Source organism: Paenalcaligenes sp. DL 309 (genome assembly GCF_057475285.1).
Map to the genome: position 1 here is coordinate 288,357 of NZ_JBYBKW010000001.1, position 114,380 is coordinate 402,736.

Annotated in this window: 119 protein-coding genes and 1 other RNA gene (2 of these 120 cut by a window edge); 53 read left to right on the forward strand and 67 right to left on the reverse strand. The window is 45.0% G+C overall.

The window, feature by feature from the left end; all coding sequences use genetic code 11:
• The 4 genes from AC2UZJ_RS01315 to AC2UZJ_RS01330 form a co-directional block, all read right to left on the reverse strand.
• Positions 1–284, reverse strand: the 5' end (the start) of a protein-coding gene (locus tag AC2UZJ_RS01315; protein WP_486948314.1) for an acyl-CoA dehydrogenase. The gene continues 1,498 nt to the left of window position 1, outside the view; only the first 284 of its 1,782 coding nucleotides appear in the window; its start codon is at positions 282–284; the stop codon falls past the left edge of the window.
• Positions 285–358: 74 nt separating this feature from the next.
• Positions 359–1,288 (reverse strand): electron transfer flavoprotein subunit alpha/FixB family protein, encoded by a 930-nt coding sequence (locus AC2UZJ_RS01320; RefSeq protein WP_486948315.1) that lies wholly within the window; start codon positions 1,286–1,288, stop codon positions 359–361.
• The gene (locus tag AC2UZJ_RS01325; RefSeq protein ID WP_486948316.1) at positions 1,289–2,038 is read right to left on the reverse strand and encodes an electron transfer flavoprotein subunit beta/FixA family protein; all 750 of its coding nucleotides are present in this window, start codon (positions 2,036–2,038) and stop codon (positions 1,289–1,291) included. It abuts the gene before it with no gap.
• Positions 2,039–2,069: 31 nt separating this feature from the next.
• Positions 2,070–2,993 (reverse strand): histone deacetylase family protein, encoded by a 924-nt coding sequence (locus AC2UZJ_RS01330; RefSeq protein ID WP_486948317.1) that lies wholly within the window; start codon positions 2,991–2,993, stop codon positions 2,070–2,072.
• Positions 2,994–3,196: 203 nt separating this feature from the next.
• Between AC2UZJ_RS01330 and mltB the strand changes: the two genes are divergently transcribed.
• Entirely contained in the window at positions 3,197–4,183 is a 987-nt protein-coding gene (gene mltB, locus AC2UZJ_RS01335) for a lytic murein transglycosylase B (protein ID WP_486948318.1), read from the forward strand.
• Here the strand turns inward: mltB and cysM are convergent.
• From cysM to gyrA, 14 genes are all read right to left on the reverse strand, one after another.
• Positions 4,157–5,065 carry a cysteine synthase CysM gene (cysM, locus tag AC2UZJ_RS01340; protein ID WP_486948319.1) on the reverse strand — a complete coding sequence of 303 codons (909 nt, stop codon included), beginning with the start codon at positions 5,063–5,065 and terminating at the stop codon, positions 4,157–4,159. The two genes, mltB and cysM, sit on opposite strands and share 27 nt — an antisense overlap.
• A 26-nt stretch (positions 5,066–5,091) precedes the next feature.
• Positions 5,092–5,409, reverse strand: coding sequence for a ComEA family DNA-binding protein (locus AC2UZJ_RS01345; protein ID WP_486948320.1), 318 nt, complete (start codon positions 5,407–5,409; stop codon positions 5,092–5,094).
• Between the two features lie 104 nt (positions 5,410–5,513).
• Positions 5,514–6,503 (reverse strand): ADP-glyceromanno-heptose 6-epimerase, encoded by a 990-nt coding sequence (gene rfaD, locus AC2UZJ_RS01350; RefSeq protein WP_486948321.1) that lies wholly within the window; start codon positions 6,501–6,503, stop codon positions 5,514–5,516.
• Positions 6,500–7,432 carry a D-glycero-beta-D-manno-heptose-7-phosphate kinase gene (gene rfaE1, locus AC2UZJ_RS01355; RefSeq protein WP_486948322.1) on the reverse strand — a complete coding sequence of 311 codons (933 nt, stop codon included), beginning with the start codon at positions 7,430–7,432 and terminating at the stop codon, positions 6,500–6,502. Before rfaE1 ends, rfaD begins: the two co-directional genes overlap by 4 nt.
• Complete coding sequence (lapB, locus tag AC2UZJ_RS01360; protein WP_486948323.1) at positions 7,429–8,643, reverse strand: lipopolysaccharide assembly protein LapB; 1,215 nt, start codon at positions 8,641–8,643, stop codon at positions 7,429–7,431. The genes rfaE1 and lapB overlap by 4 nt, the downstream gene beginning before the upstream one ends.
• Positions 8,644–8,655: 12 nt before the next feature.
• On the reverse strand, positions 8,656–8,973 hold the full coding sequence (locus AC2UZJ_RS01365) for a lipopolysaccharide assembly protein LapA domain-containing protein (protein ID WP_486948324.1): 318 nt from the start codon (positions 8,971–8,973) through the stop codon (positions 8,656–8,658).
• A gap of 128 nt (positions 8,974–9,101) precedes the next feature.
• Positions 9,102–9,407 (reverse strand): integration host factor subunit beta, encoded by a 306-nt coding sequence (locus AC2UZJ_RS01370; RefSeq protein ID WP_486948580.1) that lies wholly within the window; start codon positions 9,405–9,407, stop codon positions 9,102–9,104.
• A 1-nt stretch (position 9,408) separates the two neighbouring features.
• The gene (gene rpsA, locus AC2UZJ_RS01375; RefSeq protein ID WP_486948325.1) at positions 9,409–11,130 is read right to left on the reverse strand and encodes a 30S ribosomal protein S1; all 1,722 of its coding nucleotides are present in this window, start codon (positions 11,128–11,130) and stop codon (positions 9,409–9,411) included.
• 114 nt (positions 11,131–11,244) lie between these two features.
• The gene (gene cmk / locus AC2UZJ_RS01380; protein ID WP_486948326.1) at positions 11,245–11,913 is read right to left on the reverse strand and encodes a (d)CMP kinase; all 669 of its coding nucleotides are present in this window, start codon (positions 11,911–11,913) and stop codon (positions 11,245–11,247) included.
• Positions 11,910–13,235 (reverse strand): 3-phosphoshikimate 1-carboxyvinyltransferase, encoded by a 1,326-nt coding sequence (gene aroA, locus AC2UZJ_RS01385; protein WP_486948327.1) that lies wholly within the window; start codon positions 13,233–13,235, stop codon positions 11,910–11,912. The genes cmk and aroA overlap by 4 nt, the downstream gene beginning before the upstream one ends.
• On the reverse strand, positions 13,232–14,119 hold the full coding sequence (locus AC2UZJ_RS01390) for a prephenate dehydrogenase (protein WP_486948328.1): 888 nt from the start codon (positions 14,117–14,119) through the stop codon (positions 13,232–13,234). Before AC2UZJ_RS01390 ends, aroA begins: the two co-directional genes overlap by 4 nt.
• A gap of 5 nt (positions 14,120–14,124) precedes the next feature.
• Positions 14,125–15,213, reverse strand: coding sequence for a prephenate dehydratase (gene pheA, locus AC2UZJ_RS01395; RefSeq protein ID WP_486948329.1), 1,089 nt, complete (start codon positions 15,211–15,213; stop codon positions 14,125–14,127).
• On the reverse strand, positions 15,206–16,285 hold the full coding sequence (gene serC, locus AC2UZJ_RS01400; RefSeq protein WP_486948330.1) for a 3-phosphoserine/phosphohydroxythreonine transaminase: 1,080 nt from the start codon (positions 16,283–16,285) through the stop codon (positions 15,206–15,208). Before serC ends, pheA begins: the two co-directional genes overlap by 8 nt.
• Positions 16,286–16,316: 31 nt before the next feature.
• Positions 16,317–18,986: a DNA gyrase subunit A gene (gyrA, locus tag AC2UZJ_RS01405; RefSeq protein ID WP_486948331.1), complete on the reverse strand. Its 2,670-nt coding sequence runs from the start codon at positions 18,984–18,986 to the stop codon at positions 16,317–16,319.
• Positions 18,987–19,431: 445 nt separating this feature from the next.
• On the opposite strand from gyrA, the gene ompA reads away from it, so the two are divergent.
• The 3 genes from ompA (at position 19,432) to AC2UZJ_RS01420 (ending at position 21,551) form a co-directional block, all read left to right on the forward strand.
• Complete coding sequence (gene ompA / locus AC2UZJ_RS01410) at positions 19,432–20,031, forward strand: outer membrane protein OmpA (protein ID WP_486948332.1); 600 nt, start codon at positions 19,432–19,434, stop codon at positions 20,029–20,031.
• A gap of 103 nt (positions 20,032–20,134) precedes the next feature.
• Positions 20,135–20,842 carry a bifunctional 2-polyprenyl-6-hydroxyphenol methylase/3-demethylubiquinol 3-O-methyltransferase UbiG gene (gene ubiG / locus AC2UZJ_RS01415; RefSeq protein WP_486948333.1) on the forward strand — a complete coding sequence of 236 codons (708 nt, stop codon included), beginning with the start codon at positions 20,135–20,137 and terminating at the stop codon, positions 20,840–20,842.
• A 43-nt stretch (positions 20,843–20,885) separates the two neighbouring features.
• Positions 20,886–21,551, forward strand: a complete 666-nt coding sequence (locus AC2UZJ_RS01420; RefSeq protein WP_486948334.1) for an HAD-IA family hydrolase — start codon at positions 20,886–20,888, stop codon at positions 21,549–21,551.
• 8 nt (positions 21,552–21,559) lie between these two features.
• On the opposite strand, the gene sstT is transcribed toward AC2UZJ_RS01420, so the two are convergent.
• Entirely contained in the window at positions 21,560–22,783 is a 1,224-nt protein-coding gene (sstT, locus tag AC2UZJ_RS01425) for a serine/threonine transporter SstT (protein WP_486948335.1), read from the reverse strand.
• Between the two features lie 126 nt (positions 22,784–22,909).
• On the opposite strand from sstT, the gene ssrA reads away from it, so the two are divergent.
• The 6 genes from ssrA to AC2UZJ_RS01455 all read left to right on the forward strand — a co-directional run bounded on the left by ssrA (position 22,910) and on the right by AC2UZJ_RS01455 (position 26,652).
• Positions 22,910–23,282, forward strand: a transfer-messenger RNA (tmRNA) gene (ssrA, locus tag AC2UZJ_RS01430).
• Between the two features lie 93 nt (positions 23,283–23,375).
• On the forward strand, positions 23,376–23,615 hold the full coding sequence (locus AC2UZJ_RS01435; protein ID WP_486948336.1) for a hypothetical protein: 240 nt from the start codon (positions 23,376–23,378) through the stop codon (positions 23,613–23,615).
• 267 nt (positions 23,616–23,882) lie between these two features.
• On the forward strand, positions 23,883–24,146 hold the full coding sequence (locus AC2UZJ_RS01440; RefSeq protein WP_486948337.1) for a hypothetical protein: 264 nt from the start codon (positions 23,883–23,885) through the stop codon (positions 24,144–24,146).
• 108 nt (positions 24,147–24,254) lie between these two features.
• Complete coding sequence (locus tag AC2UZJ_RS01445; protein WP_486948338.1) at positions 24,255–24,752, forward strand: nucleoside 2-deoxyribosyltransferase; 498 nt, start codon at positions 24,255–24,257, stop codon at positions 24,750–24,752.
• Between the two features lie 20 nt (positions 24,753–24,772).
• Positions 24,773–25,483, forward strand: coding sequence for a polysaccharide deacetylase family protein (locus AC2UZJ_RS01450; RefSeq protein ID WP_486948581.1), 711 nt, complete (start codon positions 24,773–24,775; stop codon positions 25,481–25,483).
• A complete protein-coding gene (locus AC2UZJ_RS01455) occupies positions 25,480–26,652 on the forward strand; it encodes a glycosyltransferase family 4 protein (protein ID WP_486948339.1) in 1,173 nt (390 codons plus the stop codon). Before AC2UZJ_RS01450 ends, AC2UZJ_RS01455 begins: the two co-directional genes overlap by 4 nt.
• A gap of 2 nt (positions 26,653–26,654) precedes the next feature.
• Here the strand turns inward: AC2UZJ_RS01455 and AC2UZJ_RS01460 are convergent, their stop codons facing one another.
• Entirely contained in the window at positions 26,655–28,019 is a 1,365-nt protein-coding gene (locus AC2UZJ_RS01460) for an NAD(P)-binding domain-containing protein (RefSeq protein WP_486948340.1), read from the reverse strand.
• Positions 28,020–28,320: 301 nt separating this feature from the next.
• Between AC2UZJ_RS01460 and dsrO the strand changes: the two genes are divergently transcribed.
• From dsrO to AC2UZJ_RS01485, 5 genes are all read left to right on the forward strand, one after another.
• Positions 28,321–29,088, forward strand: a complete 768-nt coding sequence (dsrO, locus tag AC2UZJ_RS01465; protein ID WP_486948341.1) for a sulfate reduction electron transfer complex DsrMKJOP subunit DsrO — start codon at positions 28,321–28,323, stop codon at positions 29,086–29,088.
• 13 nt (positions 29,089–29,101) lie between these two features.
• Positions 29,102–30,133 carry an NrfD/PsrC family molybdoenzyme membrane anchor subunit gene (gene nrfD, locus AC2UZJ_RS01470; RefSeq protein WP_486948342.1) on the forward strand — a complete coding sequence of 344 codons (1,032 nt, stop codon included), beginning with the start codon at positions 29,102–29,104 and terminating at the stop codon, positions 30,131–30,133.
• Positions 30,134–30,160: 27 nt separating this feature from the next.
• Complete coding sequence (locus AC2UZJ_RS01475) at positions 30,161–33,325, forward strand: molybdopterin dinucleotide binding domain-containing protein (protein ID WP_486948343.1); 3,165 nt, start codon at positions 30,161–30,163, stop codon at positions 33,323–33,325.
• 114 nt (positions 33,326–33,439) lie between these two features.
• Positions 33,440–34,054, forward strand: coding sequence for a GTP cyclohydrolase II (gene ribA, locus AC2UZJ_RS01480; RefSeq protein WP_486948344.1), 615 nt, complete (start codon positions 33,440–33,442; stop codon positions 34,052–34,054).
• The gene (locus tag AC2UZJ_RS01485) at positions 34,044–34,460 is read left to right on the forward strand and encodes a COG3650 family protein (RefSeq protein WP_486948345.1); all 417 of its coding nucleotides are present in this window, start codon (positions 34,044–34,046) and stop codon (positions 34,458–34,460) included. Before ribA ends, AC2UZJ_RS01485 begins: the two co-directional genes overlap by 11 nt.
• A 2-nt stretch (positions 34,461–34,462) precedes the next feature.
• Here AC2UZJ_RS01485 and purB read toward each other — a convergent pair whose 3' ends face one another.
• Complete coding sequence (gene purB, locus AC2UZJ_RS01490; protein WP_486948346.1) at positions 34,463–35,839, reverse strand: adenylosuccinate lyase; 1,377 nt, start codon at positions 35,837–35,839, stop codon at positions 34,463–34,465.
• 238 nt (positions 35,840–36,077) lie between these two features.
• Here purB and AC2UZJ_RS01495 point away from each other — a divergent pair, with 238 nt between their 5' ends.
• Positions 36,078–36,704, forward strand: coding sequence for a glutathione S-transferase N-terminal domain-containing protein (locus AC2UZJ_RS01495; protein WP_486948347.1), 627 nt, complete (start codon positions 36,078–36,080; stop codon positions 36,702–36,704).
• Between the two features lie 28 nt (positions 36,705–36,732).
• On the opposite strand, the gene AC2UZJ_RS01500 is transcribed toward AC2UZJ_RS01495, so the two are convergent.
• From AC2UZJ_RS01500 to aroG, 3 genes are all read right to left on the reverse strand, one after another.
• Positions 36,733–37,548 (reverse strand): sulfite exporter TauE/SafE family protein, encoded by an 816-nt coding sequence (locus AC2UZJ_RS01500; RefSeq protein WP_486948348.1) that lies wholly within the window; start codon positions 37,546–37,548, stop codon positions 36,733–36,735.
• A gap of 25 nt (positions 37,549–37,573) precedes the next feature.
• Positions 37,574–38,689, reverse strand: a complete 1,116-nt coding sequence (gene mnmA / locus AC2UZJ_RS01505; protein WP_486948349.1) for a tRNA 2-thiouridine(34) synthase MnmA — start codon at positions 38,687–38,689, stop codon at positions 37,574–37,576.
• Between the two features lie 106 nt (positions 38,690–38,795).
• The gene (gene aroG / locus AC2UZJ_RS01510) at positions 38,796–39,860 is read right to left on the reverse strand and encodes a 3-deoxy-7-phosphoheptulonate synthase AroG (protein ID WP_486948582.1); all 1,065 of its coding nucleotides are present in this window, start codon (positions 39,858–39,860) and stop codon (positions 38,796–38,798) included.
• 307 nt (positions 39,861–40,167) lie between these two features.
• Between aroG and ehuB the strand changes: the two genes are divergently transcribed.
• The 4 genes from ehuB to ehuA are packed head-to-tail and all read left to right on the forward strand — an operon-like array spanning position 40,168 to position 43,173.
• The gene (gene ehuB / locus AC2UZJ_RS01515) at positions 40,168–41,028 is read left to right on the forward strand and encodes an ectoine/hydroxyectoine ABC transporter substrate-binding protein EhuB (protein ID WP_486948350.1); all 861 of its coding nucleotides are present in this window, start codon (positions 40,168–40,170) and stop codon (positions 41,026–41,028) included.
• A gap of 5 nt (positions 41,029–41,033) precedes the next feature.
• Positions 41,034–41,705, forward strand: coding sequence for an ectoine/hydroxyectoine ABC transporter permease subunit EhuC (ehuC, locus tag AC2UZJ_RS01520; RefSeq protein ID WP_486948351.1), 672 nt, complete (start codon positions 41,034–41,036; stop codon positions 41,703–41,705).
• On the forward strand, positions 41,705–42,397 hold the full coding sequence (gene ehuD, locus AC2UZJ_RS01525; protein WP_486948352.1) for an ectoine/hydroxyectoine ABC transporter permease subunit EhuD: 693 nt from the start codon (positions 41,705–41,707) through the stop codon (positions 42,395–42,397). The genes ehuC and ehuD overlap by 1 nt, the downstream gene beginning before the upstream one ends.
• Positions 42,394–43,173: an ectoine/hydroxyectoine ABC transporter ATP-binding protein EhuA gene (gene ehuA, locus AC2UZJ_RS01530; protein ID WP_486948353.1), complete on the forward strand. Its 780-nt coding sequence runs from the start codon at positions 42,394–42,396 to the stop codon at positions 43,171–43,173. Before ehuD ends, ehuA begins: the two co-directional genes overlap by 4 nt.
• An 82-nt stretch (positions 43,174–43,255) precedes the next feature.
• On the opposite strand, the gene AC2UZJ_RS01535 is transcribed toward ehuA, so the two are convergent.
• The 5 genes from AC2UZJ_RS01535 to tldD form a co-directional block, all read right to left on the reverse strand.
• Entirely contained in the window at positions 43,256–43,645 is a 390-nt protein-coding gene (locus tag AC2UZJ_RS01535) for an ectoine synthase (RefSeq protein ID WP_486948354.1), read from the reverse strand.
• A complete protein-coding gene (gene ectB, locus AC2UZJ_RS01540; RefSeq protein WP_486948355.1) occupies positions 43,642–44,952 on the reverse strand; it encodes a diaminobutyrate--2-oxoglutarate transaminase in 1,311 nt (436 codons plus the stop codon). The genes AC2UZJ_RS01535 and ectB overlap by 4 nt, the downstream gene beginning before the upstream one ends.
• Before the next feature lie 8 nt (positions 44,953–44,960).
• The gene (ectA, locus tag AC2UZJ_RS01545) at positions 44,961–45,503 is read right to left on the reverse strand and encodes a diaminobutyrate acetyltransferase (protein WP_486948356.1); all 543 of its coding nucleotides are present in this window, start codon (positions 45,501–45,503) and stop codon (positions 44,961–44,963) included.
• The gene (locus AC2UZJ_RS01550) at positions 45,500–46,021 is read right to left on the reverse strand and encodes a MarR family winged helix-turn-helix transcriptional regulator (protein WP_486948357.1); all 522 of its coding nucleotides are present in this window, start codon (positions 46,019–46,021) and stop codon (positions 45,500–45,502) included. Before AC2UZJ_RS01550 ends, ectA begins: the two co-directional genes overlap by 4 nt.
• 121 nt (positions 46,022–46,142) lie before the next feature.
• On the reverse strand, positions 46,143–47,603 hold the full coding sequence (gene tldD, locus AC2UZJ_RS01555; protein ID WP_486948358.1) for a metalloprotease TldD: 1,461 nt from the start codon (positions 47,601–47,603) through the stop codon (positions 46,143–46,145).
• Positions 47,604–47,839: 236 nt separating this feature from the next.
• Here tldD and AC2UZJ_RS01560 point away from each other — a divergent pair, with 236 nt between their 5' ends.
• The gene (locus AC2UZJ_RS01560) at positions 47,840–48,178 is read left to right on the forward strand and encodes an H-NS histone family protein (RefSeq protein ID WP_486948359.1); all 339 of its coding nucleotides are present in this window, start codon (positions 47,840–47,842) and stop codon (positions 48,176–48,178) included.
• Between the two features lie 107 nt (positions 48,179–48,285).
• Here AC2UZJ_RS01560 and AC2UZJ_RS01565 read toward each other — a convergent pair whose 3' ends face one another.
• Positions 48,286–48,897, reverse strand: coding sequence for a DUF4136 domain-containing protein (locus tag AC2UZJ_RS01565; RefSeq protein WP_486948360.1), 612 nt, complete (start codon positions 48,895–48,897; stop codon positions 48,286–48,288).
• Positions 48,898–48,947: 50 nt separating this feature from the next.
• Here AC2UZJ_RS01565 and pepN point away from each other — a divergent pair, with 50 nt between their 5' ends.
• Both pepN and AC2UZJ_RS01575 read left to right on the forward strand, forming a co-directional pair.
• Positions 48,948–51,617 (forward strand): aminopeptidase N, encoded by a 2,670-nt coding sequence (gene pepN, locus AC2UZJ_RS01570; RefSeq protein ID WP_486948361.1) that lies wholly within the window; start codon positions 48,948–48,950, stop codon positions 51,615–51,617.
• A gap of 1 nt (position 51,618) precedes the next feature.
• The gene (locus AC2UZJ_RS01575) at positions 51,619–52,638 is read left to right on the forward strand and encodes a class 1 fructose-bisphosphatase (protein WP_486948362.1); all 1,020 of its coding nucleotides are present in this window, start codon (positions 51,619–51,621) and stop codon (positions 52,636–52,638) included.
• Here AC2UZJ_RS01575 and AC2UZJ_RS01580 read toward each other — a convergent pair.
• On the reverse strand, positions 52,635–53,618 hold the full coding sequence (locus tag AC2UZJ_RS01580) for a quinone oxidoreductase family protein (protein ID WP_486948363.1): 984 nt from the start codon (positions 53,616–53,618) through the stop codon (positions 52,635–52,637). The genes AC2UZJ_RS01575 and AC2UZJ_RS01580 overlap by 4 nt on opposite strands.
• Positions 53,619–53,639: 21 nt before the next feature.
• Positions 53,640–54,581 (reverse strand): 2-hydroxyacid dehydrogenase, encoded by a 942-nt coding sequence (locus tag AC2UZJ_RS01585; RefSeq protein WP_486948364.1) that lies wholly within the window; start codon positions 54,579–54,581, stop codon positions 53,640–53,642.
• 193 nt (positions 54,582–54,774) lie between these two features.
• Between AC2UZJ_RS01585 and AC2UZJ_RS01590 the strand changes: the two genes are divergently transcribed.
• The 7 genes from AC2UZJ_RS01590 to AC2UZJ_RS01620 are packed head-to-tail and all read left to right on the forward strand — an operon-like array spanning position 54,775 to position 60,745.
• Positions 54,775–55,506, forward strand: coding sequence for a YebC/PmpR family DNA-binding transcriptional regulator (locus AC2UZJ_RS01590; RefSeq protein ID WP_486948365.1), 732 nt, complete (start codon positions 54,775–54,777; stop codon positions 55,504–55,506).
• A gap of 25 nt (positions 55,507–55,531) precedes the next feature.
• Positions 55,532–56,818 (forward strand): phosphoribosylamine--glycine ligase, encoded by a 1,287-nt coding sequence (purD, locus tag AC2UZJ_RS01595; protein ID WP_486948366.1) that lies wholly within the window; start codon positions 55,532–55,534, stop codon positions 56,816–56,818.
• 1 nt (position 56,819) lies between these two features.
• On the forward strand, positions 56,820–57,734 hold the full coding sequence (hemF, locus tag AC2UZJ_RS01600; protein WP_486948367.1) for an oxygen-dependent coproporphyrinogen oxidase: 915 nt from the start codon (positions 56,820–56,822) through the stop codon (positions 57,732–57,734).
• The gene (gene nadD, locus AC2UZJ_RS01605) at positions 57,716–58,312 is read left to right on the forward strand and encodes a nicotinate (nicotinamide) nucleotide adenylyltransferase (RefSeq protein WP_486948368.1); all 597 of its coding nucleotides are present in this window, start codon (positions 57,716–57,718) and stop codon (positions 58,310–58,312) included. The genes hemF and nadD overlap by 19 nt, the downstream gene beginning before the upstream one ends.
• Positions 58,313–58,318: 6 nt before the next feature.
• Positions 58,319–58,690 carry a ribosome silencing factor gene (gene rsfS, locus AC2UZJ_RS01610; protein WP_486948369.1) on the forward strand — a complete coding sequence of 124 codons (372 nt, stop codon included), beginning with the start codon at positions 58,319–58,321 and terminating at the stop codon, positions 58,688–58,690.
• Positions 58,691–58,699: 9 nt separating this feature from the next.
• Positions 58,700–60,139 carry a pyruvate kinase gene (gene pyk / locus AC2UZJ_RS01615; protein WP_486948370.1) on the forward strand — a complete coding sequence of 480 codons (1,440 nt, stop codon included), beginning with the start codon at positions 58,700–58,702 and terminating at the stop codon, positions 60,137–60,139.
• A complete protein-coding gene (locus AC2UZJ_RS01620; RefSeq protein ID WP_486948371.1) occupies positions 60,140–60,745 on the forward strand; it encodes a Maf family protein in 606 nt (201 codons plus the stop codon).
• 11 nt (positions 60,746–60,756) lie between these two features.
• Here the strand turns inward: AC2UZJ_RS01620 and AC2UZJ_RS01625 are convergent, their stop codons facing one another.
• The 3 genes from AC2UZJ_RS01625 to AC2UZJ_RS01635 are packed head-to-tail and all read right to left on the reverse strand — an operon-like array spanning position 60,757 to position 63,613.
• Positions 60,757–62,154: a YdgA family protein gene (locus AC2UZJ_RS01625; RefSeq protein WP_486948372.1), complete on the reverse strand. Its 1,398-nt coding sequence runs from the start codon at positions 62,152–62,154 to the stop codon at positions 60,757–60,759.
• Positions 62,154–63,140 carry a 4-hydroxy-3-methylbut-2-enyl diphosphate reductase gene (ispH, locus tag AC2UZJ_RS01630; protein ID WP_486948373.1) on the reverse strand — a complete coding sequence of 329 codons (987 nt, stop codon included), beginning with the start codon at positions 63,138–63,140 and terminating at the stop codon, positions 62,154–62,156. Before ispH ends, AC2UZJ_RS01625 begins: the two co-directional genes overlap by 1 nt.
• The gene (locus tag AC2UZJ_RS01635) at positions 63,137–63,613 is read right to left on the reverse strand and encodes an FKBP-type peptidyl-prolyl cis-trans isomerase (protein WP_486948374.1); all 477 of its coding nucleotides are present in this window, start codon (positions 63,611–63,613) and stop codon (positions 63,137–63,139) included. Before AC2UZJ_RS01635 ends, ispH begins: the two co-directional genes overlap by 4 nt.
• 111 nt (positions 63,614–63,724) lie before the next feature.
• Here AC2UZJ_RS01635 and radC point away from each other — a divergent pair, with 111 nt between their 5' ends.
• The 3 genes from radC to AC2UZJ_RS01650 all read left to right on the forward strand — a co-directional run bounded on the left by radC (position 63,725) and on the right by AC2UZJ_RS01650 (position 66,615).
• Positions 63,725–64,402: a RadC family protein gene (radC, locus tag AC2UZJ_RS01640; RefSeq protein WP_486948375.1), complete on the forward strand. Its 678-nt coding sequence runs from the start codon at positions 63,725–63,727 to the stop codon at positions 64,400–64,402.
• A 137-nt stretch (positions 64,403–64,539) separates the two neighbouring features.
• Positions 64,540–64,809 (forward strand): type B 50S ribosomal protein L31, encoded by a 270-nt coding sequence (locus AC2UZJ_RS01645; protein ID WP_486948376.1) that lies wholly within the window; start codon positions 64,540–64,542, stop codon positions 64,807–64,809.
• A 54-nt stretch (positions 64,810–64,863) separates the two neighbouring features.
• On the forward strand, positions 64,864–66,615 hold the full coding sequence (locus AC2UZJ_RS01650; RefSeq protein WP_486948377.1) for an ArnT family glycosyltransferase: 1,752 nt from the start codon (positions 64,864–64,866) through the stop codon (positions 66,613–66,615).
• A 5-nt stretch (positions 66,616–66,620) separates the two neighbouring features.
• On the opposite strand, the gene AC2UZJ_RS01655 is transcribed toward AC2UZJ_RS01650, so the two are convergent.
• Positions 66,621–67,874, reverse strand: a complete 1,254-nt coding sequence (locus tag AC2UZJ_RS01655) for a class I SAM-dependent methyltransferase (protein ID WP_486948378.1) — start codon at positions 67,872–67,874, stop codon at positions 66,621–66,623.
• 63 nt (positions 67,875–67,937) lie between these two features.
• On the opposite strand from AC2UZJ_RS01655, the gene AC2UZJ_RS01660 reads away from it, so the two are divergent.
• The 12 genes from AC2UZJ_RS01660 to AC2UZJ_RS01715 all read left to right on the forward strand — a co-directional run bounded on the left by AC2UZJ_RS01660 (position 67,938) and on the right by AC2UZJ_RS01715 (position 79,706).
• Positions 67,938–69,140, forward strand: a complete 1,203-nt coding sequence (locus tag AC2UZJ_RS01660) for a multidrug effflux MFS transporter (RefSeq protein ID WP_486948379.1) — start codon at positions 67,938–67,940, stop codon at positions 69,138–69,140.
• Between the two features lie 150 nt (positions 69,141–69,290).
• Complete coding sequence (gene rpmB, locus AC2UZJ_RS01665) at positions 69,291–69,527, forward strand: 50S ribosomal protein L28 (protein ID WP_486948380.1); 237 nt, start codon at positions 69,291–69,293, stop codon at positions 69,525–69,527.
• Positions 69,528–69,586: 59 nt separating this feature from the next.
• The gene (gene rpmG, locus AC2UZJ_RS01670; protein WP_371016295.1) at positions 69,587–69,754 is read left to right on the forward strand and encodes a 50S ribosomal protein L33; all 168 of its coding nucleotides are present in this window, start codon (positions 69,587–69,589) and stop codon (positions 69,752–69,754) included.
• 123 nt (positions 69,755–69,877) lie between these two features.
• Positions 69,878–72,532, forward strand: coding sequence for a leucine--tRNA ligase (gene leuS, locus AC2UZJ_RS01675; protein WP_486948381.1), 2,655 nt, complete (start codon positions 69,878–69,880; stop codon positions 72,530–72,532).
• Between the two features lie 35 nt (positions 72,533–72,567).
• A complete protein-coding gene (locus AC2UZJ_RS01680) occupies positions 72,568–73,170 on the forward strand; it encodes an LPS-assembly lipoprotein LptE (RefSeq protein ID WP_486948382.1) in 603 nt (200 codons plus the stop codon).
• Positions 73,167–74,174 carry a DNA polymerase III subunit delta gene (gene holA / locus AC2UZJ_RS01685; protein ID WP_486948383.1) on the forward strand — a complete coding sequence of 336 codons (1,008 nt, stop codon included), beginning with the start codon at positions 73,167–73,169 and terminating at the stop codon, positions 74,172–74,174. Before AC2UZJ_RS01680 ends, holA begins: the two co-directional genes overlap by 4 nt.
• 72 nt (positions 74,175–74,246) lie before the next feature.
• Positions 74,247–75,533, forward strand: coding sequence for a glutamate-5-semialdehyde dehydrogenase (locus AC2UZJ_RS01690; RefSeq protein ID WP_486948384.1), 1,287 nt, complete (start codon positions 74,247–74,249; stop codon positions 75,531–75,533).
• A gap of 2 nt (positions 75,534–75,535) precedes the next feature.
• Positions 75,536–75,955: a CopD family protein gene (locus AC2UZJ_RS01695; RefSeq protein ID WP_486948385.1), complete on the forward strand. Its 420-nt coding sequence runs from the start codon at positions 75,536–75,538 to the stop codon at positions 75,953–75,955.
• A gap of 5 nt (positions 75,956–75,960) precedes the next feature.
• A complete protein-coding gene (locus AC2UZJ_RS01700) occupies positions 75,961–77,397 on the forward strand; it encodes a THUMP domain-containing class I SAM-dependent RNA methyltransferase (protein ID WP_486948386.1) in 1,437 nt (478 codons plus the stop codon).
• A 14-nt stretch (positions 77,398–77,411) separates the two neighbouring features.
• A complete protein-coding gene (locus tag AC2UZJ_RS01705; protein WP_486948387.1) occupies positions 77,412–77,933 on the forward strand; it encodes an RDD family protein in 522 nt (173 codons plus the stop codon).
• 13 nt (positions 77,934–77,946) lie between these two features.
• The gene (gene hslO / locus AC2UZJ_RS01710) at positions 77,947–78,873 is read left to right on the forward strand and encodes an Hsp33 family molecular chaperone HslO (RefSeq protein ID WP_486948388.1); all 927 of its coding nucleotides are present in this window, start codon (positions 77,947–77,949) and stop codon (positions 78,871–78,873) included.
• Positions 78,874–78,938: 65 nt separating this feature from the next.
• Entirely contained in the window at positions 78,939–79,706 is a 768-nt protein-coding gene (locus AC2UZJ_RS01715) for a TadE/TadG family type IV pilus assembly protein (protein ID WP_486948389.1), read from the forward strand.
• Here the strand turns inward: AC2UZJ_RS01715 and AC2UZJ_RS01720 are convergent.
• The 7 genes from AC2UZJ_RS01720 to AC2UZJ_RS01750 form a co-directional block, all read right to left on the reverse strand.
• On the reverse strand, positions 79,703–79,975 hold the full coding sequence (locus AC2UZJ_RS01720) for a septum formation initiator family protein (protein ID WP_486948390.1): 273 nt from the start codon (positions 79,973–79,975) through the stop codon (positions 79,703–79,705). The two genes, AC2UZJ_RS01715 and AC2UZJ_RS01720, sit on opposite strands and share 4 nt — an antisense overlap.
• A gap of 31 nt (positions 79,976–80,006) precedes the next feature.
• Positions 80,007–81,293, reverse strand: coding sequence for a phosphopyruvate hydratase (gene eno, locus AC2UZJ_RS01725; RefSeq protein ID WP_486948391.1), 1,287 nt, complete (start codon positions 81,291–81,293; stop codon positions 80,007–80,009).
• A 51-nt stretch (positions 81,294–81,344) separates the two neighbouring features.
• On the reverse strand, positions 81,345–82,181 hold the full coding sequence (kdsA, locus tag AC2UZJ_RS01730; RefSeq protein ID WP_486948583.1) for a 3-deoxy-8-phosphooctulonate synthase: 837 nt from the start codon (positions 82,179–82,181) through the stop codon (positions 81,345–81,347).
• Positions 82,182–82,232: 51 nt separating this feature from the next.
• Positions 82,233–83,876, reverse strand: coding sequence for a CTP synthase (gene pyrG / locus AC2UZJ_RS01735; protein WP_486948392.1), 1,644 nt, complete (start codon positions 83,874–83,876; stop codon positions 82,233–82,235).
• A gap of 67 nt (positions 83,877–83,943) precedes the next feature.
• Positions 83,944–85,755, reverse strand: coding sequence for an aminopeptidase P family protein (locus tag AC2UZJ_RS01740; RefSeq protein WP_486948584.1), 1,812 nt, complete (start codon positions 85,753–85,755; stop codon positions 83,944–83,946).
• 90 nt (positions 85,756–85,845) lie between these two features.
• On the reverse strand, positions 85,846–86,499 hold the full coding sequence (locus AC2UZJ_RS01745; RefSeq protein ID WP_486948393.1) for a 3-oxoacid CoA-transferase subunit B: 654 nt from the start codon (positions 86,497–86,499) through the stop codon (positions 85,846–85,848).
• An 8-nt stretch (positions 86,500–86,507) separates the two neighbouring features.
• Entirely contained in the window at positions 86,508–87,200 is a 693-nt protein-coding gene (locus tag AC2UZJ_RS01750) for a CoA transferase subunit A (protein ID WP_486948394.1), read from the reverse strand.
• Positions 87,201–87,327: 127 nt separating this feature from the next.
• Here AC2UZJ_RS01750 and AC2UZJ_RS01755 point away from each other — a divergent pair, with 127 nt between their 5' ends.
• Positions 87,328–88,974, forward strand: a complete 1,647-nt coding sequence (locus AC2UZJ_RS01755) for an electron transfer flavoprotein-ubiquinone oxidoreductase (RefSeq protein ID WP_486948395.1) — start codon at positions 87,328–87,330, stop codon at positions 88,972–88,974.
• Between the two features lie 116 nt (positions 88,975–89,090).
• Entirely contained in the window at positions 89,091–89,714 is a 624-nt protein-coding gene (locus AC2UZJ_RS01760; RefSeq protein WP_486948396.1) for a C40 family peptidase, read from the forward strand.
• Here AC2UZJ_RS01760 and AC2UZJ_RS01765 read toward each other — a convergent pair.
• The 3 genes from AC2UZJ_RS01765 to lptF form a co-directional block, all read right to left on the reverse strand.
• Positions 89,681–90,025: a DUF2325 domain-containing protein gene (locus AC2UZJ_RS01765; protein WP_486948397.1), complete on the reverse strand. Its 345-nt coding sequence runs from the start codon at positions 90,023–90,025 to the stop codon at positions 89,681–89,683. The two genes, AC2UZJ_RS01760 and AC2UZJ_RS01765, sit on opposite strands and share 34 nt — an antisense overlap.
• A gap of 59 nt (positions 90,026–90,084) precedes the next feature.
• Positions 90,085–91,026, reverse strand: a complete 942-nt coding sequence (locus AC2UZJ_RS01770; RefSeq protein ID WP_486948398.1) for a CysB family HTH-type transcriptional regulator — start codon at positions 91,024–91,026, stop codon at positions 90,085–90,087.
• Positions 91,027–91,154: 128 nt separating this feature from the next.
• The gene (gene lptF, locus AC2UZJ_RS01775) at positions 91,155–92,261 is read right to left on the reverse strand and encodes an LPS export ABC transporter permease LptF (protein WP_486948399.1); all 1,107 of its coding nucleotides are present in this window, start codon (positions 92,259–92,261) and stop codon (positions 91,155–91,157) included.
• A 58-nt stretch (positions 92,262–92,319) separates the two neighbouring features.
• Here lptF and AC2UZJ_RS01780 point away from each other — a divergent pair, with 58 nt between their 5' ends.
• The 3 genes from AC2UZJ_RS01780 to AC2UZJ_RS01790 all read left to right on the forward strand — a co-directional run bounded on the left by AC2UZJ_RS01780 (position 92,320) and on the right by AC2UZJ_RS01790 (position 95,064).
• Complete coding sequence (locus AC2UZJ_RS01780; RefSeq protein ID WP_486948585.1) at positions 92,320–93,831, forward strand: leucyl aminopeptidase; 1,512 nt, start codon at positions 92,320–92,322, stop codon at positions 93,829–93,831.
• The gene (locus tag AC2UZJ_RS01785; RefSeq protein ID WP_486948400.1) at positions 93,831–94,265 is read left to right on the forward strand and encodes a DNA polymerase III subunit chi; all 435 of its coding nucleotides are present in this window, start codon (positions 93,831–93,833) and stop codon (positions 94,263–94,265) included. The genes AC2UZJ_RS01780 and AC2UZJ_RS01785 overlap by 1 nt, the downstream gene beginning before the upstream one ends.
• 94 nt (positions 94,266–94,359) lie before the next feature.
• On the forward strand, positions 94,360–95,064 hold the full coding sequence (locus AC2UZJ_RS01790; RefSeq protein WP_486948401.1) for a Bax inhibitor-1/YccA family protein: 705 nt from the start codon (positions 94,360–94,362) through the stop codon (positions 95,062–95,064).
• Between the two features lie 6 nt (positions 95,065–95,070).
• Here AC2UZJ_RS01790 and rarD read toward each other — a convergent pair whose 3' ends face one another.
• The 20 genes from rarD to AC2UZJ_RS01890 all read right to left on the reverse strand — a co-directional run bounded on the left by rarD (position 95,071) and on the right by AC2UZJ_RS01890 (position 112,161).
• Positions 95,071–95,967: an EamA family transporter RarD gene (rarD, locus tag AC2UZJ_RS01795; RefSeq protein WP_486948402.1), complete on the reverse strand. Its 897-nt coding sequence runs from the start codon at positions 95,965–95,967 to the stop codon at positions 95,071–95,073.
• Between the two features lie 7 nt (positions 95,968–95,974).
• A complete protein-coding gene (locus tag AC2UZJ_RS01800) occupies positions 95,975–96,559 on the reverse strand; it encodes a PIN domain-containing protein (protein ID WP_486948403.1) in 585 nt (194 codons plus the stop codon).
• A complete protein-coding gene (recO, locus tag AC2UZJ_RS01805) occupies positions 96,546–97,142 on the reverse strand; it encodes a DNA repair protein RecO (RefSeq protein WP_486948404.1) in 597 nt (198 codons plus the stop codon). Before recO ends, AC2UZJ_RS01800 begins: the two co-directional genes overlap by 14 nt.
• Positions 97,135–98,034, reverse strand: a complete 900-nt coding sequence (gene era / locus AC2UZJ_RS01810) for a GTPase Era (protein ID WP_486948405.1) — start codon at positions 98,032–98,034, stop codon at positions 97,135–97,137. Before era ends, recO begins: the two co-directional genes overlap by 8 nt.
• Before the next feature lie 18 nt (positions 98,035–98,052).
• Positions 98,053–98,772, reverse strand: coding sequence for a ribonuclease III (gene rnc / locus AC2UZJ_RS01815; RefSeq protein ID WP_486948406.1), 720 nt, complete (start codon positions 98,770–98,772; stop codon positions 98,053–98,055).
• Positions 98,772–99,656 carry a signal peptidase I gene (gene lepB / locus AC2UZJ_RS01820; RefSeq protein WP_486948407.1) on the reverse strand — a complete coding sequence of 295 codons (885 nt, stop codon included), beginning with the start codon at positions 99,654–99,656 and terminating at the stop codon, positions 98,772–98,774. The genes rnc and lepB overlap by 1 nt, the downstream gene beginning before the upstream one ends.
• A 15-nt stretch (positions 99,657–99,671) precedes the next feature.
• Entirely contained in the window at positions 99,672–101,471 is a 1,800-nt protein-coding gene (lepA, locus tag AC2UZJ_RS01825; protein WP_486948408.1) for a translation elongation factor 4, read from the reverse strand.
• A gap of 106 nt (positions 101,472–101,577) precedes the next feature.
• Positions 101,578–103,065 carry a Do family serine endopeptidase gene (locus AC2UZJ_RS01830; protein WP_486948409.1) on the reverse strand — a complete coding sequence of 496 codons (1,488 nt, stop codon included), beginning with the start codon at positions 103,063–103,065 and terminating at the stop codon, positions 101,578–101,580.
• Between the two features lie 24 nt (positions 103,066–103,089).
• A complete protein-coding gene (locus AC2UZJ_RS01835) occupies positions 103,090–104,100 on the reverse strand; it encodes a MucB/RseB C-terminal domain-containing protein (RefSeq protein WP_486948410.1) in 1,011 nt (336 codons plus the stop codon).
• Positions 104,101–104,106: 6 nt separating this feature from the next.
• Positions 104,107–104,598 carry a sigma-E factor negative regulatory protein gene (locus AC2UZJ_RS01840; RefSeq protein ID WP_486948411.1) on the reverse strand — a complete coding sequence of 164 codons (492 nt, stop codon included), beginning with the start codon at positions 104,596–104,598 and terminating at the stop codon, positions 104,107–104,109.
• A 13-nt stretch (positions 104,599–104,611) separates the two neighbouring features.
• Positions 104,612–105,202 carry an RNA polymerase sigma factor RpoE gene (gene rpoE / locus AC2UZJ_RS01845; RefSeq protein ID WP_486948412.1) on the reverse strand — a complete coding sequence of 197 codons (591 nt, stop codon included), beginning with the start codon at positions 105,200–105,202 and terminating at the stop codon, positions 104,612–104,614.
• Positions 105,199–105,663: a hypothetical protein gene (locus AC2UZJ_RS01850; protein WP_486948413.1), complete on the reverse strand. Its 465-nt coding sequence runs from the start codon at positions 105,661–105,663 to the stop codon at positions 105,199–105,201. Before AC2UZJ_RS01850 ends, rpoE begins: the two co-directional genes overlap by 4 nt.
• 3 nt (positions 105,664–105,666) lie before the next feature.
• Positions 105,667–106,899: a beta-ketoacyl-ACP synthase II gene (gene fabF / locus AC2UZJ_RS01855; protein WP_486948414.1), complete on the reverse strand. Its 1,233-nt coding sequence runs from the start codon at positions 106,897–106,899 to the stop codon at positions 105,667–105,669.
• Positions 106,900–107,047: 148 nt separating this feature from the next.
• Positions 107,048–107,287, reverse strand: a complete 240-nt coding sequence (acpP, locus tag AC2UZJ_RS01860; protein ID WP_486948415.1) for an acyl carrier protein — start codon at positions 107,285–107,287, stop codon at positions 107,048–107,050.
• A gap of 205 nt (positions 107,288–107,492) precedes the next feature.
• Positions 107,493–108,230, reverse strand: coding sequence for a 3-oxoacyl-ACP reductase FabG (gene fabG, locus AC2UZJ_RS01865; protein WP_486948416.1), 738 nt, complete (start codon positions 108,228–108,230; stop codon positions 107,493–107,495).
• A gap of 1 nt (position 108,231) precedes the next feature.
• Entirely contained in the window at positions 108,232–109,173 is a 942-nt protein-coding gene (fabD, locus tag AC2UZJ_RS01870; protein WP_486948417.1) for an ACP S-malonyltransferase, read from the reverse strand.
• 23 nt (positions 109,174–109,196) lie between these two features.
• The gene (locus AC2UZJ_RS01875; RefSeq protein WP_486948418.1) at positions 109,197–110,171 is read right to left on the reverse strand and encodes a beta-ketoacyl-ACP synthase III; all 975 of its coding nucleotides are present in this window, start codon (positions 110,169–110,171) and stop codon (positions 109,197–109,199) included.
• Positions 110,172–110,195: 24 nt separating this feature from the next.
• On the reverse strand, positions 110,196–111,275 hold the full coding sequence (plsX, locus tag AC2UZJ_RS01880; protein WP_486948419.1) for a phosphate acyltransferase PlsX: 1,080 nt from the start codon (positions 111,273–111,275) through the stop codon (positions 110,196–110,198).
• A gap of 51 nt (positions 111,276–111,326) precedes the next feature.
• The gene (gene rpmF, locus AC2UZJ_RS01885; protein ID WP_486948420.1) at positions 111,327–111,509 is read right to left on the reverse strand and encodes a 50S ribosomal protein L32; all 183 of its coding nucleotides are present in this window, start codon (positions 111,507–111,509) and stop codon (positions 111,327–111,329) included.
• 73 nt (positions 111,510–111,582) lie between these two features.
• Complete coding sequence (locus AC2UZJ_RS01890) at positions 111,583–112,161, reverse strand: YceD family protein (protein ID WP_486948421.1); 579 nt, start codon at positions 112,159–112,161, stop codon at positions 111,583–111,585.
• Between the two features lie 33 nt (positions 112,162–112,194).
• On the opposite strand from AC2UZJ_RS01890, the gene AC2UZJ_RS01895 reads away from it, so the two are divergent.
• From AC2UZJ_RS01895 to AC2UZJ_RS01905, 3 genes are read left to right on the forward strand one after another with little or no spacing between them, the layout of a single operon-like run.
• Complete coding sequence (locus AC2UZJ_RS01895) at positions 112,195–112,773, forward strand: Maf family nucleotide pyrophosphatase (protein WP_486948422.1); 579 nt, start codon at positions 112,195–112,197, stop codon at positions 112,771–112,773.
• A complete protein-coding gene (locus tag AC2UZJ_RS01900) occupies positions 112,766–113,497 on the forward strand; it encodes an SAM-dependent methyltransferase (protein WP_486948423.1) in 732 nt (243 codons plus the stop codon). The genes AC2UZJ_RS01895 and AC2UZJ_RS01900 overlap by 8 nt, the downstream gene beginning before the upstream one ends.
• Positions 113,490–114,308: an N-acetylmuramoyl-L-alanine amidase gene (locus AC2UZJ_RS01905; RefSeq protein WP_486948424.1), complete on the forward strand. Its 819-nt coding sequence runs from the start codon at positions 113,490–113,492 to the stop codon at positions 114,306–114,308. Before AC2UZJ_RS01900 ends, AC2UZJ_RS01905 begins: the two co-directional genes overlap by 8 nt.
• A gap of 5 nt (positions 114,309–114,313) precedes the next feature.
• On the opposite strand, the gene AC2UZJ_RS01910 is transcribed toward AC2UZJ_RS01905, so the two are convergent.
• Positions 114,314–114,380, reverse strand: partial view of an HAD-IA family hydrolase gene (locus AC2UZJ_RS01910; RefSeq protein WP_486948425.1) — the final stretch only. Its footprint extends 605 nt past the window's final position; only the last 67 of its 672 coding nucleotides appear in the window; the start codon falls outside the window, past its right edge; it ends in the stop codon at positions 114,314–114,316.

Consider the following 114,380-nt stretch of genomic DNA (forward strand, 5'->3'; position numbering starts at 1 on the left):
CTGTGCTGTAAACCTTGCCAACCAGCTTGAGCAAAATTAGTAAAAACCGCTTTAAAGCCAGGAGTAGTTAAAACCTGTCCCTCCTTTATAAAAGCAGGATGCAAATCACTTTTTTTATTAAGAGGGGCTACCTCTTGCTCTATAAATTTAGCGCCTTCATCTAATACGGCATGGATTAACGCTAAGGACAGGTCTTCATTACCCGGCAGATCCAATAAAGCCTGAGTATCAATAATATGCTCTAGTAAAAAGTGAATATCTGCTCGGGGCACGTGGTAACTCATAAAAACTCCAAAATGACTATCTTTAGACGAAAAAAAACCTGCAGACATAAGCAGCTGCAGGTTTTAACGTTGAATTAAAGTGCTTGGGTGAGCTCGGGAAGCACATCAAATAGATCAGCGACTAAACCGTAATCCGCCACGCCAAAGATAGGTGCATCAGGATCTTTATTAATGGCAACAATCACCTTAGCGTCTTTCATACCCGCTAAATGCTGAATAGCCCCAGAGATACCCACTGCAATATAAAGCTGAGGTGCTACGACTTTACCTGTTTGGCCCACCTGCCAATCATTCGGCGCATAGCCTGCATCTACGGCTGCGCGTGAAGCACCCACTGCTGCCCCTAGTTTATCGGCTAAAGCATCAATCATCGCGAAGTTTTCTTTACTGCCTAAACCACGTCCACCCGAAACCACTACGGTAGCATCCGCTAAATCAGGACGATCTGATTGAGCTAATTCACGATTAACAAAGGCGGACACGCCCGAATCAGCTACCACTTCTATGTTTTCAGTCACAGCACTACCACCCGTGGCAGCCACCGCATCAAAAGTGGTAGTACGTATGGTTAATACCAGCTTAGAATCTTCACACTGTACTGTGGCAATAGCATTACCTGCATAAATAGGACGGGTAAAAGTATTTGCGGATTCTATGCTGAGCACATCTGAAATTTGTGCTACGTCTAGTTTAGCAGCCACACGGGGCGCTACGTTTTTACCTGCTGCCGTAGCTGGGAAAACAATATGCGAATACGCATCAGCAATCGCTAATACTTGGGCCGCTACATTTTCAGCTAAGCCATGAGCTAAAGCCTCTCCATCAGCCACTAATACCTTAGTAACATTAGCAATTTGTGTGGCTGCTTCAGCCACAGCACTGACATTTTCACCCGCGACTAAAAGGTGAACCTCACCTCCTAACTGAGTGGCAGCGGCAACGGTGTTTAAGGTAGCACCTTTAAGTTCCGCATTATCGTGCTCTGCAATAACTAAAATCGACATTTAAATTACCTTTGCTTCGTTTTTCAGTTTATTAACCAAGGTGGCCACATCGGCCACCATTTCACCCGCCTTGCGTGCTGCAGGCTCGGTGACTTTAAGTGTTTTAATGCGAGGTGTTACATCTACACCTAGCTCTTCTGGCGTAAGTACATCAATGCTTTTCTTTTTGGCCTTCATAATATTAGGCAAGGTGACATAGCGCGGCTCGTTAAGACGTAAATCTGTAGTGATGACTGCCGGCAACGTTAAAGAAATCGTTTCTAAGCCGCCATCTATTTCACGCGTGACTTTTACCTGCTCACCTTCCACCTCTACGGCACTAGCAAAGGTAGCTTGTGGCCAATCTAATAAAGCCGCTAACATTTGACCGGTTTGATTGGCATCATCATCAATGGCTTGCTTACCTAAGATAACTAATTGAGGCTGCTCTTTATCTACCACACTTTTTAAGAGTTTGGCTACAGCTAAAGGCTGTAGCTCCGCATCGGTCTCTACCTGCACAGCTCGATCAGCACCTATTGCCATGGCGGTACGTAAAGTTTCTTGGCAGGGCTTTTCACCACAAGAAACCGCTACTACTTCACTAACCACACCCTTCTCTTTAAGACGAACCGCTTCTTCTACCGCAATTTCATCAAAAGGGTTCATCGACATTTTCACATTCGCAATATCCACACCAGTTTGGTCGGACTTCACGCGTACTTTGACGTTGTAATCAACCACGCGTTTTACGGGTACTAAAACCTTCATCAGGTGATCTCCATAATTTAGCTAAAAAATATTATAAACCGGCAAGTACTTGTAAGTGAGCTTGCACACTACGAGATAAAGAGGTGGGCTCATAGCCGCCCTCTAGCATACTAAGAACTCGTCCTTGTGTGCTAGCTACCGTGGCTTGCATCACTGCTTCAGTGATCCAAGCGAAATCCTCTTCATTTAACCGCAACTGCCCTAATGGGTCGTTTTGATGCGCATCAAAACCAGCAGAAAATAAAAGCAACTCAGGCTTCAAATGTTTTAACCTAGGTAGCCACTTTTCGGTCACTATCTTACGTATTATCTCAGATCCTGCACCTGCCGGCACGGGCTCATTGTACATATTCGGGGCCGCGGGTGAATGAGCGGCCCCGGGGAACAAAGGGTGTTGGTAAAAACCAAACATTTGTACCTGCGGTTTATGAGCAAAGATATCTTCTGTACCATTACCATGGTGCACATCAAAATCCACAATAAGCACTTGATTTAACTTGTATCGCTCTAAAGCGTAAGCAGCTGCCACAGCAATATTATTAATAAAACAAAATCCCATCGCGCGCTCTGCTGTCGCATGATGTCCCGGTGGACGTACAGCACAAAAAGCGGTTTTTGCCGCTCCAGAAAAAATTTCATCTATGGCGGTAATACCAGCGCCCGCAGCATAATAAGCGGCCTCTAATGTATGACTATTTAGTAAAGTATCACCATCAATGGAATAATAACCAGAACTAGGTGCGTTTTCGTTTAAATTAGCGATATGATGGTGTTTATGCACTCGTAGTAAATCCTCATCACTGGCTTTATTCGCTGAAATAACACGTAATGACTGATCCATTCCTTCTGCTTGAAGCTGTTTTTTTATCGCCTCTAAGCGCGAAGGTGCCTCAGGGTGATGGTCTCCCATTTCATGTAAAAAGAATACAGGGTGGGTAATATAGATTGTTTTCATAAGGTTCTACCATGTTCAAAAAAACACGCCTAGCTCAAATTAGTTTGTGCTGTCTAGCTCTGGCGGGTTGCGCTGCCTCACAAAGCACAGCTTTGCAGCAACCACAACACAACTCGGAAATAATAGTCCAATCTCAATCAAAAGAGGATTCTGCTGACAATCTTGTTAAAGCTATTGATGCACACCCAAAAAGCGGGAGCTCTGTGAGTGGAAGAACTGATTATTTTCAGGCGGATGGCTCACTTAGCCCCTATTTACAAGAATGGGCTGAGGAGTTAGCTAAGCTGCAGTCTATACCTATAGCTTCTATAGAAGAACTACTTAAAAGTGCTAATTACAATGCACAAGCCGCCCAGCTAATGACCCCTACCAACGGCCGTATTAAGCGCAGCTGGTCTACTTATAAAAATCGTTTTATTGAGCCTATACGCCTTAAAGCGGGTTTAACTTTTTGGCAACAGCACGAGGCGGCAATTAATCGTAGCGCTCAACAATACGGCATACCTCCAGAGATTATTGTATCTATTATTGGTGTAGAAACCATTTATGGCAATTATACGGGGGATTTTAAGGTTTTAGATGCGTTACTTACTTTAGGCTTTAGCTATCCCGACAATAACCGTCCAGAACGTGGCCAACTTTTCAGGGATCAGCTAGCGGATTTAATTGTGCTGCACCATATGGGCAAACTAAATGCTAAAGAAGTAAAAGGTTCTTTTGCCGGCGCCATGGGCTTACCACAATTTATGCCAGGTAGTTTAATGCGCTATGCGGTAGATGCCGACGGCGATGGCGAAATCGATCTATATAAATCTATTCCTGACATTACCGCCTCAGTGGCTAACTTTTTAGTTGAACATGGCTGGCAAGCAGACTTGCCTGTTTTTGCGCCTGTATCGCTAAATCCTAAGCAAGCCCGGCCATTAGTAGATGGCGGCCTCACGCCTTTACTGGAGTGGGAGCAAATCAAACAAGCCCAAGCTGTTAACTCCATCCCAAACTCCAAACAAGCTTGGATGGAGCAACCACTGGGAGTAATAGACTTAGCAGAGCAAAGTCAAGGCACTGCCGAGTATAGGCTAGCTACCCCTAACTTTTTTGCTATAACTTCATATAACCGCAGCTACTTTTATGCAGCGACTGTAGCGGATTTTGCCCAACTATTACGCGTCGAATACACCCGTAGATAAGTATCTATCTCCACGATCACAAACAATAAAGGCAATAGTGGCATTTTCAACGCGCTGCGCGATACGTAACGCTGCCACTAACGCCCCACCTGAAGAGATTCCTGCAAAAATACCTTCTGTAGAAGCTAGCTCACGCGCCATGTTTTCTGCTTCCTCTTGAGCTATAGCCTCAAGTGCGTTTACCTTTGAGGCATCATAAATCTTTGGTAAATATTGCTCAGGCCACTTACGAATACCCGGAATTTGAGCGCCTTCGGCAGGTTCAGCACCAATGATTTGAATATCAGCATTTTTAGAACGTAAGTAATTCCCCACTCCCATAATGGTACCTGTAGTACCCATAGCACTCACAAAATGCGTAATACGCCCTTCGGTTTGCTCCCAAAGCTCGGGCCCTGTGCCTTGAATATGAGCTAGTGGGTTATCCTCATTCGCAAACTGATCTAATACAATACCTGAACCTTCCGCTTGCATCTTGAGGGCTAAATCTCGGGCATATTCCATCCCCCCTTCATTAGCCGGCGTAAGAATGAGTTCTGCGCCATACGCAAGCATAGAAGCTCTACGTTCTGCAGATAAGTTATCGGGCATGATAAGAATCATTTTATAACCACGTACTGCTGCAATCATGGCCAAAGCAATACCTGTATTCCCACTAGTGGCTTCAATGAGGGTGTCGCCCGGTTTAATAGCACCCCGCGCTTCTGCCATGCGAATCATTGAGCTCGCCGCACGATCCTTGACTGAACCAGCGGGATTATTGCCTTCGAGCTTAGCAAGAATCGTAGTACCACGTGCCGCATTATAACGTTCAGGTAAACGCTGTAAGCGTACCAGTGGCGTCATACCAATGGTGTCTTCTATAGTTGGGTAATTTTTCATAAAATGCCTTGTGTTGTAGTAAGTATCTATTTATTTTCTTTTGCTATGGCTGAGCCTGAGGCTGACGTAGTCTTTTCAGAAGCAGATACACCAACCTTTAAACCCGAGGCCTCTAAGCCATTAACCCGTTTGGGCCCAATACCTTTCACCCGATCTGATAAATCTTGAAGAGAGTCAAAAGCTCCTCCACGATCACGCTCAGCGATAATATTTTCAGCCGTTTTAGGCCCAATACCTTTGATTTGCTGCAATTCAGCAGCCGACGCAAGATTCAGATCTAGGGCACTGGCAGGAAACACAGCTACGCTCAACACCATTGCGAATAATACACGAACTAAATACATGACAGTCTCCTAACCTCTATGCATAAATAAAATAAAAACAGAGTTATCAACTCTAACTTTACTTAAAATGCAGTAACTGCCTAGCTCGTAGATTTACGTATGGTTTAAAGTAGCATAGCGGCTTGCTTCATGACGTAATCTCGCACACCTTGCTGTACATTTAAAAATCCCTGTGTATAGCCTGCGGCTCGAAGCTGAGTTAAATCCGCTTGTGTATGGCTTTGATAACGGCCTTTTAAGTCATCAGGAAAGTCAATGTATTGTAATAGGCTTTGCTCTGTCATCTGCGCTAAAGTCAGCGCTGGCTGCTTCTCTAGCTCACGCATAGCATTAACTACGGTATGTGCAACATCGTTAAAAGGCTGAGCTTGCCCACTACCACAATTAAAAATGCCTGACACCTGATTTTGTAAAAAGTGCAGATTTACTTTCACCACGTCATCAATATAAACAAAATCTCGCTGCTGTCCACCGTTGGAATAGCCATCCCAAGCACCAAACAATCGAACCAGGCCTTCTTTTTTATACTGATGCATATTATGCAAAGCCACTGATGCCATACGACCTTTATGATTTTCTTGGGGTCCGTACACATTAAAATAACGCAATCCCACTACAGGCGCCGTTAAGCTTTGCATACGTTTACGCACCACCTGATCAAATAAAAACTTAGAGTAACCATACACATTTAAAGGCTTCTCATTATGAATATCTTCAACATAATGGGGGCCAGCACCATAGACGGCAGCAGAGGAAGCATAGATAAATGGGATATTAAATTTTTGACAATATTCCAGTAGCTCTAAGCTCACTTGGTAATTATTATCCATCATAAAACGTCCATCACGCTCCGTAGTGTCTGAGCAAGCTCCTTGATGTAATACGGCCGTTATCTTAGGTAAACGTTGGTTTAATAAACGCTGTCTAAATGCCTCTTTATCTAGGTAATCGGCAATATCAGCTCGAACTAAATTATGAAACTTATCACCCTCAAGCAGATCATCCACCACAATAATCTCGTTAATGCCTAATTGATTAAGACCTAGCAATAAATTACTACCAATAAAACCTGCACCGCCCGTCACTACAATCATCTTAACTCCTCTGCGGTCACCGTAGATGTACCTAACTTACCCACTACAATGCTTCCCGCTTTATTTGCCCAATACATGGCCTCATTCCAGTTCAATCCTGCGGCTTTAGAGACGGCCAAGGTGGCTAGAACGGTATCTCCCGCCCCAGAAACATCAAACACCTCTTGCGCCTCAGCCGCTGCGTGAGCACGCCCCGTATCGGTGTACATAGTCATACCCTGTTCAGAACGCGTAATTAATAAAGCATCTAAAGAGAGGTCTAATCTTAACTGTTGGGCGCGCTGCGTTAAATCATCCTCATCAACCCACTTCCCTACGGCTTCCTGCATTTCTTGCCGATTAGGGGTGATACTACTGGCGTGATGATAACGACTATAATCGTCCCCTTTGGGATCCACTAGCACCGGCACCTGATGCGCCCGCGCTAAGGTAATTAAAGCCTCCACCTCTGATAAAGCCCCCTTAGCATAGTCTGAAAAAACGACCACATCATGCTGAGCGACTAAAGTGGCAAAATGGTGTTTTAATTGATCTAAAACATGCGTACTAGGAGGATTTTCAAAATCCACCCGTAATAACTGCTGTAACCGACCTAATATGCGTAATTTTAATATAGTGGGTTCAGTACCATCTATGCATAAATAAGGGCTAATCCCTTTTTCTTTGCACAGCGCTTGAATGGCTGCACCCGCTTCATCGGCTCCTATTAAGCCAATTAGGCTGGCTTGGGCTCCTAAGGCCACGCAATTACGCGCTACGTTAGCAGCACCACCTAATCGATCCTCTTTATGAGCCACTTTAACTACTGGAACTGGAGCTTCAGGAGAGATTCGATTCACCTCACCAAACCAGTACCTATCTAGCATAACGTCGCCTACCACTAAGATTTTTAAGCCAGCAAGTTGTTCTGTTGTAGGAAAGGCCTTCATTCCATTTCCTCCAACCGTTTAGGAGCATAACTTTCCCAATGCGTACAACCCGGGCATTGCCAATAAAAATGCTGTGCTTCAAAGCCGCATTGCTGACAGGAATAACGGTCTAAGCGCTGAGTATGTTTATGTATCAAACTACGTAACAACGACAAATCACCACCTAACAGGCGTTTTACAGCTGGATTGAGGGCGTATTGCAATTCTACTTTTAAACTACGATCCAAGCCTAGTAAAGAAGGGTGTTGCTCTAGGGCCTGCCTTGTAAAAGCCCAGGCCTCTTCTGCTCCTTTTTGTTGGCGTAATGATTTAAATACTTGAGAAAACACATCCACCGATGGGTATTGCTCATAATGCGCTTGCAGTTCATGCAAGCCTTGCTCAGCTTGCCCTTGGACCTCAAAACATTGCATTAAATCAGCCGCCACTAAACCAGCATATAAAGGCGCTACGCGTAATACTTCTTGTAGATAAAACTGCTGCAAAGGATAATCCTGATGCAATTGAGCGAGTTTGGCACGCAACATAAAAATACGTGCAGTAGAGGCACGGCTGCCTTCTTTATCACCCAATTTTTTTGCCGCTTTTTCCGCTTCATTTAAGGCGGTTTCTGCTGCAGAAAAATCCGGCTCTTTACGCATCAGAGCGGCTTCGGCTTGCTCACATTGATAATGCACTAACTGCGGCACAGGCTCTTCAACTAAATTTCGTAATCGCCTTACTGCCTCAATCGCTTTAGGCCAGTCATGACCAGATTCATAAATATGAATAAGCGCTCGTACCGCCGCAATACTATGTCTGCCTGTAGACACCGCTTCAAAAGCCTCTTCGGCTCTATCTAACATGCCTGCTTTAAGAAAGTCCTGAGCTATTTCATATTGGGCATTCTCGCGATCTAGCTCTGGCAAATCAGTACGCGCTAATAAGCTTTGGTGTACGCGTATGGCGCGCTCTATCTCACCTCTACGTCTAAATAACCCACCTAAAGCAAAATGCAATTCAGTGGTTTCAGGATCAAGCTTAGCGACTTCTATAAAAGCATCTATAGCTTGATCTGGCTCTTCATTTAAAAGAAAATTTAAGCCCTTGAAATAGGAATCAGGTAATTGCTTGCTTTCAGATAGCATTTGTTTAAAGTCAAAACGTGCAGCCATCCAGCCTAAGCCAAATAATACGGGCACAATTAAGAGCCACCAAGGTTCAAAGTCCACACCTTACCTCGATCAAAGCGGAGCCAATGGAGCAATAGCCTCTGCTGCCATGGGATCAGGAGTTTTTTCATCTAAACGTTGCTCTAAGCGCGCTGCATCTCGCTTAAATTTTGCGACTTCTCGCTTTTTACGCATTAAGGCAAGTACCATCATTAATAGCCCTAAGAGTAAACCTAATAAAAAAGCGACCAACATAACAATGATTAAAGGCACATTACTCAAGGTGTAATCAGCAAAGAACCTGACTTGTACCGGATCTGTATTTTTAAGTGCAAACAACAGCACCACTAAAAAAACCAATAATCGTAACACCCACACTAAATAGCGCATAAACTCACTCCCACAAATTAATCAATAACTTGATTGTAAAGGCAAACCGTTTAATTCGCACTGCATACAAACACAAAAACAGGCTCATAAAGAGCCTGTTTTTTTAAAGACCGAAGTAAAAATAAAAACTAAGAGTTGTGTTGCTGAGCTAAAAAAGCTTCATCAACTCGCTCGCGTAGTTCTTTACCGGCCTTAAAGTGCGGTACTTGTTTAGCAGGCACTTGGACTTGCTCACCTGAACGCGGATTACGACCTATGCGTGAAGATCGAGTAGATAAAGAAAAACTACCGAACCCACGTATCTCGATGCGCTGACCACTAACCAAAGCTGCGGTCATGGCATCAAGAATGGTGTTTACCGCTAGCTCGGTGTCCTTTTGTGCCAGTTGCGGTTTGCGGCTGGCCAAGAGTGCAATAAGCTCAGATTTAGTCACTTTATTCTGTATCGTCTTCACGCTGCTGCTCTAACTGAGCACGTAATAAAGCACCTAAGTTTGTGGTACCGGCAGAAGCACTGGTGTCTGCAATACGCTGCATGCTCTGTGAGGTTTCCGCGCTATCCATGGCTTTAATAGAAAGCTGTATAGAACGAGCCTTACGATCAACGTTGATGATCATGGCTTCTACGTCATCGCCTTCTTTGAAAACAGTGGTGGCGTCTTCAACACGACCCGCTGCCATTTCAGAAGCACGCAAGTAACCATCCACATCTACTGACAAGGTAACCACAGCACCTTTAGGCTCAATAGATTTAATGGAACCTTTCACTACAGCACCCTTATCATTGGTAGATACGTAGTTATTGAATGGATCCCCTTCAAGCTGCTTAATACCTAAAGAAATACGCTCTTTTTCGGTATCAATACCGAGCACGATAGCATCAACTTCGTCGCCTTTTTTGTAGTTACGTACAGCTTCTTCACCGGAGTCTGTCCAAGAAAGATCAGACAAATGAACTAGACCGTCTATGCCACCGTCTAAACCTACGAATACACCAAAGTCTGTAATAGATTTGATAGCACCACGTACCTTATCGCCGCGTTTGAAGTTAAGCGCAAACTCTTCCCATGGGTTAGCACGACACTGCTTCATACCTAAAGAGATACGACGACGATCTTCGTCAATGTCTAAAACCATAACTTCGACTTCTTCGCCTAAAGTTACAACTTTGCGTGGATCTACGTTTTTGTTTGTCCAATCCATCTCAGAGACGTGAACTAAACCTTCAATGCCATCTTCCACTTCAACGAATGCACCGTAATCAGTGAGGTTAGTGACCTTACCGAATAAACGCGTGCTTTGTGGGTAGCGGCGAGATAAACCAATCCAAGGATCTTCGCCTAGTTGTTTAACACCTAATGAAACACGGCTACGCTCTTGGTCAAACTTAAGTACTTTGGCTTCGATTTCTTCACCAACTTGTAGTACTTCGGATGGGTGACGCACACGACGCCATGCCATATCAGTAATGTGTAGTAAGCCGTCTATACCGCCTAAATCTACGAAGGCACCGTAATCAGTAATGTTTTTCACAATACCTTTGATAACAATACCTTCGGTTAGGGTTTCGAGTAGCTTCTCGCGCTCTTCACCCATGCTGGCCTCAAGCACAGCACGACGAGACAACACTACGTTATTACGCTTACGGTCAAGTTTAATCACTTTAAACTCAACGGTTTTGCCTTCGTATGGTGTGGTGTCTTTAACTGGGCGTAAATCAACCAAGGATCCGGGTAAGAATGCACGGATACCGTTAGTCATAACCGTCATGCCGCCTTTAACCTTGCCAGTAATGGTACCGGTAACGAGCTCACCTGATTCTAGGGCTTGTTCTAAAGACAACCATGCGGATAGACGCTTGGCGCGATCACGCGACAAGATGGTGTCACCGTAACCGTTTTCAAACGCGTCAATAGCAACGGATACGTAATCGCCGGGTTCGACTTCAAGTTCGCCTTGATCATTAAGGAATTCCTCAATGGGGATCATGGACTCTGACTTCAAACCAGCGTTAACCAATACGTAGTTATGGTCTACGCGCAAAACTTCAGCGGAAATAACTTCACCGGCTTTTAAGTCTTGGGATTGTACGCTTTCTGCAAATAAATCGGCAAAGCTTTCGCCGCCTAAAACATCGGTAGTAGAGATGGAGGACATTAAATAAAATCCATCAGCCATTACTGGCTTAGAAAAATGCACACCAGGCACTATTGCCCAGCGGAGTGAATAAACATCGTTTTTGACTATACAACGGCCATTTAACGACACCAATCAATTTGTTTTAGCCCAATATGCCAACACTTGATTTACCGTCTCGTCTATAGATAAAGCGGAAGAATCAATGGTGTACGCGTCTGGGGCAGCTTTTAAAGGAGCTGCTACGCGACTCGTATCACGTAAGTCACGCGCTTGCAAATCGGCTAGTAGATTTGAAAGATTAGCAGATGCGCCCTTATCTATCAACTGTTGGTAACGCCTTTGCGCTCTGGATTGCACATCTGCAACAAGAAATATTTTCAAAGGCGCATCAGGAAAGATAACGGTTCCCATATCTCGGCCATCGGCCACCAAGCCTGAGCCTTTGCGAAATTGACGCTGACGTGCCAGTAAAGCTTCACGTACCGCCGGATAAGCGGCAACTCTGGAAGCCATCAACCCTATTTCTTCAGCCCTTAGTAAATCTGTTACGTCTTTACCAGCTAAGAGACAGCGGCCTTTCTCAAAATCCACGTCAAGCTGTAGCGCTTGTTGTGCCACTGCATTTTCATCTTCTAGCTCCACATCATTCTGAACGCTTGCTAAAGCCGTCAAACGATAAAGCGCTCCACTATCTAATACGCTCCAGCCTAAATGAGAGGCTACTCGCGCCGCCACGGTACCCTTACCAGAAGCAGTGGGGCCATCAATTGTAATAACAGGCGTGATTTTATTTGCAGTCATCGCACCAAATCTTTAAAAACAGAAAAATAAGTGGGAAAGGTTTTACTAACGCAATCGGGATCTAAAATCGTTAAAGGCATAGGGCCAAAACTAGCTAAAGATAAACACATGGCAATGCGATGGTCGTCATAGGTTTCAATCTGCGCGCCCTCTTGCCACTGACCTTCAGCGATAGGGTGTACGCGTAACCAGTCCGGCCCAGACTCAACTTGCGCCCCCAATTTGCGCAGCTCGTTTTGCATGGCCTCAATGCGGTCCGTTTCTTTAACACGCCAGCTGGCAATATTACGTAGCGTACAAGGGCCATCAGCATAAATAGCAATAGCTGCAGCTGTCATCGCCGCATCGGGGATTAAATTAAAATCCAGATCAAAGGCACGAAGCTTTTCACCTTTTGCCACTTGTACACCTGTTACTCGCATGGCGTGTGGAAAATACTCAACGGTTGCGCCCATTTGCTCCATGACCTCAGCAAATTTTACATCACCTTGTACAGATAGTGACCCCACCCCTTCAATCTCTATAGGCCCACCTGCAATAGCTCCCAAGGCTAAGAAGTAGGAAGCCGAAGAAGCATCTCCTTCTACGTGTAAGGTCCCCGGAGACACATACTGCGCATCATGAGAGATAGTAAAACGTTGCCAGTTTGCATCATGCGCTACCACCACACCAAAACGTGCCATCATATCTACTGTAATGGCAATATAAGGCTGTGAAATTAAGGTGCCTTCCACTTCCACCACAAAATCCATACCTGTTTGTGCGGTAGCAATGGGTGCCGCCATCAGCAAAGCTGTTAAAAACTGACTGGAAACATCTCCCTTAACGCGAATAGGTTGGGATAAATCCAGCGTGGGTTGCCCTATCTTTAAAGGCGGATAACCCGTATTTTCTAAATAATCGATTTGAGCGCCAGCCGTACGTAAGGCATCGACTAAATCACCTATGGGACGCTCATGCATACGCGCTATGCCTGATAAAGTGAAATCGCCCCCCATCAATGCTAGGGCGGCTGTTAAGGAGCGTACGGCGGTGCCAGCATTCCCTAAAAACAATTCAGCGGTAGTATTACTGAAAGGACTACCGCCCTGTACTTTATAGCTACCCTTATCAGCCAACGCCTCTGTTTGCACTCCCATCTTATGCAGTGATTCCAACATCACCTTCGTATCATCGGAGGTCAGCACTCCAGTTAAGGTGGTGCTACCTGTTGTAATGGCCGCTAATAACAGCGCTCTGTTGGAAATACTCTTAGATCCTGGTAATTGTAACGCACCCTCTGCCTTAGAGGCGGGGGTTAAAACCAACTGTTTTTTATTCATGCTAAGCCACTCCTATGGCCCCAAAGACGTCGCGCTAAAGCTGCCTTTTCTAAAAAATCGTATAAAGCGGTTTCATCAGCATCACGCAAAGCGGTTTCAGCCTGCTCAAAAGCCTGCCGCACCTGTTGTAGCTCCGCAAGAACCGCTTCTTTATTGCTTAAAAAAATGTCACGCCACACTTCGGCAGAACCGGCTGAGATACGCGTAAAATCTCTAAAACCACTCCCTGCCACATGCAAACGTACATCGGCATCAGCGGCACTAGCTACCTGCCACATAAATACAGAAGAAAGAAAATGGGGGACATGACTGACCGACGCTAAAACACGATCGTGTTCTTGAGCAGTCATCAACATCACCTTGGCACCACACGCCTCCCACAGCGCAATCACTTGGGCTTTAGTTTGTGCAGTATTATCTTTATGGGGCGTTAAGATAGTGATGCGATCTTGATAGAGCGCAGCAAAGGCGGCTTCGGGACCTGCTTTTTCAGCACCCGCTATAGGATGTCCTGGTACAAACTGCACCACCTTTTCACCCAAAGACTTTATGGCATCTTGTAATACATCGGCTTTCGTACTCCCAGCATCTGTCACGATGGTGTGTGGACGTAAATGGGGCGCCATTTGCTGCAAAAGCTTAGCTGTAGCACGTACCGGTGTGGCTAAAAGCACCATATCTGCCTGAGCAGTAGCAGTGGCTAAATCAGCTGCCTCATCAACTAGCCCTAAACTGATGGCGCGTTGAACTGTACTGCTTTGGCGGCTCACGCCTATTACTTTCCCTACACAACCAGCTTGTTTTAGTGCAGCTGCCACTGAGCCACCAATAAGGCCTGGACCCACCACCACTAACACGGGAATAAAAAAAGTATCCGTCTGCATGGCTTTTATGCCTGACAAGGATAGGACCCCAACACTTTAAAAAAAGCCACCTGCTTTTTTAACTGGGTAAAAGCCGCATGTACGGCTGCGTCCTCTTTATGACCCAAAAGATCTATGTAGAAATAATATTCCCACTGTCCGGTACGGGCTGGTCTAGACTCTAAACGTGTCATAGAAACCTTATGTTGGGCAAAAGGCGCAATCATTTCATGTACGGCTCCGGCCCGATTAGGCACGGCTAAAATCACACTGGTTTTATCGTTTCCTGAAGGCAAGGGTTCAATGTGACCGATGGCTAAAAAGCGCGTACGGTTGTGAGGGTCATCTTGTATGGATGCATGCACTACTTGTAAGCCCCAGTGCTCAGCCGCTTTTTGTCCAGCAATAGCAGCGACTGTGGGATCTACCGCGGCAATACGTGCCGCCTCGGCATTACTGGAGGCAGCGTCTTGCTGTATATGTGGGTAATGTCGTACTAGCCATCCTTGGCATTGGGCCAATGCTTGGGGATGCGCCATAATTCGCTTCACTTCACGCATATCTGTGCTCTGCGCTAATAAACAATGGTGAATAGCCAAAGAGCGCTCTCCTAGCACTTTGACGGAAGAGTTTAGTAATAAATCTAACGTGCGATTCACAGCGCCTTCCGTTGAATTTTCCACCGGCACCATGCCCACATCGGCTTCACCCACCTCAACCAATCGAAAAATCTCATCAAAATTATCACACGGCACTGCTGTAATAAAATGACCGAAATGCGCCAAAGCGGCTTGCTCAGAAAAAGAACCCTGAGGGCCTAAAAAGGCCACTCGTAACTGACGCTCTAAACCTCGGCAAGCAGAAATAATCTCAGACCAAACTGCTTGGATAGATTCTGCAGTGACCGGTCCAGCATTCACAGCTTGCAAGTGAGCAATAATTTGTGCCTCACGTTCTGGCTTCAAAATGCTGTCATCCGCATCTAAGCCTTCTTTAACTTTACCAATCTCTAAAGCCGCCTGAGCACGCTTATTTAATAGCTGCAAAATCTCCACGTCTAGGGCATCAATTTGCTCACGCCATGGCTGCAGCTTTTGTAAAAGTTTCTTAGCCATGCTGCGCCTCAAACTGCTGCATAAAAGCAATAAGAGCATCTATGGCCGCAATGGGCAGCGCATTATAAATAGAAGCACGCATTCCGCCTACGCTTTTATGCCCTTTTAACTGTAATAGCCCGGCAGTTGCCGCTTCAGATAAAAACAATTTATCCAGACTGGGGTCAGCCAATAAAAAAGGCACATTCATGCGTGAGCGCACTGATTTCTCTACTGTATTACGATAAAACGTTGAATTATCTAAGTAATTATATAAGCGCTCAGATTTCTCGATGTTGGCTTTCTCTATGGCCTCTACCCCACCTTGAGCCTTAAGCCACTTAAATATTAAACCAGCCATATAAATGGCGTAGGTGGGCGGTGTATTAAACATGGAGTCGCTATTAGCTACCAATTCATAATTAAACGCACTGGGACAGTGCTCATGCGCTTTTCCGAGTAACTCTTTACGTATAATTACCATGGTAACGCCTGCAGGGCCTGCATTTTTTTGAGCTCCCGCATACACCACATCCACCTTAGTAAAATCAATGGGTCTAGATAAGATATTTGATGAGGCATCAATAACTAAAGGCACCGCTAAACGTGGCCAATCGTTAAACTCTACGCCACTTATGGTTTCATTACTGCATGCATGCACATAAGAAGCCGTAGGGCGTAGCGTCCAAGTACTGGGCTCAGGAAACCAGGTGAACTCATCTGCTGAACTCGCTGCTAAAGCCACATCGCCATAGCGCTGCGCTTCTTTAAAGGATTTATTAGACCAGCTACCAGACACTACATAATCGGCCTGATTATGCTGGTCTAAACCCATTAAATTGAGGGGTACTAAGGCATTTTGTGCTTGAGCGCCACCTTGCATAAAGAGCACACAAAATGCATCCGGAATGTGTAACAAATCACGTAAATCTTGTTCGGCCTCATCACGAATACTCATAAAATCGGCCCCCCGATGGCTCATTTCCATCACAGACATACCTGATCCCTGCCAATTGACCATTTCGGCGGCTGCCTGTTCAAGCACAGCCAAAGGTAAGGCCGAAGGACCGGCAGAAAAATTCCAAGGACGCATAATTACACCCACTCTCTAATTCGTTAATAAGTTACTCGTTATTTTTTGAATCGGCCTCTGGTGTAATCTCTACACCCTCAGCTTCCTCAATCGTATTTCCATCTTCATCAACCACTATCTCTAACGCTATATCTGCATCACTTTCTGCCACACGGTACACTCCAGACAGTTTACTGTTTTGCTCTACGTTAATTAGAGTCACGCCTTGGGTGGCACGCCCCATTTCACGAATCTCTTCCACTCGAGTACGCACCAATATGCCACTGTTAGTAATGAGCATAATTTCATCGGTTTCAGTGACTAAAACCGCACCAACTAAGCAACCATTACGTTCAGAAGCTTGAATCGCAATCATGCCCTTAGTGCCACGACTATGACGCGTGTATTCACTAATGGAGGTGCGTTTACCGTAGCCATTTTCAGTAGCAGTAAGCACAGACTGGGTTTCATCTTCGGCCACTAACAAAGAAATCACAGTTTGGCCTTCATCTAAATTCATGCCGCGTACACCACGCGCATTTCTACCCATAGGACGTACATCTGTCTCACGGAAACGTACCGCTTTACCTGCATCGGAAAACAGCATGATATCGTGCTCACCAGCGGTTAGCTGCGCGCCAATCAAGTAATCGTCTTCATCTAAACCAACGGCAATAATACCGGCCTTGCGCGGATTGGAAAAATGAGAAAGTGGTGTTTTCTTTACCGTACCTTGAGAGGTGGCCATGAAGACAAATTGATCATCACTAAACTCCTTCACCGAAAGCACGACTGTGATTTTCTCGTCTTGCTCTAAAGGAAACATGTTAACGATAGGGCGACCACGCGCATTACGCGAACCTTGAGGCACTTCCCAAACCTTAAGCCAATAAACACGGCCCCGATCTGAAAAACAAAGTAGGTAGTCATGCGTATTAGCTATAAATAAATTATCTACCCAGTCGTCTTCTCGGGTAGTGGTGGCTTGTTTGCCACGGCCACCCCGACGCTGAGCCCGGTATTCAGACAATGGCTGACTTTTAATATAGCCTTCATGGGATAAGGTAACCACCATATCCATAGGAGTGATTAAATCCTCAGTATCTAACTCAGTGGCATTAAATTCAATTTCAGATTTACGTACGTCCTTTTCACCAGAAAACTCTGTTTTCAGGGCGATAAGCTCGTCAGAAATGATTTGTGTAACACGCTCTGGTCTAGCCAGAATATCGAGTAGGTCAGCAATACGCTCCATGACCTCTTTGTACTCGCCTACAATTTTATCCTGCTCTAAGCCAGTTAGGCGCTGCAAGCGCATATTTAAGATTTCTTGCGCCTGAGTTTCACTTAATCTATACAAACCATCGCTTTGCAACCCAAAGATATCTTCCAAACCATCCGGTCTGTATGCCAACTGGCCACCAGGTATTTGACTTTCATCTGCCCTAGCTAGCATGTCACGTACCACTTGGGCATCCCAGCTTTGAGCTAAAAGCTCTCTACGTGCATCAGGGGGCGTGGGAGCAGCACGAATAATGCGAATGAATTCGTCAATATTCGACAAAGCAACCGCTAAGCCTTCTAGTACGTGACCGCGCTCGCGCGCTCTGCGTAGTTGATAAACCGTACGACGCGTTACGACTTCGCGACGATGAAATAAGAAATACTCCACCAGCTGCTTGAGATTTAGTAAGCGCGGCTGCCCATCAACCAAAGCCACGATATTCATGCCGAAGGTTTCTTGGAGCTGAGTGTGCTTATACAGATTATTTAGCACCACCTCAGGCACTTCGCCGCGTCTAAGCTCTATCACTAAACGCATACCGTCTTTGTCTGATTCGTCGCGAATATCAGAAATACCTTCTATTTTCTTTTCGTTAACCAGATCTGCGATACGCTCTTGTAAGGTCTTTTTATTAACCTGATAAGGCAAGGCGTCAATGACAATGGATTGGCGTGAGCCTCTTTCCATATCTTCAAAATGCGCTTTAGCACGCATCACCACACGACCACGCCCGGTACGATAACCTTCACGCACACCAGACATGCCGTAAATAATGCCCCCTGTGGGGAAATCAGGGGCTGGAATAAACTCAAACAGATCATCCACTGAGCAATCTGGGTTTTCTAAACAGTATAAGCAACCATTTACTACCTCAGATAAGTTATGTGGAGGAATGTTGGTGGCCATACCTACCGCAATACCCGAACTACCGTTTACCAAAAGATTAGGTAAACGCGATGGTAGCAGAGCCGGTTCCATTTCACTGCCGTCATAGTTGGGAATGAAATCCACGGTTTCTTGGTCTATGTCTGCCAACATTTCATGAGAAATCTTCGCCAGACGGACTTCGGTATAGCGCATGGCTGCCGCGCCATCGCCATCAATGGAGCCAAAGTTACCTTGACCATCCACCAACATGTAGCGCATAGAAAAATCTTGCGCTAAACGCACAATGGTGTCGTAAACAGCTAAGTCGCCATGGGGATGATATTTACCAATCACATCACCCACAATACGTGCAGATTTTTTATATGCACGGTTCCAATCATTATTAAGCTCGTGCATCGCAAACAGGACACGACGATGTACGGGCTTTAAGCCATCACGCACATCGGGGAGCGCACGTCCTACGATTACGCTCATGGCGTAATCTAAATAACTGCGACGCATTTCCTCTTCCAGAGAAATCGGAAGGGTCTCCTTAGCAAAGGAATCCATATTAATTTGTCTTTATATTATGAGTTAAGCAAGATGCAGGCCGTATAAGGGCGTATACGGAATTCTACCATTACCCTTAACCTTGATTGTACTACCCCTTTATTTAGACTCAAGAAAAGTCAGCTGTAGGCAAAAAACACCAGAAAAACAAATATAGGCTTAGTTTTTGATCTGAGCTTGCCTTGTTGCCTAAAACCAACAATAATGCCAATTATCGACTATAATTTGGTCGATCCGCACGATATAAAGCCTCTACACTTAGCGTACTAGACAGAAATGTCTTAACATTCCTGCTAACACGCATGAAACCCAAGGCAATACTTTGGTTTGGTCTTTTATCTCAAACTACAGCATTGTTCGTTATTTCCGTTTAACAAAGATTAAATTTTAAGCGGTAGGGGTTCGCTGCGGTAACTTAACAGCATCAGCTCAAACGAGGAGAAACATGAATAAACCCTCCAAAATCGCACTTGCACTCGCCTTTGCCGCAGCCACAGCCACTGGTGCTGTGTCCGCGCAAACTGGCGGTGAGGTCAATAACTGGCAAAACCCATTTGGCGACGTATGGATGAACGGCACGCACGAATTGTGCTGGCGTAATAATTTCTGGACACCAGCTACCGGCATCCCCGGTTGTGATGGCGTACCAGTTGCTCAAGCCGAAGAAACCGTTGTTGTCGCTCCCACTACAACCAAAGTTGTTTTAAACGCAGACACGTTCTTTGATTTTGACAAAGCCACTCTAAAACCAGAAGGCCGTGAGGTGCTAGACCAAGTTGCAGAGCAATCCGCACAAATGGAACTAGAAACCTTAATTGCCGTAGGTCACACTGACTCCACAGGTCCTGCCGCGTATAACCAGAAACTGTCTGTACGCCGCGCTGACTCCGTTAAAGACTACCTAGTCTCTAAAGGCGTTCCTGCAGATCGTATCTACACCGAAGGTAAAGGTGAGTCTGATCCTATCGCTACAAACGCGACACGTGAAGGCCGCGCTGAAAACCGTCGTGTAGAAATCGAACTCGTCGGTATCCGTAAGCAGTAATTCGTTTGTTATTGTATTAAACAATACTCATACGAGATTCGCTTAAGGCGATACAATAAAGGCTCCTACTTAGGAGCCTTTATTCATTCTATAGGTTTGTATTATGTCTACTGTAAATGTTGATCCAGCAGAAATTGAAAAGTTTAGTGCTTTAGCCTCACGCTGGTGGGATCCAACTAGCGAATTCAAACCCCTACATGAAATCAATCCCTTACGCCTAGGCTGGATTAGCGATTTAGCAGGCGGCCTTGAGAATAAAAAAGTGATAGATGTAGGCTGCGGTGGCGGTATATTAGCTGAAGCCATGGCAGCACAAGGAGCAAATGTTACAGGCATAGACCTAGCCAAAAGATCACTTAAAGTAGCTAGGTTACATAGTCTAGAAACTGGCATCAAAGTGAATTATCAATATATCAGTGCGGAAGAAATGGCCGCCCAGCAGACTGAGAAATATGACATAGTCACTTGTATGGAAATGCTAGAGCATGTGCCTAACCCCGCCTCTATCATTCAAGCATGTGCTCAACTCGTAAAACCCGGTGGTTGGGTATTCTTCTCTACATTAAATCGTAATCCTAAATCGTTTCTATTTGCTATAGTGGGCGCTGAATACCTATTAAATCTAGTTCCTAGAGGCACACATCATTATGAAGCTTTTATTAAACCCAGTGAACTCTCGCGCTCAGCCCGTGAAAGTGGTTTAAGTCTTCACGAGCTCAAAGGGCTTGAATACAACCCCATCACCAAACACTACAAACTTAGCCAAGACAGCTCGGTAAATTACCTTATGGCCACACAAAAATCACGCTAAGTGATAAATGATAAGTAATAGACAACGCATAAGAGACAGGATCATGCAAAAACTCGTTTTATTTGATTTTGACGGTACCTTAGTAGACTCTGCACCAGACTTAGCCGCCAGCGCTAATTATATACGCACTCAGCAAGGCCTAGACCCCCTGCCCGAAGCTTACCTTAGGCCCTACGCCTCTATGGGTGCTCGCGGGCTTTTAAAGGCGGCTCTAGACCTAAATATGGATCACCCCGATTACGAACCTCAGAAAAGTCTATTTTTGGACCATTATGCCGCCAACTCCACCATAAACAGTCAGTTGTTTGATGGTGTAGATACGTTAATTTCACAGTTTAATGAAATGGGCATCAGTTGGGGAGTGGTCACAAATAAAGCGGTGCATCTCACCCAACCCATCATGGATCATTTTGGGCTTAGCACTAGCAGTAAAGTCTTAGTGGGTGGTGATTCCACACCACATATCAAACCTCACCCAGCTTCGTTATTTTTAGCCTGTGAAAAAACAGGTATAGCCCCTGAAAACTGTATTTATATTGGGGATGATGAGCGTGATATTGTGGCGGGGAAAGCAGCAGGCATGGCCACCGCGGTGGCCGCTTATGGTTATTGTGATTTTGATCCTGCCATTGCAAACTGGCAAGCGGATGGTATTGCTAGCCATGCCACAGAAATCTTCCCCATTGTTTTACAATGGTTGCATAGATAATCAACCGCCTATGTTTTATCTTGATGCATAGAAGCCGCCGCCGTAAACAAAACATCTGTGGATGAGTTGAGGGCGGTTTCGGCTGAATCTTGTAGCACCCCAATCACAAAACCTACACCTACAATCTGCATCGCAATTTCATTAGGCATACCAAATAAACTGGCTGCTAGCGGGATGAGTAATAATGAACCGCCTGCCACGCCTGAGGCACCACAGGCTGAAACAGCAGCCACCACACTCAATAATAAAGCTGTGCCCATATCCACATTAATCCCCAGGGTGTTTACTGCCGCTAAAGTTAGTACCGTAATAGTAATAGCCGCCCCACCCATATTAATGGTGGCTCCTAAAGGAATAGAGACGGAGTAAATATCTTCATTTAATCCCAGTTTTTTGGATAAATTCATATTAACCGGGATATTAGCAGCGGAACTACGAGTGAAAAAAGCCGTTACACCACTTTCACGTAAACAAGTAAAAACTAAGGGATAAGGGTTGCGGCGTATCTGCGTCCACACAATAAGGGGATTTACCACTAAGGCCATCAATAACATACAACCTATTAAGACCGCTAATAATCGACCATAATCCCACAACACCCCAAAACCGGTGCTGGCAATAGTACCTGCCACCAAACCAAAAATACCGATGGGAGCAAAACGAATCACCCAGCGCACTACAAAAGACACCGCATCACTTAAATTACGTGTTAAGTTTTTAGTCGTCTCATGGGCACTGCGCAAGGCAATCCCTACTGCTATAGCCCATACCAAAATGCCCATGTAGTTGGCGTTTAATAATGCATTAACCGGATTATCTATCGCATTTAATAACACCGTTAATAACACCTCCCCTACATTATCGGGAGGACTTATAGAATCAATGCTAGCTTGTAGTTGAATGGTTAACGGAAACATGAAACTCACAATTACCGCTATCATTGCCGCAATCAGAGTACCTATTAAATACAAAGCAATAACACGCCCTATATGACTTTTAGCGCCCTGCCGATGATTAGCAATAGAGGCCACAACTAATACAAAAACAAGTATAGGTGCTACTGAAATCAACGCTTTTACAAATAAATCACCAAACAATGCCACAGAACGAGCCACTTCCGGAAAAAAATAAGCAACTGCTACTCCCGCAACTAAACCGATCACTATTTGACTCACTATGCTCCCGGACTTGATATAACGCAGTAGTGCCCCTTCAGCAGCAGACGTACCCATGATTACCTCTTAGATATTTAATAGATGTTGTTAATTTGATAGATGTAGGCATGTTACCATTTCAATCTTCGACAAAGTCTCTTTTTTATTGTATAATTAATCCCACTTGCTAGAAATGAACTACTTGGGGCCGATCTGGCTTCGACGTGGGTCGCGAAACAGAGCAGGGCATGTCGAGCACCAGTAAGCTCGTAAATCCACTGGAAAACTATAAACGCAAATGATGAGCGTTTCGCTCTAGCCGCTTAATAACCGGTCTTTAGAGCTGCTGCACTAACTTGTCTTTGGGTTAGATTAGGAAACTAATATGCAGTATCATATACAAAGAATCGGTTTGTTTTGGGCCACTCAACTCAAACCTAAAACAAATGTGGATCGCCAATAGATGGCCTGTTAAATGGCATGGCTTGCGGCTAAAACTTAAAATAATTTAACTACACATGTAGAACTGCCTGCAGAGGGCTTGCGGACGGGGGTTCAATTCCCCCCGGCTCCACCAAGATTCTTAGTAAATTAAACACTTATAAAATTGCCAACTGTTAAAGTTGGCTTTTTTTATGGATGAAAACACTTCATGAGGATCGATTAGACCATGACGACTAAAACCATCCGCCTAGGCGCTATTACTATCATCACCAGCCCTGAACATAGTCTTTACCAACAACAAGGCCGTTACATGGGCCCTACTGATTTACCAGGCATGCCTAACAGCCACCGTATTTGCTTTGGTGGCAAAGTGCATTTAATACACGCTGATGATTTTGATTTACTAAACCTCACAAAGGATCTGCGGCAAACCACTGAAAAACTACCGTTTTTTACAAAACAATAGAAAAACCAGTTGACAAGTGCTAACTCTCTACACATACTAGTGAGATACGTAGGGGTTTTATCCTATAGACTCCATTTAAAAAAATAATTATTATTATATAAAGGGTAGCAAACCAATTCTGCGTTAAGCTACCTATTACCTACTACCAAGCACTGTATTGAAATAATAAATCATTTGTATTTATAAACATGCGCTTGTTTAATTCTAGGTAGATCTAATACTTATAAAAACACTTATAAAAACAACCCAAAAAAAGGGAATATTATAATGAAAACAATTTATCCAACAGATCTTGTTGCGCGCCCAGACAGCGCTGCACTAAACAAAACAGACATCCGCTTAGGTGATGTGGTGTATTTACAGCCTAAAAATGGCCCACAAATTGCGAGTACCGTAATTTATGGCTCACCTGTGTTTGGTTGTACCACTTACACAGCAGACGCTTCTTGCAATAAAGGTCAACGTATTCGTTTTAGATTCCGTCTTAAAGACGTGCATCATGTAGGCTCAAGAGAAGAAGCGGTACACTAATTAAAACGTAGCTATACTAACTACAAAAGAAACGCCTGATAATTTTAAAGATTATCAGGCGTTTTTTAATAAGCTACACTAAGAACGTTATCGTTTTTAGGAATCCCCATGAAAAAAGTATATTTAGCTGGTCCTGATGTTTTTGCTCCCAATGCATCTGAGCTTGCCGAGCAACATAAAAAGTTATGTGTAGCTCATGGTTTTGAGCCCTTGCATCCTGCTGACGGTGTAGAACAAACCGCTCAAGGTATTTATACAGCTAACATCAGCCTAATCAAATCAGCAGATGCGGTAATAGCAAACCTCAACCCTTTTAGAGGCGCAGAGCCTGACTCAGGGACGGCTTTTGAAGTAGGCTATGCCATTGCTTTAGGTTTACCGGTAATTGGTTATATGTCTGGCCCAACCACTGTAAAAGAACAGGTAAAAACGTACCATGGCCCTATCTACTTAGATAAAAATAACAATAAATGGTTAGACCAAAACGAATGTTTAGTAGAGGACTTTGACTTAGCTGTTAATCTTATGCTGGGTGTGTCTTGTGAAATAGTTTTTGGCGATTTACTCGCTGCTCTTATTCAACTACAGCGTCGTTGGTACGACTAGTTTTTATGATTCCTATTTTAATGTATCACCAGATTGGCGAACCCGCCCCTAAAGGGACGCCGTTTAGAGGTTTAACCGTACACCCCAGCAACTTCAAACGCCAAATGATCTGGCTGAAACGCTTTGGCTATACGGGGCTATCGATGCGCGAGCTTATGCCTTACTTAAGGGGTGAAAAGCAAGGTAAGGTGGTGGGCATTACCTTTGATGATGGTTATCAAAATGTACTGCAAAATGCGATCCCTATATTGAATGCGCTGGGTTTTAGCTCCACTAACTATATAGTCAGCAATCATTTTTCGGGTACGAATTTTTGGGATCATAGTAAAGGTGTGCCCAGCTCAACACTCATGTCATTAGATGAGTTACAGCAATGGATGGCGGCAGGCCATGAGATAGGCTCACACACCTTAGATCATGTGCATTTAACCGATGTAGACAAAGAAGAAGCCTTACGCCAAATAGCACAATCAAAAACGGATCTAGAAAATACTCTACAAACGGAAGTAAGTGCTTTTTGCTACCCATACGGGCATAAAAATGCAGAAATAGCAGCCTGGGTGCGCCAAAGTGGCTACACCAATGCCACCACCACTGCCAGAGGCTTGGCGTTAAGCTCCGATGATCACTTTGATCTACCCCGCGTCACCGTAGCTCGCTCTACAAACATTTTACGCTTTTTACAAAAATGCATGACACAACTCGAACATAAAAAGCGCAAATCTACATGAACTTCCCACCATTAAAAATTGCTTTTATTACCTCAAAATTTGGCCATCAATACGGGGGAGCTGAAGCCTATGGGGTTGAGCTTATGCGTGAGCTTGCTAAGCGCCATGACATTACTGTGATTGGCTATACCTATGACTCAGACAGTGGCCTGAACCTGCCCTTCATCCCTATCCCCTTAGCCGAACGTTGGCCTAGTTGGCTTCGTAGTTATTTTTTTGCTAAAGAAGCGGAGCGCATTCTCCAAACAGGTGAATACGACTTAGTGCATTCTCATATGAATGGTTGGAGTGGTGATTTAGATATATTACATGTGAAATCAGTACGCTATCGCTGGCTCAACCCAGCCAATCCATGGTGGCAAAAACTTAATGCCCGGCTTAGCCCTCGTATACAAATGTACTTATGGCTAGAAAAACAGCGAGTGCATCTAAAGCCTCCTCGCCGCACAGCCGTAGTTTCTGAGTCCTTAAAGCAGCAAATCCAACAGGCTTACGATACCAAATATCCTTTTGACGTGCTGACTCCCGGCGTACATCTTCCTGTTCCAGATACGGCTGTACGCCTAAAAAGCCGTCAAGACTTAGGATTTAGTGATAATGATATTGTGGCAATACTCGTGGCTAGAAACCCTTTAAGCAAAGGTTTAAATACCATACTAGATGCCTTAGCCACACTTTACTCGGGTGTGTTTAACTTAAAGCTGTTAATAGTGGGAGCGCCGGCAACCTTAGAAAGTCAACTACACAGCCAGCTACAGCAAAATGGTCTAATTAATAAAGTGCTATTTATAGGTCAAACGGCTGCTATTTCTTCTTATTATCAAGCCGCCGATATTGCCTTACACCCTACTTTCAACGATAGTTTTGGTATGGCACCGTTAGAAGCCATGGCCTACGGGCTGCCAGTGATTATGAGTGATGCGAAATGGTGTGGCTTTGCTCAATATGCTACCCATAAAAAAAATGCGTATCTTTTAAATGACCCGCGTGATGCTGCCGAGCTGAGTCGCGCTATAAATGAAGTTATCACTAATACTGAACTACGATTACAGCTAAAGCAGCAAGGCTATGAGCTAGCCACTGCGTTTAGCTGGGAAAACATTGCAAAGCAGGTGGAATCTATATATGTAGATATTATTGCCACCCGCTTGCATAGAGTTAAAAAATAACCTTATTCGTTTTCAATAAACTTTAACGCCATAAACCCTTCTAAAGAATCGTCTTTAATCTCTAACCAAGGCCTAGGCAGCTGCGCTGCCATAGTGCCTGTCATGGTAGAGCGATAGGACTTATTTCTGAATCCCATAATATCTTCTTCTTTATCTTTGAGCCATTGTTTAAATAGCTCAGCTTGCTCTTCCACAGGAAAATCAGGATAGTCTGTGTCGCTAATTAAATCACGGATATAACTGGCCTGGAAATCAATGGATTCATCAACCGTTTCCGTTTTATCGTGACGATCTAACCAACGTTGAATATCAGCAGCCCGCTCTTCTTTACTCGGTAACTCTCTATCACCTAAGATAACATCTCGTGCATACCACGCTTGAGCATCAAACATATTAAAGGTAAACCACTGATCCTGCATGCCCAAATACATGAGTTTTGGATTATCTTGCAAGAAAATACCTTTATAGAGATTGTCTGGGTATAAGCAATTATGTGTTTGTAGACGCAACTCATCAGGCAGAAACGGGAAATGGAATAAATACCCCGTACACATCATGATGGCATCAAACTCTTTGCTTGTGCCGTCTGTGAAGTGCACCACATTCCCATCTACATGTGTAAGTAAGGGTTTTTCTTCTACGCCTTCAGGCCAATTAAAGCCCATGGACTCACCACGATGACTAATGGTGACAGATTTAGCGCCGTACTTATAACATTGTGATCCAATATCTTCAGCTGAATAACTACCACCTACTAAGAGAATATTTTGGTCTTCAAACTCTAAAGCATCACGAAAGTCATGTGCATGCATCACACGGCCAGGAAACTGTTCCAGGCCCTCATAGTAAGGCATATTAGGAGTAGAGAAATGGCCGGTAGCCACTACTACATAATCAAATTCTTCCGTTTCCTGTTCACCGCTCTTGTGATTCATTACTGTAACGGTAAACTTTTCAGTGTCATCATCGTAAGTGACCCAGCGTATGGGGCACTCAAAGCGAATGTAGTTAAAGATGGCACGCTTATCAATGCGACCCATGATGTAATCTTTAAGTACTTCACGGGGTGGATAAGAGGGGATGGGCTGGTTAAAGTGCTGATCAAAAGTGTAATCGGCAAACTCTAAACACTCTTTAGGACCGTTAGACCATAAATAGCGATACATACTGCCATGAACAGGTTCACCATTTTTGTCTAAACCGGTACGCCAAGTGTAATTCCACATGCCGCCCACATCATTTTGTTTTTCATAACAAACAATTTCCGGCAAGTTTTTTACACCGGCTTTACGTGCCGCTTCGAAGGCACGTAATTGTGCTAAACCACTAGGGCCAGCACCTAGAATCGCAATTCGTTTTTGAGTCAAAACTTACTCCTGTGTTATTAGTTATCACTGGGCAGTTCTTCATTCTTTTTTCTTTAGGCAATCTCTTTGCTTTTACTAATTTACGCCCAGTTATTAACCTATTTATATACGTATGTTTTGCCTAACAGTACATCTTAATAGCTTAACTATAACTCGTCATACTGTCTAGTTTTTACCTAACTCTACCATTTATCACTACTAACTCACTGCTCTTTTTCTTGACAAGTATCAAGGCATACTCGGGTTTTTAGCTATAAGCTTATTCTTAAATCTTAAAAAATAGTCTCCCACAGGTGGATGTATGCGTAAAATAGCGAAAACTGAACAACTACAAGAAGGTAAGCGAGGTTTTCTCAAGAATCTCTTGGGTGCTGGGATTGCTGCCACTGTTATTCCTATAACCCCCGCCAAAGCCGGCATTAATGATCAACCTCCGCGCCGTCCAGGCATGACGGGAAAGCGTTTTGGTATGTTAGTAGACTTACGTAAATGTATTGGCTGTCAAGCCTGTACCGTGGGTTGCTCCATGGAAAACCTACCCCCTATAGGGCAGTTTCGTACCACGGTATTACAATATGAAGTGGAAGATTACGATGATGGTCTACCCGCTATGTTTAACTTGCCCCGGTTATGTAATCATTGTGAAAACCCTCCCTGTATACCGGTATGTCCCGTCCAAGCCACCTTCCAACGTGATGATGGTATTGTGCTAGTTGATAACGAACGCTGTGTAGGTTGTGCTTACTGTGTACAAGCCTGTCCCTACGATGCACGTTTTATTAACCATGAAACCCAAACCGCTGATAAATGCACTTTTTGTGAGCACCGCTTAGAAGTGGATTTGTTGCCTGCCTGTGTAGAAACCTGTGTAGGTGGTGCTCGTATTATTGGTGATTTAAACGATCCTGACAGCGTGATTTCTCAAATGCTTAAAGAGCACAGCGATGACATCAAAGTCCTTAAACCCGATATGAACACGCAACCTCGCGTTTATTACATCGGTATGCCTGACGCTTTTGTAAATGGCGTAGAAGGTCAGACCAGCGTACGTTTAGTCGCTGAATTCTAAGAGGACAGTAACTATGAATATTATTGAAATTTTAACTCCTGCCTATGACGCGGCCTGGTTACCTTGGGCGGTGCAATATTTCTTTTTGATTGCTATTGCTACGACTACCGCCATTACAGCGGCTTGTTTAGCGTTTAGCCCTGCAGAGTCACGGGCTCGTAAGCTTATGCCTGCTGCCATGACGGTATTACTCACCACGGCCGTTGTAGCGCCAGTTGCCCTCTTAGCCGATTTACATCAACCCGCTCGCTTCTGGCATTTCTATGCTTATTTTACGCCTTGGTCTTGGATGTCTATAGGTTCCGTATTACTGCCTATTTTTGTGGTGCTATCACTCGCCTTTTGTGCCTTCTGGTGGCTACGCAAAGATACATTAATGCGCCTTACCGGTATTGCCTTGATTTTTTCAGCCATTAGCATTTTGGTTTACACAGGCGCTGAAGTCATGATTGTACGCGCCCGGCCTTTGTGGCATACCTATTTCTTACCTATCAACTTTGCTCTCACTGGCTGGCTGGCTGCTTTAGGTGCCATGCTATTTGTAGGCCGTTGGCTGCCTGGCGGTATGGCGGCCATGCCTTCCATGTTGGTGCGTCGTTTGGGTGTGGCTGCCATGATCCTGCTTTTCCTAAGCGGAGTAGCTTGGATCATTAGCGGTATTATGGGCTTTGACTCGTCATTTCCGGCTGCGATGAAATTATTTAGCACCTATCCTATCTGGCGTCTAAGTCTAATTATCTCACTTATTTTAGCCGTGTTTTTATTCTTAATGCTACGCGTGAATTCTGACCGTTTATGTAGCCCTATGCACTCTTTAGTCTGTGGCATCACCATGATGGCGGCAGCCTGGGTGTTCCGCTGGATTGTACTCATGAGTGTACAAGGTGTACCGAAATATGGTGCTGGCCTCTACATGCACAGTATGCCTTTAGGTAGTAATGGTTTACTTGGCATGATTGGAGTATTTGGCTTGTGCGTAACCGTTTTGGCTGTGGTGACTTGGTTTTTAGATCGCTACCCCACCCCACATAAATTAAGTGTTTAATAAAATAATCACACACGGAATAGAATTATGAGTAAGCAAGATAAACCAAACAACCCAAACAAAACCAATAATGATAGACGTAAATTACTAAAGCACGGCTCTTTAGCGGCCGGTGGTTTGGCCGCTTTTGCAGCAGGTTACAGTGATACCGTCGTCAATGCCGTCAAAGGTTTTACTAAAGGGACCTCTGGACACCCTCCTAAACATGCGGTGCGCGGCAACTCCTTAGTACCTGAGTTTGCCATCGATTCCTCAGGAGCGCTCATCCCTACGCCAGGTCAAATTGTTAGTCCCTCAGTTTGCTTAGGCTGTTGGACGCAGTGCGGCGTACGAGTGCGAGTAGATCACAACAATAATAAAATCATGCGTATTGCTGGGAACCCTTATCACCCCTTGGCAACTACGGACCCTGCCTCTATGGATGAACCCGTACGTGACGTCTATGCCAGATTAGGCTCTGAAAAAGGCCTAGGTGGTAGGGCTACTTCTTGTGCTCGTGGCACCTCATTACAACAACAGGTAGAAAGCCCTTACCGTGTATTAACACCCTTAAAACGCGTAGGCAAACGTGGTGAAGGCAAATGGGAATCCATTAGCTTTGAACAACTGGTAGAAGAGGTGTGTGAGGGGGGTGATTTATTCGGTGAAGGTCATGTAGATGGCTTACGCGCCATTTATGATCGTGAAACCCTCATCGATACAGAAAATCCCGAATACGGGCCCTTATCTAACCAACTCATTGTCACGGATTCAGCCAATGAGGGCCGTACTGGCTTATTACGCCGTTTTGCGCAGCAATCTTTTGGTACCGTTAACTGGGCCAATCATGGCTCTTACTGTGGTCAAAGTTTTAGAGTGGGTACGGGTGCAGCCTTAGGCGCTATTGATAGCATGCCACACGGCAAGCCCGATTGGACTAGTGCTTTATTTGGTCTATTTATTGGGGCCGCTCCAGCGCAATCTGGTAACCCTTTCCAACGTCAAGGCCGCGAACTAGCTGAAGCACGATCCCGCCCTGACAACCCATTCAAATACGTAGTGGTCTCGCCCATATTACCTACCTCATCCAGTCTGGCTGCTGGTTCTGGTAATCGTTGGTTAGCCGTCAAACCCGCCACCGACTTGGCTTTAGTCATGGCATTAATACGTTGGATGCTAGAAAACGAACGTATTGATACCGTGATGTTATCGCAACCGGGACAGGAAGCAATGAAGGCCGCTGGGGAGGCTTCATGGTGTAACGCCACCCACTTGATGATTAATGATCCAGAACACCCCCGCTTTGGCACCTTTTTACGCGCTTCAGATATGGGCTGGCCCGTCAATGAAGTGGCTGATGGTGAAGCCAAGCCTGATGACGTGTTTGTAGTGCAGCGCGCTGATGGTTCACTAGCCCCTAACACCATCATTGAACCAGCTGAACTTTTTGTAGAGCGTGAAATTACCGTCGTGGGCTTAGGCGATAAACCGGTTGCCGTCTGCACTTCTTTAGCCAAACTACGTGAAGAATCGCAACGCATGAGCTTTGAGGAGTACAGTGAGATCTGTGGTGTTTCTGTACAAGACATTAAAGAGCTAGCAGAAGAGTTTAGTAGTTATGGCAAAAAAGCGGTGGTGGATGCCCACGGGGGCACCATGAATGGCGCCGGCTTCTACACGGCCTATGCTATTTCCATGTTAAATAACCTAGTGGGTAACTTAAACGTAAAAGGCGGCTTAGTCTTAGATGCTGGCCCCTTTGGTCCCTTTGGCCCTGGTCCGCGCTATGATTTCCGTTTTAAAGGTCAAGCTAAACCCCAAGGTTTAAATCTTTCACGTAATAACATCCCTTACGAAAAATCCTCTGAGTTCAAACGTAAAGTGGCTGCAGGTGAAAACCCGTACCCTGCCCCCGCCCCCTGGTATCCCATGGTAGCGGGCACGTTGAGCTCGGAGTTTGTGGCTTCCGGCATGGCGGGCTATCCGTATAAGGCCAAGGCGTGGATTAACCATATGAGCAATCCTGTATACAGCATTAACGGTTTCCGTAATGCCTTATACGATGATTTATGCGATCCGAAGAAACTCCCCTTAGTGGTCGCAGTGAACCCTTTCATTAATGAAACCAGCGCTTTGGCAGACTACATTGTGCCTGATACTGTCACTTACGAAAGCTGGGGAATTTCCGCCCCCTGGTCGGATGTGATTGTAAAAAGCTCTTCAATACGTTGGCCTGTGGTGGAGCCTAAGGTGGCTCGCACCGCTGACGGGGAAACCATCTGCGCTGAAATGTTTTTAATTGCTGTAGCAAAACGTCTAGGTATGCCCGGTTTTGGTAAAGATGCTCTTGGGGATCCCAAAAGCGATCAGCGCTACGCCATCGATACACCAGCGGATTTTTATATACGCGCTATTGCTAATATTGCCTATGCGCAAGGAAGACCCGTAGGCGACGCCATTGATAGCGACATAGAACTCACCGGTTTAACACCTTATGTAAACACCATCAAAGAGCGCGTAAAAGAGGAAGAATGGCGCAAAGTCGCCATGGTGATGACTCGTGGTGGCCGCTTCGATAACCTAGAAGACGCGTGGGATGAAAGCACAGGTCAAATCAAAGACAGCTACAACACCATGCTTACCATTTGGGATGAAGACCTCTACCAGTCTAAGCACTCCATGACCGGTGAAAATAACAGTGGCTGCCCCACTTGGTACCCCACTCGCTTAGCCGATGGTACCGATATGCGTACTATGTATAACACCGATGAATGGCCTTTCTTGATGACGTCTTATAAATCTAATTTGATGAGTTCCATGACCATTGGTGTGGATCGTTTACGCCAAGTACACCCTCATAACCCTTTATCTATTCATAAAGAAGATGCGAAAGCTTTAGGTATTAATAACGGTGAGCGTATACGTCTGGTTACACCAGGCAACTCTGTGGAAGGGGTCGCGATGATACGTGATGGCGTTATGCAAGGTACCATAGCGATTGAGCATGGTTATGGCCATAAAGAGCTAGGCGCTAAAGCGAATGTGATTGATGGTGTCACCACCCCACACAACCCAGCGTTAGCTGCGGGTGTCAATCTTAACGATTTAGGCTTTAGAGATGTAACCCGTGGTGACCATAACAATATCTGGATTGACTGGGTATCTGGCGCAGTAGTGCGACAAGGCTTGCCCTTGCGTGTAGAAAAAGTGTAGCGTTACACAAATCCTTCAAACTATGGCCTGAAAGCACTTTGTCTAATCAACAAAGTGCTTTTTTTTAAGCGGTAATGCTATTATTAATGCAAATATTTTACTTGGATCACTGTTTTGTTAAATTTCGTTACTTCCGCTAAGCTACCTACGCCCTGGGCTATTTTCACTCTCTATGTTTTTGTTGAAAAAGACACAAAAAAAGAACATTTAGTGATTGCTCTTGGTGACCTCTCTACCCCCGAGCCCGTACTTTTACGCTTACACTCCGAGTGCTTAACGGGTGATGCCTTATTTAGTCTACGCTGCGATTGTGGCCCACAACTAGAAAAAGCCTTGCAGCGCATTGCCGAAGAAGGACGCGGTGCGGTGTTTTATTTGCGTCAAGAAGGCCGAGGCATCGGTCTAGTAAATAAAATTCGAGCTTATTATTTGCAAGATGAAGGCATTGATACAGTAGAGGCCAATGAAGCCCTTGGGCATGATGCCGATGAACGGGATTATAGACTTTGCGAACCCATGCTGAACTTTTTTAATATAAAAAAAGTGCGCTTAATGACAAATAACCCCCGCAAAGTTAAAGCCCTAGAAGACTTAGGCATTACCGTGACGGAACGCATAGGCCACAGCATAGAGCCCAATAAGCACAATCGTTTTTATTTATATACCAAAGCAAAAAAACTTGGCCATCTTATTAATTACGACGATACGGAGCATACGCATGAAAGCTAATTACCTAACCATTACTGTAATGGCAACCGTACTTGCTTTGAGTGCTTGTACTACTCAATCTACAACCCCAAGCCCCAGCACCAATACAACGAATAAAGCGATGATTAGCCTGCCTTTTCAGGCCTTAGGTAACGAGCCAGGGTGGAGTGTAAGAATTGACGCTTCTCAGCAAGCCGAAGTGTTATTAGATTATGGCGAGCGCACTTTTACCGTAGCCCTTCCCACGCCCGAGTATTCCTATGCTGGCACCCATTATCGCAGTACCTATAATCAGCAGCCGCTGGCCCTCGATATACTCCATGCCACCTGCTCAGACACCATGAGCGATACGGTGTATGACTACAAAGCGGTACTTCAAGTTGAGGGCCGCGTATTACGCGGCTGCGGACGAACTTTAGAAAACTAAAGTTAAATGCGAGCGGCTAACTCGGCAGCTAAACCTATATAAGTACGGGGAGTCAGCGCCAGTAGATCTGTCTTGGCTTTTTCAGGTAAATCTAAGCCAGTAATAAACTCACGTAAGCCAGCTTCATTAATACCTCGGCCACGGGTTAGCTCTTTAAGCTGCTCATACGGGTTTTCAATACCATAGCGGCGCATAACCGTTTGCACCGGCTCAGCCAACACTTCCCAGCAATTATCTAAATCCGCATCAATTACTTCTGCGTTAAGCTCTAATTTACCTAATCCGCGTAAGCAAGCGTCATAGGCAACGAGACTATAACCCAAGCCCACACTTAAATTACGTAAAACCGTAGAATCAGTCAGATCACGCTGCCAGCGGGAAATAGGAAGCTTTTCAGAAAGATGTTTTAAAACAGCATTGGCTAAACCCAGGTTGCCTTCGGAGTTTTCAAAGTCAATGGGATTCACCTTGTGCGGCATGGTGGATGAACCGATTTCGCCCTCTTTTAAGCGCTGTTTAAAGTAACCCAAAGCGATATAACCCCAAATATCACGGTTAAAATCCAATAAAATAGTATTAGCACGGGCAATAGCGTCAAATAACTCAGCCATCCAATCATGCGGTTCAATTTGAATGGTGTATTCATTTTGTACCAAACCTAAGCCACTCAACACATTTTTACTAAAAGTGGGCCAATCAATCTCCGGGTAGGCACTAAGGTGTGCATTATAGTTACCGGTGGCGCCGTTAAGCTTAGCTAAAGGCGTAATAACTTCTATGCTATCTATAACACGTTGCAACCGTGCCACTACGTTGGCAAACTCTTTACCCATAGTGGTGGGGCTGGCGGGTTGGCCATGTGTACGTGATAATAAAGGCTGATCAGCATAAGCGCGGGCTTTGGCTTTAATCTGATCACACACATGCTGCAACTGTGGCAAGATCACTTGCTCACGTGCACGGATGAGCATTAAAGCATGCGAGGTGTTATTAATGTCTTCAGAAGTGCAAGCAAAATGAATAAACTCAGCCGCCTCTTTAAGCTCAGCATCATCATCAACCTGTTCTTTAAGCCAGTATTCTACCGCCTTAACATCGTGATTTGTTACACGCTCAATTTCTTTGATGCGCTGCGCATCCGCCTCAGTGAAATTTGAAACCAGGCTACTTAAACGATCTTGCGCCGCCGGAGAAAACTCCGCTAATTCAGGTAATCCAGCTTTGGATAGGGCAATTAGCCATGCTACCTCTACCTCCACCCGATGAGCCATAAATCCAGCCTCAGAGAGTAGTCCGCGTAAGGGATTACAACGGCTAGCGTAACGCCCATCTAAGGGAGACAACGCATTTAAAGGAGTGAGTTGATCTACTATTTGCATAATAATGAGTGATATGGTGAGTAAAACCTTTATTCTACCATTGCCTCTTCAAAAACCGCTGATTCACAAATAAACAAAAAAATCGAGTAAATCAGCACCTTATTGCTAATCCATGACATATAAACCACAGAAATCAAATAAACCACCACTACAAGTCTAAATAAAGCCCTTGCCTACTGTTTCTCTAGGGGTTCTTGATATACTTTTTAGGCATTGCAACTCAACTACTCTTCCATCTATGAAACTTCTTGGTTCTCTCACTAGCCCATATGTACGTAAAGTGCGTATTGTGATGGCTGAAAAAAAACTCGACTACGATCTACTACTCAAAGACGTATGGGAGATAGATAGTCATGCCGTACAAAAACATAATCCACTAGGAAAAATCCCTTGTCTGATTATGGATGATTACGGCAGTTTGTTTGACTCTAGAGTTATTGTTGAATACTTAGACACCTTATCTCCGGTGGGGCGATTACTGCCACAATCTGGGCGTGATAGGGCTAGCACCAAAGCTTGGGAAGCTGTGGCCGATGGCCTCATGGATGCGGCACAAGCGATTCGTATAGAATTACATCGCCGTCAGCCTGCTCAGCAAAGTTCTGAATGGGTAGAAAGGCAGCAAGAGAAAATCACGGCAGCCTTACAATATATGGAAGATGAGTTGGCCGCAAATAGCCCCTATTGCATGGGTATAAACTTTAATCTTGCTGATATTGCCGTAGGCTGTGCTTTGGGCTTTTTAGATTTCCGCTACCCTGAAATTACGTGGCGTAATGACTACCCTAAACTTACCGCCTTACAAGAGAGGCTAGAAACTCGCCCCTCTTTTATTGCCACCAAGCCACCGGCTGCTGAAGCCTAATACGCAACGCTAAACACTGATCGCTTTTCTATAGATGTACTTTTACAGTATCTATAAGCATTTGCGTGGCTAAACCTAGCAACATTAAAGCAAATATACGTTTTAATCGATTGACCGGCATGCGATGCGCTAGACGGGCTCCAGCCGGAGCCGTCAACATACTCATCGCCACCAACACCACTAAGGCGGGCCAATACACATAGCCCAACATGCCTGCAGCCAAATCGGTGTGTTTATCACCTGAAATCATATAACCCACACCATTTGCCACAGCAATAAAAAAGCCTAAAGCCGCTGAAGTACCTACTGCTATAGGCATGGCGATATTGGAACGCACCAAAAACGGCACGGATAAAAATCCACCTCCTGCACCCAAGAGCCCAGACACAAAACCAATCACTCCACCCACGGCACGTACAATCCAGGGTTTAGGTAACTCTCTTCCCGCTGGCGGTTTACCCCCTACAAACATCTTGATAGCAGAGTAAAACACAAAAGCCGTAAAAATAATGGCTAAGACTAAACCGTTAATGTAGGCAAAAATCGCTCCTCCGGAAATCAAGCCCCCCACAATTAATCCAGGTACCATTAACCACACCACATCCCAGCGAATGGCATTGCTAGCTTGATGAGCACGCATACTGGAAATGGAAGTGAAAATAATGGTACTCATTGCGGTAGCAATAGAAGCATGCACGACTAATGTGGGTGCTACGCCAAGCTTTGGCAGCAGCAGATTTAAAAAAGGCACCAGAATCATGCCGCCACCAATACCTAAAAGGCCTGCAGCAAACCCAGCAAAGGCACCTAAAGCAGCAAATAAAAAAATAAAATAAGGATCCATAATTAATGCAATTCAATCATTTAATTCAGTTTTCGTTATGAATAATACCGCCACCTAAGCACACATCGCCGTCGTAAAGCACCACGGACTGACCTGGTGTAACGGCCCACTGTGCCTCAGTAAAACGCAGACTCAACGTACTTTCCGACACGTGTAGAATCTCACAGACTGCATCTTGCTGTCTGTAACGGGTTTTGGCGCTATAGGTCTTGGCTGTTGGCGCATGACCAGCCACCCAACTCACATCCTGAGCCTGTAACTCATGCCTTAAAAGCCAAGGATGATCATGACCTTGCACCACATATAAGGTGTTATTTTCTAGATCTTTGCGTGCGGCGTACCATGCATCAGCGGTACCGTCTTCACGTTGTGAGCCTTTTACTCCACCTATACCTAAACCTTTACGCTGACCGTACGTATAAAAAGCTAACCCCATATGCTCACCTACCTGTTGCCCTTCGGCCGTTTTAATGGGGCCAGGTTTAGTAGGCAAATAACGGTTTAAAAACTCTCTGAAGGGACGCTCACCAATAAAGCAAATACCGGTAGAATCTTTCTTTTGCGCATTGGGTAATTTGAGTTGCTCAGCAATCTGACGCACTTCTGTTTTTTCTATTTCTCCTAGAGGAAATAAAGTACGAGATAACTGGGCTTGATTCAGTCTGTGTAAAAAATAACTTTGATCTTTACTTTGATCTATGCCTTTAAGTAGCTGATACTCAGTACCCGTTTCTGTTTCTACGGCGCGCACCCTTGCGTAATGACCCGTGGCTATATGATCAGCGCCTAAGCTCATGGCATGATCTAAGAACGCTTTGAATTTAATCTCTGCATTACACAGCACATCGGGATTGGGGGTACGCCCTGCCGTATATTCACGTAAGAACTCGGCGAACACACGTTCTTTATATTCGGCAGCAAAGTTAACGGCTTCTATTTCTATACCTAATAAATCTGCTACGCTGGCTGCATCTAGCCAGTCTTGACGGCTGGAGCAATATTCACTGTCGTCATCGTCTTCCCAGTTCTTCATAAAAAGACCTATTACTTCATAGCCTTGTTGCTTTAGCAACCACGCCGAAACAGAAGAATCCACGCCACCAGAAAGACCTATAACCACACGTCCTTTAGATATAGTCATAATATAAATTCATCTTTAATAAATAATGCTGTCTATTGTACTCGCAAAAAAAGCGCTGCGACCTCAGTCACAGCGCTTTTTTCTGTATGCCTTTTTTAATAAGGGTTTATTTTCTCACAGCGCGACGAGCTCGTACTGCCGCAGCTAAATTGTTTAACACGGCTTCGGTATCATCCCACCCAATACAGCCATCGGTAATACTTTGACCGTAGGTAAGTGGTTGGCCTTCAATTTGATCTTGGCGTCCTGCTACCAAATGGCTTTCTACCATCACACCAATAATACGCTCATCACCTGCCTGCAACTGCTTACACACCTCTTCAATCACTAGGGGCTGACGTCTATAATCTTTATCGCTATTAGCATGGCTCACATCAATCATAATAGTAGGCGTTAAACCGGCGGCTTCCATCTCTTTGCCGGTTTGATCCACACTTTGGGCATCGTAATTAGAGGACTTACCGCCACGTAAAATCATATGACAATCCTCATTGCCTTTGGTAGAAACAATAGCCGAGTGCCCTCCTTTAGTAACAGATAAAAAATGGTGGGGCTGCGAAGCCGCTTTAATAGCGTCAATGGCAATACGTGTGCTACCACTGGTGCCATTTTTAAATCCAACCGGACACGAAAGACCAGAAGCCAACTCGCGGTGAACTTGGCTTTCAGTCGTACGCGCACCAATAGCACCCCATGAAACTAAGTCTGCAATGTATTGCGGGGTAATCATATCTAAAAACTCACAGCCCGCTGGCAAACCTAATTCATTCACGTCTAATAATAATTGACGAGCTGTGCGTAAGCCTTGGTTTATATTAAAGCTGCCATCTAAGTTTGGATCATTAATAAGGCCTTTCCAACCCACCGTGGTACGAGGCTTTTCAAAATAGACGCGCATCACGATTTCTAACTCTCCTTTTAATGACTCGCGTAAAGGAGCTAAGCGCTGAGCGTACTCTAAGGCCGCTTTGGTGTCATGAATAGAACAAGGCCCAATCACTACGACTAAGCGATCATCTTCACCATGCAACACCTGGTGAATAGCCTCGCGAGACTTATGCACTAAGTTAGAAACTTGCTCTGAGCTAGAAAACTCACGCATTAAATGGGCTGGGGGGCTTAACTCTTTAATTTCTCGAATACGTAAATCATCAGTATTATGCGACACGATCGAACTCCATTTAGGTTGTGCCAGCAAGGTGACGGCACAAAAAAAGCCGCCTTAGCGCTGGCGGCTTTAGTTGGGAATCTATTTGCTATGTGTTTAGTGTACAAGGCATCCCTTCCTGCGCCAGCGGCATAGGAAAAGTATAAAAATAAAAGAAAAAGTTATTTGTTGCACTGTACATAATCTTATCCTAGCACATTATTTATTAAAACTCACTCTTAACTCATTTTTCTTTTATGGTAAATGATTTGAGTAGAAATGATTTTATAAGGTATGATTTCAACACTTACTTGTTACAGAAAGGAAAATTATGACCTTATTACGTAAATCTAAACTAATTACCACTACCGCCGCCACGTTAATGGCACTGAGCGCCAATGTATTTGCTGCTGATTTAGCTCAACTGCAAGAAAAAGGGGTAATCCGCATTGCCGTTGCCAATGAAATCCCCTACGGTTACACCGATTTGGACGGTACAACTAAAGGGGCCGGTCCGGATGTGGCTAAACACATAGTTAAAGCCCTAGGCATAGAGAAGATTGAATGGCAAACCACAAACTTTGGTTCCTTGATTCCGGGCTTACAGGCAGACCGTTTTGACATGGTGGCAGCGGAAATGGCCATTCTGCCACAACGCTGTGAAACCGTACTTTTCTCCGAACCAGACAGCTCTTACGGTGAAGGCTTGCTGGTTGCCAAAGGCAATCCTAAAGACCTACACAGCTACGATGATTTCACTAGCGGTAAGTACAAAGTTGCCATTATGGCGGGGGCAGATCAATTAGAAATGATGCAAGCATTAGGTGTTGATGAATCCTTACTTGTGACTATTTCTAATAATTCTGATGCCATCTCTACCGTCTCTACAGGACGCGCTGATGCCTACGCGGCCACCGGTTTAACTGCCGCGGGTTTAGCCAGTCAAAGTGATAAAGTAGAGCTTGCTGCTAACTTTACCGACCCCATCATTGATGGCGAAGCCGTGCGCAGCTGGGGTGGCTTCACTTTTGCCAAAGGCTCTGAAGAATTAAGAGACGCCGTCAATGCAGAACTGGCTAAATTTAAACAAACACAAGAGTGGCGCGACATTCTCAGCCAATACGGTTTTAGCGAGGTGGACATGAACGAATCAAACACGAAGACCACGGCTCAACTATGTGCTGCTAATTAATATCCATGAACTGGCTTACTTACAGTGACTCACTGCTTTCGGGTGCGTGGGTCACTATTCAACTGACTATTTACTCCACGCTATTAGGTGGTATTTTTGCCTTTGTATTTGGTGTGGGGCGCCTCTCAACAAACTGGTTCGTTAAAACACTAAGTATCAGTTTTATTGAGTTTTTCCGTGGCACCTCACTTTTGGTGCAGCTTTTCTGGCTTTATTTTGCTTTGCCGGTAGTGGGTCAAATGATAGGCATTGATCTGCGCATGCCTCCCGTAGTGGTAGGTACGTTGGCCTTAGCGTTAAATATAGGCGCGTATGCTGCAGAGGTAGTACGGGGTGCCATTCAGGCCGTACCTCCTACGCAATACGAAGCGGCTAAATCCTTAGATTTTAGCCCGCGCCAAACCATGTGGCGTATTGCTGTGCCGCAAGCCATTCCAGAAATGATGCCAAGCTTTGGGAACTTAGCTGTACAAAACCTCAAAGACACAGCATTGGTTTCACTCATTAGTTTGGCTGACTTGGCCTTCAAAGCAGAACAACTACGTAACTTCACCCAAGACAGCACCACCATTTATACCTTGTTGTTATTTATGTATTTTGGCATGGCTTTAGTGATTACGGCCATTATGAAACTACTAGAACGCTACGTAAGTCGCTGGCGTGCAGGAGCAAATTAATGCTATTTGGAATTGCATGGGACACAAGTAGCCTATGGGCTTTTGCTTGGTCTATTTTACCCATTTTAGGCAAAGGTCTCCTCGTCACTATACAAGCTACTCTACTCGGCTTTGTAGTCGCTGCTTTATTAGGACTTGTTTTAGCGGGACTCAAAGGGGCACGGTTTAAGATTATCTCTTGGCCGGCTCGTTTTTTTACTGAATTTATACGCGATACTCCGCTACTAGTGCAGCTGTTCTTTTTGTATTATGTGCTGCCTGATTATGGCATAGTTTTACCCGCTTTTATGACGGGGGCTTTGGCTCTAGGCTTACAATACAGCGCTTATACGTCTGAAGTTTACCGCGCGGGTATTGAATCCGTACCTAAAGGGCAAACAGAAGCCTCACATGCTTTAGATTTGTCTGGGTGGCGTATTTTTACCGTCATTATTTTACCGCAAGCCATACCGCGTATTATCCCCGCCTTAGGGAATTACTTGGTTTCTATTATGAAAGATGTGCCGATCTTATCGGTAATCTCAGTGCTAGAACTACTGAGCGTTGCCAAAATTATCGGTGACCGTAGCTTTAACTATATGATCCCGCTGTCTTTAGTTGGGCTTATTTATTTAATCATGACCCTCATTGCTGCATGGGGTGTGCGTTTATTAGATGAGCGCTTACCTAAAGAAGGAATCCATCTGAAATGACTACCCCTATTATTGAATTTAAAAATGTTACCAAGAAATTTGGTGACCACACTGTACTAGATAGCCTGAACTTCAATGTGAACAAAGGTGAAAAAGTCACTATTATTGGGCCTTCCGGTTCAGGTAAATCCACTGTACTGCGTATTTTAATGACCTTGGAAGACATACAAGGCGGCGTGATCTATGTGGACTCAGAGCCACTATGGCACGAAAAGAAAAATGACACCTTAGTGTCCGCCAGCGAAGAGCATTTACGTAAAATGCGGAAAAAAATGGGCATGGTATTTCAGCAGTTCAATCTATTCCCCCATATGAGCGTGCTTAGAAATGTCACGGAAGCGCCTATTCATGTCTTAGGCCTAAGTAAAGCGGAAGCCAAAGAGCGCGCCTATGAGTACTTAGAGCTAGTTGGTTTGACCGACCATGCGAAAAAGTTCCCTAGCCAGCTCTCAGGCGGTCAGCAGCAGCGTGTGGGCATTGCTCGCGCTTTGGCTATGCGCCCTAGCATTATGCTGTTTGATGAGCCCACCTCCGCGCTAGACCCCGAGCTAGTCGGTGAGGTGTTGCAAGTGATTGAACGTTTAACCACTAAACATGATCTGACCATATTACTGGTAACGCACGAAATGCAATTTGCTAAAGAAATTTCAGATCGTGTGTGCTTTTTTGATCAAGGTGTAATTGTAGAAGACGGCCATCCCGAACAACTCTTCACCAACCCACAACAAGAGCGCACTAAAGAGTTTTTAAGCTCTTTTATGGAGCAGAATGCTTGAACAAAAAAAGCCAGTTCATTTTGAACTGGCTTTTTTTGTGGAAACTTCCACTTGTAAAATGCGGGCCGTGCCCGCATTCCATCTAGTCTACATCCGCCGGATACACCCCATCGGCATCATGCACTTCTGTGCCCGACACAGGTGGGTTAAACACGCAGATCAAACGCATGGGCTCTTTGCCGCCGCGCAGGTAATGCTCATCGTGCTCATTTAAAGCATAGACAATACCAGGCTTAATAGCGTATTTTTTGCCATCAGCCACGGTTTCAATCTCGCCATCACCTTCAACGCACCACACAGCTTCTAAGTGATTTTTATAATGAATATGGGTTTCCGTACCAGGGAATATAGTGGTTTCATGAAAGGAAAAACCCATGCCATCACTTTTCAGTAACACTCGACGGCTCATCCAATTATCTGTGCGCACTTCGCGCTCGGTACCAATCACATCTTTTACATCGCGAACTATCATGAAGAAAGCGCTCCTAATTTAACAACTTTTGCAGTACGTGGGGTTTGGGCCATTACCTCACCCACACTTTTCTCTAATATATGTAGACCTTTTTTCAGTAAATCGGTCTCAATGGTTAGGGCAGGTAACAACTTAATGACTTCATCATGGGCGCCCGAGGTTTCTATAATTAAACCCGCCTCAAAACAACGTTTTGTAACCTCACCAGCAATATCTGAACCCGCAGGTGTTACCAAGCCCTGAATCAAACCACGACCGCGTACACTTAAACCTGAACCCGGGTAGCTATGCACCAAGTTTTCTAACCAATCGCGCACAATGACTTCTTTAGCCTGAATCTCTTTACTAAAGCTATTATCTGCCCAGTATTCATTTAAAGCATGCGTTGCGGTGACAAAGGCCAAGTTATTACCACGGAAAGTACCACTATGAGCACCTGGCTTCCAGATATCTAACTCAGGCTTAATCAGCACCATAGACATGGGCAAACCATAGCCGGAGATAGATTTAGATAAGGTAATAATATCGGGCTGAATACCCGCTGTTTCAAAGCTAAAGAACTTACCAGTACGACCACAACCTACTTGGATATCATCCACAATGAAGATGATCTCATGCTCTTTACAAAGCTTATCTAAGGCTTTTAACCAACGAGTAGTGGCAACGTTTACACCACCTTCACCTTGAATGGTTTCTACAATCACCGCAGCCGGCTTATCTAAACCACTGCTAGGATCTTCGAGTAGACGCTCTAAGTAAGCCGTAGTATCTACATCAGGACCTAAATAGCCATCATAGGGAATAAAGGTGGTGTCTTGTAGATCAACGCCAGCAGCTTGACGGAATTTCTGGTTAGCAGTAACAGATAAAGAACCAATGGAGACGCCATGGAATCCATGAGTAAATGAAATTACATTTTGCCGCCCAGTCACTTGTCTAGCGAGTTTTAAGGCTGCTTCAACAGCGTTAGTGCCGGTAGGACCGGTGAACTGCAAGGTGTAATTCCAATTACGAGGTTTTAATAGGTGCTTATCTACCGCTTCTAAAAATGCTTTCTTAGCGTTAGTTGCCATATCTAAACCATGGACTACGCCATCGCTTTGCACATACTCAATGAGCTTTTCTTTCAAAATCTCATTGTTATGCCCGTAGTTTAAGCTACCTGCACCGCTAAAAAAATCTACATATTCTTTGTCAAACTCATCACGCAGGATTGAGCCCTTAGCATAAGTAAACACGACGGGAAATGAGCGAATATAACCGCGCACTTCCGATTCCATACGATCAAAAATAGTTAAATCAGACATGTTCTCTCCTAATTATTTTCTTTATAAAGTGGCCCAATGCGTAGCAAGGGCTCGACTTGTGGCTCTACAAAATGTTTTTCTTCAAAAAATGGGAACTCTTCAATTGCGGTGTTATGCCGTTGCGCTAGGCTTTCAAACACCCGCCTAGATGCCTTGTTATCAGGGTCTACTGTAGTCTCCACATAACGAATGGCATTTATAAGATGAGGGCGAGATAGCAATTGATCCAGCATACGTTGTGCTAAGCCACGACCACGCATAGATGCATGCACCGCCACTTGCCATACAAACAACGTATTGGTTTTTTGAGGATGTACGTAGGCCGAAATAAAGCCCACAAGCCGATCTTGATGCTGTACTACGATGCAACTTTCTGAAAAGTGTGAGCAAAGCAGTAAGTACACATAGGTAGAGTTTTGATCAAGGGGTGGGCTATCAACAATAAGCTGCTGTATGGCCACCCCATCGCCAATGTCTGGCGAGCGAAAAAGCAGTGGGTCTGCGTCCTCGCTATCTTTTACGGATGATGCTTTTTTGGTATGTATTGTCAAACCACCAAACCCGATTCCGGCGGCACAGCGCCCTCGGGTATCTCCAATAAGGGGGATGCGGATTGCCCGACCTCTAACTCCGCTTCCGAATCAATTAATGCCACCACTCGCTCTAAGGCCGTTGTAATTTGTAGCTGCTCTGCTTCGGGCAGCTGCTGCAACGCATCACTTAGGGTTTGCTGCAACGGCGAGGGGGTACTTTTTGCTAATTCTTTGCCTTCTTCTGTGGCGCTAACATACACAATACGACGATCTTCACGACACCGTTCTCGTACCACCAGGGCTTTATCTTCTAAACGGTCAAGTACTCCTACTACAGTACTTGGACTTACATGCATCTCACGACTAATCATGGTAGCAGTAAGTGGCCCTTTATCTATAACGGTACGTAAACAAACCAATTGCGGGGCTGTAATTTTACTACCCGCCGAAAGTTGGCGTGAATGCAGTGCAATAGAACGTGTAATACGTCTTAAGGCCCGCAAAATACGTAAATCGTACTGATCTTGTGTTTTCATTTAGCTTTCATATTCCACAGCGCAAATAATCATTTCAACTGAAATCATATTATCTAGAATGATTATTGTCAAATCAAAAAAAAGGTTGCCTCCTAAGGACAACCCACCAAAAAGAACAAAATTAGGCGGTGCCACCTACCGTTAAGCCATCAATACGTATAGAGGGCATACCCACTCCTACAGGCACACTTTGCCCTTCTTTACCGCAGGTGCCTACGCCTGAGTCTAAGGCCATATTATCAGCGATCATAGAAACTTTATTCATGGCTTCAATGCCTGATCCTATAAGGGTTGCACCCTTAACTGGATGAATCAGCTTACCGTTTTCTATCAGCCAAGCCTCCGAGGCAGAGAACACAAATTTCCCACTAGTAATATCTACCTGCCCTCCACCAAAATTAGCCGCATAAATCCCTTTTTTTACTGAAGCTATCAACTCATCCGGATGGTGCTGACCGTTTAACATGTAAGTATTTGTCATACGTGGCATCGGTAAGTAAGCATAAGACTCACGTCTACCATTACCGGTGACAGGCACACCCATTAAATCTGCATTGAGCTGATCTTGCATATATCCAGTTAACACACCGTCTTCAATGAGTACATTACGCTGGGTGGGATTACCCTCATCATCAATATTTAAAGAGCCTCTACGATTAGCTAAAGTGCCATCATCCACTACGGTAACCCCTTTAGAGGCCACTTGCTCGCCAATTCTATCGGTAAACACACTGGATTTTTTACGGTTGAAATCACCCTCTAAGCCATGACCCACTGCTTCGTGCAGTAATATACCGGGCCAACCTGCTCCTAAAATAACCGGCATTTCGCCAGCAGGTGCAGCCTGAGCTTCTAAATTAACTAGGGCTTGTCTAACGGCCTGATTCACGTACTGCTCTAATATGGCATCATCAAAATAAGCTAAATCAAAACGGCCACCACCGCCAAAGCTGCCACTTTCTCTACGACCATTTTGCTCAGCAATAACTGTAACCGACAAGCGTACTAAAGGACGTATATCAGCGGCTAAGCGGCCATCACTGCCTACCACTAAAACGGTATCACAGGTAGCGCCTAAGCTGGCCATGACTTGATCCACACGTGGGTCTTTAGCTCTAGCCATTTTTTCTACTTTTTCTAATAGAGCGACTTTTTGCGGAGCCGTTAGACTATCTACCGGATCATTAGGCACATAAATAAGTGGCCGCGCAGGCTGGCGGCTGGTTATATTAGGAACGGTGCCTTGCTGCCCTTGACGAGCAATGGTACGCACTGCGTGGGCGGCACCCAACAACGCCTCTTTACTTAAGGTATCTGAATATGAAAAAGCCGTCTTTTCACCGCTAATAGCGCGCACACCTACGCCCTGATCAATATTAAAACTGCCTGACTTTACAATGCCTTCTTCAAGGCTCCAACCTTCACTACGTGAATATTGAAAATATAAGTCAGCATAATTCACTTTATGCGCAAAAATCTCAGATAAACTACGCTGTAAATCATCTTCAGTTAAACCCCATGGGCTTAATAAAACAGACTTAGCTGTCTGTATGGCGTCAATAGCCGCCGATTTCTGTGTCATTTAATATCCTTTTTAATTCTACAACCCCGCTATCAGTATAGGTGGGGGTCAATCTACTAACCACAATAGCCTTTTACAATCTCAAGAATCGCTTACAGCAAAGTAAAGAAACACAATACATTTTTATATTAGGTAAAATAGCGTTAGAATATTAATATACAAATACACTCTACATACGCTATAGATTTGTTAGTACTTAATACTGAAACACCAAAATACTAAACACAGGAATTACAATGCCTCAAGAATCCTTCATTAATGAAAAACAAGAGATTGAAAAACAGATTAATAAATTAAAGCGAAAAATGCGCACTTTACATTCACGCCAGCGTCGCCCGGTAATTACGTCTATTATTCGCTCTATGCTTGAGTATGAAATTACTCCTGAAGAAATCGCCCAAGCTTACGAAAAACGTAATAAACGAGGCAGCGCAAAAAGTACTGCACCTGCCCGTTTCAGGAATCCAGAAACAGGAGATACCTGGACTGGCCGCGGCCGCCCTCCACGCTGGATTGTGGATGCTGAGGCTAAAGGCCAGCACCGCGATCAGTTTTTAATTCAAGACAAGAAGTAGCTAATAAAAATCAATATATAATATATGAAAATGTAACTTTATTTAATATAAAATATACAATCTATAATCTATAACTGTATATCTGACTAAGCGTAATCGTAATTCAATTACTGGTTGCGCTTTATTTTTATATATTGTGTTTTACCATTCATTCCAGGAAAATCAGTAAAAGCAGCGCGTGCTAAGTAAGGCATTGCTTCCATGAGGTTGTCACTGCTACTTTCGTGAATAGCCGTTACGTTATATATCTCAGCCATCTCTTTTTCTTTATCATTAATAATCACTTGTAGTTTATTATGATAAACACTTACAGGTACATACATTAAGGGTGGGCTATAAAACACACCACCAAAACTACGATCATACCCATAACCAAAACCTCCCCACATAAAGCTATTAGGATAAAAGCCATTATAATAAGGGTCAGCAAAACGCTCTGTCATTTCTTGAGACATGGGATTGCTATAGAGTATTCTCACCTGAAGACGACTATCAGGCCCTCCTTCAACCAAACCAACCGCTCCCATCGCTACGCGCACATTATCAGCCACGGCTTGATACTGCAAACGATTCAGACTTTCTGGTGCGGGCTGTATAAAATAAGGAGCATTAAACGCCGTGCCAGGCCAATTTTCATAGGTAGTCACTTTAGCAGACCAAGTATTGGCGCAAGCACTTAATAAAAGTAACGTAAGCAACGCCATTATTTTTTTAATCATCTCGACTCCTTTCACTCTTTCAAGCAAATAACCATCTTAAAATCCAGCCGATGAATCCAAGCATACTACGTGAAGATTACACGCCTTATCCCTATCATATTCCTCATTTACAGCTAAACTTTAAACTTGATATTTATCAAACAATAGTACGCAGTCATTTCCAAGTTCATACTGAAATGCCAGGCACTCCTTTGGTATTAGACGGTGAAGCTTTGGTTTTGCGTCATATTTGGGTAGATGGCGAAGAATTAAAACCACACGAATATCAATTAAATACACATAGTCTTTCTATCCCTTTACAAAAAACAAGCCATCTCATTGAAATAGAAAGCCAATGTGAGCCATCAACTAACACTACCTTAATGGGCTTGTACCAATCAGGGCAACAGCTATTTACACAATGTGAAGCGGAAGGCTTTAGACGTATTACCTGGTTTGCAGACCGTCCAGACGTACTTAGCCGCTACACCGTCACGCTTAGCGGCAACCAATCTCAATTCCCGTATATGCTTTCTAATGGCAATTTAATTAGCACAACGGAATTAGCTGATGGCATGCACCAAGCCATTTGGGAAGATCCCTTTGCCAAGCCTTCGTATTTATTTGCCGTCGTAGCGGGTGATTTTGACTGCCGTGAAGAACGCATCACTACCGCGTCTGGCCGGGAAGTTTTATTACAGCTATACAGTGACAAAGGCGATAAACCAAAAACTGCCTGGGCTATGCAAAGCCTAATTAATGCCATGAGGTGGGATGAGCAACGTTTTGGCTTAGAGCTTGACTTAGATCGATATATGATAGTGTCTGCTAGTGATTTTAATATGGGTGCCATGGAAAACAAAGGCTTAAATGTGTTTAATGCCGCCTATGTATTAGCTCAACCCGAAACTACCACCGATCAAAGCTATAGAGATATTGAAGCAGTTATCGGCCACGAGTACTTTCATAACTGGACTGGGAATCGCGTCACCTGCCGCGATTGGTTTCAATTATCGTTAAAAGAAGGTTTAACTGTTTTTAGAGAGCAAGAATTCAGTGCTGACATGCTCGCGGTAGGCTTAGAAGGAGCCGCGGCAACTAGTGCTAAAGCGGTTAAGCGTATTGATGATGTGAGCTTACTGCGTATGGCGCAATTTCCTGAAGATGTCGGCCCCATGGCGCACCCTATTCGCCCGAATAGCTACGAAGAGATCAGTAATTTTTATACCGCCACCATTTACGAAAAAGGGGCGGAAGTCATACGTATGTTCCATACCCTTTTAGGCGAAGACGGCTTTCAAACTGCTTTAAGAAATTATTTAACTACATTTGACGGCCAAGCTATTAGTTGTGATGATTTTATGGCGGTAATGGATCAACAATATCAGCAACAATTCCCTGGTGAAGACCTTCAAGCTTTTACTGGCTGGTATGAGCAAGCGGGCACACCCCACATTAGCGTTGATCTCGATTACGATGCCAGTTTACACAGCGCCACCCTAACAGTTACTCAAGATAACCCACCGGTGGGCATAGAGCTCTTAGCTGAACCTATGAGCCCAAAAGCCCCTTTACTAATTCCATTTAAAGTGGGTTTTTTAGATGAACAAGGTAAAACCCAAACAGTACAATTTGGCAGTCAATTAAATCATGAGTTTATGCTGCGGGTAGATCAAGCAAAACAGCAATTTGTGTTTAAACAAATAACTAGCCGTCCAGTGATATCTTTATTACGGGATTTCTCTGCTCCCATTACTGTTAGCATGCAGCGCTCTCAGGACGATCTTACCACTCTAGCTAAACATGACGATAACGCCTTCGCCCGCTGGCAAGCCATACAAGAACTCGCTAGCCAAGCAATTACTGATAAAACTAAACAAGCCGCTCTAGTCGAGGTATGGCAACAACTCATTGCTTCCACCGATCTTTCAGCAGCGTATCTAAGCCAGGTTTTAGTATTGCCGTCTGTACGTCAACTTTTAGCGCAGCAAACCCCTATAGACCCTCTTAATACCTATGCTGCTCATGCTGAGCTAAAGCAACATTTAGCCAAACACTTTGCTGCGAACTGGTTGAGTCTTTATCATAAACATCAGGCACCAACAGCTGCAAAGGAGTACAGCCCTAACGCTTTATCTGCAGGTAAGCGTGCCTTTAAAAACCTAGCGTTAAAACAACTAGTTATCGCCAATCACCCTGACGCTTTAACGTTAGCACAGCAGCAATACCAGACCGCCACTAATATGACGGACCAATGGGCGGCTTTTAGTTTAATTGTGCATTATGCTGATGCAAAGAGTCGTCAAGCTGTCTTGGCGGATTTTTATGCACAATGGCAGCACAATCCTTTGGTTATAGATCGCTGGTTTAGTGTGCAAGCCTGCGCGCCTTATTTTGATGCGACCCAAGCCTTACAACTACAACAGCATCCTGATTTCACGCTCCGCAACCCTAATCGAGCACGGGCCTTACTCTTTCAGTTTTGCACAAATAACATACTTCACGTCCATACCGAGGCAGGCTACGATTTTTGGCGAGATCAGGTGTTAGCCTTAGATAAATTAAACCCTGAAATGTCCGCTCGTCTCTGCCGTGTCTTTGATATTTGGGCACACTATGCAGAGCCATTGCGCGCAAAACTACAGCAACGTTTACAATCTATAGCGGCACAAAGCAATATTTCTGCTAATGTAAATGAAATCATCCAAAAAGCATTAACTATAGATATAGACAGCAAATAACATGTACTTAAAAAAGAATTTAACCCATTATCTCGTAGAGCAACAACGTCAACACGATACCGTGACTGCTGACGTACGGCTCTTAATAGAAACCGTAGCGCGCGCTTGCAAAGCCATTAGTCACGCCGTGAGTAAAGGTGCACTAGGGGGCGTTTTAGGTAGTTTAGACTCCGAAAATGTGCAAGGTGAAGTGCAAAAAAAGCTGGATGTGATGTCAAATGAAATTTTGTTAGAAGCCAATGAATGGGGCGGTAACTTAGCCGCTATGGCCTCTGAAGAAATGGATACCTTGCATCGTATTCCGGACCACTTCCCTAAAGGCAAAAACTTATTACTTTTTGACCCTTTAGATGGCTCGTCAAACATTGATGTTAACGTATCTATAGGTACTATCTTCTCTGTACTGCAGCTGCCCAAAGAGTCACACGGCAGAGATGTACAAGAAGCGGATTTCTTACAACCTGGTGTTAAACAAGTGGCTGCTGGCTATGCCGTTTATGGTCCACAAACCATGCTAATACTCACCGTAGGTGCTGGTGTAGTAGGCTTTACCTTAGACCGCGAAACGGGCTCCTGGGTGCTTACCCATCCGGAGATTAAAATCCCCGAAGAGACGGCTGAGTTTGCCATTAATATGTCTAATCAACGTCATTGGCACCCCGCTATTAGCCAGTACATAGAAGACTGCTTAGCCGGCACGCAGGGCCCACTGAAGAAGAATTACAATATGCGCTGGATAGCTTCTATGGTGGCCGATGTACACCGTATTTTAAGCCGCGGCGGTATTTTCATGTATCCCACCGATAAGCGTGAATCAGTACGTAATGGCAAACTACGACTCATGTATGAGGCCAACCCTATGAGCTTTATTGTAGAGCAGGCCGGCGGTGCCGCTATTAATGGCAGCACCCGTATTTTAGATATACAGCCTACTGAACTACATCAGCGTGTGGGTGTAATACTCGGTTCTAAAAATGAAGTGGCCCGCGTACAGCAGTACCACCTCAACTCCGAGCCTTAATCTAAAGTGAGTACGGTGGCACCCGTCGTTTGACCCGCCGCCAAAGCCTTATGCGCTTGTGCTACGTCTTTTAAAGGCACTCGCTGGCCAATATTCACCTTTATCTGCCCAGCTACCACTAAGTCAAACAACTCAGTGGTAGCGGCTTGCATCGTTTCCAAAGTAGGCACATAGCTACCAATCATGGGGCGCGTCACATACAAAGAGCCTTTTTGCGCCAAAATACCTAAATTCACGCCTGTTACAGGACCAGAAGCATTCCCATAACTCACCATCAGCCCTCGGGGCTGTAAGCAGTCTAAAGACCGCTCCCACGTAGCCGCTCCCACACCGTCATAAACCACGGGTAGCATTTCCCCTTCAGTTAATTCTCGTACCCGCTGCACTACGTCTTCTGTTTTGTAGTTGATCACTTCCCAAGCGCCATGTGCTTTGGCCAAAGCCGCTTTTTCAGGACTGGAAGTGGTACCTATAAGCTTGACCCCTAAGGCTTTAGCCCATTGACAAGCAATCAACCCTACGCCCCCTGCTGCCGCGTGAAATAAAATCGTTTGTCCGGGCTCTAAGCGGTAAGTCTGTCTAAACAAATACTGTACTGTTAACCCTTTAAGCATCATGGCTGCGCCTTCTTCAAAGCTAATTTGCTCAGGCAATTTCACCACTCGATCTGCGGGCAAACAGTGCGCTTCAGCATAAGCGCCTAAGGGTCCTTGGCCATACGCTACTCTGTCTCCCACTTTCACATGTTCCACGTCTGCACCCACGGCTTCCACCAGCCCCGCTCCCTCAAAACCTAAGCCATGAGGTAAACCGCCTGGGTAAAGGCCATCACGCACATAAATATCAATAAAATTTAAACCTACAGCTTTATTGCGTACAAGAACTTCATTGGCCTTAGGGCTAGCTAAGGGAATGTCTACCCATTGCATGACCTCAGGGCCACCATTTTCTTTAATTTGGATGGATTTAATGGTTGTCATTATTTGTTCTCCTTAGATTTATTAATACATACGCTCACGCTCTACCAAACCACTTACAACTTGATTTTGCAAGAAGGCCTTAATTTTAGCCTGTATTTGCTCTGCCGTCGGTTCACGCAAAGACACACCGGCTATATGTGGCGTAATGTGTACCTTAGGATGGCTCCAAAACACGTGTTCAGCAGGTAAGGGTTCTGTATGGAATACGTCTAAGAGAGCCCCTGTCAAATGACCTGAATCTAAAGCCGCTACTAAGTCGTCGTCCACCACGTGCCCACCACGCGCCATATTGATAAAAAAACTATCTGCAGGTAACTGCGATAGATGCTGGGCATTAATAATGCCCTGAGTTTCTGATGTCAAAGGTAAAACATTAATTAAAATACGACTCTGCGTTAAAAAATCAGGTAATTGCTCAGTGCCAGCAAATAGCTGAATATTATTTGGTGCTGGACGTGGCGTACGCACCCAAGTAGAAACCGGATAACCTAAGCTTTGCATTACTTGAGCGACTTTCTCACCGATTTGCCCAAATCCTAACACTCCTACCGGCCACTGATGGCGGTAAATGGGCGCTGCCTGCTGCCATTGCTGATTTTGTTGTTGTGGGCCATAAGAGGCAAAGCGTTGGGTGGCTAATAAAACGCCATATACAGCATATTCCGCCATCTGTGCTGCCATTCCTGCATCTTCTATACGATATACTGGCAGCTCAGCGGGAATAGCGGAAAAATCAATGGCATCCACTCCTGCACCTATATTAAAAATCGCTTTTAATTGAGGTTGATCTATAAAGAGCTGCTTAGATGGCCGCCACACCACCGCAAAATCCGCTTTTACGGTATCCCCCACATCATCCCAACACACAATGCGCCAATCCGGTTGCAGCTGTTGAAATACCTTAGCCCACTGCTGACACGTCTTTGGACGTCCTACGGCTATTATCACAGTCGTTTTTGCCATCTATAACTCTCCTTATTGTCTATTCCCACGTGGCTAAAGTCACAGGGGATTACGACGAAACGAATAATAGGCTTACAATAGCCTATAGTTATACAATTAAGACTAAACAGTGTAATTCACGCCATAGGTTAAGGGCAGAGTAAACTATTACCCCCTTCTCCTTTTTATTGACTTTTTTCTTTTGGGACTTGTTATGGCCGGTCACAGTAAATGGGCTAATATCCAACACCGCAAAGGGCGTCAAGATGCAAAACGCGCTAAAATTTGGACAAAAATCATCCGTGAAATCACGGTAGCAGCACGCGAAGGTGGCCCTGACCCAGAAGCAAACCCACGCTTACGTCTAGCCACCGATAAAGCCGCAGCCGCTAATATGCCTAAAGACAACGTTAACCGCGCTATACAACGTGGGGCAGGCGGAGCTGAGGAAGGTAATTACGAAGAAGTACGTTATGAAGGGTATGGCGTAGGTGGAGCTGCAGTAATTGTGGATTGCCTAACAGACAACCGCAACCGTACCGCACCCGAGGTGCGTCACGCCTTTAGTAAATTTGGCGGTAATTTAGGCGTAGATGGCTCCGTGGTGTTTCAGTTTACGCATTGTGGGCAGTTTATTTTTGCGCCGGGCACTAGCGAAGAAGCCGTAATGGAAGCCGCTCTAGAGGCCGGCGCCGATGACATCATCACTGATGAAGAAGGCTTAATCGAAGTGATTTGTGAGCCTACAAATTTCACCGCAGTTAAAGATGCTTTTGCTGCCGCAAACCTCACGCCTGAAGTTGCCGAAGTCACCATGAAAGCCGAAGCAGAAACTGAACTAGAAGGCGAAGAGGCTGAGCAAATGCAAAAAATGCTTGACGCACTGGAGTCCTTAGACGATGTGCAAGAGGTGTACACAACGGCCGTCATGGACGAAACCGAATAATTTTTTAATTGGTAAATCTTATACTATGAAGCTATTAGTTATCGGTGGTGGCGGCCGTGAACATGCATTGGCATGGCGCCTCACTCAATCCCAACGCGTAGAAATGGTTTTTGTGGCTCCAGGGAACGGTGGCACCGCCACAGGCGAGCGTATGAAAAACGTGGCCATTACTGAAGTAGATGAGCTGGTTAAGTTTGCTCAAGACAATCACATCGCCTTTGCCATCGTAGGTCCAGAAGCGCCTTTAGCTGCTGGTGTGGTAGATGCGTTTAGAGCTAAAGGTTTAAAAATTTTTGGCCCCACTCAGGCTGCAGCCCAACTAGAGAGCTCCAAAGAGTACGCCAAAGATTTCATGAAAAAACATAAAATCCCTACCGCTGCCTACGCTACCTTTAACGATGTCAAAGCCGCTAAAGCTTACATACGAGAGCAAGGTGCACCTATTGTGGTCAAAGCCGATGGCCTAGCTGCGGGTAAAGGTGTGATCGTAGCAATGACAGAAAACGAAGCCTTAGCTGCGGTTGATGATATTTTAGGCGGCCTATTTGGTGAGGCCGGCGCACGTGTAGTAATTGAAGAATTTTTAGTAGGTGAAGAAACCAGCTTTATTGTGATGTGTGATGGCAAGCATGTGCTGCCTATGGCCACTAGCCAAGACCATAAACGCCTCAAAGACGCTGACGAAGGACCAAACACAGGCGGAATGGGCGCCTACTCACCCGCCCCTATTGTTAGCCCCACCTTGCACAACCGTATTATGCGTGAAGTCATTCACCCCACCTTAAACGGCATGGCTAAAGACGGTATTCCTTACACCGGTTTTCTATACGCAGGTCTTATGATTGACGAAGGCCCCGACGCCACACGCCCTATTAAAGTGCTGGAATACAATTGCCGCTTAGGTGATCCTGAAACCCAGCCTATTATGATGCGTATCAAAAATGATCTCACCGAAATCTTTGAAATGGCTTTTGCCGGTAAATTAGACGAAGCCACTATAGACTGGGATAGACGTCCCGCCATTGGTGTGGTGATGGCAGCCGCCAATTACCCCGAAGAGCCCCGTTTAGGTGATGTCATTCAACCCCTACCTGAAGATTCAGAAGAGTGCATGGTGTTTCATGCCGGTACCGTCTTAGAGGGTGATCAGCTTAAAACCTCGGGCGGCCGCGTTTTATGCGTAACAGCCTTAGGTGAATCCATACGCAGAGCTCAAGAAGCCGCCTACGCCACCGCCAATCACATTCACTTTGATGGTAAGCAGTTCCGCAGCGATATAGGCTGGCGTGCACTACCTGCTGATGAGTCATAAAATGAAATTTTCTGTACAACCCGTCTACGAGTACTTCACCGATTTACAATCCCGTATTGTGGCCGAGCTAGAACAAGCCGATGGCACGGCTTTTACTTCCGATGCCTGGGAACGCGCTGAAGGCGGAGGCGGGCTTTCTCGCTACTTAGAAAATGGTGCGCTATTTGAACGCGCGGCAGTACTCTTTAGCCATGTAAAAGGCACACAGCTACCGCCTTCCGCTAGTGCACAACGCCCTGAGCTGGCAGGAAGGCCATGGGAAGCCATGGGTGTTTCTTTAGTTATACACCCACAGAATCCCTACATACCCACCACACATATGAATGTGCGTATGTTTGTGGCTCACGCCACCAATGACGCCCAAGAACCGGTTTTTTGGTTTGGAGGCGGCTTAGATCTTACGCCCTACTATATTTTTGAAGACGATGCACGCCATTTTCATCAAATGTGTGCTGATGCCTTAGCTCCTTTTGGGGACGATAAATACCCCCGCTATAAGCAATGGTGTGATGAGTACTTTTACTTAAAGCACCGTCAAGAAACGCGAGGCATAGGTGGTATTTTTTTTGATGATTTAAATGCCCTAGGTTTTGAAAAAAGCTTTGCACTCATCCGTTCCGTAGGGGATCATTTCACTAAGGCTTATATGCCTATAGTAGAGGCGCGTCGTACGATGGAGTATGGTAAGCGCGAACGTGATTTCCAAGCCTACAGACGGGGGCGTTATGTGGAGTTCAATCTGGTCTTTGATAGAGGCACTTTATTCGGCTTGCAATCAGGAGGGCGTACTGAATCCATTTTACTCTCTATGCCACCTAAGGTCGCTTGGCGTTACTGCTGGGAGCCCGAAGTAGGTAGTCCCGAAGCCAAACTTTATGAGTATTTAAAACCGTATCCATGGTTAGAAAACGTATAGGTTTACTGGGGGGCAGTTTTGACCCCGTACATATAGCCCATATTGCTTTAGCAAAAGCTGCCCTGCAATCATTACAATTGGCTGAAGTGCAGCTTTTACCCGCGGCGAACCCGTGGCAAAAAAAATATTTAGGCGCTGATGAAAAACACCGATTAGCTATGTTGGAGCTAGCGATCAAAAACGAGCCTCATTTAACGGTGAATCCCGTAGAAATTGAACGTGGGGGCGCCACCTACACTTACGATACCGTTAGCCAACTCTCTACTGACAACAGTTATTTTTGGATTTTAGGCTCCGATCAGCTGCAAGGTTTTCCTACTTGGAGTCATTGGCAAGATATATTACAGTATGTGGAGTTAGCCGTAGCGCAACGCCCGGGCGACCCTATAGACCCGCCCCCTGAGCTACAAAACCATTTAAACCTCTTAGGCAAAACTCTGCACACCATAGACTTTGCCCCCACCCCACTTTCCGCTACGCTGATACGTGAACGGCTACAACAGCATCAGTCGGTGGCTACCATGGTGTCTCCTTGTGTGGAACACTATATTCAACAACACCAACTTTATCAGTTATAAAAATTTATGAAAATTGAAGACCAATTACAACTCGTAGTAGATACCCTTGAAAAAGGCCGTGCCAAAGATATACAAGCCTTTGACACCACCAAAATCACCGGCCTTTTTGACCGCGTAGTCATTGCTACAGCCAATGCTCGCCAAACTAAATCCTTAGCTGATAACGTCATTGATAATGCTAAAAAAGCCGGCTTGGAAGTACTAGCTTATGAAGGCGCTGATACCGGCGAATGGGTATTAGTAGACTTAGGGGGTATTGTGATCCATCACATGCAGCCAGCTATTCGAGAATACTATAATCTGGAAGAGCTCTGGGGAGACACACCTATAGAGCTAAATCTCAAAACAGACACCATGCCCAACTTATCAGACGATTAATCTCATTTCATGACGGTAAAAAGACGCACTAAAATTGTAGCCACCCTAGGCCCTGCTAGTGAGAATGCCATCGCTTTAGAAAAACTGATATTGGCTGGCTTAGACGTGGCACGCTTAAACTTCTCTCACGGCACAGCTGAAAGTCATCGCCAAAAAACTTTGCTGGTGCGTCAGTTAGCCGCTAAACATAAGCGCTTTGTAGGCATTATGGGAGATTTACAAGGACCTAAGATCCGCATTGCCCGTTTTGTCGAAGGGGCTGTACAACTGGAAGCCGGTCAAACTTTCACCTTATCCACCTCACACCCGAATGATGCAGGTAATGCTTCTGTAGTCGCTGTAGAATACCCGCCTTTAATTGATGCCTGCAGTCCCGGCGATGAATTACTACTAGATGATGGCAAAATTGTTCTACAAGTAGAAGCCGTTTTTGACGATCGCGTAGAAACCCTAGTCCTCAATGCGGGGGAATTATCAAATAACAAAGGCATTAATCGCCGTGGTGGTGGTATTTCCGCCCCCAGTCTTACGGATAAAGATCGCGAAGACATCCAGCTCGCCGCTGAACTAAACGTAGATTATGTAGCGGTGTCGTTTCCCCGTTATGGCAGCGATATACAAAAAGCGCGTGAATTACTGAAGGCTGCTGGCTCAGACGCTTGGGTGATTGCTAAAATAGAACGGGCTGAAGCTGTAGCCGATGATGCTGCCTTAGAGGATATTATCTCCGCCAGTGATGGGGTAATGGTGGCACGAGGCGATTTAGGCGTAGAGATTGGCGATGCGCGTCTAGTGGGTATACAAAAACGTATTATTCAACACGCACGTAGACTAAATAAACTGGTAATTACTGCTACCCAAATGATGGAATCCATGACACATAGCCCCGCCCCTACACGGGCTGAAGTGTCTGATGTGGCCAATGCGGTGTTAGATTATACGGATGCGGTAATGCTTTCCGGTGAAAGCGCTACCGGGCGATACCCCGTAGAAGCCATCACCGCGATGGCACGCATTTGTGTGGGAGCAGAGGCTGAGCCTACTAGCGGTATTTCTAAACATCGCATAGGTGAAGTGTTTGAGCGTTGTGATGATACCATTGCCTTATCTGCCATGTATGCCGCCAATCATTATCCCGGTATCAAGGCCATTATTAGTTTAAGTGAAAGTGGTCGCACACCGCTTATTATGTCGCGCATTAAGTCAACGGTACCTATTTTTTGTTTTACGCGTCATCAATCTACCCAACAACGCGCCACCTTGTTTAGAGGCGTATACAGCATGGACTTTAATGCTACCAAATACGCCCAAGAAGAAGTCGCTAATGCTGCTATACAACATTTATTAGCGCACAACGCAGTGCACTCTGGTGACTGGGTGATCTTAACCAAAGGCACCTTAGACCAAGCGGGTGGCACTAACAGCATGCACATATTACAGGTGAGCTAAATGACATCAACTCAACCCCTTTATCTAGCCTCAGGCAGCCCACGTCGTTATGAATTACTGCAGCAAATTGCTCTAGCGCATGAGGTTTTATATGTACCCGCTCCCGAAGGAGAAGACGAGCCTATACTGCCTCATGAATCGGCTTTGAACTACGTACAACGCACTGCGCACACTAAACTAGAGCAAGCCTTACTTTGGCGCGCTAGCCAACCAGACTTACATCAAAATTGGCCTATTTTATGCGCGGACACCACGGTAGAACTTGATGGTGAAATTCTAGGAAAACCGGATGATTTAACACATGCCGCTCAACTTCTGCGCGCATTGTCAGGCACAATGCATCACGTACACACTGCTGCTTGCCTAGCTTATGAAGGGCAAATTTACGAAAGCATTTCCAGCAGTAAAATTTGGTTTAGGGAATTATCAGCTGCAGAGATAACCGCCTACTGTGATAGCGAAGAACCTTTGGGTAAGGCTGGTGCCTATGGCATACAAGGTAGAGCCGCTATTTTTATCAAACGTTTAGAAGGCAGCTACAGCAGCGTGATGGGCTTAGACGTCTATCAAACCCATCAGCTGTGCATAGAGGCTGGTTTAGTTTAGTTTTAACGAGTTTAACGTAAGACGCCGCCGCCCATCTGCAAAACTAGCCATGAGTAAAATAACTCATTGGGATCGGTGGGCCTACCATTTAAAAGTAGTGTGTTATTAGCGGCGTCAAAACGTAGTGTAAGGGTAGCGTCTTTGCCATCATAAACTAACAAACCCACCTCTTGGCCCTGCTGAGCAAACCGCGTAAACAGCATATCGGCTAAACTACTACTAAAGCCATCTTCGCTAAAAAACCCCTGTATCATGGGGCGCGACAAACGGATATTAAGATCTAAGGCTTCAAAAAAGTGCGCGAGATCCACTTCATTTTGCTGGTATGGTTTGGCCGCAGTGGGGGCCATTTTTAGGTCGGCTATTATATGGCTTTGACCAGCCGTATTTTCCCAGCTCAAAGGATTAATTTTAAGCTCTGGCTGATGACTGAAAAAACGGTCTAAAAAAGGTTGTAGCTCAGCTTCTTCAAGCTCATCTACAAGCTCTGGCTGCGATAATAAGGCCAACACTTCATAATCAATACGTTTAGCGTCTAGCTCTAGCTCTAGCTGCCCTACCTCATGCCCATCCACTTGAACGCTGGCCACATCATAATAAAGCGCACTATTTACTAAACCATTTTGCAAACTATAGGCAGATTTAGCGGTGAGCTGATGCATCAAAACTTCTACTGACTGCTCAAAGCCCACCCCCATTTGCTCAATATGCAAAGCGGCCTCAGAGCGTTGCCCCTGTTCGCTATCTGTAACGCTGCCTTCAAGGTAGGTATGGTTTAGCGCTAGGTGCATACCATTCTCACCATCTAGTAACATAAAACGTGGTAGATCAGCGTCAATGGTAATTTGATCTTTAGCTGCCTGATAATCCACGTTGATGGTGGCAGGCTCCATTTTCACTTGACCGCCAAACTCGTTTTGATAATCAACCGCTGCTAAATCAATATGGCTATTACTAGAGCCATTAAAAGCAATAAAGCTATGCGCTGTAATGGGCGCTTCCCCATTAGGCGTGGCATCAAACCAAGGCTGCACATTTTGACTAGGCAATAATTTCAACTCACTATAAGCCAACAAAGGTGCAAGGCGCCCTTTCATTAAGGCAGCAAAAGGCAAGGGCCCATGGCGTAAATCATCTTCTAGTAAAAGTGGATATTGCTCTTGACCATCGTTAATAAGTAATTCATAACTAATATCTGAAGAAAACCAATGACGTTTATAATTTACGATTTTTAAATGCACGGCCTCTTTATCTAAACTCACGGCATAATGAGTGGCAACTGTAGCGTTAAATTCTGCGACTTGCTTACGAATCTCCGGCTCCGCCTTAGCACCCATATACCATGCAGCCCCACTATAGGCTGCAGCAAGTATGGCTACACCCAAGACTAAATTACGTGTAGCGCTCATTATTCACCTTGGTCTACATTTAATTTTCTAGAAAGTTCACGCGGCAGCGGAAACGAAATCGTTTCTTCTACCCCATCTAAGGTACGTACTGAAATAGCACCTAGCTCTTTAATACGATCAATCACCTGTTGCACCAACTCTTCAGGAGCAGATGCTCCCGCAGTAATGCCCACTCGAGGGCTAGATGCAAACCACTCCGCCTGCACCATGGCCGGATCATCGAGTAAGTAAGCGGCGGCCCCTTTACGTTCTGCCACTTCACGTAAACGGTTAGAGTTTGAGCTATTCACACTACCCACCACCAGCACCACATCACATTGTGGTGCCATGACTTTAACGGCATCTTGACGATTTTGCGTAGCATAGCAAATATCACTTTTCTTGGGCTCTACAATATTAGGAAATCGCTGGCGTAGGGCTTGAGCCACCTCTTCTGCATCATCTACTGACAGGGTGGTTTGGGTAACAAAGGCTAAATTATCGGGGTCTGTAACCTCTAAATTTTGAACATCGGCTACGGTTTCTACCAAAAACATGCCTTTAGTGGCTTGACCTAAGGTGCCTTCAACCTCAGGATGGCCTTTATGACCAATCATGATGATTTCTCGGCCATTCGCATGCATACGGGTGACTTCTCTATGCACCTTGGTGACTAAAGGGCAGGTGGCATCAAACACAGTAAGACCACGCTCTTCGGCTTCAGCGCGCACTGCTAAGGACACACCATGCGCTGAAAACACTACAATGGCCCCTGCTGGTGCTTCCTCGAGCTGTTTGATGAAAATAGCTCCTTTGTTGCGTAAATCATCTACCACATAACGATTATGTACAATTTCATGGCGCACATAAATAGGCTTGCCATGGAGCTCTAAGGCTCGCTCTACAATATCAATGGCACGGTCTACACCGGCACAAAACCCCCGAGGCTGGGCAAGCACCACCTGCATCTCTGGCAGTTGAGTTAAAGTTTCAATTTGAGGCTTCATAATATTCCTAAAATATGGACGTCTAGACGAATTTGGGCGCCCGCTAAAGGATGATTAAAGTCAAACAGCGCGGCATCTTCACCCCATTGTTTTAACACACCGGCATAATGAATACCCGTAGGGGCGGCAAATTCCACCATATCACCGGGTTCATAGTTTTTATCAGGGTCAGTTAAGTCGCCCATCATGGTTTTACTCACCCACTGCACTAAGGATGGGTTGCGCTCACCATAAGCTTCTTCAGGGCTCAAAGTAACACCAAAAATCTCCCCTTCAGCCTTCCCAATCAAGCTTTGCTCTAAGCCCGGTGACCATTGTCCTGTACCCATCTGCAAAGTAGCTGGCCTGCCATCAAAGGTATTTACAAACACCGTGCCGCCAGCCGGCCCGCTTTGAATTTGAATGCAATAGTGCAAAGTTAAGTAAGAGTCCGCATGGACAATTGGCCGCGCATCGTGGTTTTCTGTGCTCAAGGTCTGTCACCCTTATTACGTCTATGTGTTGGTTTGTTGGTTGATGAATTAATTCAATATTTTCAATAATTCATTGATTTACTTATATATCTTTCTATTTTAATGCCTACTATGACTTCTGACAGCAAATCCCTAAACAATGTGCGGCCTCGTGAACGTTTATTGCAATCTGGCCCTGCGGCACTTAGCGATATAGAACTACTTGCAATCCTCCTACGTACTGGCACACGCCAGCATACGGTACTCGAATTGGCTCAGCAGTTACTGCATAAGCTAGGTGGTTTACGCGGTTTATTAGCCACAGATATAGATGTGTTACTACAACAAAAAGGCATTGGCCAAGCCAAAGCCTGCGAGCTACAAGCCATTAGTGAAATTAATAAACGCGCCTTAGAGCAAAGCTTAAAACAAGGCCCCGTAATGAATGAACCCCGTTTGGTGAAAAACTACTGCATCGCCCAACTGGGCCATTTAACTATTGAACATTGCATGGCGCTTTACTTAGATAATCAACTGCATTTAATTTTAAGTGAAGAAGTCTCCAAAGGGACGCTCACTCAAGCTTCGGTATACCCACGAGAAATTGTCAAATCTGCGCTTAAGCATCATGCCGCTGCTATTATTTTGGCACATAATCACCCTTCCGGAGTGCGCAGCCCAAGCGCTGCTGATTTGGCTTTAACCAAACATCTTCAACAAGCCTTATCTTTAGTCGACATCCGACTGCTGGACCATTTAATTATTACCGCGGGCCACGCCACCTCTTTAGCTGAACAAGGCCAAATGTGATTCAACTTTTACACCACACTATGGATTTAACTTTGCAAAGCGTCTCTTCAATGATAAAATCCTTCTTTTTACAGGGCACGTGGCAGGTAAATTAGACTACCTGTTGGCGATCCGCTTTAAGAGAACAGGATAACATCATGAAAGTAGGCATCCACCCCGAATACCGCGAAGTGGTGTTCTTGGACCAACAAACTGGCAACACATTTATTACACGCTCCACCCTTCACTCTCGTGATAGCATTGAGCTAGATGGTAAAACATACCCATTGTTTAAATGTGACGTCACTTCCGAGTCCCACCCTTTTTACACAGGCGCACAAACTCGCATCGTTGAAACTGGTCGCGTTGAGAAATTCCGTGCCCGTTTTGCTCGCACAGCTGGTACTCGCGCTAAAAAAGCAGAATAACAGCTTGCTTTGCAGCAAACTCCAAAAGCAGCGTAAACGCTGCTTTTTTACTGTATGGCTTCTATTATTACCCCTTCTTCCACCCCTGCACGCTTAATTAGCTCTGCCGCCAATAAATTACCCCGCCCCATTCTCTGGACGGTGGGCTTATTGTATATTTTTGCGGGTTTATTTTTTCGGGATCCTTGGAAAAGTGACGACGTAATAGGCTTAGCCACTATGCTAAGCACCTTACAGTACGAAGGCTGGCAAACATGGCTCACACCACAAATAGGTGATTTAGCTTATGCCGAAATAGGCCCTTTATCTATATGGATAGGGGCATTAAGCATTAGTCTCTTTAGCCCTCTATTTCAGCTTTTCAGCTCTGAGCTTGACGCCAACATCATGGCATCAAGACTGCCTAACCTGCTGTATTTTCTTATTTTAATCAGTACCCTATGGCAAGGAGTTTTTAGGTTAGCTAGCCAAAAAGCCGCACAACCTCTGCCTTTACCTTTTGGGGGTGAACCCTCAGCCATCGCTTATGGTCGCATGATTGCTGATGCCGCTTTGCTATTATGCGTAGCCACCATTGGTATCTTATTACGCCTGCACGAAACATCAACCGTACCCTTAAGCTTGGCCTTATATTCCACCGCGTTTTATGCCCTTAGCTTATTTCTAAAGAAACCATGGCGCGGTGCTAGTTTATTAGGTTTAGCCATCGGTTTTAGTTTTTTAAACCAAGGTCTATGGGTTGCAAGCAGTCTAGTTATTAGTATTGTTTTCGCTTTTATAGGATGTATAAGCTTACGCCAACACGCTAAGCTGCTCTTACTCACTCTAGGCATAGCGGTCGGCATCGCGCTTTGTTGGATTCTTCCGGCTGCACAATATGAGTATTGGTGGCAGCAGTGGCGTTTATGGCATCTAGCACAATTACATTGGCCAAGCTTTAATCATTTATTAAATACTGGGCGCGATTTATTGTGGTTTTTATGGCCTACTTGGCCGTTAGTTATTATTGCACTGTGGCAATGGCGTACTTGGATACGTTTTGCACATATTGCTGTACCTTTTAGTCTGCTTGTAGGGCCTTTTTTGCTTTTGTTTTTTCACCAAAATGCCTTTGAGCCTGAATACAGCTTATTAGTGGTCCCTTTTTCTGCGCTAGCTGCATTTGCCTTACCTACGCTACGCCGCGCTGCTATTAATAGTTTTGACTGGTTTGCAGTCATGTGTTTTTCGCTTATTATTGCCACCATTTGGTTGGGCTGGATAGCGCAGCACTCAGGCTGGCCACCTAAAATCGCCCACAGCATTCATCGTCAAACGCAAGGTTTTGATGTCAGTATCTCTTGGCTAGCTTTACTTATTGCTTTACTAGGCACCTTGGCTTGGGGTAGTTTAGTGCTGTGGCGCTTACGCACCCACCCGCCCGCCTTATGGCGCGGCACGGTATTATCAGCGGGTGGCCTTATTACCGCATGGCTACTGCTTGTCACTTTATGGCTACCTGCTTTAGATTATGCGCGCAGCTATAGACATGTATCGGAAGAATTACATCAGCAGCTCACTCAACTTAATCCCCAACAGTGCGTACGCGCAGTAGGGGTAGGCTTGGGCCAACGAGCTTCTTTTTACGTTTTTAATCAACTCAACTTCAGCTTTAACCCCGCTTGCTCATATGTGCTGCAGCAAACCTCACCTAAATTAAGTAAAGAAGAGCAAAATATTTTTAACCAGCCTACCCAAGAAATCTGGGCAGGCCGTCGTGGTGGGGATCGCAATGAGATGTTTAGACTACTGCGTTTGGGGCAATAACAGTCTTAGCTGTATATATAATTTCGGCGCCAAGGGTATAGACCTGCCTCGGGTGTTTGAGCCAATGATTCGGCAGCTACCACCTGACTACGCTGGGCTAGCACCTGATGCAAACTAATCCACCCATGCTCAAAACTCATGGCGCAGCCAGCTAAATACATACGATAAGCACGTAGAGCACGCTGACCTTGTTCTCCTTCCAGGACCTGTTGCGCCTCTTTTAATTTGGCCTCTAAACCATCACTCCAAGCCCAAAGCGTGCGTGCATAATGAGGGCGCAAATTTTCTATATCTAAAGACTCTAGCCCCCCTTCGGCCAAATGATGCAGCACATGGCTCACATGTGTGAGCTCACCGCCAGGGAAAATATATTTTTCAATAAACTCCCCCATACCGGCGCCTAACTGAGTGTGATCAACGCCCCCCGCGGTAATACCATGATTTAACACCAAGCCATCGGGTGTTAATAAATTATATAAACGAGAAAAATATCCCGTAAGTTGCGCACGCCCTACGTGCTCAAACATCCCAACTGAAGCAATTTTATCGAAAGGCTGATCTGCAGGTAACTTTCTATAGTCCAACAGATGCATCTGTACCCGCCCCTCTAACCCTTTTTCTTGGATGAGTTGATTTACGTAGCGGTGTTGATTATGTGACAACGTAATGCCAGTTGCATTCACCCCATAATGCTCGGCTGCCCATAATAATAAACCGCCCCAACCTGCTCCCATATCAAGAAAACGGTCTGTAGCTTGTAAGTTAAGCTTACGGCAAATTAAATCTAATTTAGCCTCTTGGGCCTGTGCTAAATCTATTTCTGGCTTATCGTAATAAGCACAAGAGTAAACACGCCTTGGATCTAACCATAAGGCAAAAAACTCATCTGATAAATCATAATGAAACTCAATTTGTTGTGCATCACGCTCCATAGAATGGCGCCAAACAGAGCGTAAACGCATAATAAGTTGCGTAAACATCCCAGCTCTGACTTCATTCATAGGAGTATCAGGTAATATAGCAGCAGCAGCCTCCATTAAATCACGCATTGAGCCACTAAATTCAAACTGACCATTTACATAATCATCACCTAATAACCCCACTTGCCCAGCCGCCAAGTTGGCTAACACCTTAGGGGTTTTAGCATGAACTTCCAGCTGAGGGTCTTCACTACCTATTTGACTGCCATTAGGCAAAGTAAGCCGAGTTCTTAAGGGTAATTTGTCTAAAACGGCTTGAACTGCTGCATTAACACTCATTGTATTTACTCCTTGTTTTTCCTTGTTACTTATTTTCAACATTAAGTTTATAGTCAATTTACCATGCCACAACCAAAATCTCAGCTCGGCCGCAAGCTTCCCTCTTGGCTAATTTTAATGGGCTTACTCACTGCTCTAGGGCCTTTAGCTATTGATTTCTATTTGCCCGCCTTCCCTATGATGGCAATAGACTTAAATACTAGTGAGGGAAATGTAGAACGTACCTTGGCCAGTTATTTATTTGGTATGGCATTAGCTCAGTTATTTTACGGCCCGATTTCAGACCGCTTTGGGCGCAAAAAACCCTTAATTTTTGGCTTAATTTTATTTAGTTTTGCTACGTGTATGGTGGCTTTTAGCCAAGACATTGAACATTTAACTTTATGGCGTATTGCCCAAGCCTTCGGCGGTGCGGCTGGTTTAGTGATGCCCCGTGCCGTCATACGTGACCAGCTCGATACGCGCGATGCAGCCAAAGCCCTCTCTATGATTATGCTTATTATGGGTGCCACACCCATTTTGGCACCCATTTTAGGGGGGCAAATTTTGCTTTTCTCCAGCTGGCGTAGCCTTTTTTATCTGATGACCTTCTGTGGTGTGGCCTTACTACTTGCTACCAGTTTCTTTATGCGTGAAACCTTAGACCCAGAACACATCACCGCCTTACACCCCAAAACTATTTTTACGAATTACAAAGCGCTCTTTAAACACCGTGGTTTTTTATTTTACTCTTTAGCGGCGGCCTTTGGCTCAGCGGGAATGTTTGCTTATATTAGCGGCTCACCACGTACCTTTATTACCGTCTTTGAGGTTCCGGTTGCTTGGTTTGGCGTGTTGTTTGGATTAAATGCCTTTTGTTTGATTTTGGCTTCACAAATTGGAGTACGTTTGCTGAATTTTGCGAGCCCAAGCCGTTTATTACGATTAGCACAGAATACTCAACTGAGCATTGTGCTTTTTGGTGTGATTTGTACTTTTTTTGGTATAATAAACGTTTATGGCATGATGGCGATGCTCATGGGCTTTATGGCATGTCAAGGTATTATAAGCCCAAACGCCGCCGCCCTTGCCTTAGCAGAACAGGGCCGCCGTCTAGGTGCTGCCTCTGCTCTTATGGGCACATTACAAATGTTATGTGGCGCTATAGCAGGTTTAGCCATTAGCTCATGGCAGCAACTATCCCCTCTCCCGTTAGCCTCCGTATTAGCCGTATGCGTGGTTATTTCGTGGTTTTCTGGCCGCAGGGCTGAAAAACACCCGGGCTGATACTTGCACTGCAAGCACTATATATATTAGAATGTTATGTTTTACGAACAACTTAGGCTAAAGCAGATTTAGCTTTGTGCTTTAATGCGCCCGTAGTAACATTTTTACTGCAAGCGCGGAAGCCGATTTAGACTCTAAAGGGGTATAACCATGGCACGCGTATGCCGAGTTACCGGAAAGCGCCCAATGTCGGGCAACAATGTTTCTCATGCAAACAACAAAACCAGACGTCGTTTTTTGCCTAATCTACAATCACGTCGTTTCTGGGTAGAAAGTGAAAACCGCTGGGTTCGTTTACGTATATCCACCAATGCATTACGTACCATCGATAAAAATGGTATAGATGCTGTTTTAGCTGATATGCGTGCTCGTGGCGAACGCGTTTAAGCGCACATTTCGCTCACTCACTTCTCTTAACTAAAACAGTTACCTAAAGGACTCACATTATGGCAAAAGGTATTCGCGAGAAAATCAAACTCGAATCCTCAGCTGGTACTGGTCACTTTTACACCACTACTAAAAACAAGCGTAATACTCCTGAGAAAATGGTCATCAAAAAATTTGACCCTGTAGTACGCAAACACGTAGAGTACAAAGAAACTCGTCTACGTTAATACTACGGTATGACCCAGCGAGACTACGGCAAAGAGCCCTGCAAACATGCGGGGCTTTTTTGTGTGGTATCGGTATAATATAAGAATCATTTTATTCATCTCCTACTTGGTAGTCCAAATCTCATGCAGGAAAGTTATAAACCTAACGAAGTCGAACGCGCAGCCCAACAAAACTGGCAAAACCGCGACGCCTATCGCGTAAGCGAAAACGCCACCAATGCAGATGGCTCTTTAAAGCCTAAATTTTATGCCTGTTCCATGCTGCCTTATCCTAGCGGTAAATTACACATGGGCCATGTGCGTAATTACACCATTAATGATGTGATGGCGCGCCAACTCCGACTGCGTGGCTATAACGTACTCATGCCTATGGGTTGGGATGCTTTTGGTATGCCGGCTGAAAATGCGGCTATTCAATCACAAGTGCCTCCCGCTAAATGGACCTACGACAACATTGCTTACATGAAAAAGCAAATGGATGCCATGGGCTTAGCCATTGATTGGTCACGTGAAATGTGTGCCTGCGACCCAGAGTACTACAAGTGGAATCAATGGTTTTTCTTAAAAATGCTAGAAGCGGGTATTGCCTATAGAAAAACCCAAGTCGTGAACTGGGACCCCATAGACCAAACCGTCTTAGCTAATGAGCAAGTCATAGATGGCCGCGGCTGGCGCTCGGGCGCGTTGATAGAAAAACGTGAAATTCCCGGTTATTACTTAGGCATTACTAAGTACGCCGATGAGCTCTTAGATCAAGTGCAGCATCATTTACCCGGCTGGCCCGAGCGCGTGCGTACCATGCAAGAAAACTGGATAGGTAAAAGTTTTGGTGTGCGTTTTGCGTTTACCCATGATATTTGTGATGATAGCGGTGCCCTCATCCAAGAGGGTCGTATGTATGTGTTCACCACTCGCGCTGACACCATTATGGGCGTAACTTTCTGTGCGGTAGCCCCCGAACACCCTTTAGCCACCCAAGCGGCTAAAACAAACCCTGAGCTAGCAGAATTCATAGAGAAATGTAAAAAAGGCGGTCAGTCTGAAGCCGATATTGCCACCCGTGATAAAGAAGGCATGCCTACCGGCCTCTATGTGACTCATCCTATTACCCAACAGCCCGTGGCCTTATGGGTAGGTAATTACGTACTCATGTCTTATGGCGATGGGGCCGTTATGGGAGTACCCGCGCACGATGAGCGTGATTTTGAGTTTGCTCTCAATTACCAATTACCCATTAAACAAGTGATACAAGTCGCAGACGGTGAGTTCTCTGACACCCAATGGCAAGACTGGTATGCAGACAAAGACAATGGTCTTACTGTGAATTCCGGTGAGTATGATGGCTTGTCTACTGCCGAGGCCATTGACCGTATTGCTGCCTTCTTACAAGAAAAAGGCTTAGGTGAAAAGAAAACCACCTATCGTCTACGCGACTGGGGCATTTCACGCCAACGTTATTGGGGCACACCTATACCCATCATCCATTGTGATGACTGTGGTGCTGTACCGGTACCTGAGAGCGATTTACCCGTGGTGCTACCAGAGCATCTGATTCCAGATGGCAGTGGTAATCCACTAAACAAAGATGAAGACTTTTTGCGCTGCAAATGCCCATCTTGCGGCAAAGATGCGCGCCGTGAAACGGATACCATGGACACTTTTGTGGACTCATCTTGGTATTTCATGCGCTACACCTCCGCCAAAAATGCTGAAGCGATGGTTGATGAACGCACCGATTACTGGATGCCTATGGATCAATACATTGGCGGTATTGAGCATGCGGTGTTGCACTTACTGTATGCGCGCTTTTGGACTAAGGTGATGCGTGATTTAGGCTTGATTAAGTTTGATGAGCCTTTCACTAATCTGCTCACTCAAGGCATGGTGTTAAATCACCTCTACTCCAGACGCACCGCTAATGGCGGCATCGAGTATTTTGCGCCAAGTGATGTGGAAAACGTCACTGATAGCAAAGGTAATATTACGGGAGCCCGTTTAAAATCAGATGGCTCTGAAGTGCAGTACGAAGGCATAGGCACCATGTCTAAATCTAAAAACAATGGTGTAGATCCACAGCATCTGATTGATGAAATGGGTGCTGACACCGCACGCTTATTTGTGATGTTTGCCAGCCCGCCTGAACAAACCTTAGAATGGGCTGAGTCCGGCATTGAAGGCTCAAACCGTTTTTTACGTAGATTGTGGAATTTTGCTTATAAACATCAAGCTTCCTTTAAAGCGGGTGCAGCACAACCCATACCTACTGATTTAGACGCTGAAGCCAAAGCATTACGCCGTGAAATTCACAGCATTCTTAAGCAAATAGACTATGACTATCAGCGTATTCAATACAATACCGTGGTCTCTAGCGCCATGAAAATGCTGAACACCTTAGATCATGCCAAACTGGCTGATAATGCAGCGAATCACGCGGTGATCGCCGAAGGTTTTTCTATTTTGCTACGCGTATTGTATCCAGTTGTGCCCCACATCACATGGAAATTATGGGAAGATTTGGCTTATAGCACAGCGTTTGGTGATCTCTTAGATGCCGCCTGGCCCCTAGTCGATGAAGAAGCCCTAATAGCCGATGAAATCAGTCTCATGCTACAAGTCAATGGTAAATTACGCGGCACCCTGACTGTGCCCGCAGATGCGGACAAAACCGTTATAGAGCAAGAGGCCACCGCACACGAGGCCACTCAACGGCATTTAAATGGACTAGAGCCTAAACGCATCATTGTGGTGCCTGGCCGTTTAGTTAACGTAGTAGGTTGATCATTATGCTTAGCGCCAACACTAAGGCAATTACTATGACTTATAAACGCCCGCGCTGGCTGCGGCCAGTGCTATTTGCTGTGGCGCTAAGCGTCTTATTTAGTCTAAATGCCTGCGGCTTTAGACTAAAGCAATCGCATAACCTACCCTTTACTACGCTCTATACAAATGTAGAGGAAAACTCCAGCTTTGGGGCTAGATTGCGGCGTATCTTACTTGCGAACGCACCTGATTTACGTTTGGTGGACTCATCGGACGCAGCGGAAGTGCAGCTTTTACAACTGGCTTACAACAGAAATTTACGTGAATTGTCCTTAGATCCTAGTGGTGAAGTAGAAAACTACGAGCTTCAGTTGCTAATGGAATTCTCTCTGACTGATAATAAGGGAGACTTTTTAATGCCCCCCACCACTCTTAGCGTTATACGTGACATACCTAACAATCCAGATAGCTCTTATGCCAAACAGCTAGAAATTGACTCTTTGTTTGACGATATGGAGTTGTCTGTGGTTGATCGTTTAGTGCGCCGCTTAAGCTCTATGGATGTGCAGCAAGCCTATGAAAACAACCTAAGAATAGACACTACGCCTACCCTACCCGTCTCTCAACCTCCTGCCTCTGCCACTTCTTTCGAATGAAGCTGACGCCTTTACAACCCTGCTACGTAATTTGCGGCGATGAAATCCTACTGCATGTAGAGGCCTGTGATGCTATTCGTGCTGCCGCACAACAACAAGGTTTTCACGAGCGCCACCGTTTTGTGATGGATGGCCGCAGTGACTGGTCTGAGGTATTTGAAGTCACTCAAGCTTTATCTCTATTTGGTGATAAACGCCTTATAGATATCAGTATTCCTGGTGGTAAGCCTGGTCGTAATGGAGCGGAAGCCCTTATAAAACTCAGTGAGCAGTTTTCTACAAACAACTCTTACGACACCGTTTTTCTCCTGCAGTTTCCTCGTTTAGACCGTGCTACACGCAATAGTAAATGGGCCAAAACGCTCAATGCGGCAGCCCAAAAACAATGGGTAGATGTGCCTACGGTCACTAAGCAACAGCTGCCTCAATGGTTACAACAGCGGGCTCAACAACAAAAGCAACGGCTAACCACCGAAGCTTTGCACTGGTTAGCCGATCAGGTAGAGGGGAACTTACTGGCGGCCCATCAAGAATTACAAAAAATGGGGCTTATTTATGCTGAAGGTGAGCTCAGTTTAGGTGAAGTTCAAACAGCCGTTTTAAATGTAGCTCGTTATAATGTATTTGATTTACGTGATGCTATGCTCTCAGGTGACGCCAAACGCGCCTTGACTATTTTGCATGGCTTACGTGGGGAAGGCGAAGCCTTACCTTTGGTACTATGGGCAGTAGGCGATGAAATTCGTGTGTTGGCTACGCTTTCTGCCATACAACAAAGTGGCGGTGATTTAAACCAAGCATTGCGCGAACAACGCATATTTGGTGCTCGTGAAAAACTACTTCGGCACTGCTTGCAACGCCTGCCTGCTTCCACGTGGCCTGCTGCGGTGCGCCACGCCCAAGAGGTGGATCGCATTATTAAAGGGCTTAACACCCCGGGTGTGCTAAACGATGCTTGGGAAGAAACCGCACGTCTTTGTTTACGTGTAGCTCTGGCTGCTTAAACTATTTAGTCCAAACAAATTACTCACTCCTGACTCTTGACTCCTAATTACTGATTTTTATTTTGGTGTGCTATGACTGAAACATCTACTAATACTACGACTTTGGCCCAAGACATGTTGCAAATTGGTCAACAGGCGCGCACTGCTGCCAAAATTATTCGCAATGCCTCCGATATGCAAAAAGCCAAGGCCTTAAATGCCATGGCTGATTTAATCGAAGCCAACCATGAGGCTTTACAATCTGAAAATGCCAAAGACCTCAGTGCCGCTGAAGAGAACGGCTTAGATGCTGCCATGATCGACAGACTTAGGCTCTCGGAACAAGCGCTTAACGGTATGGCCACGGGGTTACGTCAAATTGCTGCCATGGCTGACCCGGTGGGCTCCTTAGGGCCCACGACTAAACGTCCCAACGGCATGGACGTCGCCCAAATGCGTGTGCCCTTAGGTGTAATTGGTATTATTTATGAATCACGTCCTAACGTCACCATTGACGCAGCGGCTTTATGTTTGAAGTCAGGAAATGCCACTATTTTACGTGGTGGCAGCGAAGCCTTTCATTCTAATCAAGCTTTGGGTGCCATTATTCGTGAAGGTTTAGTCGCAGCAGGCTTGCCGGAAAATGCGGTGCAAATCATCGCCACCACTGACAGAGCCGCCGTAGGCCATTTAATTGCCATGACCGATTACGTGGATGTAATTGTACCGCGTGGAGGTAAAAGCCTAATTGCCCGTCTCACTGCTGAAGCCAAGGTACCTTTAATCAAACACTTAGATGGTAATTGCCATGTGTATATTGATAAAGATGCCCACATTAGTAAAGCCCATAATATTGCCATTAATGCAAAAACCTATCGTTACGGCATTTGTGGCACCATGGAAACCCTATTAGTGCACAGTGAAATAGCCCCAGCGGTATTACCTGATCTAGCCCAAGCGCTACAAGAAAAAGGCGTAGAGTTACGTGGTTGTGAACGCACTCAAAACCTCTTAAGTAACATTACTCCCGCCACTGAAACTGACTGGGAAACAGAATACCTAGCGCCTATATTGGCAGTGCGTATTGTGACTTCCATAGATCAAGCTATAGATCACATCAGTAAATACAGCTCAGAGCATACCGAAGCAATTGTGACTGAAAACCTAGAAGCCGCACGCCGCTTTCAACGCGAGGTAGATTCCAGCTCCGTTTACGTCAATTTACCCACTTGTTTTGCTGATGGTTTTGAATACGGCTTAGGTGCAGAAATCGGTATTTCCACCAACCGTTTACACGCCCGTGGTCCAGTAGGACTAGAAGGTTTAACCACCCAAAAATGGGTACTCACCGGTAACGGCCAACTACGCGGACAAAACTAATCATGTATCTTTGGACTAAAGCCTTTCACATACTTTTTATGACCTCCTGGTTTGCTGGGCTATTTTATCTACCGCGTCTCTACGTGAATATGGCTCAGCCGCATGATGCCCAAACGCTGCAAGTGCTGTCCGATATGTCACGCAGACTCTATCGATTCATGATGCCTTTGGCTATTCTCACAATTATTACTGGCTTTATCCTCTATTTATATTTTGGGGTAGGCATGGGAGCAGGCTGGATTCATGCCAAAATCACTCTGGTTGCAGGGCTGGTTTTGTACCATTGGTATTGTGGGCGCATCTTAGAGCGCTTTAAGGCGGGCACCAATACACGCTCTCACGTTTATTATCGCTGGTTTAATGAAATCCCCGTTCTAGTGCTACTTGTAGTGCTCATTTTAGTAGTACTTAAACCCTTTTAATTTTTATGACTTCCACTCCCAAAAAAACCCTCACTCTAAAAAGAAAACCACAGAGCGATGAGGGCATAGAAAATCAACGTAGACGCTCTGGCGCTAGAGCGCGCCAAGCTATACAAATGCAACGGACTCGTACTACTACTGATGAGCCTGAGCAGGCGCCACGCCGGGCCGTTAAACGTCCGGCCAAAAGCCCTTCTGGCTATAAAAAAGTAGCGCAACGCCCTACACCCAAGGCGGACACCCGTAGGCCTAGAGTAGAAGGCCCCGCTATCAATGCACGCTTTAGCGCAGAACGGGATCAGCTTTATAATATTTTCGCCCCCTGCCCTCAAGGTTTAGAAGAAGCCCTAGCCACTGAGTTACAAGCTTTAGGTTTTGATCACGTCAGCCAAGGGCGCGCAGGCTGTCACTTTGCGGCTGAATGGTCAGGTGTGTTGCGGGCCAATCTGTATTCCCGTTTAGCCACACGCATTTTAGTGCAAATGAGTTTTGCGAAAATTGAAAATGAAGACGAACTCTACGAGTTGGCTTATCAAACCCCTTGGGAAAACTGGTTTGGTGCTGAGCAAACGTTACGCGTAGACACCTCTGCCATTCGTAGCCCCTTTCAAAGCCTACAGTTTGCTAACTTGCGGGTGAAAGATGGAATTTGTGATCGTCTACGGGACCGTGAAGGCGAACGCCCTAGTGTAGATACCGTACGCCCCGATGCTAAAGTACATGTGTTTTTAAATGAAGACTCCGCCACCCTGTATATAGATAGTACCGGTGAATCACTCTTTAAACGCGGTTGGCGTCATCATAAAGGTGAAGCGCCTTTACGAGAAAACTTAGCTGCAGGTCTTTTAGCACTGTCTGATTGGGACCCGAATGCTCCTCTCATTGATCCTTTCTGTGGCAGTGGTACGATTTTAATTGAGGCGGCATGGATTGCTCTTGGTGCCCCTCCAGGGATTTGGCGGCCTTTTCACTTTGAACGTTTACGTCACCATGATGCTCGTGCTTGGCAAATCATCAAAAACGAAGCACGCGCTAATATTGCGCCTGAGATAGAGGTGCCTTTAATTGGCTATGATATTAATCCTGCGGCTATTGAAAGCGCCAAAGCAAACCTAGCGCGTGCCCACTTAGGGGCCAATACCATTCATTTTGAAGTGGGTAATGCTTTGAATATTCAACCCGTAGCCGCTAAAGGCTGGATTGTTTCTAACCCGCCTTACGGCGAGCGTTTAGATGAGGCTGACGTGGAGTTATGGTCGCAATTTGCTTCCCACTTGAAGCAGAACTTTGCTGGCTGGAGTGTAAACCTCATCACCAGTGACTTAGAGCTCCCTTCGCACTTACGTTTAAGACCAAATCGCAGGCACCCACTCTACAATGGCCCGTTAGATTGCCGTCTTTTTAATTTTCAAATGGTCGCTGCAAGTAACCGTAAACCTTAATCACCTTAACCTCTATGCCCTCTCACACTACTACTCTGCCTACGCCCTCACGCTGGCGCCGTTTTTTCTGTATGTTGTACGAAGGCATATTATTATTTGGTCTAGTCTTTGGTGTACTACTGATATTTGATTTTTTAACGCAAAGTCGTCATGCCTTATTTTTACGTGATGCGCGTCAAATCATATTATTTTTAACTATAGGTTTATATTTTTTACTGTCATGGCGTAAAAATGGCCAAACATTGCCTATGAAAACATGGCACATGCGGCTACAAACCGCAGTAGGGGGAAAGCTTAGCTGGGGGCGTGCGCTGTTTAGATATGTACTGATGTGGGTGTTACCTTTGTTATTTATGGTGTTTGTTTATTTACTAGCAGCGCAATCAGGGAATCAAGGTAGCTATTTATTATTAATTTTTGCTCCCTACACTATTTTTATCTGGACCTGGTTTGATGCAGACAAACAATTTTTACATGATAGACTTGCAAGCACTCGTATTGTAGACATTCGTCCCCATATAAAAGTAAATACCTAATACTTTTACTATTATGACTACTGATCAATTAAATAAATATCTCTTTGCAGACCAGCTCACACGTGCCCAAACTGTTGAGCTTACTGAGGCTTGGCAAACAGGGCTCCAACACCAGCACTATCCAGACTGCGTACGTAATCTTTTAGGGGAGCTTACTGCAGCAGCGGTATTATTAGCGGGCAATTTAAAATTGGATGGCTCTTTAATTCTTCAAGCCCAAGGCGACGGCCCTATTGCTTTAATGGTAGTAGAGTGCACGTCTGAATTTGCTATACGTGCTACGGTTTCCTTACGCGAAAACGTAGAAATACCCGTTGATGGTAATTTACAAAATCTACTTAACACTTATGACAATGGGAAGTTCATTGTGGTGTTAGAGCCTAAATCAGGCAGTGATTTCGAGCCATACCAAGGAGTAGTGCCCTTAGAAGGTGAAAACTTAGCCCAAGTACTAGAAAACTACATGAAGCATTCCGAGCAACTAGACACTAAAATTCATCTAAGTGCTAATGCTGAAAAAGCCAGTGGTTTACTGCTACAACGTTTACCTGGTACCGGTGGCCACATAGAAGGCACGGATGCTCCTGAGGAGCCTAGCTGGGAGCGAGCTCAACAGCTCGCTCTTACTGTAAAGAGTGAAGAGCTACTTGATTTACCGGCCTCAGAATTGATGCATCGTTTGTTTTGGCAAGAAGATCTTATGCTCTTAGAACCCACTGCTGTGAAATGGCACTGCCCATGTACTCGTGAGCGCGTGGCCGATATGTTACATATGTTGGGGCGTGATGAAATAGAATCTATCTTAAGTGAGCAAGAAAGCATAGAGGTTTCTTGTAACTTCTGTGGTAAGCCTTATACCTTCGATGCGGTAGATAGTGCACAGCTGTTTATTGCTAAAAGTGATCAGCCTGAAGCCGATAAAAGCGATAAGCTACATTAAAAAATTACAAAGATACGTAGATAATTATATCTACGTATAACTCACCTCTTGGCAGGCATGGTAGTTTGTTTCAAACTAACACCATGCCTTCTCTTTTTATTATCCCTTCCTCTTTTATTAAGCAACGTGGTGCGAGTAGTTTAGAAAACACCGTTGCTATATTGGTGTTTTTATTAATAGCGCTAGCTGCCTTTGAAAGTACGCACTGGTTATTATTACGCCAAGCGTTAAATACCGCTTTACTAGACACCGCACGCATTGCAGCCACTCAGCAAGCTCACCCTCAAATTATTAACGAAGCCTTTGCGGCCAGCATACAAAAACTACCGGCGTTTGCTTTTAAAGCTGAACATGAAAAACACTGGCATATAGAAAAAATCACCTCGTCTAGCCCTTCTAATCAGCCTATACAACATGACTATCAAGCCTTACAGTACCTACAAGGCAATACACAGATATTTGAAGATAACACCTTGCACCTACGCCTGCACTATTTACATAAACCCTTAACACCTTTGGTTAGAGCTGCTATTTATGCTTATGCCAAAGGCTATGTGCCTATAGTGACAGACATCAAAGTAGCTATGCAGTCAGATCAAGCACTATGGCAAAAACCTTCTGCAGCCCCTGCATGGGTGCCCGCTTCCTCTATGAGCCCTGTAGACTCAGCTGCTACGGTAGGCTCCTTACCCGAGCCCGCCGCACCACCCTTACCCCCATGGCAACCTTCCCTGCCCCCAAACACTTGGCAACCCCCTAACGGTAACAGCCCTCCATATCTGGAGGGCTGTGACAGTGATTTTTGCTGTGCGCCTATAGCTACTAATAATTAGGGGGTTAAAATCTGCACAAAAATCTCACCTTCTTTAAGCATGCCTTGATCAAAACGGGCCAACTCTTCAACAGCCTGCCCGCCTTCATGCAGATCTTTCACTTCTGCCGCCATGGCATTATTACGGGTAAGGGCGGCATGATTACGTTCTTCTTGCTGCTTTATTTTTTGCTGTAGTTCGGCAATTTTTTTATTACCGCTTTCATCAATCCAAAGCTCGTAGTTAAAAAAAACTAAAAGCCCGAAGAGAAAAACAAAAATAAAACGCATGATAGGTAGCTGTATTAGTAATTAATGGTGATTAACGTAAGTTATAAAACGCATCACGACCAGGATAAGATGCCACCTCACCCAACTCTTCTTCTATGCGTAAGAGCTGATTATATTTGGCCATGCGATCTGAACGACATAAGGAACCGGTTTTAATCTGCATGGCATTGGTGGCCACAGCAATATCAGCGATGGTGGAATCTTCAGTTTCACCTGAACGATGTGAAATCACTGCGGTATAACCATAACGCTTGGCTAGCTCTATAGCAGCAAAGGTTTCAGTAAGCGTACCAATTTGATTTATTTTAATCAAAATGGAATTTGCAATATCGCGATCAATACCCTCACGTAAGATTTTGGTGTTGGTAACAAATAAATCATCACCCACCAGTTGTACTTTTCCATTTAGACGTTCGCTAAGGATTTTCCAACCATCCCAGTCTTCTTCAGCCATGGCATCTTCGATAGAAACAATGGGGTATTTATCGCACCAGCTTTCTAATAAATCAACCAGTTGTGTGGCCGTTAAGCTCACGCCCCCTTCGCCTTCTAGGTGATACATGCCATCACGGTAAAACTCAGAACTAGCACAATCGAGTGCTAAGGCTATTTGTGTACCTGCTTCGTAACCGGCTTTATCTATGGCTTCTAAGATCAACTGAATAGCGGCTTCATGATTTTCTACGTTAGGAGCAAAACCGCCTTCATCACCCACAGCGGTAGACATGCCACGACCATGGATTAAATCTTTAAGCGCATGGAAAACTTCTGTACCCATACGTAAAGCTTCTTTAAAGCTGCTAGCGCCTATGGGCATAATCATAAACTCTTGCATATCAAGGGTGTTATTTGCATGCGCGCCCCCATTAATAACGTTCATCATGGGTACGGGCATTTGCATAGCCCCACTACCACCCAAATAACGGAATAAAGACAAGCCACTTTCTGCTGCTGCCGCACGCGCAACGGCCATACTGACTGCTAATATAGCATTCGCACCTAAACGCCCTTTATCATCGGTGCCATCTACATCAATCAAGGTTTTATCAATAAAGTGCTGCTCTTGAGCATCAAGACCAATCACAGTTTGGGCGATTTCATTATTAATATTTTCTACGGCTTGTAGTACGCCCTTACCTAAATAACGGTTGACATCACCGTCACGCAACTCTAAGGCTTCACGTATACCGGTAGACGCTCCGGAAGGCACGGAAGCTCGCCCCATTGCGCCTGATTCTAATAACACATCACACTCAACCGTGGGGTTACCGCGCGAATCCAGAATTTCGCGACCAATAATATCTACAATAGCACTCATGAAAATAGCATCCTTATTACTATGACTATAACTATAACTATATATATAAAATTAAAAACCGGTAGCTTTTACTACCCTATCAATGGCTTTAAGACTACGTAGCAATGCTGCCATCTCATCTAAACGTACTGCATTAGGACCATCCGATAAGGCCTTAGCAGGATCGGGGTGGGTTTCCATAAAGAGACCTGAGATACCAGCGGCGACTGCTGCACGCGCCAACACAGGCACAAACTCGCTTTGCCCACCTGAACTCGTACCTTGTCCCCCTGGTAGCTGTACTGAATGCGTGGCATCAAACACCACCGGACAATCAGTTTCACGCATAATCACTAGCGAACGCATGTCCGAAACCAGATTATTATAGCCAAAGGAAGCTCCCCGCTCACACACCATGATGGTATCACCATCACCACCCGCATCTAGGGCGGCTTCACGCGCTTTATCTACCACGTTTTTCATATCTTGAGGCGCTAAGAACTGCCCTTTTTTGATATTTATAGGCTTAAGTGTAGCCGCACACGCTTGAATAAAATCCGTTTGTCTACATAAAAAAGCCGGTGTTTGCAGTACATCTACCACGGCTGCTACATCATCAATTTGCTCTTTCTCATGCACATCAGTGAGCACTGGAATACCGTAGTGCTCACGCACATCCACTAATATTTGTAGTCCTTCAGTCATACCGGGCCCGCGATATGAAGCCGCCGAACTGCGGTTGGCTTTATCAAAGGAGCTTTTATAAATGAACGGTATTCCCAACTCATCGGTAAGTTCTTTTAGATAGCCAGCCGTATCGAAAGCCATTTGACGTGATTCAATGACGCAAGGGCCTGCAATTAAAAAGAAAGGATGATTTAAACCAACCTGAAATCCACATAATTCCATCGTCGTTCTCACAAAAGCATGCACCGCAAAAACGGTGCATGGGAGCTAAACCTAATTTTTCTGCGCTAAAGCGGCCTGTATATAACTAATAAATAAAGGATGACCATCACGCGGCGTAGAAGTGAACTCTGGGTGAAACTGTACCCCCATAAACCAGGGGTGAGTGGCCGCTGGTAACTCCATAATTTCAGGCAGGTTTTCACTAGGGGTACGTGCGCTAATCACCATACCTGATTCTTCAAGACGCGGCACATACACATTATTGACCTCAAATCGGTGGCGGTGACGCTCATTGACTACAGGACCATAAATATCAAAAGCACGCGTGCCCTCTTTGACCGGACATTCCTGAGCCCCTTTACGCATGGTACCACCTAAGTCTTCTTTCCCCGAGCGGTGCTCTACACGGCCCTCGCGGTCTTTCCACTCAGTAATTAAGGCTACCACAGGGTGAGCGGCAGACGGATCAAACTCCGTACTATTAGCACCACCTAAGCCGGTTACATGGCGTGCATACTCAACCACCGCTAACTGCATACCCAAACAAATACCTAAATAGGGAATATTGTTTTCTCGGGCATAACGAATGGCTTGAATCTTCCCTTCAGTACCGCGTTTACCAAAACCACCGGGTACTAAAATAGCGTTAAAACCTGCTAAGCAATCTGTACCATGCGTTTCTATATCCTCAGAATCTATGTACTCAATCTGCACCGCAGTACGTGTATGAATACCAGCATGCGTAAGCGCCTCGGACAAGGACTTATACGACTCAGTAAGCTCTACATACTTACCTACCATGGCTATACGTACTTCATGTTCTGGATTCTGCAAGGCATGCACTAGATTATCCCACATGGTTAAATCAGCAGGGGGTGGCGATAAGGCGAGCGCATCGCACACTAAGTTATCCAACCCTTGGCTCTGCAACATAGCGGGAATCTCATAAATGCTCTTGGCATCTTGTACTGAAATGACCGCATCTAAGGGCACATTAGAGAATAAGGAAATTTTAGCGCGCTCATCTTCGGGGATTTTACGGTCTGCCCTACACAATAAGGCATCAGGATATAAGCCAATTTCACGTAGCTTTTGTACCGAGTGTTGAGTGGGTTTGGTTTTCAACTCCCCCGCAGAAGGGATAAAAGGCACTAAAGTTAAATGCACCAAAGCGGTATTATTGCGCCCTAACCGCAGACTCATTTGACGAATCGCCTCTAAAAAAGGCAAGGATTCTATATCACCCACGGTGCCGCCAATTTCTACGATGGCCACATCGGCCTCACCGTTATAAGATGCTTTAGCCCCACGAGCAATAAAATCTTGAATTTCATTAGTGATGTGCGGGATAACTTGTACGGTTTTACCTTGATAATCACCGCGGCGCTCTTTACGTAACACAGACTCGTAAATTTGGCCAGTGGTAAAGTTATTCACTTTACGCATACGGGTGGTGATGTAACGCTCGTAATGGCCCAAGTCCAGATCGGTTTCTGCACCGTCTTCAGTTACAAAGACTTCACCATGCTGAAATGGACTCATGGTACCTGGATCCACGTTAATGTAAGGATCGAGTTTTAACATCGTCACACGTAAACCGCGTGACTCTAATAAAGCGGCTAAAGAGGCAGCTGCAATGCCTTTACCTAATGAGGAGACTACGCCTCCGGTAACAAATACGTATTTGGTGGTCATTATAAATAGCAACCCTGAGTGCAATCAGGCAAGAACTTGAAATAAGAATTATAACGGCTTGCCCGCGCTAATTGGAGAATTTTGTGTGATGTAGTGGCTGAGTACTCTGCTCTAACCACGCTAAAGCCTCACCACTGACATAAGGCTGTAAACGTGTATAGACTTCTTCATGATAGTGATTAAGCCATTGTAACTCGTCCGCAGTTAAGAGGGAGATATCAATGCAACGCGTATCAATGGGGCAAAGAGTGAGGGTTTCAAAACTATATAACTGTGCAAACTCGTTGTGTAAATGTGGCACACAAGCAATCAAGTTTTCTATACGAATGCCCCACTGCCCCGCTCTGTATAAGCCTGGCTCATTTGACGTCACCATGCCTAGCTGCATAGGTTGAGGCTGATTGCCTGGGCGTGTACGCCATGAAATGGATTGTGGCCCTTCATGTACATTGAGAAAATAACCCACACCATGACCAGTACCATGACCAAAATCTACGCCTGCTTGCCATAAAGGCATACGCGCTAAGATATCTAGTTGCTGTCCTGTAACACCTTTAGCAAATACCGTCTGAGCTAAGGCAATATGGCCTTTAAGCACTAGGGTGTAATCGCGTTTTTGTGCCTCAGTGGGTGTACCTACGGCTACCACGCGAGTAATATCGGTGGTACCGCCTAAATACTGGCCACCGGAATCTATAAGCAACAAACCCTCACCCTGAATATCGGCATAAGCATCTGCCGTGGCCTGATAATGCGGCATGGCACCATTTGCCCCAAAAGCGGCGATGGTGCCAAAACTAGCGGAAATGAAATGTGGTTGACGCGCCCGCGCTGCCGTAATCTGTTCGTCTACCTCTAATTCTGTAATGGCACGAGCCGCAACCGTTTTTTCAAACCAAGCAAAAAACTCGCATAAGGCGGCACCATCGTATTCCATGCTTTGACGTATATGCGCTAACTCCGCTTCATTTTTACATGCTTTAAGCAGCGTAGAGGGATTCATGGCTTCTACAAACTGCGTATGAGCCGCCGCCGCTAAGGTGCCCACGGTAACAGCCTGTGGATTAATTAATAAGGCGGTATTTTCGGCTAACTGAGTTAAAGCCGAGGCTAACTGCTCATAGGGCTGTACCTCTATATCGTATTGATATAAATGATGCACTACGGGGGCAGTTAGCTTTTTTTGATCTATAAAAAGCGTGACCTCATCAGCAGTAATTAAGGTATGAGCTAAAAAAACGGGATTATACGCCACATCATTACCGCGCAAATTAAAGAGCCACGCCATATCATCTAAGCTTGATAATAAATGAGCTTGTGCGCCTAAGGTCTGTATTTCTTGACGTATTACAGCTATATTCTCCTTCACCTTTCTCACGGCAAAAGGTGCTTGATGAATATATAAAGGAGCCGTAGGCAATGGGGGTCTGTTTGACCAAATTTCCGTAAACAAATCTAGCTCTTCGTTTAGCCGTAAATTATGCTGCTGTGCCATTTTTTGCCACTGTTTAGCTTGGGAAAAAGCCACCACTTGCCCATCATAGGCAACCGTCTGGCCAGCGGTAAGTTGATTGGCTACCCAATCAACCATCTCCGGTACCGCCCCATCACCCCAACGCATCAACGTAAAGCCCGTATCAATTAAATCTGTTTCAGCTTGTACCCAGTACCGACTGTCTGTCCATACGCCCGCAAAATCCGCCGTAATAATGAGTGATCCTGCGGAGCCTTCAAAACCACTCAGCCACGCTCGACTCTGATAGTGCTCAGGTAAGTATTCGGACAGATGCGGATCAGAGCTAAACACCACATAGGCATCCACTTCTGCAGTTTTCATTGCACTGCGTAATTGCTGAAGACGGGATAAATAAATAGACATAAAAAAGAAATAGGAAGAGAAAGAAGGAAATACAAAACGGGCACGTATGATTATATACATGCCCGTTTGCTCTAGACGTTAAAAACCTATTTATGCAACGGCTGATACATCTAAGGTGACAGCCGTTTTAGATTGAATTTCTTCAACACTTACGCCATCAGCTAATTCAAGCAGTTTTAATCCGTTATCAGTCACTTCCATCACGCCTAAGTCTGTAATAATAATATCAACCACACCTAAGCCGGTTAAAGGTAAGGTGCACTCGGGTAATAGTTTCATAGATTCAGTGCCGTCTCTGGATTTGGCTACGTGATCCATCAAGATCACCACCCGGCCCACACCCGCTACCAAATCCATCGCACCGCCCATGCCTTTTACCATCTTACCGGGAATCATCCAGTTGGCTAAATCCCCTTTCTCGGAAACCTGCATGGCACCTAAAATGGCAAGGTTAATTTTACCGCCACGAATCATACCAAACGATTCAGACGAGGAGAAAAAGGAAGACCCCGGTAACGTGGTTACGGTTTGTTTACCTGCATTAATTAAGTCGGCATCCACCTCGTCCTCTGTAGGAAAGGGGCCAATACCTAATAAACCATTTTCTGACTGCAGCCACACTTGCATACCCTCAGGCACGTGGTTAGCTACCATGGTAGGCATACCAATACCTAAGTTAACGTAAAAACCGTCTTCCAGTTCTTTAGCAGCTCGTGCTGCCATTTGATCTCTAGTCCAAGCCATATTTCCTCCTAACGAGTGGTGCGCTGCTCAATGCGTTTTTCAGGGTTTTCATTTAGCACAATACGATGCACAAAAATACCAGGCAAATGTATTTGATCAGGATCTAATTCACCCACCTCTACAATTTTCTCCACTTCGACTACTGTAATCTTTCCAGCTTGAGCCACTTCGGGGTTAAAGTTGCGCGCGGTTTTATTAAAAATTAAATTACCGCTTTGATCAGCAATGTGCGCTTTAATTATAGAAACATCCGGTTTAATAGCGCGCTCCATCACATATTGTTTACCATCAAACTCTTTGACTTCTTTACCTTCAGCTACAATGGTACCTACGCCGGTAGCGGTAAAAAAAGCAGGTATACCAGCGCCCCCAGCACGCAAACGCTCCGCTAAGGTACCTTGAGGCGTGAACTCTAGCTCTAACTCACCGGAAAGATATTGACGCTCAAACTCTTTATTTTCTCCCACATATGAGGAAATCATTTTCTTCACCTGACGCGTCTCAAGAAGCTGACCTAAGCCAAAACCGTCTACGCCTGCATTATTGCTAACACACGTTAACCCTTTAACATTTGAGTCTTTTAAAGCAGCAATTAGCGCCTCTGGAATACCGCAAAGACCAAAACCGCCAACCCCTATTGTTTGCCCGTCTGCCACCAGCCCCTTTAGAGCCTCTGTGGCACTGGCATAAACTTTACTCATAATGACAGCTCCTTTTAATGTTCTATAATGTTCTATTTTCTTAGATCTTTCAGTATAACTAAATTGTGCCCCCTAAACTTGGCCTGATCTACAATGGTTGAAAATTATGCTTAACGGAGAACCACCCATGTCTGAACGTGAATCAATGGAATATGATGTAGTTATAGTTGGCGCAGGCGTAGGAGGTCTGGCCACCGCTATACGCCTTAAGCAACTTGCTGCTAAAAACAATCAAGACATCAGCGTCTGTGTACTAGAAAAAGGCGGTGAAGTTGGCGCGCATATTCTATCGGGTGCTGTGATGGACACGCGCGCGCTCACTGAGCTCATTCCTGACTGGAAAGAGCAAGGCGCCCCTATTAAGGTTGCCGTCAATGAAGATCAGTTTTTATTTTTAACGGCAGATAAAGCACGTAGCACCCCCTTATGGATGCTACCTGACTGTTTTAAAAATGAGGGCAATTATATTGTGCGCTTAGGCGAAGTGACGCAATGGTTAGGCGAGCAAGCTGAAGCCTTAGATGTGGATATTTTCCCCGGGTTTGCGGCTGCTGAAGTACTTTACACCAGCGACGGGGCTGTACGTGGAGTGGCCACTGGTGATATGGGGGTTGCTCGTGACGGTAGTCATAAGCCAGACTACCAGCCTGGTATGGAATTACATGCCAAATACACCCTATTTGCTGAGGGCTCTAGAGGGCATTTAGGCCGTGAGTTAATTGAAAAATTCAAACTAGATGCTGGCCGTAATGCGCAAAGCTATGCCATAGGCATCAAAGAAATGTGGGAAGTGGATCCTGCCCAGTCTAAGCCTGGCTTAGTCATGCACAGCGCTGGTTGGCCTTTAGATCCTGATACCTACGGTGGTTCATTTTTATATCACTTAGATAATAACTTAGTAGTAGTTGGTTTAGTGGTGGGCTTAGATTACGCCAACCCGTGGTTATCACCTTTTGATGAGTTTCAACGTTATAAAACGCACCCTACTATACAGCCCACATTCAAAGGAGCCAAACGTATTTCTTATGGTGCTCGCTCTCTTACCGCTGGTGGTTTGCTCTCTTTGCCTAAATTTGTATTTCCTGGGGGCGCTATGGTTGGCTGTGAGGCGGGTTTTTTAAACGCCTCTCGCATTAAAGGTAGCCATGCGGCCATTAAAAGTGGCATGTTAGCTGGCGAAGCCGCTTTTGAAGCCCTTAAAGAGCAACGCCAACATGACGAACTAAACGCTTATACACATGCCTTTGAACGCTCATGGCTCTTTGATGAGCTCAATAAAGCGCGTAACTTTAAACAGTGGTTTAAAAAAGGCCGTACCGTTGGTACCATTATGACAGGCATAGAGCAATTAGTTTTAAAGGGTAAGATGCCTTGGTCTTTAAAAAACACTAAACCTGATCATGCTTATTTACAGCCCGCTTCTGTGTGTGCAGTGATTGATTACCCAAAACCAGATGGTGTTTTAACCTTTGATAAACTCAGTTCTGTATATTTATCAAACACTCATCATGATGAAGATGAGCCCATTCATCTAACACTTAAAGACCCTACGGTACCCGTAAAGGTAAATCTGGCTACGTATGCTGGGCCTGAAAGCCGTTATTGCCCTGCGGGCGTCTATGAGTTTATTAAAGACGATACCGGGGCCGATCAATTACAGATAAACGCGCAAAACTGTGTGCACTGTAAAACCTGTGATATTAAAGACCCTACCCAAAATATTGTGTGGGTTACGCCACAAGGTGGAGAGGGGCCGGTATACCCAGGGATGTAAATTCCGCCAATTAGGGCTTTCGCTGTTTACCTTTGACAAAGGCTTGGGTACAATCCGCTACAGTTAGTTGTTAGCCCTTCCTTTGTCCCTAACCGCTCATAACGCTCATAAGCCCTATGCATTTACTACTTCAGCTTCTAAACCCTGCTCGTGTTGGTATTGTACTTTCCACCTTAGTTTTAACAGGTTGTGTAACTACCCAGGGTCCGGACTCTGCAGCAGCAGATGCCCTATTAGCTCAGTTAAAAGATGAATACGCTTACAGCACGCAATCTGACCCCCTGGGAGCCTATTTGGCAAATCGCGGTAAAACAGATGTGGTGACCACTTATAGCCAATCCAAATCCTTCTCCACCACCTCACATAACCATAGCTTTGCCAATACTGCTTTGGATTATTTAGGCATTAAATATAAATTTGGTGGTAACGCGCCTTCTAGCGGTTTTGATTGTAGTGGCTTAGTTAATTATGTGGCTGAAAAATCCCTAGGCTTAAAGCTGCCGCGTCGCTCTGTTGAAATTGCACGCTTAGGTCAAAAAGTTAAACCCAATGAGTTAGAAAAAGGTGATTTGGTTTTTTTCAATACCAGCGGCCAACGTAACTCACATGTGGGTATTTACTTAGGTGATAATAAATTCGTCCACGCACCCAGCTCTGGTTCTGTAGTGCGTGTAGAGGACATGACAATCAATTACTGGAAAAATCGCTATAACGGGGCTCGCCGCTTAGCGAGTAAATGAGGGCAGTTTTCACAGTAACCTTCTTTAGTTAACACTTCTTTCACACTACACACTGAACGTCTACAAGCTACCACCTTAATGCCTGAGCGCACGGCAGCAGATCTAAACGACTTCATCACATTGTGCCCTAAAAAATCCGTTAATAATATTAAAAGCTCAGTCCCACTGGGCAAAGCCAGATTTTTCTTCTGATGGGCCGGATCTCTGCCGCTGATATGTTGCTTAATTTTAATATTATGTAATTGCAACAAATTGGGAATATTTCCTAAACGATCGGCTCCTACTATTACAGCACTAACACGTTGCGACATGGGAAGTCTCCGAGAGTTGATGTGATGTAAATAGTAATCATTCTCATTTGCGTTGTCAATTATTTCCCTGTCTTTAATCTTTCTGTCACCACCGTTCGTGTTAGTTCTGGATTGAGCATTTCAAGCATCACGTATAAATAGTCACGAATAAAGGTGCCTTCTTTAATTGCAACGTGAGTTTGATGTGTACCGAATAAATGGCCTGCGGGCAAGCCCACTAAATTTTTATCTCGGCGTGGATCAAAAGCCATACCAGCAATAATGCCAATCCCTAAACCCACATCTACATAGGTTTTAATAACATCCGCATCCACCGCCTCTAATACAATATCAGGAGTCACATCTGCTTTAGCAAAGGCCGCATCTATAGCACTACGACCCGAAAACGCATGATCATATGTCACTATAGGGTATTTAGCCAACATATCTAAACTTAAAGCTTCAATGTGATTTGAGGGTAAATCCGCTAAAGGGTGATGAGGGCTGACCACTACAGTATGCTGCCAAGAGTACACGGGTAAAGTGATCAAGCCGCTGGTTTCAGCTAAGGTTTCAGTGGCTACGGCTAAATCAGCCTGCTCATGCAACACCATTTGCGCTAACGTTTTAGGGTTGCCTTCAGCCAAAGACATATGCACTTTTGGAAAACGCTCTCTAAAAGCCGGAATCACTTTAGGTAATAAATAACGGGCTTGAGCATGTGTGCAACCTATAACTAGCGCTCCCTCATCATGCTGCGCAAAATCGTCACTCGTACGTTTTAAGTTTTCCACCTCACTCATAATGCGATCAATGACTTCAGCAACGGCAATACCAGGCCGAGTTAACCCCCTTAACCGTTTGCCATGACGCTCGAAAATTTTAACCCCTAACTCATCTTCTAACTCAATAATAGCCTTAGAAACGCCCGGTTGAGACGTATGCAAAGCACGAGCGGCATCTGTAAGATTAAAATCTTGACGTATGGTTTCACGTACAAATCGAAACTGCTGTAAATTCATATAACTAGCCTGTGTGGGATATTTTTAGTTTTTATAAAAAATCTATATATTCTTTTCTATATATGCTTCATGTCTTATCAGATTATATAGAATATAGACCAGCCTTTATATTTCTTTTAGTAATATGCTTAGCTGCTTTTCTTTGGCTTTTTAGTACGCAAACGCTGCCAAAACATAAACAACATAAACACAGCAAACAACACATGCACTAACCAAACTCCTATGCTAAATGGCAAGGCACCACTCGTAATCCAGCTTTGAGACAGATTAATTAGATTCATATACAAAAACCCAACCAAGCCTGCTAACAACACATCGCCCGAGCGCCCAAGACGAGGATTTACCGCCCCCAGAGGAATAGCTAATAAAGCCAAATTAATAACAGCGATGGGTAAACCCAAACGCCACATAATTTGTGCCCAAGAGCGGTTAGTATTATCTGCTATGAGTTGATCTGTGGGCCTGCTTTTGCGTGACTGTTCGGCTTGAGCACGTATACTTTCCGAAGTATTTGCCTCCCCTTTACTCTCTAAGCGCACAGCATAGTTTGCGAAATTTACCAAACGCACCTGAGTGTTGGCAGGCAACACATCATAGCGTTGGCCTTCATTTAATACTAAAAATCTATCACCATTATCTGCTATTTCTACCTGTGCACTGTCTGCCGTTATTACACTAACCCAACCATCATCATCTATAACCCGTGCTACCACTTTGCCTAGTTCCTCCGCTGGGCTATCAGGCGCTTCCGTAAAAAATACACGCCTCCCATTTTCAGCCTCTATGAATTGCCCTACCGTTACCTTACTTAGGTCTGAGCGCAGCTCGTAACGTTGCCTGTACTCAGAAAGCTGCCTATAGGCCCAAGGAGAGGCATAAAAAGTAATTAGAGCCATTAAAACAGCCACAGGAATTACACAGCGTAATACGGGACTAATCCAATCACGTAAAGATAAGCCACTACTAAACCACACCACCATTTCTGACTCTCTATAGCTACGAGTCACGGTAGTGAGTACTGCAATAAATAAAGAAACCGTTAAAATAACAGGTAAGGCGGTAATGCTGGAAAAGACCGCTAAACTAAATACCACCTCAGCACCAATACTGCCCCCAGCTGCTTCGCCTAATAAGCGTACTAACAACACACTGAGCCATACAATTAATAAGGTAGATAACACTACCCCAGCATGGCTTAGAATTTCAGAAATGACGGTACGTTTAAATAAAGACATATATGCGACAATAGATAGGTATTAAATTGGCATGAGGCCAAACTTTAAAGGATTAATGATGGAATTTAGCACACAAAACACTAAGGATTTAACCAAAATTCAAACACAAGCACTAAGCATTGGAATATTTAAAGGCAAAGAAGAGCAGCTTAGTACCGCCGCTCAACAAATAGACCAAGCCACTGATGGCGCTGTGAGTGCCTTACTGGCTTCTGAGTTTAAAGCCGATGCAAAAACACAGCTGGTTTTACGCAATTTGCCTGGCGTGGCTGCTGAGCGTGTAGTGCTGATAGGCTTAGGAGAAAAGAAAAAGTACAATGCTAAAGCTCACGCTACTGCAGAAGCTACCTTTGCTGCCTATTGTAAATCTGCCTCATTAACAGATGTGACTTCTACCTTAGCTAGTATAGACGTAGCAGAAAATACTTTAGCAGACCGCACTCGCACCGCTGCACAAGCCGCTGGTTATGCAAACTACAAATACGACACCACGCTTAGTACCAAAAATGAGGACCAAAACATAGAAAAGTTTATGGTGTGGGTAGCTCCAACCCAAGAACCCGAAGCCAACTCCGGTCTTAAAACAGGAAAAGCCATTGCCAGTGGCGTTAATTTTACCCGTTTATTAGCAGATCTTCCGCCTAATGTATGTACCCCTACTTATCTAGCAAATGAAGCCAAAAAACTGGGTGAAGAATTTAACTCATTAAAAGTGGAAGTGCTAGAGCGCAAACAAATCGAAGCACTAAAAATGGATTCATTTCTATCCGTTGCTAGAGGTTCTCAAGAACCGCCCGTCTTTATTGTTATTAAACACACACCCACAGGGACTAACACAGACGCCAACGCCGATGAGGCACCTTTAGTGCTAGTAGGTAAAGGGCTTACCTTTGATTCGGGTGGTATCTCTCTAAAACCAGCAGCCAACATGGATGAAATGAAATACGACATGGGCGGAGCCGCTAGCGTATTAGGCGCTATGCGTGCGGTGGCTGAGCTTAACTTAAATAAGCCGATTATTGGTATTATTGCCTCTTGTGAAAACATGCCCGGTCCTTTTGCTAATAAACCGGGTGATGTGGTCACCTCCATGGCGGGTAAAACCATTGAAATCCTCAATACCGACGCTGAAGGTCGTTTGGTGCTGTGCGATGCTCTTACTTATGCTGAACGCTTTAACCCCGCAGCGGTCATTAACGTCGCCACTTTAACTGGCGCGTGTATTGTGGCTTTAGGGGACATTAACAGTGGTTTATTTAGTAATAACGAAGCTTTAGCTGAACAAGTAAAAGAAGCTAGTGAGCAAACCAATGACGGCGTGTGGCAGCTACCCATTACCGATGAATATCAAGCAAAGCTGAAATCTAATTTTGCTGATATTGCTAACATAGGCACACCGGGGGCTGGCTCCATTACGGCTGCTTGTTTTTTAGCCCGTTTTACCGAGAAATACCCATGGGCGCATTTAGATATTGCGGGTACGGCTTGGAATAGTGGTGCCAATAAAGGTGCTACTGGCCGCCCTGTACCTTTACTGGTGCAATATTTAATTAATCAGTGCGCTGAGTAATGGTAGTACGCGTCGATTTTGCTTTGGGCGCGTCTAATCGCTTTCGCACTACCTGTGAGGTGGTGCGAAAGCAGTATTTAGCAGGGCGCAAACTCATTATATTTCACTCAGAAGCGCGTGAACTCCAGCGTTTTGATCGTATGTTATGGGGTTTTGAACCTACAGCTTTTGTGCCGCACGTAATGATCACTGATGCCTTAGCTTCGCAAACCCCAGTATGGCTTTGTCAGGACCCACAGCATCTGCCTAACACACCCCCTCCTGAGCAATGGCTAATTAACTTAGACTCAAATGGGCCCCCATTACCCAGTACCTTTCAACGTATTTTAGAAATCGTCTCTCATCAAGAATTTGACAAACAACAAGCTAGACAACGTTGGCGTCAATATCAACAACACGGTTATGACGTGCGCAGCCATCATTTAAGTGCATAAACCTGTGCCTACACGGTTTCACTTGATCGTTCAGCTAATTGTCAGTTACTCTTGAACCATTACATATACCTATGTTTCACAGAAAGGAATTTTGATGAACAATCCTCAGCAACACACACCTACGCATCACGGTGCCACAGGCCAAGCGGCCATTGTGCGTAACCGCGTTCTGCGTAATACTTATATTTTACTCGCCATCTCCATGCTTCCCACCGTGCTTGGGGCGTGGTTAGGTTTAAAAACGGGCATTACCAGCGTAATGAGCACTAGCCCAGGCATGAGCGCTATCTTATTTTTAGCGGGTGCTTTTGGTATGATGTTCTTAATTGAACGTAATAAAAACAGCTCCTTAGGGGTGGTGTTTTTACTCGCCTTTACCTTCTTCATGGGGATTATGCTGTCACGCTTACTTGGCTTTGTGTTGGGCATGGGCAATGGCAGCCAGTTAATTATGCTGGCCTTTGGCGGCACAGGAGCTGTATTTGCCGGTATGGCCTCAATTGCCAGTACCACTAAACGTGACTTTAGTGGAATGCAGAAGTTTTTATTTATTGGCGTGATTATTTTAATCGTGGCCTCTTTAGCCAATATCTTTTTACAGCTGCCCGCGCTTATGCTTACCGTATCGGTAATGGCAATTGCCATTTTCTCAGCTTTTTTACTGGTAGATTTACAGCGAATTATTAATGGTGGTGAAACAAATTACATCTCTGCCACTTTAGCTGTATACCTCAGCTTGTATAATATTTTCAGTAATTTACTTATGCTGTTGGGTATTTTTGGTGGTAATAACGATTAGCACATATTAACCCTTATGAGCTGCGTCCTCACGACGCAGCTTCCATACCCCTTCAACAGCAATTAGCCCCACCGCAATCCAAATCGGAATATAACTCCACCATTGTGCAGCCGCAATAGGCTCACCAAGCAATAAAAACGCTACCCAGAACAATAATATTGGCTCTACATAGCCCAACAGGCCAAATAAGCCCAACGGCAATAAGCGGCTAGCTCCCAAATACCCTAAAAGCGCTACGGAACTTAACAAGCCAAATAAAGGCACCTGCCAAAAGAACCGCGGTGCTTCCAGAAAACGACTTAATAAGCTCACTTCTTGCGTAAACAACACATAAAGCACGGGTATTAATAAGAAGCTAAAATCAAACCAGAGTGAAGGTAAAGCGCCTATTTTTAAGTAGCGCCGCACCATAAAATAAGGGGGATAACCAAAAGCCACCACCAAAGTGGCCCAAGAAAAAGCATTTACCCGCCATAATTCATGCAATACACCTAGGGCAGCAAAAGCCACTGCTAAACTTTGCACCCAACTAAGCTGCTCTTTATAAACTACTCGACCTACTAACACCATGACTAGAGGGAGTAAAAAATACCCTAACGACACATCTAAGGCCATGTTGTGTATAGGTGCCCACACAAATATCCAGGTTTGAATGCCAAATAAAACCGCACTTAATAAAGACCACAAAAAAAACCGAAAATCAGTGGCTAAACGTTTAGCCACAATAAGCACCTTAGGCCATTGTTTAATGTGATGAATAAATACCGCTAATACAGGTAAACCTGCCAAAATACGCCAGGCAAACACTTCAAAACCCGTGAGGGGAACCAGCAAGGTTGAATAGTAATATATCACCCCAAACAAAAAAGAGGCTCCTACAGAAAAAAACACACCTTGCTTCATGCGTACCTCACTCCTTTAATCGCTGATTCAAATTGAATAAACGCTCTCTTTTTAATAATTCTACTAAAGGTAATGGCTGTTTATCAGGGGCTGCTACAGCCACTGGCATATGTTTTAAAATATCAAAAAAATCACTTTTAGCTATGGGCCATAAATCACAAAAAAAAGTGTCTGGCTGCAAACGTTCTATCTCTAAGCGCGATAATTCGCTGCGATTAAAATCTTTGCTATTGCGCGTTAATATGCCCACTCTACGATGAGGAAAACGCGCTTTTGCTGCTCGAGCAGCAGCAATCACATGCCAGTCTTTGGGATCACTGTACTGTAGACCCGCTTTATAAGGCTGGATATCGCCTTGATCAGCCAAAGGAAACGCGGTCTGCCACTGCGCCCAATCCACGCTTAGCTGACTACGCTCAACATGCCACAACCTAGACGCATTACGTAGCCATTCATCACCAATGATGGCACTCCATGCGGGTTGGAAATACCCCTTAGCTGCTAATGACAAGCTAAGAAAACGTAATACATTAGAAATCAATATGCAGGTATCTAACACCACGATGGGCGGTGTTTCTTTAGGGGCAACCATGTTGTTGTAACTCCATTAGAACGGTACGTGTGCGTAAAGGTCTACCTAACAAGTAATCAATACGCTCTCGTAAACGCTGGCGCAACTGTGGCTCTTGTATAGCATCTGTAAAGTCAGGTGCTAACTCATCTAGCCCGTAGCCAGTTTCTTGGAGTAGGCGCCATTCAAACTGGCGTAACACGGTAACTACGCGTGGCTCTGGTTGCGATAACGCTTGTAAAGCCAGTTTATACTCATCAAATAACTCTGGATGTGGGTATTCTTTGGGCAACAAACGTAAAAGCAATTCATTCATGTACCAGGCTGACATCAATGCCTTACCGGATAAAACATGAATCCCGTCTAGCTCTGCTCGCGTAAGCGTTTTTACTTCATTCGCTCCGGTCCAGGACAACAGTAAGGGCTGAAAATGCAGCAATATTGGCTTTAAAGCAGAATAAGGCCGTTTCGCCCCCTTAGCGACTACGGTAACTACGCCGTGATCCCGGCTCAACATCTGTGCTATAAGTGAACTTTCTTTCCAAGCGGTGGCGTGTAATAAATAACTGGGTGCCTCTGCAACACGTTGTCGCCTATTACTCATGTCCTAATTCGCGCAAGGTAGCTTCGCGTTCAGTCCATCCTTTACGTACTTTGACATAAACGTCTAAATACACGGGTTTTTCAAGCATGGCTTGTATATCTTGACGCGCTTCAGTGGCAATGCGCTTCATATGCATGCCCTTAGCACCTAGTAGTATAGGCCGGTGACCTTCCCGTTCTACTAAGATACAAGCGGCGATACGTGCACCCTCTTCCGTCTCTTCCCATTGTTCTATCATAACGGCACAACCATAAGGCAGCTCATCACCGACTAAGCGAAATACCTTCTCACGCAACATTTCCGCAGCGATAAACCGCATCGATCTATCGGTGATGATATCCTCTTCGAACATGGGCTCATCAACGGGCAAATGTTTTGCGACCTCATCTAGTAAAGTGTCTAGCTGCACCCCACGTTGCGCACTAACAGGCAACACGGCAGCATAATCATACTTAGCCGCAACGTTAGCAATAAAAGGCAATAAATCCTCTTTGTTTTTTATCAGATCTACTTTATTAATCACTAAAATAACTTTGGTTTCTGCAGTAAACAAAGGAACCAGTTGCTCATCCCCTTCATTCCATTTACCCGCCTCAACCACATGCAAAACCACATCCACATCTTTTAATGATTGGGTCACCACACGATTCATCATGCGATTCATCAAACCGCCATGACGCGTTTGAAAGCCGGGGGTGTCTACAAACACAAACTGTTCGTTCTCACGTGTTAATACACTATTAATACGATGACGTGTGGTTTGCGCTTTACGGGAAACAATAGAAATCTTCGCTCCCACTAGGGCATTTGCTAAAGTGGATTTGCCCACATTTGGACGCCCTACTATAGTGACAAAACCACAACGAAAATCTGGGGCTACACTTACACTCATTGCTTGTTCCAATATAATTTAATGACGCGCGCGCCGTGCTGCACGCACAGGCTTACTCGGTTCAATCGCAGCCACACGCTCTAACGCTTGTAAAGCGGCAGCTTGCTCTGCAGCTCGGCGACTACTTCCACTGGCCTCTACTACAATATCGAGCTTATCTATACGGCACTCTACATCAAACAGTTGGCTATGGGCTGCACCATGGGTGGCTACCACTAAATACACAGGCAGCTCTAAACGACGCGCTTGCAAAACCTCTTGCAATAACGTTTTGGGATCTTTACCTAAGGTTTTAGGGTCTATATTTGATAGAATAGGCTCAAATTGCCGCCCTACCACTTGAGCTGCCGCCTCAAAACCTCCATCTAAATAAACAGCACCAAATAAAGCTTCTAAAGCATCGGATAAAATAGAAGGACGTCTAAAACCACCACTTTTAAGCTCACCTTCACCTAAGCGCAAGTAATCAGATAACTGCAGCTTCTGCGCAATATCTGCCAACGTAGCTTGCTTAACTAAATTAGCACGTAGTCTAGACAAATCGCCCTCATCCACGCGATCAAATTGATGATAGAGTAATGAAGCTACTACAAAATTTAATACAGAATCACCCAAAAACTCTAAGCGCTCATTATGATTCGCGTTGTGACTGCGATGCGTTAAGGCTTGCTCTAACAGTTTTGGATCTTTAAATGTGTAATGGATAACGTCTTGTAGACGTGTAAGCCGTGCTGCCATTATTGGAATCGTCCTATACGACCTGGTTCGCTGAAATTCATCCAGATAAAAAATGCGCGACCCACTACATTTTCATCAGGCACAAAACCCCAATATCGACTATCTAAGCTATTATCGCGGTTGTCACCCATCACAAAGTAATTCCCTTCAGGCACCAGACACTCTACAGCTTGACGGCTATAAGTGCAGTTTTCTATATAAGGAAAACGCGTAATAGGCATAAAGTCTTGGGTTTGCTGCGTATTTAATAAAATTTGATTGCTTGTGCTACCTAATGTTTCGGTAAACTCTGAAACATAGTTATTCCGATCAGGTTCAAAATATTGGCCATCTGGGATTATATCTACCCGCCTATTATCAATATAAAGCTGGTTACCTTCATAGCGTACCGTTTGCCCGGGTAAACCTACCACACGTTTAATATAATCAATATTTGGATCTACCGGATATCTAAACACCAATACATCACCAGCTTTTGGGTTTTGTAAGGGAATTAGCTTTTTATTAACAATAGGAATTCGTATACCATACTGAAACTTATTGACCAAAATGAAATCACCACTCTTTAAAGTGGGTAACATCGAACCTGAAGGGATTCTAAAGGGCTCAAAAATAAAAGAGCGCAATACAAAAACAAACAAAATCACTGGGAAAAAACTCACGCCGTACTCTACCCACCACGGCATTTTCCCCGCTTTAGCGCGGGCTTCCTCTTTAAGCTCTTGTTGCTGACTGCCGGTAAGTCCTGGCACCACCGGCACGGCTGCTAGAGCGGCTTCAATTTTCTGCTTACGTTTAGCGGCTAAAGAATACCGATCCCAAAACCAAACAACGCCTGTAATAAGCAACAATATAAATAAGATTAGCGAGAAATCCCAACGCATATATGACACCGTTTATTATTTGTCTTCAACTTGTAAAATTGCCAAGAAAGCTTCTTGAGGGATTTCTACGTTCCCTACTTGTTTCATGCGTTTCTTACCTTCTTTTTGTTTATCAATGAGTTTTCTCTTGCGAGAAATATCACCGCCATAACATTTAGCTAATACGTTTTTACGCAAGGCTTTAACGTTTTCACGAGCAATAACTTCAGCGCCAATGGCTGCTTGAATGGCAATATCAAACATTTGACGAGGAATTAAGCCACGCATCTTGCTGACCACCTCACGCCCTCGGTAGCGTGCATTGTGACGATGCACAATCATAGATAGGGCATCAACCCTATCGCCATTAATGAGTAGATCTACCTTCACCACATCTGCCGCTCTATTTTCTATAAACTCATAATCCATAGAGGCATAACCCCGGGACACGGACTTAAGACGATCGAAGAAATCTAATACGATTTCAGCCAAAGGAATTTCATACACTAAACTCACTTGACGACCGAGGTATGTCATATTCATTTGTATACCACGTCTTTGATTACAAAGCGTCATCACAGGCCCTACATACTCTTGAGGCATAAGTAGAGTCACTTCTACAACAGGCTCACGGATCTCAGCAATTTCCCCCACTTCAGGCATGCGGGCTGGGCTATCTATGTACAACACTTCACCATCATTACGTTCTACTTCATAAATCACTGAAGGAGCGGTAGTGATGATATCCATATTAAATTCACGATCTAGACGTTCTTGCACAATTTCCATATGCAAAAGGCCTAGAAAACCACACCGAAACCCAAAACCTAAGGCTTGAGACACTTCGGGTTCAAACATCAAAGAAGCGTCATTTAGCTTTAATTTTTCTAAAGAGTCGCGCAGCTGATCGTACTCACTACTTTCTACGGGAAACACCCCAGCAAAAACTTGTGGCTTCACATCTTGGAAACCAGGTAGAGGTTCGGTAGCTGCTTTATTGGCCGCCGTATGCGTAATAGTATCACCCACTTTAGCCTGTTCTAGCTCTTTGATGCCGGTTACTACAAACCCCACCTCACCAGCAGACAGCTGCTCTACAGGCGTGGCTTTGGGTGTAAACATGCCAATTTGATCACAGTTGTGATTGGCGCCGTTAGACATTAGGGTGATTTTATCGCGGTGTTTAAGTACGCCATTGACAATACGCACCAACATGACCACGCCCACATAGGTATCAAACCAAGAGTCTACAATAAGTGCCTGTAAAGGTTCATCCACGCTGCCTTCAGGAGCAGGCACGTATTTAACAATAGCCTCAAGAATCTCTTCAATTCCTTGACCTGTTTTTGCACTGGCTTCAATGGCATTAGAGGCATCAATACCAATTACGTCTTCAATTTCTTGACGTGCTGAATCGGGGTCCGCAGAAGGTAAGTCAATTTTATTTAATACGGGAATCACCTCTAGCTCTTGTTCTAACGCGGTATAACAGGTGGCTACCGTTTGCGCTTCAACTCCTTGAGAAGCATCCACTACCAGTAAAGCCCCTTCACAAGCCTGTAAGGAACGACTCACCTCATAAGAGAAATCAACGTGTCCGGGAGTATCAATTAAGTTTAAACGATACTCTTTGCCGTCTTTGGCTTTGTACTTTAACGCCGCTGTTTGCGCTTTAATAGTGATGCCACGCTCACGTTCGATGTCCATCGAATCTAAGACTTGAGTTGACATTTCGCGGTCTTCCAGACCACCACAGCGATGGATTAGACGATCGGCCAAGGTAGATTTACCATGGTCAATATGAGCAATAATAGAAAAGTTGCGGATAAGATCCATAGACCTAAACAAAAAAACAACCAGTTAATCGGGGGCAGCTAACTAACACAAGAAAGGGGCGCTCAGGGCGCCCCTGCTTGGCTATATCATCGCCTTTATAGTGAGTTTAATTGGTTGGTTTGACCAATACCCACTGGGCGTTACTACCACGAAGTATTAGCAATGCCGCGTTTTTATCTGCAGACAAAGATTTCACAATACGATTATAGCTTTTCAGATCTAAATCGTCGTTATCATTCACTTGAAGAATGACATCACCTTCAGTAATGCCTGCATTAGTAGCGGGCTTTCCTACTCGTATCACCTTTAAACCACTACTGATATCAAGCGCCTTCAGCTCATCTTGACTCAACTCAGCCAACTCTAGACCTAAACGGTCAAGCTCATTAGTGGTTTCCGGCTTGGGCTTAGCTGCTACGGTAGTACCAGTAGTCATCTCGCCCACTTCAGTTTTTAACGTAAGCACTTTACCTTTGCGCCAGACATCCATATCTACCTTCGTGCCCGGTTTAACCGCACCCACTATGCGAGGTAAGTCGCTCATTTGCGCAATATCCTTACCATCAAAGCGTAAGATCACATCGCCATTACGCACCCCAGCATTAGCAGCTGGCCCTTTGTCTTCCACATGGCTTACCAACGCACCTTTACCATCTTTTAAGCCTAGCGCAGTAGCCACTTCATCGCTCACTGAGGTGATTTGCACACCAATTCTACCGCGTGTGACTTTGCCGTGCTCTTTTAACTGGGTTACCACACTCATGGCTTCATCAATAGGAATAGCTAAAGATATACCCATAAAGCCACCACTACGTGACACAATTTGTGAATTAACCCCTACGACCTGACCGTCTAAATTTAATAAGGGACCACCCGAGTTCCCTGGATTAACGGCCACATCGGTTTGAATAAAAGGTAAATATTCACCAGTATCGCGGTTAATGGCACTCACAATACCTACCGTAACCGTTGAATCCAAGCCAAAAGGTGAACCTATGGCCATAACCCATTGGCCTTTTTTCAATTCTGCCGGATTGCCTATGGTGAGAGCAGGTAAATCGGTAGCATCAACTTTAATTAAAGCAATATCTGTGCGCTCATCCGAACCAATTACCTCCGCCTTATACTCTTTGCCTTCTACTAAGGTGACGAAAATGTCTTTGGCATCGGCAATTACATGATTATTCGTCAAGATATAACCATCATCAGAAATCACAAAACCCGAACCTACACCGCGTGGCACTACGCGTTCTTCAATATCAGGACCACTTGGACCGTGCGGACTTGAGCCATGCGGATTAGGCCCAGCGCCTGGCCCCGGCATAGAGTCGGGTCCAAAAAACCAACGAAATAAATCATAAGGATCCCCATTCCGCCCACCAACTGAAGGACGTACCGGTATGGATTCTGTGGTGCGTATATTCACTACTGATTTTTCGGTTTTCTCTACTATTTGACTAAAATCAGGCAAAATAACAGCCGGTGCAGTAGAAGACTGCGCTTGGACTACTGGGCTGCCCACACCAAAACTGAGTGCCGCAGCTACACATATATGACTTAATGCTTGAGAGAATCGATTGACTCGGATTTGCATTATTAGGATCTCCGTGGATTGTGTTTATTTAGGAACAGGAACAAACTCTGTATTGTTACCTAAATAATGTAAGGTCTTTAACGGTATTTCACCAGTGGCAGTTAACCAATATTCACCAATGCGTTTTCTGTATAAATGGGTGCTGCCATTTTTAGAGCCTGAGTCTGCTTCCAAACGCTGACTTAACTTATCTACAGGCTCTATAAATACTGAAATAGACGCTAAACCATCAGACAACACTAACTGTGCTACCTGACGCTCACTACGAATAAAACGACTCACTTCATTAACGGGTACAAAGCCATCGGGGTAGGGAATACGCCACCCTTGCGCAGCAAGATCAGTGGGTTCCATTTGCGCGGCAATGATTTTCCAATCATTGTACTGCCAAGAGGTATCTAATGCATTTACCTCTACCCCCTCACCTATATTTACACTTGCAAAAGCCACCTGATTAACTACCTTAGGCGTTGCATTTAAATCTAGCGTCTGAAGCTTTAATAACAAATGAGATTCTCTATCAATACAAAGCTCATAACCATAACGCCATTCATCTACCGGCAACAAGGAATATTGCTGACACTCCCTTCCCGCTACGCGTTGAGACTCACCTTTGGTAAAGCGATAAAACTGGTCTAAATGCGCGGTATCACCCACAAGCAAAGCGGGGAAACGCCCCTCTCTGGATTTTTCTATGATGACGAGCTCTTGATCAGGAATTAAACACTGAATCACATCATTATTACGAATGAATTCACGCTCTACTCCGTCTAGAACAGCAAGACGTTCACGTTCACCCTTGCCATCCACCACATGCACCAATGACATGGACTCAGAGCCTGTTTCATTGTTGTAACTTAGGACGCCCGAGTAATCTAATTCGCGGGCGGCTGTTTGTACCTGTTCTACTAACTCAGCCAAGGTAGGAGACGGAGCTTTAAGATCCTGTGCATAAGCAGCGGAAGTGTAAACAAAGCCCAAAGCAAGCAAGACCGTGCACACTATCTGCCATACTTTATGAGCAAAGAGAAACATAATTAATTACCTTTCAGCGGCTATTAACGTTGGTGTTGAATAAGACACATAACTCGCTGGGCTAGCCCCGGTTAAGGATCTATGGGCATCAATGTAATCTATCCACCCTTCGTCTGCTTGAGCTAAAACAGGAGCTGCCTCTTCTAAAGGAGCAGGTTGAGCAAACCAAAAGGTAGCTAACAAGGCCGCAGCCACCCCAGTCGCAGGTAAGGCCCAACGACGCCACAGGCTTACGTGTAAGTTTTGCGTTGTGGCATTCTCAGGCTCTTCATCAATAGCCTTGGTAATGCGCGCATAAAATAAATCTGAGGGCTCTATGGCTAAAGCCTCTGTACGCAACACATCACCAATTAAATGATAGCTTTCCCAAACTTGACGGCCATAAGGGGTATTTAATTGATCGGTATCTATACGCGCTTCGTTGTCAGCCCACAAAGAAATCGACTCTTCTAAGCTGAGGGTAGAGAGATCTTCCACCGTATTTTTTTTAGCTGACATAATGTGACTTTCCTTAGTTAGCACTGTTTTTGACTTGACGTAACTCTTTAGCTATGGATTCACGAGCTCTAAAAATACGAGATCTTACCGTACCTATAGGGCAATCCATCACTTGAGCAATTTCCTCGTAACTGAGCCCCTCTATTTCACGCAGTAAAATAGCAGTGCGTAGCTCGGGAGTGAGCTGATCAATAGCGGCGTTAACCGTATGAGCAACTTGGCGGCTAACCAATTCTAATTCAGGGGTGTTACTGTCAGTTAGAGTGTCTTCTAGACTAAAAGTTTCACCTTCTTCGTTTTTATACTCTTTAAGTTGTAAAGGACGACGGCGGCGAGCCGCCTGCCAATTACGTGCAGAATTAATGGCAATGCGATAAAGCCAGGTGTAAAAATTACTATCGCCTCTAAATTGTGGCAAAGCTCTATATGCTTTAATAAAGGTCTCTTGAGCTACATCTTCCACCTCAGCGGGGTCATTAATCATACGTGCCAACAATCGCATAATACGGCGCTGATATTTTAGAACCAGTAGATCAAAGGCACGTTTATTACCTTTTTGCACTTGGTGCACTAATTCTTTATCTGTTTCGTGACCATCACTCATTGTGCACCTTTGAGGTCAGCAAGTTGATATTGCAGTTGGTAACGCCATAAATAAATATGCAGCTTTCTCCAAGATGGTGCCGCTAACGTACCACGCCAAAATGTGAGGTGTTTTATTTGGTTACTATGCTTAACTTGGATTTGTAGGGTGATAGCAAAAGCACTTTGCCACACTCGTACTATATGGATGGCTAGCAAGGTATTAGTCTGAGTATCTGATAACAAACTAAACTCACTACTGCTTTCATCAAAAACCAGCGTTTGTATTACTGCGGGCTGTCCTAGTGCGTAAATAACGAAAACAAAAAAACCACTTGCTATAGCACTATAAACCCAAACACTGTGGCCCCAACGCATCCAGAGTAAGCCCAACATCACTAATACTAAAAGTACAAACAACACCCCCAATACCCGCACACGTAAAGGGGTACGTGCTTGCCAATATTGGGGATGAGTGCTCATGCTTTAAGTTAAGCGACGTAATATCATCGTGCCATTTGTCCCACCAAACCCAAAGGAGTTGGATATTGCCACATCTATTTTCATCTCTCTGGCTTGATTAGCGCAATAATCCAGATCACATTCTGGATCTTGATTGAAAATATTTATGGTGGGTGGGGAAATCTGCTTATAAAGAGCCAGTGTGGTAAATACAGCCTCTATACCACCTGCGGCACCTAATAAATGCCCTGTCATCGATTTTGTGGAATTCACTACTATATTTTTAGCGTGATCTCCCAAAGCTAATTTAATCGCTACCGTTTCGTTTATATCACCTAAAGGGGTAGAAGTCCCGTGGGCATTAATATAATCGATTTCATCGATATTAATACCACCATTACGCAAGGCATTTACCATTCCACGGCGCGGACCATCGCTATCGGGCATAGTGATATGATGTGCGTCTGAGCTCATACCGTAACCATGGAACTCACCATAAATACGAGCACCACGCTTTTTGGCATGTTCGTACTCTTCGAGTACTAAAACACCAGCCCCTTCTCCCATCACAAAACCATCACGATCTTTATCCCAAGGCCTAGAAGCCGTTTCAGGATCATCGTTACGCGTTGATAAGGCGCGCATAGCAGCAAAGCCACCCACACCTAAAGGAGAAACCGTGGCTTCAGCCCCACCTGCTACCATCACATCGGCGTCCCCATACTCAATTAAACGGGCAGCGTCACCAATGGAGTGCAAACCCGTGGTGCACGCAGACACCACAGCATAGCTGGGTCCTTTAAGACCTAGGCGGATTGAGAGTTGACCAGAAACTAAATTAACTAAAGAGCCGGGTACAAAATAAGGGGATATACGGCGCGGGCCACGTTCGAGGTAATCAGTTTGAGTCTCCTCTATGCGAGGTAAACCGCCAATTCCAGAACCAACAATAACACCGATACGTTCGGCATTAGTCTCAGTCACTTCTAGACCAGCATCTTGCCACGCTTGTATACCTGCCGCAATGCCATAATGGATAAAGGTATCCATTTGCTTAGCTTCTTTGGTGGTTATGTACTGCGTAACATCAAAATCTTTCACCTCACCCGCAATTTGGGCAGTCAGAGCGGATGGGTCAAAACGCGTAATACGTCTAACACCTGATCGCCCATTAACGATGTTATCCCATGCGGTAGTGAGATCGTTGCCTACGGGGGAAACAATACCCAAACCGGTAACTACAACACGTCGTTTCACGGATGACTCCTAAATACATAAAAAAACGGTTTGTAGTGAATGATATAACCGCTAAAACGACTGCATCATTCTCTGCAAACCGCCTTGAGATAAGGGGCAAGCGTGGCTAGTAACTAACCATAAAGCCTGCCCACACCCAGGTTTGAAATTACTGTTCGCTGTTTGCTTTAATATAGTTAGCAGCTTGCTGAACCGTCGTGATTTTCTCAGCTTCTTCGTCTGGGATTTCGGTTTCGAATTCGTCTTCGAGCGCCATCACGAGCTCGACCATGTCGAGCGAGTCGGCACCGAGGTCGTCAAGAAAAGAAGATTCGTTCTTGATCTCGGCTTCGTTTACGCCAAGTTGTTCAGCGACAATCTTCTTGACGCGCTGGTCGATGCTTTCCATGCAGATTCTCCAAATTGGGGATTAATTCCCACAAACTATAGCCAAACATTTAAAAGGGTGTAGGCTATGAAAAAAATGGCAATATTACTATTTCTTTAAAAACTTAACTATAAAAGCATAAAAGTGTAAAAGGAAAAGTAATATGCCCCTTAAAAAATAACATTAGTGGTTAATTTAACCTTAGATTGGCTTTTAGCCAAGCCCTTTACATATACATACCACCATTGACATGCAAGGTAGTACCGGTAATGTAACTGGCCTGCGGCCCTGCCAAAAAGGCAACGGCATGCGCAATATCTTCGCTTTGACCCAAACGCCCCAAAGGAATTTGAGCCGTTAATGCAGCAGACTGCTCTTCTGAGAGCGCCTTGGTCATATCGGTATCGATAAATCCAGGTGCTACACAGTTCACAGTAATATTACGACTGCCTACTTCACGTGCTAATGCACGAGACATGCCCGCCACGCCTGCTTTAGCTGCAGCGTAGTTAGCCTGCCCAGGGTTGCCACTGTACCCAACCACTGAGCTTATGTTTATTATACGCCCCCAACGTGCTTTCATCATGGGACGAATTACAGCACGACTCAGACGAAAAACGGCACGTAAATTGGTATTAATTACGGCGTCAAAATCATCATCTTTCAAGCGCATAGCCAAGCTATCACGTGTGATGCCTGCATTGTTTACTAGTATATGAGGACCACCCTCTTTAGACAACTGGGCAATTAAGTCATCACAGGCCTCATCGTTATCTACATTTAGTGTTACACCACGCCCTGTGGTGCTATTTAAATACGCGGTAATATTTGCTGCACCTTCATCGGTGGTAGCAGTTCCTACAACGGTGGCGCCCAAGGCCTGTAGCTCTAAAGCAATGGCCTTACCTATGCCTCTAGAGGCTCCAGTTACTAAAGCAATTTTGCCAGCTAAGGGAGTCGTCATATTAATTCTTTATGCTATTTATACTGTTTAAGGTTTGCTCTAAAGAGCTAGGGTCATTAACAGAAAATACGGTAATTTCTTTATCAATACGTTTAATTAACCCTGCCAATACTCTACCAGGCCCACATTCTACAATATGGCTTATGCCTTGGCGGCGCATTTCCACAATCGTTTCTACCCAACGTACAGGGTGCCAAGCCTGGCGCTCTAAGGCTGATTTAATGCTGTCTATATCAGTGGGCATGGCTACATCCACATTGTTTAGTACGGGTATACGCGGCTTAGACAAAGGTATTTCTACTAAAGCCTCTGCTAATATTTCTGCAGCAGATTTTAAAAGACTAGAATGAAAAGGCGCTGACACAGGCAATAACATAGCACGACGTGCGCCTTCTGCCTTTGCGATATCACAAGCGCGCTCCACTGCTTCTTTATGACCAGCAATTACTATTTGCCCCGGCGCATTAAAATTAACCGGTTCTACCACTTGACCCTGAGCTGCCTGGTCACAAACCGCCTGAATTTGCGCATCATCTAAATTTAATACTGCAGCCATCGCGCCTACCCCTACGGGCACGGCATCTTGCATAGCATTCGCGCGTATACGTACCAGCCGCACCGCATCAGCTAAATCTAAAACCCCAGAAGCCGTTAATGCGGAATACTCACCTAAGCTGTGGCCTGCCATTAATTCTGGCTGCTGGCCACCGGCCTCAATCCATGCGTTATACATCGCCACAGCAGAGAGCAACATCGCTGGCTGCGTATTGGTCGTTAAGTTTAAGTCCGCAGCAGGGCCTTCTGCTATTAAAGAGCCTAAATCTTGATCTAAGGCCTGATTGGCTGTGGCAATCGCTTGCTGCACCACAGAGTTATCTGCCCAGGCATCAAGCATACCAACCGTTTGCGAGCCCTGTCCGGGAAAAACAAATGCTAGTTTCATAATTGTTTCGTTATTGTATAGGTTTACATGCGTGCTAATACAGAGCCCCAGGTAAAGCCACCACCTACGCCCTGCATTAAAACCATGTCACCTTCTTTAATACGACCGTCTTTGCGCGCCGCATCAAAGGCTAAGGGCACACTAGCTGCAGAGGTATTCGCGTGTTTATCTAAGGTGATAACGACCTTTTCAGCTGGCATACGTAATTTACGACCAATGAAATTAATAATGCGCACATTGGCTTGATGTGGCACCATCCAATCAACATCGTTTAAACTTAAATTAGCCTTAGTCAGCACCTCTTGCGCCGATTTGGTTAAGGCATTAACTGCAAACTTAAACACAGCTTGACCATCCATACGCAAGAAAGGATCACCGGTGATTTCACCATAAGAGACATTGCCTGCTGTACATAAAATATCGTGCTGTCTACCGTCTGCGTGCAGCTTAGCGGCTAGAATGCCTGGCTCTGATGATTGACTGAGCACCACAGCACCCGCACCATCACCAAATAACACACAAGTACCGCGATCTTGCCAATCTAAGATAGATGAAAAAACCTCAGCACCTATCACTAAAGCATTCGTGGCCACACCTGCTTTAATTAAGGCATCGGCAGTGGTTAATGCATAAACAAAACCACTACAAACTGCCTGCACATCAAAAGCCGCTCCGCCTGGAATACCTAACTCATTTTGAATTAAGCAAGCGGTGCTAGGAAAAATGTGATCAGGAGTGGAAGTGGCTACAATAATAAGATCTATGCTAGAAGCATCTATACCCGCATCTGCCAGGGCTAAACGCGCGGCTTTAGCTCCTAATTGGCTAGCGGTTACACCACGCTCAGCTAAATGACGCTGACGAATACCCGTGCGCTCGGTAATCCAAGCATCAGAGGTCTCTATGCCATTTTGCGCAAGCTGCATGGCTAAGTCGTCATTACTCACAACTCGGGGCGGTAAATACCCGCCTGTACCTCTAATTTTGGTGTATGGCATAGTAGGATCCTTGACTTGTCGTGCCTACAGCACTGACTCGGGATGGGCACTTTGCTGTGCTTCTTTGCCATCTTGGGTAGGAAGATTATGGCGCAAGCGTTCTATGGCTTCATGCGTGCCTGCTAATAACCCATTACGTACAGCATCACGAGCACGCTGCAACGCATAGCCAAACGCATAAGCATCGGCAGAACCATGGCTTTTGATGACAATACCGCGTAAACCAAGCAAGACCGCGCCATTATATCGGCGATTATCAACCCGATCACTGAGCCGTGTTAGCACAGGCTTAGCAACTAAACCTGCTGCCATCGACAAGCTATTACGAGTGAACTCTTCACGCAACATAGAGGCCACCATCTTCGCTAGCCCCTCTAGGGACTTCAAGACCACATTACCTACAAAGCCATCACAAACCACGACATTTACCGTGCCTTTGCAGATATCATCGCCTTCTACATTACCGTAGAAATTTAAACCGCTGTGCCGCAATAATTCCGCCGCTTTTTTAACGACCTCATTACCTTTAATGACTTCTTCACCAATATTAAGCAAGCCAATAGTCGGATTTTCGTGCCTATCGACTATAGAGGCTAAAGCACACCCCATAATGGCAAACTGCAGCAAGTGCTCTGCCGTACAGTCCACATTTGCACCCAAATCAAGCATGATGGTAGCTCCACCTGTTTGATTAGGAATAGATGTGGCTATAGCTGGACGACTAATACCTTCTAAGGTTTTAAGCACATAGCGCGAGATAGCCATCCACGCGCCGGTATTGCCTGCAGATATGCACGCATCAGCCAAGCCATCTTTGACCGCTTGGGCTGCTACGCGCATAGATGAATCTTTTTTGCGCCGCAAGGCAACTTCAACTGAGTCATCCATAGAGACGACTTCAGAAGCATGTTTTATCTCATACCAATTACGATTGGGACCTGCACACAAAGCTAATTGTTGAGCTATGCCTGCTTCGTCACCAACCAGCAAAAAATAGACATCATCATGCTGCTGCGCAAACTGAGCGGCAGCGGGTAAGGTGACAGACAAGCCGGTGTCACCGCCCATGCAATCGATGGCGATACGTATGGAGGAGATAGACATGTGTTATGCAGCAGCGCAGTAACAGCAATAAGTAGAAAAACTCATTGCGTATTAGTCGTCGCTCTTTGTTACTAATACTTTACGACCACGGTAAATGCCGTTTGGGCTAATGTGGTGACGCAAATGCAATTCGCCAGTGGTAGGCTCAATAGCCGTTGCTGGACCGGTTAGCGCATCGTGTGAACGACGCATTCCACGACGAGAGGGACTCTTTTTAGTTTTCTGAACAGCCATGATGACTCCTATGCACAGAGCAGATCAACAATGACCAGCTCTATAAATAAATATTAAATATGAAGAAAATAAATTACGATTTTTTAAGCTGCTTAAGGACGGCAAACGGATTTGGCTTTTCGTCGTCGACCTCTTCGTCTTGGCTTTTTAAGGCTTCAGGTAACTCCGGACACGAATCGTGACGAGGTACATAAGGCAGGCTAAGGATAAACTCATCCTCAACTAAATCTAAGCCGTTTAAATGCGTGGAGCTCAAAATACGCTCCGGTGCATCTGGGTCTTCGGCATCAACTTCTAGCTCAAGCTCATTATCAACCACTAACACTCTATTTTCAGTATCGATGTGATAATCAAACTCTTGTAAGCAGCGCTGACAAATCAACACAGCAAACCCACTTAGACTAACATCAAGCCAACGCTGGCCCGCACCATCTATACTGCCTTTCAGAGACCAGCTAATGACTTGATCTTTCTGAGCAGGTAAATCCTCAAGCGCGCGTTGGAAGTGAGAGATTGGACTTTCAGCCACAAAAACCTGTCCGTTAAGAGTAAACGTGGCAGTATCTAAAAGATATTGTGTTTGCAGCAAAGCTTGGGCCCCCAAAGACGAAGAAAAAGGAAGATAATAGCGTGTTGACCCTAAGCGAGTCAAATAATTCACTCATTTTACACTATCAAAGCAACTATGAAACTTATTCTGGCATCTAGTTCAATTTATAGACGAAGCTTACTCGAGCGTCTTCAACTGCCCTTTGAGGTAAAGTCTCCGGATGTTGACGAAAGCCCTTTACCTCAAGAGCTACCTGCTGATTTAGCTCTACGCCTCGCACAAGCCAAAGCCATGGCCATTGCTTGCCAACACCCTGAAGCGATTGTAATTGGTTCAGACCAAGTGGCTGCACTGGGTAAGCAATGCTTAGGTAAACCCGGTACACACGACAAAGCCACTCAGCAACTAGAGCAGCTTAGCGGCCAGGAAGTAGTATTTCACACCGCTTTATGCGTGGCACAAAACACACAGTTTGAGGTGGTTAATGTGACCACCACGTGTGTATTTCGTACCTTAAGTACGCTCGAAATAGAAAATTATTTACGCTTTGATAAACCCTATGATACCGCAGGCAGCGCTAAAGCGGAAAGTTTGGGCATTAGCTTAATGCAATCCATGCACTCTAATGACCCCACTGCTATTATTGGTCTCCCTCTCATTGAGCTATCTCGCCTATTACGACACTTCAACCTGAATCCATTAAACCATGTCTAATTCGTCCACTTCTAATACATTACATTTAATTCCTGTGCCGCTTGGGAACTCTGCCAATGATCTTTGGCTGCCTGCAGCAGTACAACAACAAGCCAGTGAGCTACGCTGCTTTATCGTTGAAAATGCCAAAACAGCCCGTGCCTTTTTAAAACAAATGGGCACAAAACACGCCTTGCAAGACATCACTATTTATCAATTAGATAAACACAACAGCTCTAACAAACAAATACTGCAATGGCTACGAAGCCCTGAGGCATCGCAAGGCATAGGCTTGGTCTCTGAGGCCGGCTGCCCTGCTGTAGCAGACCCGGGTTCGGTAGTAGTCGCTATGGCGCATGATTTAGGCTTCACGGTTAAACCTCATGTGGGCCCCTCTTCCATTTTATTAGGGCTTATGGCCAGTGGTTTAGATGGTCAAAGTTTTTGTTTTCATGGTTATGTACCAAAGCAAGCCGACCACCAGGCGCGCACCCTCAAATTGTGGGAACAGCAATCCGGTAAACTCCAACAATCTCAAATCTTTATTGAAACACCCTACCGTAACGCCGTTTTATTTGAAAATCTACTAAAGACCTTGGCTCCTACAACTCGTCTATGTGTAGCACGCGCCCTCACCACGCCTGATGAATGGGTACGCACTCACACTGTAAGCCAGTGGCGTAACCAGCCCGCACCTGAGCTGCATAAACTTCCTACTTTATTTTTGTTTCAAGCCCATGCCTAATATACTTAATCTGCCTAACCTGTCTAATCGCTTCTCTTTACTTCTCAGTGTGCTGCTGTGTGCCTTCCTAGCGGCCTGTAGTAGTGCGCCAAAAATAGCCGGCTACAGCGTGCATGAAATGGAAGCTGAGGGGCAAAATAGCCGTGTACGTCATATTGTGCTGCATTACACAGCTACCGACACCCCCACTGCTCTTGAAATACTAACGAAGAAAAACGTGAGTAGCCATTATTTAATCACCGATGAACAGCCGCCAAAGCTATATAAACTCGTGCCTGAAACTCGCCGCGCCTGGCATGCGGGAGTCAGTGACTGGCATAATTACACTGACTTAAACACCAGTTCCATAGGCATTGAAATAGTTAATAAAGGTCGTAAAGATGATGGTAGCTGGGCCCCCTACAGCCCAGACCAAATAACCCTGGTGCAAGCCTTAGTGCAAGATTTAGTAGAGCGTCACCGAGTCACTCCGGGAAATATTGTGGCTCATAGTGACATTGCCCCTCAGCGCAAAATAGACCCCGGGCCTTTATTTCCTTGGCAGCAACTTGCTGCCAATGGGTTAGGTCGTTGGTATGACGAAGCCGAGGCGCAAGGCCACCAAATGCAAATGGAGCAATTTGGTCTGCCCGATTACGCTGAAATTCAACAGTTACTTAAAAAAGCAGGCTATACCGTGCCATTGCATGGCCAATGGGATGAAGCCAGCAAAAATGTGATGGCAGCCTTCCAAATGCATTACCGCCCAGCCAACTATGACGGCCTGCCTGACGCCGAGTCTATAGCTATATTAAAAGCCTTACGCGAATAGAACAGTTATCGCGCTGCTGTGTCTTTGAGACGCTTAAAAATCCACTCTTGCATCTCTGGCACAGACTCCACT

What these genes read in the sequence shown, in the direction of transcription:
- AC2UZJ_RS01740 (WP_486948584.1), bottom strand. Translation starts at nt 85,755, where the DNA reads ATGTCTATTTATTTATCCCGTCTTCAGCAATTACGCAGTGCAATGAAA.
- rpmF (WP_486948420.1), bottom strand. Translation starts at nt 111,509, where the DNA reads ATGGCTGTTCAGAAAACTAAAAAGAGTCCCTCTCGTCGTGGAATGCGT.
- AC2UZJ_RS01780 (WP_486948585.1), top strand. Translation starts at nt 92,320, where the DNA reads ATGGAATTTAGCACACAAAACACTAAGGATTTAACCAAAATTCAAACA.
- recO (WP_486948404.1), bottom strand. Translation starts at nt 97,142, where the DNA reads ATGAGTAATAGGCGACAACGTGTTGCAGAGGCACCCAGTTATTTATTA.
- AC2UZJ_RS01875 (WP_486948418.1), bottom strand. Translation starts at nt 110,171, where the DNA reads ATGCCATACACCAAAATTAGAGGTACAGGCGGGTATTTACCGCCCCGA.
- AC2UZJ_RS01620 (WP_486948371.1), top strand. Translation starts at nt 60,140, where the DNA reads ATGACATCAACTCAACCCCTTTATCTAGCCTCAGGCAGCCCACGTCGT.
- plsX (WP_486948419.1), bottom strand. Translation starts at nt 111,275, where the DNA reads ATGTCTATCTCCTCCATACGTATCGCCATCGATTGCATGGGCGGTGAC.
- AC2UZJ_RS01565 (WP_486948360.1), bottom strand. Translation starts at nt 48,897, where the DNA reads ATGATTAAAAAAATAATGGCGTTGCTTACGTTACTTTTATTAAGTGCT.
- ehuB (WP_486948350.1), top strand. Translation starts at nt 40,168, where the DNA reads ATGACCTTATTACGTAAATCTAAACTAATTACCACTACCGCCGCCACG.
- AC2UZJ_RS01435 (WP_486948336.1), top strand. Translation starts at nt 23,376, where the DNA reads ATGACGACTAAAACCATCCGCCTAGGCGCTATTACTATCATCACCAGC.
- holA (WP_486948383.1), top strand. Translation starts at nt 73,167, where the DNA reads ATGAAGCTGACGCCTTTACAACCCTGCTACGTAATTTGCGGCGATGAA.
- AC2UZJ_RS01500 (WP_486948348.1), bottom strand. Translation starts at nt 37,548, where the DNA reads ATGGATCCTTATTTTATTTTTTTATTTGCTGCTTTAGGTGCCTTTGCT.
- cysM (WP_486948319.1), bottom strand. Translation starts at nt 5,065, where the DNA reads ATGAAAAATTACCCAACTATAGAAGACACCATTGGTATGACGCCACTG.
- AC2UZJ_RS01645 (WP_486948376.1), top strand. Translation starts at nt 64,540, where the DNA reads ATGAAAGTAGGCATCCACCCCGAATACCGCGAAGTGGTGTTCTTGGAC.
- cmk (WP_486948326.1), bottom strand. Translation starts at nt 11,913, where the DNA reads ATGACTGCAAATAAAATCACGCCTGTTATTACAATTGATGGCCCCACT.
- rpsA (WP_486948325.1), bottom strand. Translation starts at nt 11,130, where the DNA reads ATGTCCTCCATCTCTACTACCGATGTTTTAGGCGGCGAAAGCTTTGCC.
- AC2UZJ_RS01745 (WP_486948393.1), bottom strand. Translation starts at nt 86,499, where the DNA reads ATGGCTTGGACTAGAGATCAAATGGCAGCACGAGCTGCTAAAGAACTG.
- AC2UZJ_RS01705 (WP_486948387.1), top strand. Translation starts at nt 77,412, where the DNA reads ATGCCCTCTCACACTACTACTCTGCCTACGCCCTCACGCTGGCGCCGT.
- hslO (WP_486948388.1), top strand. Translation starts at nt 77,947, where the DNA reads ATGACTACTGATCAATTAAATAAATATCTCTTTGCAGACCAGCTCACA.
- AC2UZJ_RS01905 (WP_486948424.1), top strand. Translation starts at nt 113,490, where the DNA reads ATGCCTAATATACTTAATCTGCCTAACCTGTCTAATCGCTTCTCTTTA.
- AC2UZJ_RS01485 (WP_486948345.1), top strand. Translation starts at nt 34,044, where the DNA reads ATGAAAGCTAATTACCTAACCATTACTGTAATGGCAACCGTACTTGCT.
- nadD (WP_486948368.1), top strand. Translation starts at nt 57,716, where the DNA reads ATGGTTAGAAAACGTATAGGTTTACTGGGGGGCAGTTTTGACCCCGTA.
- AC2UZJ_RS01420 (WP_486948334.1), top strand. Translation starts at nt 20,886, where the DNA reads ATGCAAAAACTCGTTTTATTTGATTTTGACGGTACCTTAGTAGACTCT.
- AC2UZJ_RS01695 (WP_486948385.1), top strand. Translation starts at nt 75,536, where the DNA reads ATGTATCTTTGGACTAAAGCCTTTCACATACTTTTTATGACCTCCTGG.
- ehuC (WP_486948351.1), top strand. Translation starts at nt 41,034, where the DNA reads ATGAACTGGCTTACTTACAGTGACTCACTGCTTTCGGGTGCGTGGGTC.
- AC2UZJ_RS01750 (WP_486948394.1), bottom strand. Translation starts at nt 87,200, where the DNA reads ATGAGTAAAGTTTATGCCAGTGCCACAGAGGCTCTAAAGGGGCTGGTG.
- ubiG (WP_486948333.1), top strand. Translation starts at nt 20,135, where the DNA reads ATGTCTACTGTAAATGTTGATCCAGCAGAAATTGAAAAGTTTAGTGCT.
- rpoE (WP_486948412.1), bottom strand. Translation starts at nt 105,202, where the DNA reads ATGAGTGATGGTCACGAAACAGATAAAGAATTAGTGCACCAAGTGCAA.
- lptF (WP_486948399.1), bottom strand. Translation starts at nt 92,261, where the DNA reads ATGTCTTTATTTAAACGTACCGTCATTTCTGAAATTCTAAGCCATGCT.
- AC2UZJ_RS01650 (WP_486948377.1), top strand. Translation starts at nt 64,864, where the DNA reads ATGGCTTCTATTATTACCCCTTCTTCCACCCCTGCACGCTTAATTAGC.
- ehuD (WP_486948352.1), top strand. Translation starts at nt 41,705, where the DNA reads ATGCTATTTGGAATTGCATGGGACACAAGTAGCCTATGGGCTTTTGCT.
- rpmG (WP_371016295.1), top strand. Translation starts at nt 69,587, where the DNA reads ATGGCAAAAGGTATTCGCGAGAAAATCAAACTCGAATCCTCAGCTGGT.
- AC2UZJ_RS01390 (WP_486948328.1), bottom strand. Translation starts at nt 14,119, where the DNA reads ATGCAGACGGATACTTTTTTTATTCCCGTGTTAGTGGTGGTGGGTCCA.
- lepA (WP_486948408.1), bottom strand. Translation starts at nt 101,471, where the DNA reads ATGGATCTTATCCGCAACTTTTCTATTATTGCTCATATTGACCATGGT.
- tldD (WP_486948358.1), bottom strand. Translation starts at nt 47,603, where the DNA reads ATGACACAGAAATCGGCGGCTATTGACGCCATACAGACAGCTAAGTCT.
- ompA (WP_486948332.1), top strand. Translation starts at nt 19,432, where the DNA reads ATGAATAAACCCTCCAAAATCGCACTTGCACTCGCCTTTGCCGCAGCC.
- AC2UZJ_RS01445 (WP_486948338.1), top strand. Translation starts at nt 24,255, where the DNA reads ATGAAAAAAGTATATTTAGCTGGTCCTGATGTTTTTGCTCCCAATGCA.
- ectB (WP_486948355.1), bottom strand. Translation starts at nt 44,952, where the DNA reads ATGTCTGATTTAACTATTTTTGATCGTATGGAATCGGAAGTGCGCGGT.
- ehuA (WP_486948353.1), top strand. Translation starts at nt 42,394, where the DNA reads ATGACTACCCCTATTATTGAATTTAAAAATGTTACCAAGAAATTTGGT.
- AC2UZJ_RS01450 (WP_486948581.1), top strand. Translation starts at nt 24,773, where the DNA reads ATGTATCACCAGATTGGCGAACCCGCCCCTAAAGGGACGCCGTTTAGA.
- leuS (WP_486948381.1), top strand. Translation starts at nt 69,878, where the DNA reads ATGCAGGAAAGTTATAAACCTAACGAAGTCGAACGCGCAGCCCAACAA.
- hemF (WP_486948367.1), top strand. Translation starts at nt 56,820, where the DNA reads ATGAAATTTTCTGTACAACCCGTCTACGAGTACTTCACCGATTTACAA.
- AC2UZJ_RS01895 (WP_486948422.1), top strand. Translation starts at nt 112,195, where the DNA reads ATGAAACTTATTCTGGCATCTAGTTCAATTTATAGACGAAGCTTACTC.
- AC2UZJ_RS01720 (WP_486948390.1), bottom strand. Translation starts at nt 79,975, where the DNA reads ATGCGTTTTATTTTTGTTTTTCTCTTCGGGCTTTTAGTTTTTTTTAAC.
- rsfS (WP_486948369.1), top strand. Translation starts at nt 58,319, where the DNA reads ATGAAAATTGAAGACCAATTACAACTCGTAGTAGATACCCTTGAAAAA.
- rfaD (WP_486948321.1), bottom strand. Translation starts at nt 6,503, where the DNA reads ATGATTGTAGTGACGGGCGGTGCAGGTTTTATTGGTAGTAATTTATTG.
- era (WP_486948405.1), bottom strand. Translation starts at nt 98,034, where the DNA reads ATGAGTGTAAGTGTAGCCCCAGATTTTCGTTGTGGTTTTGTCACTATA.
- rpmB (WP_486948380.1), top strand. Translation starts at nt 69,291, where the DNA reads ATGGCACGCGTATGCCGAGTTACCGGAAAGCGCCCAATGTCGGGCAAC.
- rarD (WP_486948402.1), bottom strand. Translation starts at nt 95,967, where the DNA reads ATGAAGCAAGGTGTGTTTTTTTCTGTAGGAGCCTCTTTTTTGTTTGGG.
- pyk (WP_486948370.1), top strand. Translation starts at nt 58,700, where the DNA reads ATGACGGTAAAAAGACGCACTAAAATTGTAGCCACCCTAGGCCCTGCT.
- AC2UZJ_RS01475 (WP_486948343.1), top strand. Translation starts at nt 30,161, where the DNA reads ATGAGTAAGCAAGATAAACCAAACAACCCAAACAAAACCAATAATGAT.
- fabG (WP_486948416.1), bottom strand. Translation starts at nt 108,230, where the DNA reads ATGACGACTCCCTTAGCTGGCAAAATTGCTTTAGTAACTGGAGCCTCT.
- pepN (WP_486948361.1), top strand. Translation starts at nt 48,948, where the DNA reads ATGAATCCAAGCATACTACGTGAAGATTACACGCCTTATCCCTATCAT.
- AC2UZJ_RS01560 (WP_486948359.1), top strand. Translation starts at nt 47,840, where the DNA reads ATGCCTCAAGAATCCTTCATTAATGAAAAACAAGAGATTGAAAAACAG.
- rfaE1 (WP_486948322.1), bottom strand. Translation starts at nt 7,432, where the DNA reads ATGAAGGCCTTTCCTACAACAGAACAACTTGCTGGCTTAAAAATCTTA.
- kdsA (WP_486948583.1), bottom strand. Translation starts at nt 82,181, where the DNA reads ATGGAATTATGTGGATTTCAGGTTGGTTTAAATCATCCTTTCTTTTTA.
- rnc (WP_486948406.1), bottom strand. Translation starts at nt 98,772, where the DNA reads ATGGCAGCACGGCTTACACGTCTACAAGACGTTATCCATTACACATTT.
- AC2UZJ_RS01320 (WP_486948315.1), bottom strand. Translation starts at nt 1,288, where the DNA reads ATGTCGATTTTAGTTATTGCAGAGCACGATAATGCGGAACTTAAAGGT.
- purB (WP_486948346.1), bottom strand. Translation starts at nt 35,839, where the DNA reads ATGCAAATAGTAGATCAACTCACTCCTTTAAATGCGTTGTCTCCCTTA.
- AC2UZJ_RS01790 (WP_486948401.1), top strand. Translation starts at nt 94,360, where the DNA reads ATGAACAATCCTCAGCAACACACACCTACGCATCACGGTGCCACAGGC.
- AC2UZJ_RS01835 (WP_486948410.1), bottom strand. Translation starts at nt 104,100, where the DNA reads ATGTTTCTCTTTGCTCATAAAGTATGGCAGATAGTGTGCACGGTCTTG.
- radC (WP_486948375.1), top strand. Translation starts at nt 63,725, where the DNA reads ATGACTTCTGACAGCAAATCCCTAAACAATGTGCGGCCTCGTGAACGT.
- AC2UZJ_RS01455 (WP_486948339.1), top strand. Translation starts at nt 25,480, where the DNA reads ATGAACTTCCCACCATTAAAAATTGCTTTTATTACCTCAAAATTTGGC.
- AC2UZJ_RS01440 (WP_486948337.1), top strand. Translation starts at nt 23,883, where the DNA reads ATGAAAACAATTTATCCAACAGATCTTGTTGCGCGCCCAGACAGCGCT.
- AC2UZJ_RS01900 (WP_486948423.1), top strand. Translation starts at nt 112,766, where the DNA reads ATGTCTAATTCGTCCACTTCTAATACATTACATTTAATTCCTGTGCCG.
- AC2UZJ_RS01700 (WP_486948386.1), top strand. Translation starts at nt 75,961, where the DNA reads ATGACTTCCACTCCCAAAAAAACCCTCACTCTAAAAAGAAAACCACAG.
- dsrO (WP_486948341.1), top strand. Translation starts at nt 28,321, where the DNA reads ATGCGTAAAATAGCGAAAACTGAACAACTACAAGAAGGTAAGCGAGGT.
- AC2UZJ_RS01330 (WP_486948317.1), bottom strand. Translation starts at nt 2,993, where the DNA reads ATGAAAACAATCTATATTACCCACCCTGTATTCTTTTTACATGAAATG.
- eno (WP_486948391.1), bottom strand. Translation starts at nt 81,293, where the DNA reads ATGAGTGCTATTGTAGATATTATTGGTCGCGAAATTCTGGATTCGCGC.
- AC2UZJ_RS01770 (WP_486948398.1), bottom strand. Translation starts at nt 91,026, where the DNA reads ATGAATTTACAGCAGTTTCGATTTGTACGTGAAACCATACGTCAAGAT.
- AC2UZJ_RS01495 (WP_486948347.1), top strand. Translation starts at nt 36,078, where the DNA reads ATGAAACTTCTTGGTTCTCTCACTAGCCCATATGTACGTAAAGTGCGT.
- AC2UZJ_RS01830 (WP_486948409.1), bottom strand. Translation starts at nt 103,065, where the DNA reads ATGCAAATCCGAGTCAATCGATTCTCTCAAGCATTAAGTCATATATGT.
- AC2UZJ_RS01660 (WP_486948379.1), top strand. Translation starts at nt 67,938, where the DNA reads ATGCCACAACCAAAATCTCAGCTCGGCCGCAAGCTTCCCTCTTGGCTA.
- pyrG (WP_486948392.1), bottom strand. Translation starts at nt 83,876, where the DNA reads ATGACCACCAAATACGTATTTGTTACCGGAGGCGTAGTCTCCTCATTA.
- AC2UZJ_RS01765 (WP_486948397.1), bottom strand. Translation starts at nt 90,025, where the DNA reads ATGTCGCAACGTGTTAGTGCTGTAATAGTAGGAGCCGATCGTTTAGGA.
- AC2UZJ_RS01625 (WP_486948372.1), bottom strand. Translation starts at nt 62,154, where the DNA reads ATGAGCGCTACACGTAATTTAGTCTTGGGTGTAGCCATACTTGCTGCA.
- AC2UZJ_RS01550 (WP_486948357.1), bottom strand. Translation starts at nt 46,021, where the DNA reads ATGAAAACACAAGATCAGTACGATTTACGTATTTTGCGGGCCTTAAGA.
- acpP (WP_486948415.1), bottom strand. Translation starts at nt 107,287, where the DNA reads ATGGAAAGCATCGACCAGCGCGTCAAGAAGATTGTCGCTGAACAACTT.
- AC2UZJ_RS01785 (WP_486948400.1), top strand. Translation starts at nt 93,831, where the DNA reads ATGGTAGTACGCGTCGATTTTGCTTTGGGCGCGTCTAATCGCTTTCGC.
- fabD (WP_486948417.1), bottom strand. Translation starts at nt 109,173, where the DNA reads ATGAAACTAGCATTTGTTTTTCCCGGACAGGGCTCGCAAACGGTTGGT.
- AC2UZJ_RS01655 (WP_486948378.1), bottom strand. Translation starts at nt 67,874, where the DNA reads ATGAGTGTTAATGCAGCAGTTCAAGCCGTTTTAGACAAATTACCCTTA.
- AC2UZJ_RS01760 (WP_486948396.1), top strand. Translation starts at nt 89,091, where the DNA reads ATGCATTTACTACTTCAGCTTCTAAACCCTGCTCGTGTTGGTATTGTA.
- AC2UZJ_RS01755 (WP_486948395.1), top strand. Translation starts at nt 87,328, where the DNA reads ATGTCTGAACGTGAATCAATGGAATATGATGTAGTTATAGTTGGCGCA.
- serC (WP_486948330.1), bottom strand. Translation starts at nt 16,285, where the DNA reads ATGCGTCCTTGGAATTTTTCTGCCGGTCCTTCGGCCTTACCTTTGGCT.
- AC2UZJ_RS01575 (WP_486948362.1), top strand. Translation starts at nt 51,619, where the DNA reads ATGTACTTAAAAAAGAATTTAACCCATTATCTCGTAGAGCAACAACGT.
- lepB (WP_486948407.1), bottom strand. Translation starts at nt 99,656, where the DNA reads ATGCGTTGGGATTTCTCGCTAATCTTATTTATATTGTTGCTTATTACA.
- AC2UZJ_RS01585 (WP_486948364.1), bottom strand. Translation starts at nt 54,581, where the DNA reads ATGGCAAAAACGACTGTGATAATAGCCGTAGGACGTCCAAAGACGTGT.
- AC2UZJ_RS01325 (WP_486948316.1), bottom strand. Translation starts at nt 2,038, where the DNA reads ATGAAGGTTTTAGTACCCGTAAAACGCGTGGTTGATTACAACGTCAAA.
- AC2UZJ_RS01590 (WP_486948365.1), top strand. Translation starts at nt 54,775, where the DNA reads ATGGCCGGTCACAGTAAATGGGCTAATATCCAACACCGCAAAGGGCGT.
- pheA (WP_486948329.1), bottom strand. Translation starts at nt 15,213, where the DNA reads ATGGCTAAGAAACTTTTACAAAAGCTGCAGCCATGGCGTGAGCAAATT.
- mnmA (WP_486948349.1), bottom strand. Translation starts at nt 38,689, where the DNA reads ATGACTATATCTAAAGGACGTGTGGTTATAGGTCTTTCTGGTGGCGTG.
- aroA (WP_486948327.1), bottom strand. Translation starts at nt 13,235, where the DNA reads ATGAATAAAAAACAGTTGGTTTTAACCCCCGCCTCTAAGGCAGAGGGT.
- gyrA (WP_486948331.1), bottom strand. Translation starts at nt 18,986, where the DNA reads ATGGATTCCTTTGCTAAGGAGACCCTTCCGATTTCTCTGGAAGAGGAA.
- AC2UZJ_RS01690 (WP_486948384.1), top strand. Translation starts at nt 74,247, where the DNA reads ATGACTGAAACATCTACTAATACTACGACTTTGGCCCAAGACATGTTG.
- AC2UZJ_RS01840 (WP_486948411.1), bottom strand. Translation starts at nt 104,598, where the DNA reads ATGTCAGCTAAAAAAAATACGGTGGAAGATCTCTCTACCCTCAGCTTA.
- AC2UZJ_RS01345 (WP_486948320.1), bottom strand. Translation starts at nt 5,409, where the DNA reads ATGTATTTAGTTCGTGTATTATTCGCAATGGTGTTGAGCGTAGCTGTG.
- purD (WP_486948366.1), top strand. Translation starts at nt 55,532, where the DNA reads ATGAAGCTATTAGTTATCGGTGGTGGCGGCCGTGAACATGCATTGGCA.
- nrfD (WP_486948342.1), top strand. Translation starts at nt 29,102, where the DNA reads ATGAATATTATTGAAATTTTAACTCCTGCCTATGACGCGGCCTGGTTA.
- AC2UZJ_RS01850 (WP_486948413.1), bottom strand. Translation starts at nt 105,663, where the DNA reads ATGAGCACTCATCCCCAATATTGGCAAGCACGTACCCCTTTACGTGTG.
- sstT (WP_486948335.1), bottom strand. Translation starts at nt 22,783, where the DNA reads ATGGGTACGTCTGCTGCTGAAGGGGCACTACTGCGTTATATCAAGTCC.
- AC2UZJ_RS01580 (WP_486948363.1), bottom strand. Translation starts at nt 53,618, where the DNA reads ATGACAACCATTAAATCCATCCAAATTAAAGAAAATGGTGGCCCTGAG.
- AC2UZJ_RS01800 (WP_486948403.1), bottom strand. Translation starts at nt 96,559, where the DNA reads ATGGTTGCCCCTAAAGAAACACCGCCCATCGTGGTGTTAGATACCTGC.
- AC2UZJ_RS01680 (WP_486948382.1), top strand. Translation starts at nt 72,568, where the DNA reads ATGACTTATAAACGCCCGCGCTGGCTGCGGCCAGTGCTATTTGCTGTG.
- ispH (WP_486948373.1), bottom strand. Translation starts at nt 63,140, where the DNA reads ATGAAGCCTCAAATTGAAACTTTAACTCAACTGCCAGAGATGCAGGTG.
- AC2UZJ_RS01365 (WP_486948324.1), bottom strand. Translation starts at nt 8,973, where the DNA reads ATGCGCTATTTAGTGTGGGTGTTACGATTATTGGTTTTTTTAGTGGTG.
- AC2UZJ_RS01535 (WP_486948354.1), bottom strand. Translation starts at nt 43,645, where the DNA reads ATGATAGTTCGCGATGTAAAAGATGTGATTGGTACCGAGCGCGAAGTG.